Genomic DNA, 103219 nt, shown 5'->3' on the forward strand with positions numbered 1-103219 from the left:
ACCAGCAGCAGTGGCCAGAAGCTGGGGGCCAAATCCCGGGGCCAGAAGCCTGGCACCGAAAGCTCACCCTCTCGATTGCGGCGCCAGAGTTCCTGAACCCTGAGCCGGAGATCGGCGGCCATCGCCTGCAGGTTGCGGCCGAACTCCTGCCAGGGGCTGACGTAGGGAGCCGGGAGATTGCCCGATGGCTCCACCCCCTGGAGCTCGGAACGAGCCTCAGGTGGGGAGTCGGATCGGGCGGGCTCGCTCAAACTCAACTGGATCGACGACCGAAGAGGCGATTCAGGGGATTCCGGCCGGCGGAGGTCACCTCAGCAGGAACCCTGGCCTCTTCAGTCTGCCCCTCGGAACGGGAAGGATCAGCAGCCTGCCCCTGAGAGAACTGTTCCACCAGGGCAGCATCCGGGGTGGGTTCCTTGATGCCGCAGACGTCCTTGTACATGAGGTCGTAATCGACCGCGGAACGATCCCAGCTGTAGTCCTGATTCATGCCGCGTTTCTGCAGCTCGACCCAGCTGTCCCGATGGCGGAACGCCTCCCAAGCCCGCACCAGGGCTGTGTAGAAGTCGACCGGTTCAAAGCGATCGAAGCAGAAGCCTGTGCCGCTGTCGGCAGCGGGGATGTGGGGCGGAACGGTGTCAACGAGACCACCAACCTTGCGAACAACGGGCACTGAGCCGTAGCGCATGGCGTAGAGCTGGCTGATGCCACAGGGCTCAAACCGGCTGGGCATCAGGAAGGCATCGCTACCGCCGTAGATCAACCGCGACAGGTCGTCGTCGTAGGTGAGGAAGACGGCGCACTTGCCGGGGTGACGGGATGCGAGTTGCCAGAGCCCGGATTCCAGCCCCCGGTCGCCGGTTCCCAGCACAACGATCTGGGTGTCGGTGTAGGCCAGCAGACGATCAGCCACCTGCAGCAACAGATCAACTCCCTTCTGGTCGACAAGGCGGCTGACCATGCCAAGGACGAAGGCGTCCTCCCGCACCTCCAGCCCCATGCGCTCCTGGAGCACCTTCTTGCAGACCGCCTTGCCGGAGAGGTCGTCGGCGCTGAAGTTTGCCGGCAGGGAGCGATCGGTGGCTGGGTCCCAGGCATCCAGATCAATGCCGTTGAGGATGCCGCGCAGCTTGCCCGAGACAAAGTTGAGCAGACCCTCCAGCTTTTCGCCGTATTCCGCCGTGCGGATCTCCTGGGCGTAGGTGGGCGACACCGCATTGACGCGGTCGGCGTATAGCAGCGCAGCAGCCATGGTGTGATCCCCCTGCATGTACCAGGGGCACCAGGTCATTCGATCGAGCTTCCAGCGCCAGGGACCCTGGTACTTGAGGTTATGGATGGTGAACACCGTGCTGATTTCCGGGTCCTGATGCATCCACACCGGGATCATCCCGGTGTGCCAGTCGTGGCAATGCAGCACCTGGGGTTTCCAGACGTTCCAGGAGAATTCGGCAGCAGCACTGGCGAAGAAGGTGAAGCGCCAGTCCTCGTCGTCGCCGCCATAGATGCGTTCCGGGTCGAACACCGGATGACCCACCAGATAGATCGTTATCCCATTGGTGGGATGCTTCGTTTCATAGACGGCGAACTCGGTGCCCATGGTCTGGGCTCGCCAGATCGGCTCCGCCGGCACGTTGAGGCGGCTCCAGAGCTTGGCGTAGCCCGGCATGATCAGGCGCACGTCATGGCCGAGCTTGGCCAATGCCGGGGGCAGAGAGCCAACAACATCGCCCATCCCTCCAACCTTGATCATCGGGGCGCATTCCGCTGCAGCGAAGAGGATGCGCATGTCTCAGATCGGCGTTGGCGCGGCGACTTTAAGGGGAATTTAGGAATCTGTTCCGTCAGGGAAGAACCGTCACCTGAGTTCCAAGCGACACCTGGCGATACAGGGCACGCACATCCTCGTTGTAAAGCCGCACGCAGCCATGGGAAACGGCCCGTCCCACCGTCCAGCGGTGGGGGGTGCCATGGAAACCCGTGGTGGTGCATCCCTTAATCGTGATCCAGGCATCGCCGTCATGGGCATCACGGCCGCGGCAATCGCGATGGAAAGCGATCCAGTGGCTTCCCAAGGGATTGTTGGCCCCCTGTTCCTCCACCCGCTCGCCACTCACCGGATGCACCCACACCGGATTGGGGATCTTCTGAAGCACTTCAAAGCTTCCGGTGGGGGTTTCCCAGCCGGGCATGCCGATGGCCACCGGAAAGGCGTTGCGCAGCCTGCCGTTGTCGAGCAGAAACACACGGCGACGGCCGCGCAACATCACCACATGGCGAGTGCTGTTACCTCGCAGATCCTGAGCCAGTGAAGCCAGGCCTGCCGTCACGGAATCCTCAGCCGCCGCCTGCAGCAGGGCCAGCGGTTCCGGCGGAGGAAGAGGAAGCATGCCCGTCAGGGTAACCAGCCTGTCTCGGAAAAATCCGGAGACCGCTTCTCAAGGAAGGCATTGCGGCCTTCCACGGCTTCTTCGGTTCGATAGAAGAGATGGGTGGCATTGCCCGCCAATTCCTGCAACCCGGCGAGGCCATCGGTTTCGGCGTTGAATGCGGCCTTGAGGCAACGGATGGCCGTAGGGCTGTGCTGCAGCACCTCGCGGGCCCAGCGCACCCCCTCCGCCTCCAACTGCTCCAACGGCACCACTGCGTTGACGAGCCCCATGTCCAACGCCTCCTTGGCGCCATAACGGCGGCAGAGAAACCAGATTTCACGAGCCTTCCGCTGGCCAACCACCCGCGCCAGGTAGCCCGCACCAAAGCCGCCATCAAAACTACCGACCTTGGGGCCGGTCTGGCCGAACACAGCGTTCTCGGCAGCAAGGCTGAGGTCGCAGAGCAAATGCAACACCTGGCCGCCGCCCATGGCATAGCCGGCCACCAGGCCGATCACCACCTTGGGCAGGCTGCGGATGATGCGCTGCAGATCCAGCACGTTCAGGCGGGGTAAGCCGTCCTCACCGACGTAACCGCCGTCGCCACGAACACTCTGGTCACCGCCGGAACAGAAGGCATAACCACCATCGGGGGCTGGACCAACGCCGGTGAACAGCACCACACCAATGTCACGGTCATCCCGGATGCGCGTGAAGGCATCACAGAGCTCCATCACCGTCTGCGGGCGGAAGGCATTGCGCTTGGCGGGGCGGTTGATGGCCACACGCGCCAGGCCGTCAGCGCAACGGTCCACAAGGATGTCCTGGTAGCTGCCCCACGGTGTCCATTGCGCGGTTGGCGCACCGGGAAGCACCTGACGCATGTCACTCATCGGGTTCAGGGCTCGGTGCGTTCATTCTGAGCAGCGGCGCGCAGCTGCTCACGCAGGGCAGCATCACGACCGCGGTCGCTGCACAAGCGCAACAACACCGGCCGTTGCTGCGACAAGCCCCAGGCCAAGGCCTCCTGCAGATCCTCCAGACAGGCCACCTGGCTTCCAGGCACACCGTGGGCTGCCGCCAGGGCCAGGGGATCCACCTGCTGGGGCATGGCGAAGAGCGCTTCGAAGCCCGGCGTGGCAATAGGCAACTGCTGAAAAATGCCGCCGCCGCCGTTGTCGATCAACAGCACCAGCAGTGGTGGAGCTGCAACAGCAGACGATGCATGCAGCCAGCCGTTGCTGTCGTGCAGCAGGGCCAGATCACCGGTCACCAGCGCCAACGGACCGAGATTCGCCGCCAGCCCCATGGCGAGGGACAAGGTGCCGTCGATGCCCGAGGCGCCGCGGAAGCTGAAGCAACGGTGGCGGCCGCAGGCGGGCCCACCCCAGGTCAACCAATCGCGCACCGGTGAACTGGCGGCCAACATCAGCGGGAACGACTCCGGCAGGAGCTGGGGAAGCCAATAGGCCAGGGCGGGCTCATTGACGGCGCCACGCAAGGGCAGCTGGGCCTCGATCCAGGCCGAGAGGTCGTCGGTGCCAACCGATGGCTTACTCAGCGGCTCCAGACAAGGCTGTTGAGCGATCCAGGCAGCCATGCCCCCCGACCATTGGCTGGATTTCTGCAACGGATCCAGCGGCCTTGGATCCCCTTCGGTGATCAACAGTTGGGGGCCCTGATGGCGCTGAAGCCAAGCCTCCAACCGCCGGCTGGCGGGCATCGGTCCCAGCCGCAACACCTGAGCGTCGTCAGGCAGGTTCAGCCGATCCAGTTGCAACTCCCAGTGCTCGATGCGGTTGGGGCAATCGGGAGCAAGGGCAGCGAGGGGATCAGCCAGCAGAGGCCAACCGCTGAAATTCAGCCAGCGATGCAGGGCCTGTTGATAGGCCTCCGCCGCGGGCGAAAGACCGCGCCAAGGCCCCGCAATCACAACCCCCGGGCGCTCTGGATCAAGGCGAGGCGCAGGTGCGATCTCGCGTGAAGGCTCAGGGCAAGCCATGGGCGTGAGCACAGCCGAAACCAGCTGTTGCTGCTGTTCAAGGGTGGTGTGCAGCGGCTCCTCGAAGGGCAAGTTGAGGTGAACCGCTCCCGGCGGCCCAGCGCCTGAACCCTGGGCTTGCTGCCAGGCCTGCACCGCCAGGGCGTTGAGGGCGTCGTTGGCCTGGGTGTGGACGCCGTCTGCCGCTCCACTGCCGAACCAGCGACAGGCCGAGAGCAGAAAAGATTCCTGATTGACGGTCTGGTTGGCACCGCAGTTTTTGAGCCGGGCGGGGCGATCCGCCGTGAGCAGCAGCAAGGGCTGACAGGAGCGGTCCGCCTCCACCGCAGCGGGAAGCAGGTTCGCCACCGCGGTGCCGGAGGTGGTTACCACTGCCACGGCACGGCCATGGGCGGTCGCCATGCCGAGGGCCAGAAAGGCGGCCGAACGCTCGTCGATGGCCGTGACCAGCTGCAGCTTCGCCTGGGAGGCCAGCATTCCCGCGGCTGTTGCCAGGGGGCCGGAACGGCTGCCAGGGCAAAGCACCAGCTGCTTCAGCCCCTGAAGACAAAGAGCCTCCAGCAGCGTGAGGGCGGCCTGCAAATTGGCGCGAGCGATGGTCAGTGCAGCAGGCCAGGCTGGTGTGATCTTCGGTCAACGATGACCCAACCCACGACACCCGCTCCAGGAGAAGACAGCAAGGGCTTCTGGCGCAATCTGATTCTCTGGGCCCTGCTTGCGCTGCTGCTGCGCTGGTTGGTGGTGGAACCGCGCTGGATTCCCTCAGGCTCGATGCTGCCCACCCTGCAGCTGCAGGACCGCATCCTGGTGGAGAAGGTGAGACCGCGCCTGGCTCGCAGCCGCCACGGCCATCTGCACCGGGGCGATGTGGTGGTGTTCGCCCCGCCCGAGCAGCTCGTGGCCGCTGGCTACGACGCATCTGCAGCACTGATCAAACGGGTGGTGGGGCTGCCTAGCGATCAGTTGGAGGTGCATGACGGCAGGCTGTTCCGCAACGGTGAACCGGCTGCGGAACCCTGGTTGGCGGAAGCGATCAACTACGAGATGGCCCCGATCACCGTGCCGGCGGATCAGCTGTGGGTGATGGGGGACAACCGCAATGCCAGCCTCGATTCCCACCTCTGGGGATCACTGCCGGAAACCAATGTTCTGGGCACGGCGGTGTGGCGGTATTGGCCGCTGCAGAGGTTCGGTCCGTTACGGATCACCGACAGCAGCGATGGCGTTTGATGCCAATGGCTTGCGTTAAGGTCAAGTCCGTGATGTAGATCACTCACGAATGTTTAACCCCGAGTTCCTGACAACTGACAGCAGTGATGGTCACGCGGGGAACAGCCTGATCCAGTACCTGCAGGAGCAGTCTCCAGACACCTTGCAGCGGGTCGCTAAATCAGCAAGCAACGATATTCAGGACATCATTCGCCACAACGTTCAGGGCCTGCTGGGAATGCTTCCTGGCGAGCATTTTGAGGTGAAGGTGACGGCCAACCGCGACAACCTCGCCAACATGCTGGCCTCGGCAATGATGACTGGGTATTTCCTGCGCCAGATGGAACAGCGCAAGGAGCTGGAAGAGACGCTGTTCGCTGACGAACAGATGGCGATCGAGCCGGAAGACGAACTCAAGCTTTGATCACGGGCTGATCAGGCACAACGCCGAGATCGAGCAAACGCTGATCAATGGATCCGAGAAACTCCCAGCTCTCAGAACTTGGAGCCCAGTCCCGCTGTTGCAATGACGCGAGCAGGTGTTGCACGGTTTCGGGGGTGAATGTGACCGGCGCGCTGTAGTGAGCCGGCACCAGCCAGCGCAGCTCAGCCTGGCCGCTCAACCCCTGCAGCCATCGCAACAGAGCCTCTTTGGCTCTGGGCAACACCAACCGCTCAAGTACCGGGGCCACCTGCAACTTGGGCGCGTCTTCGCCGATCAAGCCATCGGCAGCCGCCTGCCAACCGGCCTTCCAGCGGAAGGGGTAGAGGCCGAAGTGGGCTTTCAGGGAACGGAGCCCTGGCTTGAACGCATCCCGCAGCAACTCCGGCAGCGCGGGCACCTCCAGCGGTTCCGGCCTCAGGTAGGAGGCAAACAGCACCAGCCGGGCCCAGCCGCGGCGGCGGGCTTGCGCTGAATCAGTGAGAGGCTCATCGCCGCGTTCGCGGGCATGGAACAACAGCGGCGTTGGATCGAGGGCAAACAACGCTGGGGGTTCAGCACTGATGCCAACCAGGGCATCGGTCACCAACAGAGCGCCTGACGGGCGATGGAAGCAGGAGACTTCCTGGAAACGGCCCACGCCAAGGTCGAGCGGTCCAAGGGAGAACCACTCACAAACATCGCCATGGGGAAGGCCATCGTCGAACAACACCTTGGTGCGACGTGCCGGCACACCCAACCAGGACAGAGGCAACTGCACCGGGAAGCTCCACTGCCCCGGACACACCCAGATGTCCGCATCCGGAAAGGCGCGGGCCAGGGGACCGAGGGGAAGCTTGTGCTCTAAGCCAGAGGCGGTGGGCAGCACGATCGTGCGCACAGGGCCGTGTTGTTGCTCCAGCCCGGCGATGGCTTGGCGCACTTCACCGGTGGGCGGCAGAGGGTTAAACAACATCAAGCCGCCGGTCACCTTGGCCACAGTGAGCCGCACCGGCACGGCCACGTAATACACCCCCTGCAGCTGCTCAAGGCTCCAGAGCTGGCCAGGGATCAGCTCACTGAACAGCGTGCGGCGGCGGCCGTAGGGGTAAAGCGGCAGCAGCGGCCAGAAACCCCAGTACTGATCAGCAGGATTCACACCAGCTCCAGCCACCACTCTCCCTATCAATGCAGTGATTCTGCAGAGGAATGGATCAGGCCAGGGTCAAACCACCCACTCCGGCGCAGAACAGCACCACTCGCCAGGCCGATTGCCGCCAACTCACCAGCAACACAAAGCCACCAAAGGGATGGGGCCACCTTCCTGATGGGAAAACGACCTCTCCAGAGAGGTCCATCAGTAGTTATGAGGAAGATTCCCTTCTTACCCACCAGAAGGGGCCGGTGATGGTCCACTGTGTAGAGGACCCTTGGTCCGAGGACCCAGCGAGAAAACTCAACAACCAAATCTCGGAACTTCAAGCCCGAGTGGCCTTCCCACAGCACTGGAGCAGCGGAGAGCATGAGCAGCACATCGAAAGGCTCCGCCAGCTCACCTACGAAAAAAGCCGTCTGATCGATCGATCAAGCTCCTCTCCTATGGAGCGAACTCATCACTGAAGAACTCTCCTACAAGTCTGTTGGCGCATGGCTTGCCAATGAGCCACAGCAGCTTTACTACCAATTCACCGCCGCCAAGGATGGCTCTCAAGGCGAGTCGATCTTCATGCGCAGCTTCCATTGGCGACCACCTGACGACCCGATTCCTCAGGGGAGTCAACTGATGACACGACAAGAGGCGCTGGAGAAATGGAATGCACTCAAGTCAATGGGCTGGAGGAGGTGCTCCGGCCCACTTCGGTAGGGCAGTAAACAGGCAAACCAAGTCCACATAAGTAGTAGGCAACTGGACACTTGGTGGCAGCAGCGGCCAGAAACCCCAGCGCTGATCCGCAGGATTCACACCAGCTCCAGCCACCACACTCCCCATCAATGCAGTGATTCTGCAGAGGAATCGATCAGGCCAGGATCAAAGCACCCACTCCGGCCCAGAACAGCACCACTCTCCCGGTTGCCGCCAACCCACCAACACCAACGGTCGATCCCTCAGATGAGGGAGTGTTCAAGGCGGCGCCCTCCCTCAAAGGGGGGAGTCAGAACGAACAACCTCACCCACGTTTCCATCAACAACCAGCCCGCCTGCAAAAAAGGGGGTCGAATTTAGCGGCGATAGGAGCGCTTGGAGTGGCTGTGTTTCGAAGACAAATGCAACAGGTGGGATGCTTTGTCTTGTTCTTCCACCTTGGTGAGCTTTCTCACCAGAGTCCAGGTGTCTTGCGCAGACATCTCCCCATCTTTCTCCCATTTGATGCTCGACAATTCAGCAGGAGACATCAAGGGAAGATGTGATTTTTCAACTTAAGGAACGTGATATCGATGTGGCCGTTTCCACCAAGTGATGTCACTTAAGACAATCGGAAGTTGGTTTGCTTTGATACAACGTCCTGCAAAGAGACAATAAAAAAGCCTCAGCCGCATGGGCTGAAGCCAGGTGATGGGGACAGATGAAACATACCGGCCCTGCACCCACAATCAAGGGCTGAGGACACCACACCTGGTGGCTGGCGCAGCCTTGCCGAGGCAATGAACACCAATGAGCTCCAGCTGCCAAACCGAAAAGGTCAGTGCGAACCGAACCAGGAGCAACAGGTGCCAAGACGGATCGTCAACAACGCCAGAACGCCGAGCGCTGCAGCCACAAACAACACTCCTATCAACTGCTGATGGCGCTTCTCACTCCTGGCCTCGACCGATTGGCTGCCGTTCAACAGAAAAATCCAAAGGCGCCAACTTAAGCGTTTTCAGTAACTTGAGCTACCAAGACAGGTGTTCTACCGGCGATGCTGCGGCGGCTGCGTGCGCTGAGTTGCGTGCGCGCCCTGAGATGACGGTGACGGCGGCAGGGCCTTTCATACAGATCGGCGCTGTTTTTCCACGAGCGCGGGTAAGGCCAGCTGCGTTTGACCGCAGGCGAATTGGTTGTTCTGCAACACCACCAAGCGTGGAGCCACAGGGCGGTCATGCCACAGATCAAACCAGTCATGGCTGCATGATGAAACCCATCGGGGCGGCGTCAAGCGCAGGCCAGCAACCTAAGCAACGCCGAGTCATTCCCCCGCAGCTCTGCGTGAATGAGTGATACGGCCTGTTGCCAAGTGGCCTAAGGCCGATGCAGAACGGGTGCATCGGATCAGCAGCCATGGCCAAGCGTCGCTTTCTCGAAAAGCAACCGCTCACCGAAGCGGAAGGACTGACCGCCCTGATCATGATGGGGGTCGGGCTCACCCTGGGTGGCATCAGCGTGACCATCCTGATGGCGCTGAATGCCTCAGCCGCAGGGTCTTGGCAGGAACTCTGGCTTTCAGGTCAACTGAATTTCTGAGCTCAGGCCAGCCAAGGCCAACGGATCCCGAACGCCTCCAGGGGATCCATCACGAGCTTGTTGAGGGCCCGGCCCAAAAGCACCTGGGGTTCTTCCGGACGGATCGGCCGCACCGGATGTTCTGGGCGGGTCGCAGCATTCGCCCCTCTCACCACCCCACTGCGCATCAAGGCGTTGGCCGCCTCAAGACCGCAGACGTAGGCCCGTTCCTGGCACAGGCCCTTGGCACCGTGCTCGCGTTCGCCCATCCGCACCCAGTCGCCAGCGCAGACCACAGAAGGAAGTGCCGTCTGCAGCGGGGGCCTCTGGCTGAAACTGCCGGGGGAGAACAACGACACCGAGCCCGGGTAACGCCGCACCTCAAACTCCAGCACCTGGGCAAGCCGGAAGGCCGGCACCACCTGGGGCAACAGCTCCTTCAGCAGGGTGTCAACGATCTCCTGATCACTCAAGGCTGCGATTGCCGTCGCGTTGTAGAAGTCGCTGGCAACCACGGATCCCTGAGGCTCGCTGCCGCCCCAGAGCGCATCAAGATCCGCGTCCTGCAGCTGGTCGAGCATGAAAAATGTGGCGCCCGCACCCTGTAAGGCGTCGAAGCGCGAGAAGACATTGGCGGGATCGGCGACCGCGATGGTGCGATCCAGCCACAACCGCACCGACACCACATCAATCGCACCCAAGCCACCAGCAGAAGCCAGCTCCGGCAGCACATCACTGCAACGCGGCGACTCCACCATCAGGGCATGCATGCCCTTGGCACCCACCGCCAGCACAACCGCATCAACGTCATCAACAACGCTGGAGCGGCCTGTTGCTTTGCAGCTGACCTCCACCGAGCGAATTGCTTCGCCTGGCTGATCAAGATTCAGGCGCGTGGCCAACGTTCCTCCCAGAACAGTGAGCAAACCGGAGTCCAGCAGGCGTTCCGCCAGGGGAGCGATCAGCTGCTCGGCGATGCTGCCAGTGCGAATCCAGCGCACATCAAAGGAATCTTGATGCGCCAGGGCGTAGTAGTAGAGCAGCTCCATGGTGACGGCTGCCGACAATTCCTCCGGTGGCTTGAACAGACCCACCAAAAGAATCGGACGCAAGAATTCATCGATCATCCGCTCCGTGATTCCCAGTTGACGGAACAGGGTCAACGCATCGATGGCGTCGTAGCGCCGGAAGGTCTCCTCGTTGCGGTTCAGATCAAGCATCGCCACCAAAAGGCCGGCAATGCTCAGGCGATCGGCAACAGGCAGGCGCTTGAAGTTCTTGATCGTTGCCATGGCCTGCCCCAGGGGGCTGGGCAACTGCAACCCGTCACCGAACACCGGGGCAGTGGCCTCAAGACCGGCGGGAGACCAGAAGGCGCTGGTGGTGAATGCAGTGAACACATCGGTGAGCCCAAGCTCATCGGTCAGCGCATTGATGTTGGGATAATCCTTCCAAAAGCCCCGGGTGCCCGCTTCGAAGGGTTTACCGCTGGCGGTGCGCATCGGCGTTCTCCCCGTGGGATCCGACATCCCGTCAACCAGGGTGACGCGAACGCCGGCTTCACAGAGAGCTTTGGCTGCACCCCAGCCGGCCCAGCCTCCACCGATCACCACCACATGGGAAGCATCAGCGTTAGCGGCCTTGGAAAGCTCAGGCATCGACCAAACAGAGATGCTGGGAGAGGTTTCACATCATGCAGCCATGGCACGAAAAAGGTCGCCATCGCCACAGAGAAGAGGGAATGAATAGCGTCGTCGGGAGATGAAACCGTTTTATGGCTTCAGATTCAGCCGTCCGCTGGCCTGTTTTTTTGCCATTGGTGCTGTTCTTCGGTGGCATCGGTGCCGCAGCAGCGATGACCCAGTTGCTGGAATCGTTCTGAGCTTCAGGGCGCGATCAGACCAGATTCAAAGCCTCAAGCACTTGAGCTCGAATCCCGCCGAGACGAAACCAAGCTTGAACGGCATCGGCCTTGCTGGTGTAGGGCCGCCAGTCGTCTTCATGCATCCGCCGTTGGATGTGGCGCAACACCCGTTCTGCGACGACACGATCGCTGGATGCCTTCAGAACAATCTGCCGGCCATTCAGCTCAAACGTGTCACTCATTTTTTGGAGGTTTGATCAGCTCACCGGTCTGCAACGACACCACAGCAAAGCTGCCCACAAAGACCACCGCCACCAGAGCGAGGAAGGCCGCTGTGAGATTGCTGATCTCAAGCTGCCCGAGCATGAAGGCAAATGAGGTGGCCATCAAAAGCAGCAACTGCTTCTGAACTTAAACGGGCTCGTCGTTGTTCAAATTGCCAAGAACCACGCCTGCCATCGACAAACCAATGGCAAGCATCACAACGGCTTCGATCATGCGGCTTTGGTGGAGATGCTCGGCGTCTTGAGCAGAACCGCCGCAGCGGATGCAGTAACCGTCGCCTGTCCAGAGGAAGCGGATTGAGCCTGGGGCTGCCAGGTGGATGCTGCTGAACAACGGGTGGGATTCTTCAACCAAGAACTGCGACCCATCAACCCTCAATCAGCTGAGGTAAGGATTGCGGCTGAAGCTCAGAAGATCTGTCTGATTGGCGACCGTCGCCAAAAGTGAGCTGTTTCTTGATCAAGCACTGATGGGGTCAGGCGTTGCTGCCGACGAGCGATCACGGATCTGAACAGCAGCCTGGCAATAGGCCGCCCATCCCCCCATGCGCCGCAGATCGGCACGGCCACGGTCATCGACGGCACTCGACACACAAACACCCTCCACTTCTGCTTTTTCAAACGCCGCCAACAAGGGGATTTCCGCCTGCATCACATCCACATCAAAACCCTCCAAAATTTGGCGTGCTTCCTGCGCAACCCGTTGTTTTCGGCTGTCCACCTTCACCAACAATGCGGAATGCATGGTGTCCATCTGCCTGAGGATTGAGGAGAGTTCAACAGTGAGCTCAACCGATCTCGCCTGCGGCGTAGTGGGCAGCAAAACAAGATCTGCTCCGGCCGAAAGATTCTTGAGTTCATCTTCGTGGCTGCTGGCCTGCCCGTCGGTGATGATCACTTGGGCATGGCGGGTGGCCTTTGCTGCAGCCTCCACAGGCACCACCTCAAATGGAAGCATCCCCCGGGCTGCGTAGGCAGTTGCCGAGCGGTTGCGATCCGCATCAACAACACACACCGACAGGCCCTGCTGGGCCCAGACACAAGCCAAGTGAATGCTGGTGCAGGTTTTTGCCACACCACCCTTCTGGCCAAAGACAGTCAAAAACATGGCTGAGGTTCAGATGCGCGGAATGATCGCGTCGTTGGGGAAGAACTCTTCAAACACACAGATGCGGTCGGCCCAACGGGCCTCCACTTCCAAACGCATCAGGCGATTGCGCACCCACATCAATGTGTCCACATCAATGGGTTTGTGGAACTTGTGCTGCTGCGCCTTCACCCAATCATCCTTGCTCTGAGAGCTGTTCATGACCGCGAAAACTGACCTGCCCACACCGTACGGATGGCGTCCTTCGGCGCCATGAGCTTCACACTGAGTAAGCATCAAGGATCACTCAATCGCAGCCGAACTGTTCAGCAGAACAACGAATTAATGGAAGCTTTGAGTCCAAGCCAGAGCGATAAGGGCCTGAACCTCTTGATCGGTAGCCGATCCATCATTCCGACCATTCAAGCGGCGACAGAATCAATTCAATTCACCCTCAGCCGTGATGACCCAGAAAGCACCTCAACTCAAGCCACGCCCGGTGCACACACCACCCAAACGCGCTTGAAGCACTTAAAGGGCCTGAATCAACCCATCGGAGCTGAACAGATCTCCTGTTCTGTAACAGCACGAACGACACGTCGATTGACACCAACCCTATAAAGGATCTGTAGCAACTGCTACGCAATCACGTTCACCTCGTCTTCGGCGAGGCGCAGTTCGACTCAGGCCATGGAACGGGGACCTGAGCTTGCTTCGAGGAACCAATCATGACCCTGACCTATCGCGGCCAGAAGTACAACCAGAACAACGCTGCTGCGTCCAACGCTCAGCGCCCAGTTCTTGTTTACCGCGGTCAGAAAGTCGCCCGCTGACAACAGCACGACGACCTCTTACAAGCCCCGCCTCGGCGGGGCTTTTTTATGGCTTATTTGCCTTCAGGATCGGGCTGTTTTGCCTTCCAACGTTCAAACCAAACGGCGACAGCGAGGGACACACCCACGGCAAAGCCAGCACCAATCAGCACCACACCAACTTCCACCGGCATCAACACCACCTATTGCTGCACTAGATCATCGGATAAGACCGATCAACACGGCAAAGTCAGCGTTATCGAACCAAGGCGTTATCGAACCAAGGCGTTATCGAACCAAGGCGTTACTGAACCAAGGACTGATAGGCCTCATTGACGCGTCGAAACGCCTCAGCAGAACCACCGAGATCGGGATGGTGCTGCTTCACCAGTTTTCGATGCGCCTGCTTGATCTCAGCGAGGGACGCGTTGGCCTCCAAGCCCAACACCCTTAAAGCGGCACGGCGTGGATCACGGGCATGGCCATCGTCCTGACGATCCGTTTGACGTTGGTCCGTTCGGGTGCGGCGACCCTGCCGCCTTGAACCTGATTGGTCCTGATGCTGACGCAACTGCTCCACCACACGCTGTGGATCCTCATCCAGCCATTCACTGGCGCGAACCCCAAACAAGGCAAACGCCGCCAGAACGGCCGTTGTTTGCTTGTTCGGCTTGGCTCCCACCGCCGCCATGAGATCTGTTCCCAGCCCCCGAACCAACCGATCCAACCGCTGTTCAAGGGTTAAGTGGGCAGGAAAACTGCTGCGGTTGAGCTGCTCGATCAATAGCTCCAATCCGCGCTGACGCAGTGCCGTCCATCCCGGCTGCTGAGCCAGGGCCTGCCCCCAGGCCCGCACCTGTTGGCTGCTGATGCGCGGTGGAGCTTGTGCCGATGGCTCAGTCCAGGGGCGATGGAATCTGGGGTCCGTACGAATGCGTTGGCGTTGCTGACGTTGCAGTCGCTCCAACTCACGGTTGAGCCGCAACACCTCGCGACGCAAAGCGTCGTTCTCCGCCAGCAACGCCTCAACATTGCTGGTGACCCGTTGTTCAGGGCGTCCGCCTGACCACTGACGCGGATCAAAGCCCAAAGCGTGTCTCCCGCCTCACCATGGCAACAACTCACCATTGGCATGCCAGAAGCTGCCGCTGGTGGCCACGGTCAAGCCATCGATCCGTGCCAACAGCCCCGTCACCGACTGCTCGGGGGGGATCCCGCTGGGATTGAAGCGAATCATGCGAGTTCGCACCAATCCGGGATGCAAGATCGCCACGGCGATGCCCCGCGGTTCCAGATCAATCGCCAACGACTTTCCGGCCATGTTGAGCGCCACCTTCGACATCCGATAGCCATAGGAGCCTCCCGACCTGTTGTCGTCGATGGAGCCCATGCGGCTGGTCATCAGCACCAACTTCGCTCCGTTGGGCATCTGATCCACCAACGCCCTGGCCAGCAGCAAAGGAGCAAGGGCGTTCACCTCAAACTGGCGGCGAATCCCGGAGGGATCCAAATCCATCAGGCCCATCGACTGCAAAATCCCGGCATTGAGGATGACGCCATCGAGGGGCAAACCATCCAGTCGCTGCACCAGGTCATCAATGGCTTGGCTGTCGCTCAACTCAAGGCCGGCTTCCACCCGCACCCCCAGGCACTCCAGTTCATCACTGGTTTGACGGCAAACCGCCACCACGTCATCGCCACGGGCTTTGAGCTGCCTGCAGTATTCCAAGCCGATCCCACGGTTTGCGCCGGTGACCAGAAACGTCGCCATCGGGAGGTTTCAGCAACTGCCATCCTGCCGGCTCTTGCGTCGATCCCCTGAAGCGATCACGCCGGAAAATCCCCCTCGACGCCGTACTGGTGCAAACACTGTTTCACCGTGAGCACGGAGACCGTGCTGCCGGTCTCTGCATCCACCAGCAGATAAGGACAGCCCCGCAGCACGCAGCGTCGCCGTGCGTCGATGTAGGCATCAAAAGCGTTGGCATGGGAACACTCGTCCACCCAACCTTCACTGCTGAGATACCGCGTGAGGATCATGCCCACAGACGCCTGGGCCACCGGTTATGGCTCAGGACATTTCACATCCAAGAAAGAGCCTTGAAGTCTTCGGGATCGCACCGGCTCGGGGAACGCCGAAGCAAGGCAGATCAATGGGGTTCAGCTGATCCCTGCACAACGGTGACCACCTGATTCCAGGTGGCATGCACCACGCGATAGGTCTTCAACGTGGCGCGCGATTTGGTGCGGGCATTCACAAAGGCTTTGAACTCCGTTTTGAAGCAGATCTCCTGGATCCACTGCCCTCCTGTATCAAGCCTCTCGATGCAATACATCAGAGATCTAGCGGTTAAAAACATCACAACCGCAAAACATTTGCGGAGCACAAAATCGAAAGGTGCTGTTCGGGATCGATCAAAAAAAAAGCCCCCGCGCTTGGCGGAGGCTCGGGTGGTGTGAGGAGTCGACGATTTTGCAACTGCCGACCCCGATTTCATAGCTCGATTTCAGATCAGCAGCGGCCCCAGCCACAAAGCTTTATCCACTACAAATAAAGAACACTGGCGCGACAACGCCGGAGCGCATCACGCACAGCCTCAAGCCTCGTTTCGTCCGGCCGATGCAGCCCGGCAGGCACCACCATCTCGTTGTCCGCATCAAGATGAACCCGTGCCGAGAACCAGGTGCCAGGTCCTGGCATAGACGCACGGCAGATCGGATCCTGGTTGGCGTCCAAACGTCGCTCGATCAACCAACCCTCCACCCGATCCAAGGGCTGAAACGACATGGAGGCAGAGGCGACAGGCGCCATCAGGCTGAGCAGCAACAAATTCAGGGCCTGCATCACAAGGCTAGGGCGAGCGAAGCGCACCCATCGTCACAGAGAACACCGGTTCAACCGCGCCGTTGCGTTAGAAGGGCTGCGTCGCGGAGCCGTCGATGCCGTTATTTCGCTGTGAGGGTTGCTCCATGCGCATCGAGCGCTCGATGGCGGCCTACTGGCGCAACAAGGGGAAATTGCTGTGCTCCTCTTGTCTCGACCGTCAGGAGATGCCTGTGAAAACGGCCGAGGGCGGCCGAAAGCAAGGTTCTTCCGAATTCCGTGCCAACAGCAACAAAAGCTGACGCCAGCTGTGGGAATGATGCTCAGGTCGTTCCCTCCCCCCGATCCATGGGTTTCCTCGCCGTCGCCGGATGCGTGCTCCTGGCCTCCGCCATGTCTGCTGCACTCACCACCAAGCCTTCCAAAGCCTGAGCGTTCAAAACGCCAGCAAAAGCTGAACAAAAACCGGGCCAGGCCCGGTTTTTTTATGGCGCTGAGCTGTTAGCCATGGATCTTTTCTCCCGCAGAAGAGATTTAGAACTGCAAATCAGATGTGCACGCCGCCCCCTCACGGCTGTAGATCCTTGATCCACTGAGCGAATCCCATGGAGAGCATCAGTCGCATCTGTGCCACCTCAAAGGGCACAACCATTGATGCCATCGGCCGAGGCCGCTACCGCGTCTGCAATCGACAGGCGGTGTGCTCTGACGTTGAAGGTCTCTGGCAGGCCTATGAAATTCTGCGGCGTCAGGAACAATCCTTAAGTTGATCGTTCCGGCCAGGAATAAGTATCAACACTTACAGCGCTTGAGTGTTCAGCACGTAACACTTGGCGCACCCCCGGTGAGGGGTAATGCGTCGACTCCAGGAGGGCCTAGGGAACCCTCCTTTTTTATGAGGGTTTTTCAGAAGCCCAGCGTTCCTGCACTGTCCTCCCCGAACTCCAGGTAAAGGCAGCGGGCATCCTCAGCCCTGCCGCAATCAATCAGGTGTTGAACCCGTTCGCGCCACCACTGCGACACACCAGAACTCAACTCTTTATTGGGCAGACCACCGAAGGATTCACTCACAGCAATCATTCGTGCTGAGCAAACGCTAAGCAGCACGATTGACAACGCGAATTGGCTTGTTACCTGCTGTTAGCAGCTGTTGTTACCCAACAGCCATCTTCTGCAAAATCAGCCACACCAATCATTTGTAGCGGTTCACACTCCGCAGAGCATCAAAGCCGCAGACAGTGAAATTGCGGATGAAACCTAGGGTTCCGATCTCTTCACGGGGATGCCTGGTCCAAGAGGTTTCCACCGGCCTTGCCGGTTGCACGGAGGGACAAAAGCCCGGGAGACCGCCTCAACGCACACTCCCTTGTTTGATGTCATCCCCATCGGACCCTTCAGGGGCCTTCCAGCGTTCGCATCCCAGCGAAGGCATGCAGGCACTCGAGAAGGAACGCAAGCTTCCACTCATTGGCTGGCAGCAAGAAGTTGACCAGGCCAAACGCTTCGGGCTTGAAGCCGCCGAAAGCATTGTTGACCGCAACATCTCAACCTTCTCTAGAGGCGAGCTGCCGCATTTCGCCGGCATCAACACCTTCATGAAGGCGCCCTACTTGGAAGATGTGAACCAGGTAGGCAACTACGACGTCGCCATCGTTGGTGTACCCCACGACTGCGGCACCACCTACCGGCCCGGAACGCGCTTCGGCCCCCAGGGGATCCGACGAATTTCAGCGCTTTACACCCCTTACAACTACGAAATGGGGGTCGACCTACGTGAACAGATCACCCTCTGCGATGTGGGTGACATCTTCACGATCCCGGCCAACAACGAAAAGAGTTTCGATCAGATCTCCAAAGGCATCGCCCACGTCTTCTCGAGCGGCGCCTTCCCGATCATCCTCAGTGGCGACCACTCGATCGGTTTCCCCACGGTGCGTGGGGTGTGTCGCCATCTCGGCGACAAAAAAGTGGGAATCATCCATTTCGATCGCCACGTCGACACCCAGGAGATCGACCTTGATGAGCGGATGCACACCTGCCCTTGGTTCCATGCCACAAACATGGCCAACGCCCCGGCAGAAAACCTGGTGCAGCTAGGCATTGGTGGATGGCAAGTGCCTCGCGAGGGCGTCAAGGTCTGCAGGGAGCGGGGCACCAATGTGCTCACGGTGACCGACATCACTGAAATGGGGCTGGAAGCCGCAGCCCAGTACGCCATTGAACGAGCCACCGATGGCACGGACTGCGTCTACATCTCCTTCGACATTGACTGCATCGATGCCGGCTTCGTGCCGGGAACTGGCTGGCCTGAGCCCGGTGGCCTAATGCCGCGAGAAGCGCTCAAGCTGCTCGAGCTGATCGTGCGCAACGTTCCCGTCTGCGGCCTGGAAATCGTTGAGGTTTCACCTCCATACGACATCAGTGACATGACCTCCCTGATGGCCACCCGGGTGATTTGCGACACCATTGCCCACCTTGTGGTGAGCGGTCAGTTGCCCCGCAAAGAGAAGCCGGAGTGGATCAGCGACACCTGCAACATGAACGTTGATCAGAAGTGGAGATAGGCCATGCATGAAGTCGACATGACCAAGTGCCTGCTGATCTCCCTGAATGAATGGCGCGACCGTCGCGAAGACACCTCTGCGATGGTCGAGACCGTTCATCTCGATGTGGGCCGATTCACCTGCGTTGAACCCGATCAACTGGTGACCACCTACAACGCTGCGGTGCAGGGCACCTGGCTGGATGGATCCCGGCTCACGATCAAGGAAATCCCCTTTGTGGGCCGCTGCTTGATCTGCAACGGCACCTACGACCCCGTACCCGAAAACGCCTACCGCTCTCCCTGCTGCGATCACCCGCTTGAGGAGATCGTCAGCGGTAGGGAATTGCGCATCCGCAGCATCGATTACCGCAGCGATGCCGCCGCTGCCCTTGAGTCCGTTCCAATCCAGCGTCAGCGCTGAAACCAATACCCCCCCTTTTGCCATGCATATGCCTCTTGAGGACACCCTCGGCCTCAATCTGCTTGCCGCCAACAACCATCAGGCCGAACACAACAACGAGCATTTCCAGAGCTGGGATCTGCTTTGCCTCAACCTGATGAGCAGCCCAGGCGCAGGAAAAACCGCCCTGCTCGAACGGTCCCTCCCAGCCTTGGCTCGCGAACTCAGCATGGCCGTGCTGGAAGGCGACATGACCACCCAGCTGGATGCCGACCGATTGGAAACCGTTGGCATCCCGGTGGTGCCCATCACCACAGGCAGAGCCTGCCACCTCGATGCGGCCATGGTGAGTGGTGGCCTGGAGTTGCTGCAACAACGGCTCGATCCTTCCGCGCTGGATTTACTGCTCGTGGAGAACGTGGGCAACCTGGTCTGCCCTGCGGAATTTGACGTTGGGGAACACCACAAAGTGGCGTTGCTCAGCGTGACCGAGGGCGATGACAAGCCGCTCAAGTACCCCCTGATGTTCCGCAACGCGGATGTGGTGCTGATCACCAAGGTGGATCTTCTGCCCCACCTGCCTGTGGATGTGGCAGCGATCCGCCGCAACATCCACAGCATCAATCCCAACGCCACGGTGATCGAGGTCTCAGCCCTGACAGGTGAAGGCCTGGATGCCTGGCACATCTGGGTGCGGCAAGCCCTCGCCAGCCGGACCACCACAACCCCTGCTCTGGCCACCGCCTGAGCAGATCAATTCAACGTCTTGTTCCTCCCGCCCATGCCATGACAAAACAACTGCGCAACCTTCTCTTCGCCGGCCTCGCCATCGTGCTGGCCGTCGCTTGCTCCAAGCCCTCCACACCGACGGTGGGTGGCACCCCGATCGTTTTGGGCTACAGCAACTGGGCCGGATGGTGGCCCTGGGCGATTGCCGTGGAGGAAAAGCTGTTCGAGAAGAACGGCGTGAATGTGGAGATGAAGTGGTTCGACGGCTACGTGCAGTCGATGGAAACCTTCGCCGCTGGCAAGATCGACGGCAACTCCCAAACCTTGAACGACACCATTTCTTTCCTGCCGGGTGAGAACGGCGGTGAAGTGGTGGTTCTGGTGAACGACAACTCTGCTGGCAATGACCAGATCATTGCCGATGCCTCCATCACATCCATCGCCGATCTCAAAGGCAAGACCGTTGCTGTTGAGGAAGGCGTTGTGGATGACTATCTGCTCAGCCTGGCCCTCAAGGATGCGGGCATGAGCCGCGACGACGTGGTGATCAAAGGCATGCCCACCGATCAGGCAGCCACTGCATTCGCGGCCGGTCAAGTTGATGCCGTTGGTGCCTTCCCTCCCTACACAGGCACCGCCATGCAGCGAGAAGGTGCCCAGGTGATCGCCAGCTCCAAGGAGTATCCCGGTGCCATTCCTGATCTGCTCACCGTCAGCGGTGATCTGATCAAGGAGCGACCCGACGATGTGCAGAAGATCGTGAAGACCTGGTGGGACGTTCGCGAGTTCATGGAAAAGAACCCCGAAAAATCCGAGGCGATCATGGCCAAGCGTGCCGGCATTCCCACTGAGGAATACGAGCAGTACAAAGACGGCACCCGCTTCTTCTCCATCGAGGAAAACCTCGAGGCCTTCAGCACTGGTGAGGGAATGAAGTTCATGCCATTCGCCGCTGAGTCGATGGCCGACTTCATGGTTTCGGTGGGCTTCATCCCTGAGAAACCAGACATGAGCAAGCTGTTTGACGGCAGCTTCATCAAGAAGGTCGCCGCCTCCTGATGACTGCCACGGCCGCCGCTGCTCGCAAGGGGAGAAGCCATGGGCTTCTTTCCCTGTTCACCCTTGGTGCCATGCCATCCAAGGCCGTGCGTGGAGGCCTGCAGGTGGCATCACTGCTGGTGCCCCTGCTGCTCTGGACCGCCATCGCTTCCCTCGGACTGGTGGATGAAAAATTCCTTCCCTCTCCGCAGGCCGTGTTCCGCTCCCTGGCCTCCATGGCCGAGAGCGGAATCCTTTTCCAAGACATTGTGGCCAGCACCGGCCGCGTGTTTGGAGGATTTCTTCTCGCCACACTTCTGGCGGTGCCGATCGGCATCTGCATGGGGGTGTACCCAGCGATCTGCGCAATCTGCGAGCCGCTGATCGCCATGCTGCGTTACATGCCTGCAGCGGCATTCATCCCTCTGCTGATCATCTACCTCGGCATCGGGGAGGAACCCAAGATCGCTCTGATTTTTCTCGGCACGATCTACTTCAACATCCTGATGGTGATGGATGCGGTGAAGTTCGTTCCCAAAGAACTCATCGAAACCACACTCACCCTGGGTGGTCGCAGCCGGCAGGTCCTGGTGCAAGTCGTCGCCCGCTACAGCCTGCCCAGCATCATCGACACGTTGCGCATCAACATCGCAACCTCCTGGAACCTTGTGGTGGTGGCTGAGCTGGTGGCCGCGGAAGTGGGCCTTGGCAAACGCATCCAGCTGGCTCAGCGCTTTTTCCGCACCGATCAGATCTTCGCCGAGTTGATCGTTCTCGGCTTGATCGGCTTCGCCATCGACATGGGATTCAGGCTGTTGCTGCGTCTCAGCTGCAAATGGGCGGTGTGAGCCTTGGAACTGATCGTTAACAACCTAAGCAAGCGTTTCGGGGAGAAATTGATCCTCGATCACCTTTCGTTTTCCATGAAATCCGGAGACTTCATGGCCCTTGTGGGCAGCTCTGGGTCCGGGAAGAGCACGATTCTGCGGCTGATTGCTGGTCTGGATCAACCGAGCAGCGGCAGCATCACTGTTGACGGCACGCCAGTCTCTGGTCCCGGGCCAGACCGGGGCATGGTGTTTCAGAAATACAGTCTTTATCCATGGCTCAACGCCGCTGAGAACGTTGCCTTCGGGATGCGACTTCAGCGGATGAAAGCAGCAGAGATCAAGGAGCGAACCGCCTATTTCCTCGAAGTGGTTGGCCTTAGTGACGCCGCCACAAAATTGCCGCGCGAACTGTCGGGCGGAATGCAGCAGAGGGTGGCCATCGCCCGGGCCCTCGCCACCAACCCCAGCATCCTGTTGCTGGATGAACCCTTCGGGGCTCTGGATCTACAGATCCGGGAATCGATGCAGGACTTCCTGCTCAAGCTCTGGCAACGAACAGGCCTGACAGTTCTACTGATTACCCACGACGTGGAAGAGGCTTTGGTGCTTGCCCAGCGCGTCCACGTGCTTGCCCCAAATCCAGGGCGAATCATTCGATCACTCGATGTCGATCTCGATAAAACCGATCTCGATCAGCTGCGCCTAAGCAGCGACTTCCTCTCCATGCGTCGTTCCCTCTCCGCCACCATGCGGGAGCTGGAGCCGGCACTGTCCTGACTGAACTGTCCGAAGTGAAGCCGTGTTGAATCAGACGTTCCTTCCTGCATCGCTGTACCTCGGCGACGCGATGCATGAATGGGACATCCACACGTATGCCAACCACTACTGGCATCCGGTTGCACCCATCAGCCATCTCCAACCGGGAGAGGTGCTGGCCATCACCATGCTGGATCAGCCACTTCTGCTCACCTGGCCCAAGGGTGAACATCCCCGTGCTTTTCGCAACCGCTGTCCCCATCGCGGTGTTGCATTTCGGCAAGGCGGAGGAATGGGGCAGTCCTGTCGACGCCTGGTCTGTCCTTATCACGGCTGGACCTACAACCTGCGCGGAGAGCTGCTGGCCGCGGCACGTGAAGCCGATTTTGTGCAGGACTTTGACCGGCAGAGATGGGGATTGCAAGAGCTTGCCTGCCGCATTGATGGCCCACTGATCTGGATCGCTTTCAGCGACCAGGCTCTAACGCTCGAGGAGCAGCTGCAGCTGGTTCATACCGAAGCCGGAGCAGCCTGGAATACTTCATCCACCCTGCTGCGCCAGAGCCGAAGCAGCCTGGCCTGCAACTGGAAGATCGCCCACGACAACACACTTGACGACTACCACGTCGCCATTGCCCATCCGACAACGCTGCACCGCGAACAAGGGCCGGTGCGGGATTACCGCCATCGCTTCAGCCAACACAACAACCTTCTGGAGACCCCCCACTTGGACGGTGGTCGATTGCTCACCTTCGGACTGCCGCCATGGAGCCATCTTCTGGTCTGGCCAGACGGGCGGTTGGCATGGCTGGAATTCATGCCCGAACGACCCGACCGCTGCACGATGCAATTGCACTTGTTCGCAGGCAGAGACGCCATCGATGCAGCCACAGCCGACGCCTGGCTGAGGGACATGCTCACCTTTCTGAACGAAGACAAGGCTTTGGTTGAATCAGTCCAACACGGATATCAAGAGGATTTCCAGCCAGGGCCTCCGCATCAGCTGGAACGAAGGATCCTGCATTGGCAGGGTCTTTATCGAGAACGGTTGCGATCAGCAGGAAACAGCATTGAGGAACTCAGCCATGAGGCCATCTCTGCATTGAGGAGCTGAACATCCGCAAGGGGTGCAGCTGTGAATGGCTGAAGCGGCATGTAGCCATCGGGGCCAAACTCAGGCGTCATCGTGATCGGCCGTTCGAGCCTCGCGCTCTGATCGAGAAACAACTGCCAACAGCGGCGATGGCTCTCGAGGGCCTCAGCCCATTCCGGTGCGAAAGGGTGGCTGACGGAGGGGCCCTGAGCATGGCCAATTCGGGCATGGATGTGATCAACCCGAGGGGCCATCGCCTGAATGGGGGGCAGTTCAGGTGTCATTAACCGTTCCGATACCGCACACCAGTGACTGAGATCAGCTGTGAGCCGTAGCCGTGGATGGCGGGCCAGCCAGGCGGGCATGCGCCATGGGTCGAAGAGAGAACGACTGCGATGCGTCTCGAGCGTCACCGGAATCGAACAGGCATCAACTTGATCCAGAAGTCTGTCGAGAAAGCGATGCTGCTCGACTTCATCCCAGCTGTCGCTGCCGGTGATCAGAGTGATTTTCAGCGGGGCCAGCTCCATGGCCCGCTCCAAGCCGCTCTGAACTTGATCAAGATGCTTCGAGGGCGAGCAATTGAGATCGGGGGTGTAATCCCCCCCGGTAACAATTTCGAGAATCAGATGCTGTTTTGCATCGGAGAGGCAGCGTCGAACCCCTTCAGGCCGAAGAGCCTTAAGACAAGGGTGATCGAGGTTCACCTCAAGGCCATCAAAGCGCTGGCCTTTAGCGGATGAGCAGGCCTGTTCAAGGGAGGCAGTCCAGCCCCACAGTGTTTTGAACAGCAGCAACTCGGGACTGCTCAATTGATTTCTGTAAACACCTGTGGCTGGATGCCGAGATAGATCGCTTCGCGGAAGAGAGCCTGCTTCGCCTTGGCATCACGGTTCTGTTCAGCCAAGAGAAACCTTTCACGCAACGATGCGATCAACATGGTCTGGCGTGGGTTGACCGGAGTGCCGGGAAGGGAGCTTGTCACCACCAGAGCGCGATCTTGGTCTCAGTATGGGAGAGCATCAGCCAAAGGTGTTGCCGTTCCAACCCCAACAGCTGGCCTGCACATCCTCAAAACCGATGTACACCCGGTTGGCAGGGATTCCCGTGCGTGCCTGGATCAGTTCACAGAATGCGGCCGTCATCGCGGGCGGACGCAGGGCACCGATCGACTTCACCTCCACGTAGGCACAGGGCTCGTGGCTCCCGGCGAAGGTCATCGGCACGCCCGTCTCCAGGAGCGTCATCACGTAGGCCTCTGGCTTGCCCGTCTGGTTGGCCAACTCAGACGAAAGCTCCTGCAACAACGCCGATCCGTCTTGCAGTGCTGGAAGCGACGTGCGCACATTGATCAGAGGCATCGGCTCAAGAATGCTGGAAGAAGCTTGGCACTCTCAAGCCATGAGTGCCAACTCCTGGGTGTTGATCTAATTGAAATATTTCCGAAAGCAAAGACCATCAACCTGAACAATTTCAACAGAGAACGGCTCATAAATTTCACGCAAAAGTGATCAGCTCAATGATCCTTCTTCACTTCTTTGGCCTTGGAGACGTTCTGCGTCGCTTTGAACTCGAGCAGATCACAGGCCTCACAATCATGGGATTCAGGCCACTGAGCCTGGATGAATTGATGCTCTGGTCGCAAAACATGGCCGACCAGCACCACTGGGACGGGGAGGCGATTCGTCACGACGTGATGAGCACCTGGATCGATCAAGCCGAAGACATCACCCGCTGGAGGAATCGGCTGGATCAAGCCCCTGCTGAGGTTGAACTGTTGGCTGGCATTGGCGATCAGCACACCTGGCGTGATCATTGGGAAGGCTTGCTGCGCCAAACACCGCGTGCCGGCTGGTCATAACAAGCGGAGTGCAATGACAAGCTGTCCCCCGATCAGCGGACGAGAAGCAGACATCGCCGCTGTGATGCTGACCCCGCGTCACGTGTGGGCCAACAGCGCGATCGATCTTGAACAACTGCGTTCCGGATTTGCCTGTGCTCTTCACATGCACCAACCAACGGTGCCGGCGGGGGCGAACAACAGCTTGATCTCCCATCTTCAATACATGCTCGATCACCCCAACGAGGGTGACAACCACAACGCAGAGCCATTCGCCCACTGCTATCGGCGTCTTGCCGACCTGCTGCCTGAACTGATCAACGAAGGCTGCAACCCAAGAATCATGCTCGACTACTCGGGCAATCTGCTCTGGGGAATCGAGCAGATGGGGCGTGGCGACATTGGCGATGCACTCCACTACCTCGCCTGTGACCCTTTGATGCAGGGACATGTGGAGTGGCTTGGAACCTTCTGGAGCCATGCCGTGGCTCCATCCACACCCATCCCAGACCTGAAACTGCAAATCAACGCCTGGCAACAGCAGTTCGCGGCCTGTTTTGGCAGCGCCGCCCTGGAGCGAGTCAAGGGGTTCTCACCGCCGGAGATGGCTTTACCCAACCATCCCGACACCCTGTTCGAATTCATCAAGGCTCTCAAAGAAGCTGGATATCAGTGGCTTCTGGTGCAGGAGCACAGCGTTGAACGCATGGACGGCAGTCCACTGCCGCGCAGCCAATGCTTCATTCCCAATCAACTTCTCGCCAGGAACAGTCGAGGCGGTGAGATCAGCATGACGGCATTGATCAAAACCCAGGGGTCTGACACCAAACTTGTGGGCCAGATGCAGCCTTATTACGAGGCATTGGGTTGCCAACGACAACGTCTTGGTGACGTTGAGCTTCCATCTCTGGTGAGCCAGATCGCCGACGGAGAAAACGGTGGGGTGATGATGAATGAATTCCCAGAAGCCTTCCGGCAGGCCAATCGCCACATCCGTGACAACTCCAACGGCACCGTGGCCATCAACGGCAGCGAATACCTTGAGGCCCTGGAGCGCAACGGAGTAGATCGCCACCACTTCCCCACCATCCAGGCCGTACAACAACACCGCCTTTGGCAAGAGTTTGACAACAACGCCTCCGCCGAAGGAATAGAGGAGACCATCAGCAGACTGCGTGCTGACGACACCAGCTTCAGCATGGAGGGTGCGTCCTGGACCAACGACCTGAGCTGGGTTGAGGGTTACGCCAATGTGCTGGGCCCGATGAATCAGCTCAGTGCTCAATTTCATGCGCTGTTCGACCCCTCAGTCGCCGCAGACCCCACCATCACAGGTAACCGGGCATATCAGGAAGCGTTACTGCATGTGCTGCTGCTGGAAACCAGTTGTTTTCGCTACTGGGGTCAAGGAACCTGGACCGACTATGCCCAGGAGATCCATCGCCGGGGAGAGGAGCTGCTGAATCAGAGAACGGCAACGGCTACAACCAGCTGAGAGATGCTTTACAGAGCGTTACATTCGTGTAACGTGATGGCAGCTGGACGCAACTGATGGGTGATTACACAACCGCAATCATCGCCATGGTGGGCATTGGCATCGTGTTGACGGCTGCTGTGGTGTTTGCCCTGATGCGTCCCAGTGACATGCCACCCATCGACGAGAATCGCAATTGAGCATGGGAATCGTTACCGAACTGCTGATCGCTGCCACGGAAATCGGAATTGCCCTGCTGGTGGCTGTTTCCCTGCCCGTCGCTGAATCACAGAACTGATTTCGAGTCAGCCGATACCTTTTAGGCGAAATTCCATATAAATCGAAGCAGCATCGCGCTCACGATCGAGCTCCTTCAGGTCGCTGCATCGCGCTTGCATCCAGTACACCGTTTCCCTCCAAACTTCCAAGTGATAACGGCGCTCGAGATTTTGTCCGGAACCGTCCAAAGCTCTACCTGCATCACCCACAAAATCTAAGCAATGCAGAACGGCATCGCCTTCGATGTCAACATTTAGCGACTAGCGCTTGCTTCACATCACGATGGCAAGAACGAGGGTCAATGTTCTTTCATCCAGACCAAGTACGGAACAGCACACAGCAGGGATAAAACGTACCCGTTGTTACGACAACGCAGGATCGAGTCAATACTTTGAGCTGATCCTGCCGACGTCACCATGGAGCCCATCGCTCTGACACTTGGCCAACAATTCGACATTGAACAGCGCAGTCGCGATATCAATTCAATGACTGATGTGAAACAGCTTCAGGAGATCAGCAAAGATCTGCTTCTGGCTTGGCAGCAGGAGATTGCCCGCTCACGGGCAGCAGCCAGCCCACACAAGAAATAACGCTTCGTTACAGTTGGTTGACATGCTTGGAAGTCATGAACCTGAGCTTGCCTCAGCAGTTCGAAGCTGAAGCGATCAAGCGGTCCATCAACGAAACCGACGATCTTGACCAGTTGAAAGCCCTGGCACGGGAACTCGCAGATCTCTATGTGCGTCAGAGAGCTGCCACGGCCTGGGTGATCGCCGAAAAATAAGCCTCACACTTTGCTGTCGCTTCGCCAGCGTCGTTCCAAACGTTGACGTGCTTCTTCAACCGTTTGCCCACGGGAAAGAGCTGTTTTATCGCGATAGGGGCGCGTGATCGACCAAAACTTGAAAGCAGACGCCAGCGCCACCACCAACCATGCGAGCACAATCCAACCCGGATTCGTCATCGTTGCCCAGCAATGCACTCCATGATGGCGAACGGGACGCGAGTGTTGCCTGCATGTCCCCTCATCAGTGCAACCGTGGATCCTGAGGTGCGCCATTTCGTGATCAGCCAGTTGGTGGTGATCGCCTTACCAGTTGGAACCCTGTTCGGCATCTGGCTTTGGATGCTGAACTGGGGCGGTCGTTCCCGCAGAGACCAGTGACCTTCCTTGCCGGCCTACTGGCCCCCGTGTTGATGATCTTCCATCTTTCTGGCCCCGTCCCTGCGGATCTCGGCGTGAGCAACGGGGCGTTGCGCGACTGCCCGACAACAGCTCACTGCTCCAGCCAAACCTGGGTGAGCTCTAACCCGATGGCGGACTTCAGCAAGCTGAGTGGGTTGGTGCAGGAGTCGCCGCGGACGGTTGTGATTGATCAAACCGAGACCTACCTGCATGCCGAGGCCAGCAGCGCTTTCTTTGGCTTTGTGGATGACCTGGAGCTGTTCGCTGATCGCGACAACAACCGGATCCAGGCAAGGTCCGAGTCGCGTCTCGGCGACTCGGACCTTGGTGTGAACGCCGCACGATTAGCGGCGCTGCGGTCGGGGCTGGAGAGCTGAAGGCCGCTTAAACCTTGGCGCGACGCAGTTTGCTCAGATCGGTGATCATTTCCTTGATGCCAACCACGAATCCGATGGCGCCCAAGGCCACGATGCTCAAGATGATCACCGTGTCGAGCAGCGAACGTGGATCGATCCAATCAGGCATGGCATGAACCGTGGGCTGATCTCGTATTAGCCAGAGCCGGATAAAATCCCAGCACGTAGCGCGAACGTTCAACACAAATCGTCAGACATGCACGACATCATTTGCCCTCACTGCAATACCGCCTTCAAGGTGGATGAGGCCGGGTATGCCGACATCCTCAAACAGGTGAGGGATCGTGAATTTGAACAGCAACTGAACAAGCGACTGGCCCTCGCCGAACAGGACAAACGCAATGCCATCGAGTTGGCCGTTGCCAAAAAAGACAGGGAAATGCAAACGCTTGAGGCCCAACTCAAGCAAAGTGCAATGCATCAGGAACTGGCGATTAAAGATGCAGTGAATAAAGCGGAGAAGCAGCGCGATCGCATTGCCGCTGAGCTCCAGCAGATTCGTGAGCAGCAGGCCACAGAACTACGCCTGGCTGAAACCAAATTCGCCAAAGAAATGCAGGCGATGACGCTGCAAAAAGACAGTGAAGTGAGGGATTTGCAGGCGAAGCTCCAGGCTGGGGCCATGCAGCGTCAGCTGGCCGTGAATGAAGCGGTCAGTTCCGTTGAAAAACAACGAGATGCACTTCAAAGCGGCTTGAAGGAAGCGGAACTGAAGCATCAACTCGAATCTCAATCACTGAAAGATCGCTACGAAGCCCAGCTCAGTGATCGGGATCAGGCCATTGAACGCTTGCGCGACATGAAGGCGCGGCTTTCCACCAAAATGGTGGGTGAAACCCTCGAGCAACACTGCGAAACCGAATTCAACAGGATTCGTGCAGCGGCTTTCCCCAAGGCCTATTTCGAAAAAGACAACGACGCGCGCAGTGGAAGCAAGGGTGACTACATCTTCCGCGACCAGGACGACCACAACAACGAAATCATCTCGATCATGTTTGAGATGAAAAATGAGGCTGATACAACGGCCACCAAAAAGAAAAACGAAGACTTTCTCAAAGAGCTAAATAAAGACAGAAACGAAAAAAACTGCGAGTATGCGGTGCTCGTCTCCCTGCTGGAGCCTGAAAATGAGCTTTACAATTCAGGCATTGTTGATGTGTCTCATCGCTTCCCGAAGACCTACATCATTCGCCCACAATTCTTTATTCCATTCATCACATTGCTCCGCAATGCAGCCATGAAGTCTCTGGAATACAAGGCTGAACTAGCTCTGGTGAAGGCGCAGAACATTGATGTCACCAATTTCGAGAATGACCTCGAAACCTTCAAAACAGCCTTCTCACGCAACTACGACCTCGCCTCCAGGCGCTTCCAAACGGCAATCGATGAAATTGATAAGTCGATCGATCACCTCCAAAAAACCAAGGATGCCCTGATGGGTGCGGATCGAAACCTGAGGCTTGCTAATGACAAGGCACAGGATGTGACCGTTAAAAAGTTGACCCGACGCAATCCAACGATGGCAGCCAAATTTGCTGACTTGAACAACGCTCCTGATCAGGAATCGGCCTGAGCCATGCCCTCCAGTCCACGTAACCGCATTGGCGAGGTTTACGGCAAGCTCATCGTGGTGCGCGCATCCGAACGGCGAACCAAAGCAGGAAACGCTTTTTGGTGGTGCCGCTGCAGCTGCGGGGCCGAGCGGGAAGTTCCCAGCGACAAGTTGTCGCTGAACACGGCTCGCCGTAAGCCCAGCGTGAATGCCTGTGAAACCTGTTCCCGCGAACTTCAAATTGAAGGGGTTTATCGCAAAAACGATCGGGAGGAAAAACAACGCCGTCAAGCAGCGCTGGAAGCCAGATCACAGCTGAAGGGTCAAGTGCCTGATCGCTGGCTTTCCCTGCCGCTCACCGATGCTCACGCACGAGAACTCGGACAAAAACTCTTCTTCCGCGGCACAACTTGCCTGCGTGGACATCTCGCGCCCTACCGCATCAACGGCGGTTGTCAGGCTTGCTTCGGTCAGACCCCATCCGCGGCAAATTCGCCATCAACCAAGCCCAAAGGGTCATAACAGCGGCACCAAAGGCCATCATCGCCAAGAGCTTGGCTTCCATTCAGAGGAAATCGAAATCGTCTTCCGAATCACCGGAAAATGCATTCATCACGAGGGCAGAAAAGGGCACAAATACGGCCGCCATCACAAGTATTTCCACGGGCTTAAGAACAGACGACTGAACCTATCGGGTTTGACTTTACAAAAAGTCATCAGCACTACCGTCCCGCTGGAGTGAGTTCAAATACTCATTTCTGATCCAGGCATAGGCATTTCACTCCGTTGTCAGCCCAGACGACCGAATCAGACTGAACTGAGTCGGACAACGACGATGCCAAAGGTGCTGAAGGCGGCCTCACAGACGATTCGCAATCTGCTCAAGCCGGCAACTCAACACAGCTTCTCCGAAGACCGGCTGCGCAACGACCGGCAGAGCTACATCGCGATGACGCGGGCACTGGTCGATGCCCAGCTCAAATGGCGTGATGCGGAGCTCAGCTCACGCCTCTGGAAAGACGTGGCCGACCGTGGCATGGATCGCGGCCGCCTGCTTCACCTCATCTACAGCGTTGACGCTCATCACGATGATGTAGCCCTGCAGAACGCCGATACAGCCTATCTGCAGCTGGTTGATCCCAGCGATCCCTGAGGCAGAACTGCTTTAGAGCTCAAACAGAGTGCCCAGCAGCATGGCGGGATGGGTTGACTCCCCTGCCGTGCTGCGTTCGAGCTGAACGGCCATCACGCAGTGGGCCATAAATCGAACGGCCGAAAGAACAGCCAGACCAATGCACAGGGGGCAGTGCGTGAGGGTCAAGACAGGGGCCTGCCGGAGTGATGGACCCATCCCAAAGCAGAAGCCGGCACGCGCCACGATCTCTTCAACAAGCGTCATGCAAGAGAGCCATCCCACCCCTCACCCATGGCAGGTGGTGGGGGATGGGGTAGAGGGCGGCTGGTAAAGTTGTTGTTTATTGCTCTCTTTCGGGGAACGGATGAGTCAGGTCACTGTCGGCGAAAACGAAGGTATTGAATCCGCGTTGCGTCGCTTCAAGCGCTCCGTCGCCAAAGCCGGCATCTTTTCTGATCTGCGTCGGATCCGTCACCACGAGACCCCCGTTGAGAAATACAAGCGCAAGCTGAAGCAGCGTTCACGCAACCGTCGTCGCTGAGCTTGCACGACACGTCAGCTGCAAACGGGCCCTCGGGCCCGTTTTTTTGTGCCCATCCGTCGCCCTCTTCACGGTGCTCTTTTCACGGTGCGCCCTGGTTTTCGCCAGACTTCATAAATGCTTAAGAAGACCAAGACCAGCCAATGGTGTTGATGAATCCTTTTTGCCCGATCAGTGCGGCAAAAATTGCTGGCTTGAAGACCACCGTGGTCTTGCTGTTGGTGTTGTTGATGAAGTCGAAATTGCTGCGAATCAAGATGTCCCTCCTGGGATCTGTTCTTGGATTCGCCATGTTGGTGAGCTTCTTACTCACCACAGGCCTACTCACTGTGATCACTGGCGGAGCCGTTGCTTATGCCGCCATGCAAAACCGGAGCAACTGAGCCATGCGCAATCGTCTTCCTTTCTTGAGCGGACTTGCATTGGCAACCCTCGGAGTTTCAGGTCTTGCCGGCGGTGGTTTGCTTTGGAATTTTCAGGGCCGCACGCTGGGGCTTGGCAGCACGGTTACGGCATTGGTTCTGCTGGGAATCAGCTTTGTTCTGCTTCGGCCTGAACCACGACTTTCACCCGTTGAAGTCCCTGAAGCCAGCCAGCCGCTCAAATTCAAGGCACCACAGGCATCCTTCCTCGGCCTGATGCTGGCAATCCTCGGCACCTTCGGCATGGCGGGTTCCGGGTTGCTGTGGAATTTTCAGGGTTTGGCCTTTGGACTCACCGGCACTCTCACGGCCACCGTTGCTCTTTTGCTGAGTCTGGTTTTTCTGTGGCCCCTCGGCACCTCCAAGGCCAAAACATCTCTCAAGACCGAGCCGGTGGAGACCACCGAAGCTGTTTCGGAGAGCGCAGCTCCCGCACAAACCACAGCAGAAGCCATTGCCGAATTGCTGGCAGCCGAACAGCAGCAGCGCCCAGAGCTGACGTTGGTGAATTTCGCTCCGTTGAACCTCTTGCCGGGACAAAGTGTGCCCACAAAACCTCGTCGCGCAGGCAGTTCTCTTGGTCGTTATCGCTTAATGGTTAACGACCTGTTCAAGAGCTGAAGTCTCTCCAGAGATTGCGAATCTGTCGGTGCCAGGGGGTGATGTTGAGATCAGGGCTCTGAACATTCGACCTGGGTTCATCAACACTGAATCCAGCTTCTTCCATCTCCCTTCTCAGCCGACGGGTGATTGGGATGAGCGCGATTGAAAGCACCAAGGCTGCGAGAAGTAGAAAGGGGAGCAACGACACCAGCCAAATGGTGGCAATCACGGTGATTGCACCTGCCATGACCGTCTTCAGCCATCGCGGCAGGGTTCTGCTCTGTTGACCTGGAAGTTGCTTCATGGCTCAGGACAGTCCGTTCGCTCTTGAGAAAATCCGCTGGAGTTCGCGTTGAAATGCTGTGGCACTGAGGGGTTCCCCCAGGTGCCTGCGTTGGTTGCGCCGAAGCACAGCTCCAATCCAACAAACCTGCAGAACAATCAACAGCGAAGCAATGATCAGAACCGAAGATTCAAGATCATTCCACTGCATCTGAGTTCAGTAACTGGATTGGGGCAGGGTGAAGCCCGACTGCATATGACCAACATCAAGCATCACGTAGGTGAGCCAAATCAGCACTGCTGCAACACCAGCCCCTGCTGCAACCTTTGCCAGAGAACGGCCAATCATCTCGAGCAGGCTGACCTCTTTCATCGCGTTGATCCAACTTCGATGATTCTGACGCGTCTTTCGCCCATACCGTCGCCAGCCATGAAAAAAGCCCCGCGATGGCGGGGCTTTTGAATCTGATAACGCTGGTGTTCAGCGGCTGGCCACGGCTTCTTCCAATACAGCGGCTTCGCCAGCGACGAAATCCGTGTCTTCCGCAGCGGAAAACTGCATGTCGGGCTCAAGGCGGCGGGCGATGAGCTCGTCAATGGAAAAGACACCTGGGCCGCAGGCGAGAACGGTCACGGCAGCCGCAAAATAAAGGCCAAGAAGCTCCAACAGATAGATGTTGAAGCCCGCTGTGACGATGGCGTGATAAATGGCGACGGAGATGGTCCCGGCGACTGCCAAGGCTCCCATCCGCGTCAGCAAGCCAGTAATCAAGAGCCAGCTGCCGATCACCTCCGAGAACGCTGCGACGTAGGAGAGAAGGATCGGGAAGGGCAGATGCAGAGGGCGAACGAATGCATCTGCAAAATTCTCAATATTGGCGAGCTTTTCGTAACCGTGGTGAATCAGCAGCGCGCCGGTGAACACCCGAAGCAGGAGCAGACCGAGATCGCCAGCGATGGGGCGGGTCAGAATGGCGCGAATCACCACAGAACACTTCAACTACAAACAACTTAAATAAGTTGCGTGTAGCAACGCGGCTTCGCGCCAGGGCGGAGCAAGGAATGGGTACTTCTACTCAGTCGTCGTAGACCAGGCACTCGGGCTCATCGGGGTTCTGCTCGCAGAACAACTCAAGGGGTGAGGGGTCATGGGGATCATCAGGAAATTCCTTCTTGTGATCCAACAGCCACTGCAGCTCCTCCGTGAGATGACGCACCTTGCCTTCGTTGTGCTCAGAAAGGGCCTTAAGGAACTCCTCCTGGTCCTTCTGGATGTGCTCGTCAATCGTTTTCATGACTGAAACTGTCATCTGGCTGACATTCGGTTGTTAGCGAAGACCACCCCGATCGATCAGTCGGTAGATCTACCTTTGTGGCCGAAACCACACAACAGATCCGCTCCGGGCCCCATCACGTCCTGTGACACCACAGTGGCCATTGGACGATGGCCGCAGGAAAGTCGGGTTGGCTGATGTTGAGTGGATGCAATTTTCCGAACGCAGCGTTCTGACGGGGCTGCTTGTCTTCGCCGTAGGCGTTGTGGTGGGAATCGGAATTGGCTCAGCCACTGCTGTTGCCGCCCTAACCCAAGGCGCACCTGACGTTCTGCAGAGTTGGTCGGGGGTGGTTGCCCTGCCGTGAAGGTTGACGGGACAGCCTTTCCCGCCTATCAGAAGCGCAGATCGGGTGAGTCGCGCGATGCTGTCAGATGAGCGGCAGATTTTTAGTCGTGACAAAAAGCCCCTGCGGCAATTCCTGAAACGGCTTCAACGCTTTTTGTTCGGATAATCAACGCGTTCCAACACTGATATTCCCTGCGCCAATCAACTGTTCAAGCCGTGCAGTGAGTTTCCGTTCGGTTCGATCAAATTGCTCCTGATGGCCGGCCACATAGGCAAGCTCTTCACTGGTGATCACCTGGTGAGTGACGGCATCAAGGTAGATCTGAACCAGGGACATCCACAGCTGCATCAACCGGCAGCCATCCTGGCAACACTGGAACGCAAACGGTGAATCGGGCCACGCGGAACTGAGCTATGGATCGAGAGACCATTCAGAGCCTGATCAAGCAATGCAGCTTGGGGCTGTTCGATCTGGCCTGTGCCGTCAGCGGACACCCAAGCTGGGATCTCAATTTGCCTGTGGGAGTGATCGATGCACGACGCTCCAAACCAAAGCTGATGGTGAGTGCCATCGGCACGATCAACTCAACCCTGAAGGCCTCATCCACCATTGCCCACCCGTTGATGGTGCGCCTGTTCGAACGGTTCGAAGACGTGGGCCTGGAACAGGCGCTGACGGAAATGAAACATGGTGAGGATGGGGAGGCGTTCTGCGAGGTCTGGCAGGCCTACAGGGATGAACGCCGTTGTGGTGATGCCCCGATGTGGAGCATCGAAGACGCCACAGCCTTTGTGGTGCAGTCCCGCGAGGCTCACACTGATCGTGAAGTGGCCTGCGTCGCCATTCTCCCGGGGGATCCCCACCGCATCGTCACCTTTTCAGTTCCCATCGCCTTCCTGACACGAGATTGAGTGTGTCCGAATGCTGATGCAAATCGCCCTGCTGGGCATCGCTATTGGCGCCAATGCCCTCTCAGCTCTAGCGGGAGGGGGAGCGGGACTGGTGCAACTTCCCGCACTCATCCTTTTGGGCCTTCCTTTCTCCATGGCATTGGCCACCCACAAGGTGGCCAGTGTTGCGCTGGGGCTGGGAGCGAGTGGGCGTCATTGGCGTGCCAGCAGCCTTGACCTGAAACGCTCGGCGCTGGTGTTGGCGGCCGGTCTTCCAGGTGTGTTTGTGGGAGCCAGCATGGTTCTTGCGCTACCCGATCAAGTGGCCACAGCGAGCCTTGGGCTGCTGACCCTGGGGCTGGGGGTTTATTCGGCTCGGAGACCGGATCTGGGGACGACAGACCAGCCCTACACGCTGACAGCCCGCACCGTTGGGCTTGGCAGTTGCGGGCTGTTCATCATTGGCGTTCTCAACGGTTCCCTCACCTCAGGCACGGGGTTGTTCGTCACCCTGTGGCTGGTGCGCTGGTTTGGGCTGAGCTACGCCAGAGCAGTTGCCCACACCCTGGTGCTGGTGGGCCTGGGGTGGAATGGCACCGGGGCACTAGTGCTGGGTTTGAGCGGTGAAATCCGGTGGGACTGGCTTCCACCGCTGGTGCTGGGTTCGCTGATCGGAGGCTTCCTGGGGGCCCACTATTCCCTGGTGAAAGGAAGCCGCTTGGTCAAACAAGCCTTCGAGATCTTGGCGCTACTGATGGGCGGATCACTCCTGATCCGCAGCCTCTGAATCGGCGTCTGTCAGGAAACGGCCCGAAAACCGCGTGGCCAACACCACTGTTGCGGCCCCGTAGGCGATGAACGTGACCGCCTGACCAGAGCTGGCCGTTTCGTAAACCTCACCCGTCAGCAGCATCCAGTCCATCAAGGACGCCACCGTTCCCCAGATCACCACCCAGACGGACACGTAGGCAACACCGCGGAAGGTCCGATTCACAAGGCCAAGGATCGAGCGAACCCGACGCTAGGGGAAGTCGCTCGAACGAGGAAGGCCTGCGGCTCCCGTAATGTCGCTGATTGAACCGGTTGAGGGGATGCCGAAGAAACGCCGCAAGCTCAACAAAGAGATGGAAGCGGAGATGGCCGCTGCTAAGCGCAAGATTGAGCTGGTGGGCGCGCTGATCAACGACATCCGCGATGAAGACATCCAGGGTGAGTACCTCGGCGCCTTCACGCAAATCCGCAGCGCCGTGGTGAATCTGATCGCGAAGTACACAACGGACGGATTCTGCGAAGAGACCGAGGGCCTTCTGGCGCTCTACAAGGGCTTGATTGAGCAGTTTGAAGAGGAGTACGAGCTCTGAACAGGCACGAACGCAGCACAGCGTTTAGGTTCACTTGCCTTCGTGCCTTGCCATGGCTCTTCGAGAGACCAAACCCCAGGTGTCACCGCTGCGCCTCAAGATCACGGTGTTGATCGCGGGCTTCGGGCCCCTTGTCGCCATTGGCCTCTGGCTTCAGTCCAAGGGGTTTTTCAACTGACGCCATGCATCGATTCCTCGCCACGGCTGGACTTCTCAGCCTCGGCCTGGTTCCCGGCGTGAGCTGTGCCGAGACCATCAGCTTGACCATGCGGAACGGCGACATCCTGCATGGGGAGTTGATTGAGCGAAATCCAGAGGACTGGACCACGGTGCTGAACCACCCCCAGCTGGGCCGGCTTGTACTCACCGCAGAGCAGCTCAAACCTTCCGCAAGCGAGCCCCTATGGACCAGCTCGGTCTCCTCTGGAGTGATCGGGAACGAGAAAGATGGCGATAGCTCCGTGTCGATCAGCTTCACCGGGAGCACCCGCTACAAGGACGACCAGCAGAAACTTTCGTTGAGTGGCAGCTTCAACGCAAGCAAGTCGAAGGATTCAGGAAAAGCACTCTCAATCGATACGGAGAAAGGGTCTGCGGAGCTCCGCTACGACCAGCCTTTCGGGAACAACCTCGATTGGTTTGCTCTGAGCAACTACCAATACAACGGCACCAATGATTCCGGAGTGAACACCGTTCTTGGCAACGTCGGCGTGGCGTACCCAATGATCAAATCAAACACGACCGATTTACGGTGTCGATCGGACCTTCAATGCAGTGGAGCGGGGGAGGCGTCACCTGTGCCAGCGACAGGTTTTGCGGCAACGCTTACGGCGGTGCAACGCTGACCGCCGACCTGGGCTGGAAACCATGGCCCACACTACGTTTCGGGCTTCAAAACCAGTTCACAGCACTGATGGCAACCAATGTTCAACCCGCCAATACCGTGACTGCAGAGGTCCGCTACTACCCAGCTATGAACAGCAAGTTGTTCACAACATTGCGGATTCAATCGATCTACCAGAGCATGAGCGTTCCGCAGGTGAACAACACCATCAGCGCTCAGGTGGGCGCCGACTTCTGATGCCAACACCCCCGATGATTCAGTCCCCGCTGGACGCAGAACAGATCCGTGCCCTGTTCACCAAGCCCTACGGCGCGCCTGGCCCCACCGCTGCGCAGTGGAAAGCCGTCTATGCCAGCGACGTGCATTTCACCGATCCAACCCAGGAACGGCAGGGCATTGACGCCTACATCCTTGCCCAGGACGATCTGATGCAGCGCTGTGATGACGTGTTCCTGGAAACGGAATCGGTGGTAGTGAACGGTGAAACAGCCTTTGTTGAATGGCGCATGGGCCTCAAGATCAAAGGGATTGAGTTCATCTACCCCGGGGCAACCCGGCTCCGCTTCAATCCAGACGGAAAGATCGGGGACCACCGCGATTATTTCGATTTCGTCGGCCCCACGTTTGGTCCAGTGCCCGTGATTGGTGGATTGGTGCGGTGGCTTTACAAACGCTTCGTTGCCTGAACAACGGGCCCAAGGCCATCTGTTGATCGGTCCCCCGGGCAGCGGCAAGTCCACCCTCGCGGCGATCCTCTCTCCGCTGCTCCCTGCACGGGTGATCGCCAATGACGCTCTGAGGGAACAGCTGTGGGGAGACGCGAATGTGCAGGGCCCTTGGTCTGAATTGGAACCCCATCTGCATGGTGCCATCGAACGCACCATCGCTGATGGCAACAACGTGCTTGTGGATGCAACCCATGCGCAACTCAACTGGCGCCAAGGGTTGATGCAGCGAAGCATGGGGGGCCAGCACTTGCAATGGACCGGCTGGTGGTTGCAGACACCGTTGGATCAGTGCCTGGTCTGGAACCGCTGCCGCCAACGGTGCGTTCCAGAGGCCGTGATTCGTGCGATGCACCTGAGCCTGAACAGCCCCCCCAACAGGCCCGACCTCAGCGAAGGATTCACAAGCTTGATCAGGCTAAATCCCGCCGGCCCCCAGCTCAACGATCAGATCAACCGGGCCCTCCAGACCATCCTTGCCCCCTTGCCATGAAGAAAGGTGAGCAGGTCATGCACCACTTTCGGAGTCCCATCAACGTGATCCCAACGGCACAAGTGTCATGACACTCGGCGAACTCTTTCTCGAAGCCATGTCCACCGGCGTGATCACCAACGGTGAAATGGCGTGGGTGACCGCCCGCCAGGATCAATTCACACGAACTGAGGAGGCTGTCGCCCAACGGCTCGGCCGGTTGATCGACGAAGGAACGATTCAACTGGGTTGTCGCATGCCCATGGCCTGATTGAAGGCCTAGTGATGGTGCTTGCGTCGCCGCGAATGACGACGCATCCGCTTCACCAAACGGCCGCTGACAGAGCGGCTTTCAGCACATTCGAGCTGATTCCAGCGCCATCCCAGCCAGGACAGCACCACGACGATGGCAAGGGCAATCAACCAACCCACGGAGACAACGGCCTAAGAGAACAACGCAGGAACAAAGCTGCTGGAGCCCAGTTCTCTTCCATCGTTAATGAAACAGGTGGCGATGCAGTCAAGCCAGGCCTGAACCGACTCAATGCGTTGTACAGCGGCCAACGCAGCGCTGTCGCCGCTTCCCTGCTCAGCAGTGAAGGGAGCAGGTTTCAGCGCTGACCGTCCTGGTCAAGGCTGAACTCAAGCAACGCTGCCGTGAGCAAGGTCTTCATCGACTGCAGGGCCTCCTGCTCTCTGGGATCTGGCCCCCCGGGCCATTTCTCAAGGTGAAAGCTCACCGAGCGGTGGAGCAGGCGAACAGCTTCAAGGTCCAGATCGAACTGGAGGGTAGGGCGAGGCTCACTCATGGCTCCATTCTCCCCAACACCACGTTGACAGCCGATAGAACAGGAAGTAGTACATAGCTACCAATAAGACGCATATGGGCATCGTCAACGCTCCGCCGCCAAGCGCCTGGCCACCGATGGGATCAGGGCAACTCCGACCGAGCCGGTCCCTCATGGTGTGCCTCACCTGCCAGCACTTTCAACACACCCTTGCTGAGGCGGGGGTCACCCAGCCAGCCTGCGCACACCACCAACAGCGCATCCCCCAAGGAGTACACCTCACACACCGCTGCCATCAATGGATGCAACGGCTGGAGAAGGAGATCGGCTGGTGCCCTGAAGGGGCCTGATGCGCCGCCCAACCTTCACAGCCAACACAGCAACAAAAAGCCCCCTCCGAAGAGGGGGCTTTCCGATTCAGTTGATCTGAATCGTTTTGGCTGCTCCAAATGGAACAGGTTGATTCCGGATCAACCGATGGCAGGAGCCTGCAGAGCCACAGGAGTGGACTCAGCAGCAGCCAGGTCGAGGGGGAAGTTGTGAGCGTTGCGCTCATGCTGCACTTCCATGCCGAGGTTGGCGCGGTTCAGCACATCAGCCCAGGTGTTCAGGACGCGGCCCTGACTATCCAGGATGGACTGGTTGAAGTTGAAGCCGTTCAGGTTGAAGGCCATGGTGCTGATGCCCATGGACGTGAACCAGATGCCGACAACAGGCCAGGCGCCCAGGAAGAAGTGAAGGCTACGGCTGTTGTTGAAGGAGGCGTATTGGAAGATCAGGCGACCGAAGTAACCGTGGGCAGCCACGATGTTGTAGGTCTCTTCCTCTTGGCCGAACTTGTAGCCGTAGTTCTGGGACTCAGCCTCGGTGGTTTCACGCACCAGGGAGGAGGTCACCAGGGAGCCGTGCATGGCGGAGAACAGGCTGCCGCCGAAAACACCTGCGACGCCCAGCATGTGGAAGGGGTGCATCAGGATGTTGTGCTCAGCCTGGAACACCAACATGAAGTTGAAGGTGCCAGAAATGCCCAGGGGCATGCCATCAGAGAAGGAACCCTGACCGAAGGGGTACACCAGGAAAACAGCCATCGCTGCAGACAGCGGAGCGCTGTAAGCGACGCAGATCCAAGGGCGCATGCCCAGGCGGTAGGAGAGTTCCCACTGACGACCCATGTAGGCGGAAATGCCGATCAGGAAGTGGAAGCAGACCAACTGATAAGGGCCGCCGTTGTACAGCCACTCATCGAGGGAAGCAGCTTCCCAGATGGGATAGAAGTGCAGGCCAATGGCGTTTGAAGACGGAATAACAGCACCGGAGATGATGTTGTTGCCGTAGATCAAGGAGCCAGCGACGGGCTCGCGGATGCCATCGATATCAACCGGGGGAGCGGCGATAAAGGCAATGGTGAAGCAGATGGTGGCCGCCAGGAGGCAGGGAATCATCAGCACGCCGAACCAACCCACATAGATGCGGTTGTTGGTGTCGGTCACCCACTGACAAAAGGCTTCCCAATTGCTCTGGCGTCCGCTGCGAATTGCGGTGGACATAGAAGAAAAGAAGACGGATGAACCTCTCCCTCAAAAAAGGGGACAGGTGGATCAAGTGTATGGACGGAACGTTCCGTTACATGACAACTCAACAATCAGAATCAGGTCTCAAAAAAACTTCATTAAGTGCTTTATCAAGCGTTCATGAAGTTGCATGAAGCAGCCACTCGCGGGATTGCTGAACGAAGCCATTCCAGTTCACCCGTTCCTCCTCTGCAGCCCGAGCCACCAACAACGGAGCCTGCTGCTTCAACGCCACAAGATCAAGCTCGTCAACGCCCGCATTGATCGCCAGCCAATCCGCCATGGAGCGTCCCACCACACGGGTGAGGTAAGCCGCACTGAGGGCCTGCATCGAACCGGCGATCAGCCAGCTCCCCCCATCCAGCTTGGCTAGCCCCAGCAAGGTCTGTCCGGTCCACTCCACCACACCCTGGGCGAGGGCCACCCGAGCCAGCTGCGCCGCAGCTTCCCTCAGCACATCCGGTTGCAGCGATGTTCCCCAGATCTCTCCCATCTCCTTGATCATCAAACCGTTCGCCACCGCCACGGCCAGAAGATCAAGGCTGGCGATGGGGGAGGCCATCACCGACCCGGCCACCACCCACTGGGTGCGCTGCTGGATCTGCAGAAAGCGTTCGCGCCGAAGCGATTCGAGGTCACGCTGCCAACGGCGATGCAAGTCCGCCAGGAGTCGCGGACGCGTCTCCACCGCAGCCTGTTTCAGCGAACGGCGCAACGGTGCCAGGGCAGTGCGCAGCTGCATCGAAGACTCCTGAACCAGGATCCGCTCACGCCAGCGCTCGGGAAGGTCGTCCCGAACAGCTGCGACGGCATCAGTCGATGCGTCCTTCGCGTCGGTCGACACAAGCAGCCAGGCCGGCTGATCGTCCGGCACCTGCTGCAGCCAGAGCAGATCTGAAGCCAGCAGAGGCGCCTGCAGGCTGAACAGGATCAGATCCTGGTCCAGCAGGCCACCGGGCCAGGAACGGCTGCCGTCGTCAGTGGTCAGGGGATGGCAGAGCGACAGCATCACCGGCGCTGGGCCAGCAAGAGAGCTGCTGAGGTCTGCCTCATTCGGTCCCTGAGAGCCCCCCAAGGCGACCATCGCCATGCGCACAGGACCGCAGCGGTCCAGCACCCGTTTCAGTTCAGCGCGACGGGCCAGATCGGCAGAGGGTTGCTGCTCGAAACGTGCGAATTGATCCAGCACCTCTTGGCACCGAGCCAGCCAGCCAGCCAGCGATACCGGTGCTGTGAAGCGCGGCTGACTTGGCTTGCGGCCAATCCAGACCACAACGCCACCGGCGGCCAGCAGACCCAGCCCCCCGCCGGGAACATGCATCACATCACTGATCAGCCACTGTCCAGCAAGCAGACCAGCTCCAGCCAGAGCCAACGGCCGCAGCAGCGACGACGGTGGCACCACCAGTTCTGGCCATGAAGCCGGGAGTTTCAACAGATCGGCTGCTGTAGCAGTGGCCCTTCTTAGCTCAACCCACCACCTGACACCAGAACTTCAGGCCAGAAACACGAGTTCTCCATAAGTTGGGAACAGGCCGGAGTCAGCCGTGACACACAGTCATCCCAATGCGATGGTCGACAACCGCCGGGGGGTGCGCAGGGTTCTGATGGTGGCCCTGGGCCTGAACATCAGCATGTCGCTGCTGAAGCTTCTGGTGGGGGCCATGAGTGGTTCCCTGGCGGTGATCGCCGATGGCATGCACAGCGCCACCGATGCGTTGTCCAGCCTCACGGGACTGGTCACCAACAAACTGTCCGATCCGCGCCCCGACAGGGATCACCCCTACGGCCACCGCAAATACGAGGCGGTGGGAGCCCTGGGCATCGCTGGTTTCATCCTGTTCACAGCCCTTGAGATCCTGCTGCGTTCGGGGGAAAGGCTGCTCGAGGGCCTGCCACCGATCCGGGTGACCAGCCAGGAGCTGGTGCTGCTAACGCTGGTGCTGGGGTTCAACCTCCTGCTGGCGGGATATGAGCTGCGGGAAGGTCGGCGACTGAACAGCAACCTGCTCAAAGCGGATGCTCAACATGCGGCGAGCGACGTTTGGACCACCGTGGTGGTGCTGGTGGGCATGGCCGGGGCGGTGTGGCTGCAGGTGAGCTGGCTCGATGTTGCACTGTCCATCCCCATGGCACTCCTGCTGATCCGTGTGTGCTGGCAGGTGCTGCGCGGAACCTTGCCCTGGCTGGTGGACCACATGGCGGTTGCACCTGAAGCCATCTATGCCGAAGCGATGGCCACCGCCGGCGTCTTGAACTGCCACGACATCGCCAGCCGGGGCGTTCTGGGCCAGCAGGTGTTCATCGAAATGCATATGGTTGTCGACGCAGACGACCTCACCAAGGCGCACCGGATCACCGAACAGGTGGAAGAGCGCTTGGACGAAAGTTTCGGGCCGGTGCGGTGCACCATCCATCTGGAACCCAAGGACTACGTGGAGGACGGGATCACCTACACCGGCGCCCATGGCTGAGGTCGACACCACAACCCATGCGCTCGCTGGACTGACCGAGCGTCAGCAGCGGGGGCTGATTGAGGTGCTCGATGAAGTCCGTCGTGCCGAGGGCTGGTCGTGGCAACTGCCGGTGTTGCTGCGGGAGCGCTGCTGGCTGCGGCTGTCTCGAACTCCCCTGACCGAGCTGCATCGTTGGCTCCCTCCGGATGGGCGCGATGAAGCTCCCGAATTGATGCATTACCGGCGGTTGCTGCAGCAGGGGATGGATCCACTGTTGGCCCAACAGAGCTGCTGGCGGGAGTTCGGCATCGAGGACTGCCAAAGGGCGCTGCAGGACTACTGGAACAGTCGTGACACAGCCATCCACGGCTGGACAGCGGAGCGGTACCGACAACTGGTGAGCAGCTATCGCGAACGGATTGAACGGGGGATCACGGTGGTTCCGATGCTGGTGCTGGCTCGGAAGAACAGCGTTGAATGCCACCAGCTGCTCTGGATCACCGAAAACACCCCGGTGATGCGTCACACTTGCGCCTGATTCCAGGCCATTGGCCATGAGTGATTCCTACAGCGATCCCCAACAACAGGCGGGACAGGGAGACGGCGGCCGAGATGGTCAGCGCAGTCGTGGCAACCGTGGTGGCGGCCGTGAGGGCGGAGGCTTCCGGATTCGTCTGAGTGACAACGAAATGCGCTCAGCCCGGGCCCTGCAGGAGGCCTTCAATCTCCGCTCGACCGTGGCTGTGCTGGGTTTCGCGGTCCGCAGCCTTGGCCAAATGCTGGAGGACGGCCAACTCGACGCTCTGATCGAACAGCAGAAAAATCAGCCTGCCCGAGGTGGCCGGCGTGATGGTGGTGGTCGTGATGGTGGTGGTCGTGGCCGCCGCTTTGACGATGAGCGTGGTGGCCGTGGGTCCCGTCCGAATCCCTTTGCCCGACCAGCCAAACCCCAGCCGGAGGCTGCAGCTGAACCGGTTGCCGAGCCGGAGGCCGAACCGGTGGTGGAGTCAGAAGCAGCCGCCAGCGACGACACCAATACCGCAGCAACCGAGGCCTGATTGATGAGCCTGCCAAGGGTTCTTTCCGGGGTGCAACCGACCGGAGCACTGCACCTCGGCAATTGGCTGGGTGCCATCCGCAATTGGGTTGATCTGCAGGAGACCCACGACACCTTTGTATGTGTTGTGGATCTCCATGCCATCACCGTTCCCCATGACCCCAGCCGCCTGGCTGAGGACACACGTTCCACAGCAGCGCTCTACCTGGCCTGTGGCATGGACCCCAAACGCTGTTCGGTGTTTGTGCAGAGCCAGGTGGCAGCCCACAGCGAACTTTGCTGGTTGCTGAATTGCGTCACGCCGCTCAACTGGCTGGAGCGGATGATTCAGTTCAAGGAGAAAGCGGTGAAGCAGGGGGACAACGTCTCTGTGGGCCTGCTGGACTATCCGGTGTTGATGGCCGCCGACATCCTTCTTTATGACGCTGACCTGGTGCCCGTCGGTGAGGACCAGAAGCAGCACCTGGAGCTGGCGCGCGACATCGCCCAGCAGCGCATCAATGCCCGTTTCGGCGGCAAGGACACGCCGGTGCTCAAAGTGCCCAAACCGCTGATCCTCAAGGAGGGGGCACGTGTGATGAGCCTGACGGATGGTCGCAGCAAGATGAGCAAGAGCGATCCCAACGAGGGGAGTCGCATCACGCTTCTGGACCCTCCGGAGCTGATCACCAAAAAGATCAAACGCGCCAAGACCGATCCAGAGCGTGGCCTCGAATTCGGCAACCCCGATCGACCGGAAACCGACAACCTGCTTGGGCTCTACGCAATCCTGAGCGGCAAGGGGCGGGAGCAGGCCGCCACTGAATGCGCCGAGATGGGTTGGGGACAGTTCAAGCCGCTGCTGGCCGAAGCCACCGTGAGCGCGCTGGAACCCATCCAGGCCCGCTACCGGGAGCTGATGCAGGACCCCACAGAGCTCGATCAGGTGCTGAGAACAGGCCGTGAGAAGGCCGAAACCGTGGCCAACGCCACGCTTGAACGGGTTCGGGATGCCTTGGGTTTCGCCCGGCCAGCCTGATCAGCAACAAAGAGAAGCATTAGCTGCTCTGATCAATGCGACGGCCATGGGCTCAAGCCATGGCTCCTGAGACTTGAGCGAGACAACGTCAGCCGCAGACGCGAGTCTCGCAAGACTCTCAGCCTTTTCCCATCTGCTTATACACAGCACAGACAACGCGTCAACCCCTCAAGCACCGATCTCGCGTCCAGACCTCGTGGGCCAGCACTGTGATCGTCCACCTGATTGTCCTGCGTGCTTCGCCTTTTTTCTGCGTTCAGCCCAGCCACACGTTGGAGCCGGCCTGTCGTCGGTGCAGCCCTGACCGCAGGATTGGTGCTGTCCGCAGGAGCCAAACAGCCGCTCCAGAACGCAGAGGCGCCCGCAGAACAGGTTGAGCAAAGCGCCACCAGCAGCCGCAACACCAGCAGCCGCGCCACCCTGTCCTCCGGCAAAGAGGGTGGTCGTTACGAGCTGACACCTGAGCGACGCGCCCTGCTCAACACCATTCGCTACGCCGAGGGGACCTGGAAAGACGGCGAAGACAAGGGCTACCGGATCATGTACGGCGGCGGACAGTTTCAGGACCTCTCACGTCATCCCGAGCGGGTGATCGTGAAGCGCTACACCAGCGCCGCAGCTGGGGCCTATCAATTCCTGCCCAAGACCTGGAAAGGCGTGGCGAAGGAGCTCAAGCTTTCCAGCTTCGAGCCCAGGCATCAGGACCAAGCCGCTCTGCACCTTGTTGAGCGTCGCGGTGCTCTCAAGGAAATTGACCGGAAAGGGCTGACCAGGAACGCCATGGCGAAGCTGGCTCCCGAATGGGCATCCTTCCCCACCTGGACCGGCCGCTCCGCCTACGGTCAACCGGTGAAGAGCCCTCAGGACCTGGCGAGCTTCTACAGCAGCAACCTGCGCCAGCTGCGCAATCAGCTCGGGGCCTGAGGCGAACGGCTCGAGCCCAACCTTGCGGCTAGGGCCCACACCTCCGTGACCAAGCCATGCCACGGGTTCATCACCTCCATCGAAACGGCCATGGGCTGCGTTGATGCAGCCACAAGGGAGCGCGTTGCAGCAATGGCCTTCTTGCCGTCCTGCAGCCGCTCCTCCATAAGTAGACGCTCCTGCAACGGCATCACCTCCTCCGGACAGGCCTCCAGAAGCTCCTCACCGCGCTGAAACCAATGCTCGAAGTCATCGAGCAGAGATGCCAGCAACTCATCCAACAGTGCACCAGCGTCCTGGTTGGTTGACTCACCCACCTGTAGCCCTCGGGTCTCGCCCATAGGATGGCGGGCCCTGAACCTGAACCGGTGAGCAGCGCTGCAGCAACCACCCCAGCCCCTTCAGCACCGGTGGTTCTGCCCAAGACCAGCGAAAGCGATCAACTGCTGAAGATTCGGCACTCCATGAGCCATGTGATGGCCATGGCTGTGCAGCAGTTGTTTCCCAAGGCACGCGTCACCATCGGCCCCTGGACCGAAACAGGTTTCTATTACGACTTCGACAATCCCGATCCCTTCACCGAGGCCGACCTGAAGGCCATCAAGAAGGGGATGATCAAGATCATCAACAAAAAGCTGCCTCTCGAACGGGTCGAGGTGAGCCGGAACGAAGCCGAGGACAAAATCAAAGCCCAAAACGAGCCCTACAAGCTCGAGATTCTTGAAGGCCTGCAGGAGCCGATCACCCTCTACACCCTTGGTGAGGACTGGTGGGACCTCTGTGCTGGCCCCCACGTGGATCACACCGGCCAACTCAATGCCAAGGCCTTCGAGCTGGAAAGCGTGGCAGGCGCTTACTGGCGAGGCGATGAAACCAAAGCGCAGCTGCAACGCATCTACGGCACGGCCTGGGAAACCCCGGAACAGCTGGCGGAACACAAACGTCGCAAGGAAGAAGCGCTTCGCCGCGACCATCGCCGCATCGGCAAAGACCTCGACCTCTTCTCCATCGAGGATGAGGCCGGGGCTGGTCTGGTGTTCTGGCACCCCCGCGGTGCCCGCATGCGCCTGTTGATCGAGGAGTTCTGGCGCCAGGCCCACTTCGAGGGCGGATACGAGCTCCTTTACACCCCCCACGTGGCGGACATCAGCCTCTGGAAGACCTCAGGCCACCTCGACTTCTACGCCGAGAGCATGTTCGGCCCGATGGAGGTGGACGAACGGGAGTACCAGCTCAAGCCGATGAACTGCCCGTTCCACGTGCTCACCTACGCCAGCAAACTGCGCAGCTACCGGGAACTGCCGATCCGCTGGGCGGAGCTTGGAACGGTGTATCGCTACGAGCGGCCCGGCGTGATGCACGGTCTGATGCGGGTGCGGGGCTTCACCCAGGACGATGCCCACGTGTTCTGCCTGCCGGAGCAGATCAGCGACGAGATCCTGAAGATCCTCGATCTCACCGAACGGATCCTCTCCGCCTTCGATTTCAGCAATTACGAGATCAACCTCTCCACCCGCCCCGAGAAGTCCATCGGCGATGACGCCGTCTGGGACCTGGCCACCAAGGGACTGATTGAAGCCCTGGAGCGCAAGGGTTGGGCCTACAAAATCGATGAAGGCGGCGGTGCCTTCTACGGACCGAAAATCGACCTCAAGATCGAAGACGCCATCGGCCGGATGTGGCAGTGCTCCACGATCCAACTGGATTTCAACTTGCCGGAACGGTTCGAGCTCGACTACATCGCTGCCGACGGCAGCAAGCAGCGGCCGATCATGATCCACCGCGCCATCTTCGGTTCGCTGGAGCGGTTTTTCGGGATCATGACCGAGAACTACGCCGGCGATTACCCCTTCTGGCTAGCCCCCGAGCAGGTGCGTCTGCTGCCGGTCACCGACGAGGTGCAGCCCTACGCCGAGCAAGTGTTGGAAAAACTCACCAAAGCTGGCGTTCGCGCCACCATTGACCGCAGCGGTGACCGGCTCGGCAAGTTGATCCGCACCGGCGAACAGATGAAGATCCCCGTGCTGGCGGTCATCGGTGCCAAGGAAGCAGAACAGAACGCCGTGAGCCTTCGCAGCCGACGGGACGGTGACCTCGGGGTCACAGCGGTGGCCGACCTTCTCAGTGCTGCCCAGATGGCCAACAGCGAGCGCGCCGCGGGCCTGGAGCTGAACCGATGACGGATACCCATGTGCAGCACCTGGCCGATCTCGCGCGTCTGCGGGGAGCGCCGGAGTTGGCTCCCCAGATCAGAAACGAGCTGAGAGGAGAACTCGATCAGGCGATGGCCCAGGCCAGCTGGTTCACCATCGGCGTCATGGCCCCGTCCAGGGAGCAGGCCCTCACAGCGATGCGCAGCCTCGAGCAAAGCAAACAGTGGGAGCCGCTGGAGCTCGTCGACAGCCCCGAGGAGCAGGGCCCTGTTTTCTTGAAAGCCAATCAGAAGGGGGGCACGATCCGCATTCGGATCGAGCACGGCCTTGGCGAAGGAATTCTGATCAGTGGCCACGGTGACGACGACACCACGCCAAGCCCCACCTGGGGACCGCTCCCACTGGACTTCTTTTCCTGAGCCAACCACGCTGGTAGGAGTTGCCGCAGCCCTGGATGGCCACCAGCACACTCCTGGCGGGGGACATGGGAGGCACCAAGACTCTGCTTGCTCTCTACGGGAGTGAGGCGGGCCAGCTGCGCCTGCTGCATCAGGAACGCTTCCACTCGGGAGAATGGCCAACCCTTGAGCCGATGCTCGAGGCCTTCCTCAACAATCGCCCCGCCGATCTCCCAGCTCCAGCGCATGCCTGCATCGCTGTTGCCGGTCCGGTGCGACACAGGGAGGCCAGGATCACCAACCTGCCCTGGAGGTTGCGGGAGGCCGACCTGGCGCGGGCTGCGGGCATGGAACAGCTCGAGCTGGTGAATGATTTCGGCGTGCTGATTTACGGGCTGCCCCATTTCGACAGCCATCAGCAGGTGATCCTTCAGAAGGGCCACCAAGACGAGGGCCCTCTGGCCATTCTTGGGGCCGGCACCGGTCTCGGCATGGCGCGAGGCCTCCAGAGCGAACAGGGACTGTTGGCCTTGGCGAGCGAAGGAGGGCACCGCGAATTTGCTCCGCGCAACGAAGCGGAATGGGAGCTGGCCTGCTGGCTCAAACAAGACCTCGGCGTCAGCCGCCTGTCGATCGAACGCATCGTGAGTGGCACCGGCTTGGGGCATGTGGCCCACTGGCTGCTTCAGAAACCCGATGCCGCCATGCACCCCCTGCGCAGCGTGGCTGAGGCTTGGCGGCGCAACAGCTCCAACGATCTTCCCGCTCAGGTGAGCGTTGCCGCTGAAGGGGGTGATCCCTTGATGCAACGCGCCCTACAGCTTTGGCTGGAGGCCTATGGCTCAGCGGCAGGCGATCTTGCCCTTCAGGAACTCTGCACAGGAGGCCTCTGGGTTGGCGGGGGCACCGCATCAAAACAATTGAAGGGACTGCAATCCGCCAGCTTTCTCAATGCGATGCGCGACAAGGGACGCTTCCGCGAACTGATCGAAGGGATGCAGGTCACAGCGGTGATCGATCCCGATGCCGGACTGTTCAGTGCAGCCTGTCGCGCCCGGATGCTGGCGGAGTCAGGTGGGACACTGGCCTGAGCAGAGGATCAGCGATGGCGCAGCCGCGCATCGGTCAGAAAGTGGTCGTGGACGTCCCGGCAACCACCGCCAATCTGGGCCCCGGATTTGACTGCCTCGGTGCAGCCCTTGATCTGAACAACCGCTTCGCGATGCGGCGAATCGAAGGGGGCGGTGAACGATTTGAGCTGATTATTGAGGGAACGGAAGGCAGTCACCTCCGGGGTGGGCCGGAGAACCTCGTTTACCGAGCGGCCCAACGGGTGTGGAAAGCGGCTGGGCTGGAACCCGTCGCCCTTGAGGCACGGGTGCGTCTTGCCGTGCCGCCGGCACGGGGGCTGGGCAGCAGTGCCACGGCGATCGTGGCGGGATTGATGGGAGCCAATGCCCTCGTCGGTGAGCCCCTCTCCAAGGAGAAGCTGCTGGAGCTGGCCATCGATATCGAAGGTCACCCGGACAACGTTGTGCCCTCGCTTCTAGGGGGCCTCTGCATGACCGCCAAGGCCGCATCGAAGCGCTGGCGCGTGGTGCGTTGCGAATGGACGCCGAGCGTGAAGGCGGTCGTGGCGATTCCATCGATTCGCCTGAGCACAAGTGAAGCCCGCCGGGCCATGCCAAAGGCCATCCCGGTTGGCGACGCTGTGGTCAACCTGGGTGCCCTGACGCTGCTGCTGCAAGGGCTGCGCACCGGCAATGGTGATCTGATCTCCGACGGCATGCACGATCGGTTGCACGAGCCTTACCGCTGGCGCCTGATCAAAGGCGGCGACCAGGTCAAACAGGCCGCCATGGACGCGGGAGCCTGGGGCTGCGCCATCAGCGGAGCCGGACCAAGCATCCTGGCTCTGTGCGAGGAAGACAAAGGCCCAGCCGTCAGCCGAGCCATGGTCAAAGCCTGGGAGGCTGCCGGGGTCGCCAGCCGCGCGCCGGTGCTGAATTTGCAGACCTCAGGCAGCCACTGGCAACCGGCCGACGATGAGTAGATCCACCTAAACAGGGCATTCAGCCCTGTTAGCTTTGTTAAAGATTGCGGACACGGAATGGACGCTGGGTTAGCAGAGCTTGCTGTCTCGGGCAGTCCCTTCCCTTGTTTATCGCTGATTGTGCTGTTGCCAGCGGCAGCAGCTCTGGTGCTGCCGCTGGTTCCGAGCAGCGAAGAGAAACCATCCCCCGCGCCCAAAATCATCACCCTGGGCGTCCTGCTGGTCGATCTTCTTTTGATGATGGGGGTGTTTGCCACCCGCTTCGACCCCAGCACTGAAGGGCTGCAGCTGGTGGAGCGGGTGAGCTGGCTCCCTGCACTCGGACTGGAATGGTCCCTTGGTGTGGATGGTCTTTCAGCACCTCTTGTGGTGCTGAGCGGCCTGGTCACGTTCCTTTCTGTGGCGGCCAGCTGGTCGGTTCAGCGCAAATCCCGGCTCTACTTCGCCCTGATGCTTGTGCAGGCCTCGGCCCAGGGCCTGGTCTTTCTGTCGCAAGACTTTCTGCTCTTCTTCCTGGCCTGGGAGCTGGAACTGGTTCCCGTCTACCTGCTGATTGCCATCTGGGGCGGACAAAACCGCCAGTACGCCGCGACCAAATTCATCCTCTACACAGCCCTGGCCTCTCTGCTGATCTTGATCAGCGGTCTGGCACTGGCCCTCTCCGGTGACACGTTCACCTTCAACATCACGGAACTGGCGGCTCGTTCTCCGGGCGGCAGCTTCGGCCTGTTGTGTTACGTGGGTTTCTTGATTGGTTTCGGCGTGAAACTGCCGATGTTCCCGCTCCACACCTGGCTGCCCGATGCCCACGGTGAGGCCAACGCTCCGGTGTCGATGCTTCTGGCCGGCGTGCTCCTGAAGATGGGCGGCTACGCCCTGCTGCGCTTCAACGTGCAGATGCTTCCAGAAGCTCACGCCACCTTGGCGCCAGCCCTGGTGATCCTTGGGATCGTCAACATCGTTTACGGCGCTCTCAACGCCTTCGCCCAGGACAACGTGAAACGCAGGATTGCCTGCAGTTCCGTGAGTCATATGGGCTTTGTGCTGGTGGGGATCGGTGCCGTTGATGCCCTGGGAATCAGCGGAGCCATGCTCCAGATGGTGAGCCATGGCCTGATCGCAGCCGCGATGTTCTTCGTGACGGGCGTCTTCTACGAGCGAACCAAGACCCTCTCGATCCCCAACATGGGCGGATTGGCCAAGGCGCTGCCCATCACGTTTGCCTTCTTCCTGGCCAGCTCCCTGGCTTCGCTGGCGCTGCCGGGCATGAGTGGCTTCATCAGTGAAATCACCGTGTTCCTTGGCATCACCAGCCAGGAAGCCTTCACGTCAGTGTTCCGATCGATCACCGTTCTGCTGGCCGCCATCGGACTGGTGCTCACACCGATTTATCTGCTCTCCATGTGCCGACGGGTGTTCTTTGGCCCCAGGATTCCGGCCCTGGCCAGCGTCGCTGACATGCGCCCCAGGGAGCTGGTGATTGGCCTGAGCCTGCTGGTGCCAACCCTGGTGATCGGCATCTGGCCCCGCATTGCCATGGACCTCTACGAAGCTTCCACCAACGCTCTGGCCCTGCAGTTCATTGCCAGCTGAGATGTCGACTGTTTCCCCCCTCCTGCGCGGCCAAGGGCTTCCCGAGTTCCGGGCCATTTCCCCTGAGCTCGTCAGCACAGACATCCCGGTTTTGCTCGCACAGCTGGATCGGGACTTCACTGCGCTCGAGCAGGCTCTTGAGACAGCCCTCGCCGGCCCCTCGAAGCTGTCCTGGGATCGGGTGATGCAACCGCTGCAGGCCATCGGCGAACGGCTGCGTTGGAGCTGGGGTGTGGTGTCACACCTCAATGGCGTCTGCAATTCCCCTGAGCTGCGCGATGCCCATGCCGCCCAGCAACCGGATGTTGTGCGTCTCAGCAACCGGCTTGGCCAAAGCCAGATTCTTCATCGGGCCTTGATGGCCCTCCAAAGCGATCCCTCCGAACCGCTCAACCCAACCCAGGAGCGGATCCTGAAATCCGAGCTGCTCTCGATGCAGCAGCGCGGTGTTGGCCTCAGTGGCGATGAGAAGGCAGCCTTCAACAGCACCAGTGAACGCCTGGCTGCTCTCTCCACCCAGTTCGGCAACCACGTGCTCGATGCAACGCAGCAGTGGACCCTGAAACTCAGCCAGCCCCATGAGGTGGAAGGCCTGCCGCAACGGGCCTTGGAGGCACTGGCTGCCGCAGCGCGTGAAGCAGGGGATGCTGATGCGTCTGCGGGGTCCGGCCCGTGGCTGCTGGGACTGGACATGCCTCGCTATCTGCCCTTCCTCACGCACGCCAACAACCGATCCCTGCGGGAGAAGGCCTATCGCGCCCATGTGGGGCGGGCCAGTGAAGGCGAACTCGACAACCGTGCACTGATCGAGGAGATCCTGACCCTGAGGCGCGAGCAAGCGTCCCGCCTGGGCTATGCCCATTGGGCTGACCTCAGCCTCAGCGCCAAGATGGCTGACGATGTTCTGGCGGTGGAAGCACTGCTGGAAGAACTGCGCGCTGCGGCATACCCAGCAGCTGAGCAAGAACTGCAGGATCTCCAAGCCATCGCCAGGGAGCACAAGGCCCCCGAAGCCGATGAGCTGGCCCCTTGGGACATCGCCTACTGGTCGGAGAAGTTGCGCAAATCCCGGTTCGATCTGGACCAAGAGGCGCTGCGTCCCTGGTTCCCGCTGCCGCAGGTGCTCGAAGGCCTATTCAGCCTTTGTACGCGTCTGTTCGACGTCGAGATCGTTGCCGCCGACGGCGAAGCACCGACCTGGAACGACGATGTGCGCTTCTTCCGGGTGAAGCGCTCCGATGGCACACCCATTGCCGGCTTCTACCTCGACCCCTACAGCAGGCCCGCCAGCAAACGCGGCGGAGCCTGGATGGATGAATGCCTGGGCCTGAGCAAGAAACCCGATGGCTCTGTGGTGCTGCCGGTGGCCTATCTGGTCTGCAACCAGACCCCACCTGTGGGCGACACGCCCAGCCTGATGAGCTTTGAGGAAGTGGAGACCCTCTTCCATGAATTCGGTCATGGGCTCCAGCACATGCTCACCACCGTTGAGGAACCGGAAGCCGCCGGCATCAGCAACGTGGAATGGGATGCCGTGGAACTCCCCAGCCAGTTCATGGAGAACTGGTGCCTTGATCACGCCACCTTGATGGGCATGGCGCGCCACTGGCAAACCGGTGAACCCCTGCCTGAATCGGAATTCAACAAACTGCGCAGCAGCCGCACCTTCAATGCAGGCCTCGCCACCCTGCGGCAGGTTCACTTTGCCTTGAGTGACCTTCGTCTCCACAGCCAGTGGACCCCGGAACTTGGCGTCAGCCCTGACGGACTGCGCCGTGAGATCGCCGCCACCACCACGGTGATGGATCCCATCCCGGAGGATCAGTTCCTCTGCGCCTTCGGCCACATCTTCGCGGGGGGCTACTCCGCCGGGTACTACTCCTACAAGTGGGCTGAGGTGCTCAGCGCAGATGCCTTCTCCGCTTTTGAGGAGGTGGGTCTGGATCAGGAGGATCAGGTGCGTGCAACGGGAGCCCGCTTCCGCGACACCGTGCTCAGCCTCGGTGGCAGCCGATCTCCAGCAGAGGTGTTTGAAGCCTTCCGAGGCCGTCCTGCCAGCACCGAAGCCCTGATTCGCCATTCCGGCCTGGTGGCCACGGCCTGAGCTCAGGCGCGCAAGCTGCTGCAGAGCCGTCGAATCGCAGCGGGGCGGCTGATCAGTTGCTGATGGGTCCAGACCGGTATTTCCTCACACCGGCCCAAGGGCAGAACGGCCCTCCAGCCGGGGCAGACCATCAGATCCCAGCGGCAAAAGAAACTGGAGCAGTCGACCCCAGCCAGGGCATCGGGTTGGCGATTCAGCTCGCGCATCAGGCGACTGCCCACTTTCATGTCTGCCGCACCGGCGAGGAGCGGGCGGGGAATCATCTGAGCAGCCAGGGTGCCCTGCTGCGGGCTGCCCACACTGAGGAAGCGCCGGGTGCGCTGCACCCCACCCAGTTCCTGCAGCCAGATCCTGCCGATCACGCCCCCCATCGAAAACCCCAGAAGATCGACCCTGGTGTCAGCACCAAAGCGCTGCTGGATGTGCTGATCCAGGCGAGAGGCCAGCTGCCGCAGGGGAATCCAACCCAGACCATGGGGCAGATGCGGCGCCAGCAGCGGGCGATCGGGCTGGTCCAACCCCTGAATCAATCGATGAAACAGGCGGGGCGTGTCCCAGAGACCATGGACCAGCACCAACGGGATGCTCACAGGGCTGATCTGCCGCCATGGCGGGAGCGTTCCACGAACACGCGGCCGTTAAACCCTGGAACCGGTGCAGCACATTTGGTCAATCGCAGCCAGACCGGGATGGGCCCGTACAACGTTTCCAGCCGATCCAGCATCTGCTCGCTGAAGTGCTCGATCGTGAGGCAACGAACCTGCCGGGACAAGCCTTGCAGGGCCTGAATGGCCACGCCGTAGTCCAGGCTCCGGCTCAGGTCGTCGGCCACGGCAGCAGCCTTCAGATCGAGTTGAACACTGAAATCAAGGCTGAACCATTGGCCATCCCGACGTTCGTGTTCCAACACCCCGACGTGGGCCCACAACCGCAGGTCCCTCACACCAATGCAATCCATCACAGCGGCCGATCGATGTGGGTGAAGACGCGGCTGCCGTTGGCGTAGTCGGCAGCGATGTGGCCCTCGCCGCGCAACCGATAGCGGTAGGTCACCAACCCTTCCAGACCAACGGGTCCGCGGGGCGGCAGGGTCTGGGTGCTGATGCCCACCTCAGCGCCGAATCCGTAACGGAACCCATCGGCGAAGCGGCTGGAGCAGTTGTGATAGACGCCTGCGCTATCCACCGCCGCAAGGAAACGATCAGCCGCCTGGGCATCCTCCGTCAGGATCACTTCGGTGTGACGCGATCCATAGGAGCGGATGTGATCGGTGGCTGCCTCGAGATCGTCCACCAGCTTCACCGCCAGGATCAGATCCAGGTACTCCGTGCTCCAGTCCTCCTCCGTGACCGCTTCCGCCACACCAAGGGCCACGCTCTCGGCATCGCCCCGCAGCTGCACCCCGGCAGCAGCGAAGGCCGGCAGCGCAGCGGCGAGAAAAGGCTGCGCAATCGAGCGGTGCACCAGCAAGGTCTCAATGGCGTTGCAGGCGGCGGGGTACTGGCTCTTGCTGTCCACCGCCACCCGAACAGCTTTGTCGACGTCGGCCGCCGCATCCACGTAGAGGTGGCAAACCCCATCGGCATGGCCCAGCACCGGAATGCGGGTGTTGTCCTGGATGAAGCGCACCAGTTCGTTGCTTCCCCTGGGAATGATCAGGTCCACGAGGCCATCGAGACGCAACAAGGCCAGGCTTTCTTGACGGGTGGTGAGCAGAGCCAGGGCATCGGCAGACACCGGACTGGCCGCCAGGCCTGCCTGCAGGGCCTCCATCACAGCCTCATTGGTGCAGCGAGCCTCACTGCCCCCTTTCAACAGAGCACCGTTGCCCGAACGGATAGCCAGCGAGGCGATCTGCATCACCGCATCCGGCCTGGCTTCAAAGATCACACCCACCACCCCGAGCGGAACGGAGACCCGTTCCAGCACCAGGCCCTGATCCAGCTCCCGATGCAACTGACGACAACCCAGCGGGTCACTGAGGCTGGCCACTTTGCGGACGCCATCAATGGCCGCCGCCAACTTGCTGTCATCCAGCTTCAGCCGCGCCATCAAAGCCGGCGCCAACCCCTCGGCTGCAGAGCGTTGGAGGTCTTCACGGTTGGCCGCGAGGATGCTTTCCGCGCGGTCGGTCAGCGCGTCCGCCATCGCCTGAAGCGCCTGAGCTCTCTGGCCGTCATCGGTCTGCCCCAGATCAACAGCAGCACGGCGGACAGCCGCGGCACGCTGCAACAACGCAGCAGAAGGCTCTGGAACGCTGGACATCAAGGCAATCAATCTGGAGCCATCATCCCGTTCAGCCGCCGCAGAGCGAGTCGCGCAGCCCCCAGGCGTCCAGCGCCGTTCCCCAGACAGGCGCCTTCGATCCGCAACCCCTCCCTTGAGACGACCTGAACCCGCGACTCCACCTCGCGGCGCACCGCCGGCAGAAAGTGGCGGGCAGCACCGGCCAGGCCGCCACCCAGCAACACCAACTGCGGCGTGAACACGTACACCAGCGAAGCAACGCCACAGCCCAGGCGCTCGCCGTAACGGCTCCAAACCTCCAGGGCCTCCGGATCACCAGCATCGGCCTCTGCACTGAGCTCGCGGGGATCGCGATCACACAAGCGCCGCAGGCCGGTGATGCTGGCGAACTGCTCCAGAGAGCCACGGTTACCGCTGTTGCAGGCCGGACCATCGGGCTGAACCCCGATCAGACCGGGTTCCGCTGCAGCGCCGTTGTGGCCCGTGAACAGCTCACCCCTTAGAAGCACCCCTCCTCCCACACCGGTTCCGAGGGTCAACAGCACCACATCATCAACACCACGGGCGGCGCCCAGCCAGGCCTCACCGACCACCGCACAGTTGCCATCGTTGGCAAGGGTGACCCGGCGGTTGAGCCTGGACTCCAGCCAATCCGCCAGCGGCACGTCCTCCCAGCCGGGCAGGTTGATGCAAACCCGGGCCACCCGAGCCGCCGCATCCATGGGACCGGGGAGGCCAATGCCGACCGCCTCAGCCGCATGCTCAGGATCAATCTGTTCAATGGCTTCACACAGGGCCATCGTCACGGCGCCAGGTACGGCGGGCTGCGGTGTGGAGCATTGCGCCTCCGCCAGCACCGTTCCATCAGCACGAATCCGGGCCAGCTTGATCGCCGTGCCCCCGAGATCCACTCCAATCACCTGCGCGGTAGGCATGGTTCAGAACCGGAAGAACACCTGCAACTGGCTCTGCCAGGTGCCATCGGCATCCATCGACGCAGACATGGTCGTGTTCGGCGTCAACCGATAAGAGACAGTCCCTTGGGGAGGAACATCAACATCGGTTGTGTTCGGTGCCATCAGAACGGAAAGGTTGAACCGGTTGGTCAATGCCACACCGAACTCAGTAACCCATGTGAGTGTTGGCGATACACGGCCCGAGGTGCGCTCCTCCTCTGATTTCAACTCAGGATTGACGTAGGTCGGGAAAATCGCAATCTGGAGCCGTTGACCCATGGCATCGGTCAACGTGCCCAGTACCGGTGAGAGCAGCGATTGGCTCAGCATTGTGGCCAAAGCGGCACCACCAGTACTGCCTAAAGAAGCCAAGGAGTTACCACCGATCAAACCCAACAGCTGCTGCTCGCTCATCGGTGGGGAGCTACGCAAAACAAGATTTTTGCTGTCACCAAGACGGTTTGCCGGGCCTGTGGCCTGGACCATGACCTTTACCAGCCGGAGCTGAGCAACCCCGGCGGGAGAACTACCCGTGCCATTCAATGCGAATAGATTTGCAGTGGTGATTTGATCGCTGGTGCCCGCGCTGACGGTGTCGGAAACCCTGGCTTGCAAAGCGATATCCACGTAGGGGACTAGCCCCAAAGAGGGGGTAAATACTGCAACGTTCTCCTCCTGAGGATCCAAACGGAGTGGAGCGAGAGGTGGAATCCAAATCCTGCCGGAATTGAGCCGAATCAAGCCCCTTGCCTGCAGAGAGGGATCCAAGGGGCCGTTCAACGTCACCACACCACCCCCTTTGAAACTGATCGAGGGCATTAGCACCCGGCTATCAGGGCCGAGGGCCAGCCGAAGATTTTCAAATCGGATAGCCGGCAGCGTCGGCATGAACCGTTGGGGCTGACCTGGGCCCTGGATGGTTGTTTTGGATCCCATCAGGACCAGAGGTTTCTTGAAATCCCAGTCCTCCTCCAGAAGTGTTTTGAACGATTGGGGACCGGGCTGCTCCGCAGTAGTGGCACCCTCCTCACTGTTGGGGACCAATCGCTTAAGTCCACCCCGCTGTACAAGTCCGAAGGAACCGGACTGGGGCCGAAGCGTGCCCCGCGAGAGTTCCAGATTTCCGGAGAGGACGGGTTGCAGCAAAGCTCCAGACACCTGCAGTTCGCCATCGGCCTGGAACTGCACGATCGGCTGACGAATCTGAGCTTGGCTGAGTTGCAGGGTGAGCGGTGAAGCTCCGCTCTGGGGGGTGAACAAGCCAAGGCTTCCTGAACCGCGCAGCGAGCCGCCGCGGCCCACTTCAGCCTCCAGGCGTTGCACCAAGACGCGATCGAAATCGAACAGGATCGAGGCGTTGATCCGACTCAGCTCCTGTTCACCGATGCTGAGATCTCCATTGCTGACCACCACAAAGCCATTGGCTTGCAGTTGGTTCAACGGCCCGCGCAGCAACAGCCGCAGATTGGTGATCCCCCGCTTCACGGCCAAGGAATTTCCGGCGAGAAGCGTCAAAACGCCAAGAGCATCCCCATGGCTTTCCAGCCTCAGGTTCAAATCCGAATCAGGATTAAAGGGCAGCGTGCCGGCCACGGTGACGGCTTCCTTGCTCTCGCCTCCCTTCAGGGCCAGGTTCAGGCGGATCAACTCACGCTCAACGACAACCGATCGCTGCTCCAACTGCAGGGGCTGGCCCGCCAGGCTGGCGGAGTCGAGCACCAGATCGGAAACCAGCAGTGGAGCCGTTCCGCTGAGGTCATAGCGGCCGCGGATGCCAACACTGCCTCGGAGCTGCGGCGGCACAGGAGCCAACAACGCCAGCAGAGAGATCGGAACCTGCAGCAGGGAGAGATCACCGGATCCACCGAGCAGCGGGCCACGAAGCGTGGCGACCATCGGTTGTAGCTGGAGTGCCTTGGCCTGGTCCTCCCCCTCAATCCAAAGATGGGCCTTGGCGATCAGATCGGCCTTCAGGCGCTTTGGATCAGGACCGTCGATCGTTCCCGACAGATTGACCCGCCCTTCCAGGCGCTCCAGCTCAGGGCCCTTGCGGGGGTGGGCCAGGGCATAGGCCTCAAGCGCCCGGCGCGATTCCGCAAGAGCTCGCAACTGACCATCAAGCGATCCACCAAAGGTGTTGATGAACAGGGTTCCGAGATCCTCGGCACGGCCGGGGGCCAAGCCCGGTTCGGGATCGCTCCCTCTCAACTGACGGGCCAGAAGTGTCAGCCAGGTGACATCCAGGCCTTCGGCATCGATGCCGCTGTGCATCCAGCCACCCAGGTCGCCACGGGCCTTCAGCCGAATGCTGCCCTGCAATGGCGTCAGTGCTGCATTGGCCTGAAAACGCCCATCCCCGAGGGAACCCTCCAGCTCGAGGCTCTGGACGGCAACCCCCGCCATCGAGCCGTCCGCAATGACGGCAGACCCACGGATCGCGAGGGGGCCCATGGCAAGGCTCCCTGCACCCGAGAGCTGACCTGCCACCGCTTTGGGCTGGTTGACCGGAGGCACGATGAAACGAAGTCCATCGATGTTGAGGTCCGCTGCACGCCAGCGGTAGCGGCGTTGCTCTCCAGCCGGATCCAGCCCGTGCAAGCGCAACTGCCCCTCACCCCGGCGCAAGAGCACGGTCTTGGGCCAAGCATCGGCATCGAGTTCAGCCACGAGCGAGCCGGGCACGACAGGATGCTGGGCCGCCATCGCCAGACGAGCACCACGGCCCAGTTCACCGTTGAGGCTGCCTTGCCAGCGTTCGGGAACCTGCAAGGCACCAACGCGGGGTTGATTCAGCGTCAGGCTGATGTCGGGCTGAAGCCCCGACAGAGGACCCATCACGCGACCCCGCGCCGCCACCTGCCCGCCCAGCGGCGTACCGATCAAGGGGGTGAAACGGCTCAGGCTGAAAGGTTGGAGTTCAAAGCCGCTCTGAAGCTCACCGGTTTGCAACCGCCCCTGCGCCAGTTGCACAGGAAGGCGCGCTTCCGCCCGCAACAACGGACTGGTGAAGTGATCCAGCACCAGGGCGGAGTCCTGCGAGGACCATCGGGTCTGAAACGACCACTCATCAAGCAACGGGTTGGACGCCTGGCCAAGCTTCAGGCTCAGCTCCGGTGAGGCCAACCCACCACTGACGTCGACGCTTCCAAGGAGCGGAGCGGTGTGGCCCAGTCCGGCCTGCAGGGTCGGCAGCGCAGACCAGAAGCGGGGATCGATCTGCAGCTCCGTGCTGCCCAGATCCAATCGGGATCCAATCGTCCCGGCCAGCCCAAAGCGCAGTCCCGGGGCACTGAGGCGGAGCCTGTCCACGGCAACAGACGGTTGCTGGTCTTGCAACCAGGGGGTGCGCCACTGAGCGTCCAGCATCAGGGCTGTGTTGAGCCCTGTGGCCTCAGGCAGCTGGATCTCACCATCTGCACTCCACCGGGGCTCCCCCCAGGGGCCCTGGATCCTGAGCTTCAACCGGTCCTGGCTTGCAGAGCTGAGGTCTGTACGGAGAACGTCAGCCTGGAGATCAAAGCTCTTGTTCAAGGCAACGGACCCTGAGACCCGAGCCTCAAAGGCTCCAAAACGCAGTGTTGCGGGCTGCAAGGTGAGTTGATCGCCCTTGCAAGCGACCCTGAGGCGATTGCTGTTCAGCGCAGCAAGTTCGAGACGCTTGAGGCTGAGCCCACCTCGACAGTTCAACGACCCATCGGCCCAGCCGATCTGAACATCTCCCTCCAAGGTTCCAGAGGCATCCAGATCCTGAGCGGGGGCGATGACGGCCCCCAACGGTTTCAGGTTGAGCCGATCCAGCCGCGTTCGAAGCCTGAAGCGAGGGCGATCCCAATGCCCTTGTGCATCGAGCCGCAGCACCCCTTCTGCGTCGAGCCAGCGAAGTTCCGATGCGGTACTGAAAAAAGCCTCCCCGAGCCGCACTGCGCCCCGACTGCGGAGTTCAAGGGTCTGCTGCTGAGGACCGAAACGAAGCAATGCAGGATCGGCCAACCGGTACTGCACGCCAAGTCGCGGCAGGGTGCCGTCGCCGCTCAGGGGCCCAAAGGTCCAGTACCGACCAGCCTCATTGGCCTGCAACTGACCACGCAGCCTGTGCACCGTGATCTGCAGAACCGGTTGCAGACGCCGAAGACTCGCCAAGGGAGCAAGGCCCACCTCAAGCCCCGCCAGGCTCAGCTCAGAACGATCCGCCGCCGACGGCAAGATTCGACTCGGCCCGATGGCGATCCCCAGGCCCAAGGGGCGAAGTCCCTCGTAAGGGCCAAGATCCACGTCGTGGCCCAGAGGACCCGACAACGTGCGCTCCAAGCTGGGGCGCGCCCGGCTCAGGATGCCTTCGGCAGCGCGGTCAAGGGCGATCAAGCCTGCTGCTCCAGCCCCGACCAGAACAAAACTTCCCGCAACCAACCAGGTCCTGCGCCGCGTTTTCCCCATCAGACGCGGCGGTCTCCCCGGAATCTCGCGCAATATAAGGAGACTGTTTTCAGTCCACCAGACCCCATGGCCTTCGATCAGCTGCTGCTTACTGCCGCTCCCTGGCTGGGTTGGTCTGGGCTTGGGCTTGGAGCGCTAACGGCAGTTGCCTTTCTCGCCAAGTGGGGCATTCGGTTTCGACTGGTCGGCGTGAGCAGCTTCACCCTGCTGCTGGCCGTGAGTTGCTGGGCATTCGGCGTGAGCTACACACCGCCAGTGGTGGTGGAGGGTGCAGTGCGGGCACCGATCGTGTTCGATAACGGCAACGACCTGGTGGTCGCCCAGGTTCCTGCCGACCTGGCCCCAACCACAGTTCAAGCCACCCTGGAGCAATTGGAGGGCAACCTGCGCGGCTCAGGTCGCTCCAGCAGCAGCGTGCTGGTGCGGTTGCGGGGCATCCAGGCGGAGGGCGATGGGCTGGGACGCCCCGTCATCCTTGGCGAGGTGAGCAAGAGCTTGCGTTGATGACGAACTTCAACGACGCGATCGAGGAGCTCCCCCAGTCGTTTCGCAAGGAACAACAGGAACTGGATCGGGCCGGTATCAAGCGCTGGTCCAGCATTCGTGATCTAACGGATCTGCAACTGAGCCAACTCGCCCGCAGTGGCCAGGCTTCGGCCCGAAACCTCAAGCGGCTGCGGGGCATGGCCGATTTGGTCTGCCGCTTGGATTTGCCTCCCCAGGACGCCGCGCTGCTGATGCATGCGGGCATCGCCACGCCCGCCGCACTGGCGGCATGCACCCCCGAACGTCTCGTGCGCCAGACCGGAAGGCTGGAGCGCAGCCTTGGAACCAAACGGCCTGCCGTGGTGGATCTGCGGGTGGCCGGCGATTGGATCCGCCGAGCCAGGCAACTGGCGAACTGACCCCAGCCACGCTGCCTTGGCATCCAAACCTGCGTATGAACCTGTTATGGGCTTGAAACTCCTACGCACAGCTTTGATCGCTCTGGCGCTCCTGGGCTCACCATTGCTCGTGGTTGCCGCTGACTCGGACTTGCTCAACAGCGTCAAACGCAATCCTGAACAAGCAAAGGCCATGTGCCGTTCGTTCCGGCAAATGAACGCCAACGGCCGATCGCCATTCTCCAAGCCCTACATCAACCAGGTCGCCGCCAGCGAGAAGCTGAGTTTTCAGGATGCGGAAATCCTCATGACCTACATCGTGGGGATGCATTGCGCCGATGTCCGCTGAGACCAGCGGAATTGTCTGCCGGTCTGCAGCGCTGAGGACGGCCGATGGCGTGGAGCTGCGTTCACGGTTGTGGCATCCCAGCGGCGAAGGCCCCTGGCCAGCCCTGCTGATGCGGCAGCCCTACGGGAGCCGCATCGCCTCAACCGTGACCTACGCCCACCCCAGTTGGTGGGCGTCCCATGGTTTCCTGGTAGTCGTTCAGGACGTCCGAGGACAAGGCGAGTCGGAGGGACGTTTCCGGGGTTTTGGTCAGGAAGCAGCCGACACCCCCGCCACCCATGCCTGGGTGCGGCAGCTGCCGGAATGCAATGGACGCCTGGGGGTCTACGGGTTTTCGTATCAGGGCCTGACCCAGCTCACCGCAGCTGAATCGGCCCCACCGCCGGAGTGCACCGCTCCGGCGATGACCGGCCTGGACGAACGACGCCATTGGAGTTGTGAAGGCGGTGCCCACTGGTGGCACCTCGGCCTGGGATGGGGGCTGCAGCTGGCGGCCCTCCAGGCCCAGCGACGCGGAGATGCAACGGCCTGGCTGGAGATCCGCCAAAGCCTTGAAGACAACCGCTATCTGCGGGACGGACCAACCCTGCTGGAGCGCCATGACCCCGAAGGCATGGCCTGGAGCTGGTTGAACAACGACCCCAGCAACGATCAGCAGTGGACGGTTCATCACGCCCCGGAGAGCTGGCTCCAGCGGCCGATGCTGTTGATCGGTGGATGGTGGGATCCGCATCTGGTGGGTCTGCTCGACCTCTGGCATCGCAGCCAAGCGGCCGGCGGGCAGCCATCCCTGCACATCGGGCCTGCCTCCCATCTGCAGTGGTGGCCGGAAACCCAGCAGCTGATGCTTCAGTTCTTCCAACAACATCTGCAGGATCGCCCCCCACAGGAACCGCAGCCCAGTCACCAGCTCTGGAACATCACCCAGCATCAGTGGAACGCGATCCCCGCTCCGGCCTCGGGCAGGTCAGCGTCATGGGGACTGCGCAGCCATGGACTGGCCTGCATCGACCCAAGTGAAGGCTCCCTTGTGGCGGATGGAGAAGGAGAAGGAAGCGTGGTCATCGTTCATGACCCCTGGCGACCGGTTCCGGCCATCGGGGGACACCTCGGAACAAACCCTGGCCCCGCTGAGCGCACGGCCGTGGATCAACGCAGCGACGTCGCGACATTCACTACCGCACCCCTGGTCGATGAGCTGCTGCTGTCAGGTCAACCGCACCTCCTGTTGGACGCCGAAGCGGACCAGCCCGGGTTTGATCTCTGCATCAGCCTCTCGCGCCTGCCCGCTGAAACCAACAGCGTTGATCAACTGAGCACGGGAGTCGTCCGGATTCGCGGAGAGGAGGCGTTGCAGCCAGCCAGGCGCAGCGTGATCCTCCAGCCGCTGCACGCGAGCCTGGCTTGTGGCGATCGACTGAGGATCTCCGTTGCCGCAGCAGCGTGGCCGGCCATTGGCGTCAATCCTGGCCACGATGCCGTTGCCTGCGGAGCACCAAGCCCAGAGCATCGTGTGGTGACGCTGACACTGAAACTTGCTGGCTCCACCCTGCAGCTGAACCCCTTTAGTTCCGGCAAACTGAAGCTCGACTGACGTTTGTGCTTTGAAGCTCTCCGCTGCCCTGCTGGCCATCGCTCTGTCGGCTCCCATGGGGTTGATCAGTCCCGCAGCAGCGAAGCAACTCACCAGAACCGAACTCACCCCAGCCCAGGCAACGGCGGCGGCTGAACTGCTGCTGGAGGCGCTCAAAAATCGCCAGGGAGACGTCATGCATGACGCTCTCGCCGCCCCGGTTCAGACCAGCGTTGATATGAACACCGTCCAGGCACGCCTGAACCAACGCGCGGCCATTGATGCAACCCGCGTTGTCAGCGTGACCCCTGGTTACAACACAACAACCATCGATGCGGTGGTGACCACTGCATCCGGTGACGAAGGGGTGCTGATGGTGCTGGATGAGGACGGCAAACTGCTCGCCTGGAAGTGGAGCGACCGGATCCAGCCGATCGAGACAACGGCCCTCGACTTCACCCGCGACCTGGCAGCAGGACGCTGGATTGCCGCGCGATCCAAGATGTCCCTCCAACTCCAGGAGGAGCTGGCCCCGGGAGATCTGAAACGCAAATGGACCAAGCTCAGCCAGGTGTCAGGTGGGTTCCGCAAGGTCAAGGACGCTGTGATCGCCCATCAAGGCGGCGATCAGCAGCTCGTGCTGGTGGCTGTCGCCTTCGGCCAGGCCACCACCAACCTGTTCGTGATCTTTGACGCAAGCGGTCGGATCATCAACGTCGACATTTCCCGAGACTTCGTCTGATCAACAGCGGATCTGTTTCGTAAATCGGGCTTAACATCTCGCCCAATTCACAGATCTCCCATGGGTGTCGCCGCAGTCCTCGACTGGATGGTGCAGGACGGCGAACGGTTGGCGAAGTGTCGCCATGACCACCCGTTTGCGGTGCTTGGTCCTCAACCCTCGGATCAGGGTTGGACCGTGCGGATCTGGATGCCGGAAGCCCAAACAGTCACCCTGTTGCAGGCTGGCGACGAGATCGCCATGACAACGCCAAACCACCCCTGGGTGTTCGAGGCACAGCTCAACAGAGACCCCGGCTGCACGTACCGGGTCAGGGTTGAGCGGGGCGGGATCGTTCACGAACAACACGACCCCTGGGCCTTCCGCGACGAATGGATGGGCGAAATGGATCGCCACCTGTTTGCTGAAGGCAACCATCACCACATCTGGCAAAAGATGGGTGCCCACCTCACCGAGCGTGACGGGGTCAGGGGTGTGATGTTCTGCCTGTGGGCGCCCAGCGCTCTCACGGTCTCCGTGATAGGAGATCTGAATTCGTGGGATGGACGTCACCACCCCATGCAGCAGCGCGTCGGGGGCATCTGGGAACTGTTCATCCCCGGCCTCGAGGAGGGACATCTCTACAAGTACGAAATCCGTACCCAAGAAGGCCACTGCTACCAAAAGGCTGATCCTTACGGCTTCCAGCACGAGGTTCGCCCAGACAACAGCTCCGTTGTGGCTCGCCTGGGCGGATACCAATGGTCCGATCAGGGCTGGATGCAGAAGCGCGACAGCAGCAACGCGCTCGATCAACCGATCTCGGTGTATGAAATGCACCTGGGCAGCTGGATCCACGCCTCAGCAGATGAGCCCTGGATTCAACCCGACGGCACCCCTCGGACGCCCGTTCCTGCCGCGGAGATGAAACCCGGCGCTCGCCTGCTCACCTACGCCGAACTCTCCGATCGCCTGATTCCCTACGTCAAGGAGAGGGGCTTCACCCACATCGAGGTGATGCCAATCACCGAGCATCCCTTCGACGGCTCCTGGGGCTATCAGGTGACGGGTTGGTATGCCCCCACCAGCCGTTACGGAACGCCCGATGAATTCCGGGCCTTCGTGGATCGCTGTCACGCCGAAGGCATCGGCGTGATCATCGACTGGGTTCCGGGCCACTTCCCGAAGGATGCCCACGGCCTGGCCTTCTTTGATGGCACCCATCTCTATGAACACAGTGATCCCCGGATCGGGGAACACAAGGAATGGGGAACGCTGATCTTCAACTACAGCCGCAACGAGGTTCGTAATTTCCTCGTCGCCAACCTGGTGTTCTGGTTCGAGCAGTTCCACATCGATGGCATTCGCGTGGATGCCGTGGCCTCGATGCTCTATCGCGACTACCTGCGTCCCGACGGGGAATGGCTACCCAATGAGAACGGTGGTCGGGAGAACACCGAAGCCGTTCGCTTCCTGCAGCAGGCCAACCACGTGCTGTTCCAGCACTTCCCAGGGGCCCTCTCGATCGCGGAGGAATCAACCACCTGGCCGATGGTGACGCAGCCCACGGACAGCGGCGGCCTCGGATTCAACCTCAAATGGAACATGGGTTGGATGCACGACATGCTCGATTACTTCGAGCTGGACCCGTGGTTCCGCCAGTTCCACCAGAACAACATCACGTTCTCGATCTGGTACACGTACACCGAGAACTTCATGCTGGCCCTGAGCCACGATGAAGTGGTGCACGGGAAGAGCCATCTCCTGCACAAGATGCCGGGAGATGACTGGCAGAAGTACGCCAACACCCGGGCGTTGCTCTCCTACATGTGGACGCACCCCGGCAAGAAGACGATCTTCATGGGGATGGAATTCGGCCAGCGGGCTGAATGGAATGTGTGGGGCGATCTCCAGTGGGATCTGCTCAACTACGAACCCCACAAGGGCATCCAGCGTTTGGTGGATGACCTCAACGTTCTCTACAAGGCAGAACCGGCCCTCTGGCGGGACGACTTCGACCAGTTCGGCTTCCAGTGGATCGATTGCAACGACAACCGGCACTCCGTGATCAGCTTCATGCGTCGGGAGAGTGCAAGCGGCACCTGGCTGGTGGTGGTGGCGAACTTCACGCCCCAAAGTCACTCCCACTACCGCGTGGGCGTTCCTCTCTCAGGGTTCTACGAGGAGATCTTCAACTCCGATGCAGCCAAGTACGGCGGCAGCAACCTCGGCAACATGGGCGGCAAACCAACAGACGAATGGGGCATCCACGGCTACGAGAACTCCTTGGATCTCTGCCTGCCGCCGCTGAGCCTGATGGTGTTCAAGCACGACCCGAAACGCAGCCTGAGCAGCAGCGAGCCGGACAACATCGTGTGACGAACGTGATGACAAAGAGGGGGTAAAGCTCTAGCCAAGGCCTCGATTCGGGTAGGTTTCCGGCTGATCTGACCGGGCTTGATGAGCGACTCTTTACCCCTGCTCCTGCGTGCTGCGCGCGGTGAATCGGTGGAGCGTCCTCCGGTGTGGATGATGCGCCAGGCCGGTCGCTACATGAAGATCTACCGGGACCTGCGGGACAAGTACCCCAGCTTTCGTGAGCGTTCCGAAAACCCTGATCTCTCCTATGAGATCTCGATGCAGCCGTTTCACGCCTTCACGCCCGATGGCGTGATCCTGTTCTCCGACATCCTCACGCCCCTGCCGGGGATGGGAATCGATTTCGACATCATCGAGAGCAAAGGCCCCCAGATCGGCGATCCAATCCGGAGCATGGCCCAGGTGGATGCCCTGCGCCCCCTCAACCCCGCCGAGTCGATGCCCTTTGTGGGTGAAGTGCTGGGTCGTCTGCGCCAGAGCGTCGGCAACGAAGCAGCTGTCCTCGGCTTCGTTGGTGCCCCCTGGACCCTGGCCGCCTACGTGGTGGAGGGCAAGAGCAGCAAGAACTACGCGGTGATCAAGGCCATGGCCTTCCGCGAGCCCGAGATCCTGCACAAGCTGCTCGACCACTTCGCTGAGTCGATCGCCAATTACCTGCGCTATCAGATTGATTCCGGCGCCCAGGTGGTGCAGATGTTTGATTCCTGGGCGGGCCAGTTGAGCCCAGCGGACTACGACACCTTCGCTGCGCCTTATCAGAAGAAGGTGGTGGATCTGGTCAAGCAGACACACCCCGACACCCCCTTCATCCTCTACATCTCCGGCAGCGCCGGCGTGATCGAGCGGATGGCCAACACCGGTGTTGACATCGTTTCGCTCGACTGGACCGTGGACATGGCCGAAGCCCTGGCACGTCTGCCGGAGCACGTTGGTGTTCAGGGCAACGTGGATCCCGGCCTGCTGTTCGGCACCCCGGAGGCGATTGAAGCCCGCATCGATGACTGCGTGCGCAAGGCCCGCGGCCGCAAGCACATCCTCAACCTCGGCCATGGAATCCTGCCGGGTACACCGGAAGAAAACGGTGAAGCCTTCTTCCGGGCAGGCAAGAGCGTGATGGACCGTCTCGGGGCTGTCGTTTGACCCGCATCCTGGTGACCGGCGCCAGCGGATGCGTCGGTCAGTACATCTCCCGCTGGCTTCTGGACCACTCGGATGCCGAGCTGCTGCTCTGGCTGAGGGACCCCGCCAAACTCACCGCTGTTCCGGCAGACCATCCCCGCATCCGCCTCTTGGTCGGGGACCTGCGGGACACCGACCGTTTTGCCCAAGAGCTGGCCTCGGTGAACCGGGTGATTCACACCGCCACAGCCTGGGGTGACCCCGAGCGGGCCGAACAGGTGAATGTGGTGGCGGTGAAACGGATGCTGGCGCTTCTGGATCCCAGCGAACTGGAGCAGGTCATTTATTTCTCCACGGCCAGCGTGCTCGATCGGCACCTGCGCCCCCTGCCGGAGGCTCTGGCCTACGGCACGGAATACATCCAAACCAAGGCTCGCTGCCTCAGGGATTTGGAGCAGCACCCCCTGGCCAGCAAAATGGTGGCGGTGTTTCCTACCTTGGTGTTCGGTGGACGGGTCGACGGCACTAGCCCCTTCCCCACCAGCTACCTCACCGAAGGTTTGGCTGAAGTCAGCCGTTGGCTCTGGCTGGCCCGCTGGCTTCGGGTAGATGCGAGCTTCCACTTCATCCATGCGGAAGACATCGCCCGCATCTGCGGCCTCCTGGCCACACGCCCCCATGAACCGAACCGAGAACCCGGGCAAGGCGCCCTGCGTCGGGTGGTGATGGGACAAGCGGCCATCTCGGTGAACGACACCGTGAAAACCCTCTGCCGCTGGCGCGGTGTGGCCCGAACACCCGGCATTCCGCTCTGGCCATGGCTGATTGAGACCCTGATCCGCGTGCTGCCCATCGAAGTGAATGCATGGGACCGGTTCAGCATTCGCCAGCGCCACTTCATCCATGACCCGGTAACGCAACCGGAACGTTTCGGCGGCAGCAGCCATGCTCCTGACTTGGCAACAGTTCTTAGCGATTCCGGCCTACCCAACCGCGGAACCCCCAGACCCGCGCGTAAGGTCAATACATCGACCTAGCACTTTCATGCGCTCCGTCATCCGCACCATTGCAGCTGCCTGCTGCGCCTTCCTGATGCTGATCGGCCTCAACGTCGGCAGCGCTCAAGCCGCCACTGTTGAAGTGAAGCTCGGCACCGACGGCGGCATGCTCGCCTTCGAGCCCGCCACGGTGAACATCAAGGCCGGCGACACCGTCAAGTTCGTCAACAACAAACTGGCTCCTCACAACGCTGTTTTCGAAGGCCACGACGAGTACAGCCACTCTGACCTCGCCTTCAACCCTGGCGAATCCTGGGAGGAAACCTTCGCCACCGCTGGCACCTACGACTTCTACTGCGAGCCCCACCGCGGTGCTGGCATGGTTGGCAAGGTGATCGTTGAGTGATCTCTGGATTTCTGAGGAAATCTCTGAACATCTCAAACTGAATTGAAATTCCCGGGCTGTGTATCAACCACAGTCCGGGGTTCTTTTTTTTGCCGGCAACGATGGATAGCTTGGGGCATTGAGGGGGGTTGCGATGGCACGCCTATCAGGCCTGATCCTGACGTTGCTGTTGATCGTTGGCGCAACAGGCCTGCTGTCTGCTCCGGCGATGGCGATGGACACGATGGAAAGCTCCGCCCTGGAGCGAGGTGAGCAGATTTTCAACAGCAACTGTGCGGCTTGTCACATGGGGGGCGGCAATGTGATCCGCGCCAACAGAACACTGAAGATCAGCGACTTGAACGACCATGTGGAGGCCTACTCCAGCTCCCCGCTGGAGGCTCTGGAGCATGAGATCGAGGATGGGCTGAATGCCATGCCCAGCTATGCCGACAAACTGAGTGAAGAGGAGATCATGGCGGTGGCCACCTACGTGGAACAACGGGCCGAATTGGGCTGGTCCAGGCGATGAGTCGTGAAGCTCTTCGGGATTTTCTGCGGGCTGTGGAGCACCACCAGGGCTTGCGGCGTGATGCGGCCCAATGCCGTGATGACGATCAACTGTTGGCCCTGGCACGCCGCCACGGCTTCAATGTGATCCAGCGGGATCTCTGCGACGACGCCCGCGAATCAGCCATCACCAGTTGGTTCGAAACCAGCCGGATCCAGCGCTCGTTTCAATCCAATTCCTCCCAATCACCAAAGACCTGATGTCCGTTGTCACCCTGCTCAGTGATTTCATCGACGGCACCAGCATGGCCCTGGCGGAAGACACCGACGCCGCGGATCTGAACGCCTTCATGACCGCCAATCAAGGCCGGCTCTGGGCGAGCGTGCAGCAGCGCCGCCGGCAGCGGCAGCAAACCATCGAGCGGCGAGGTCCAGGAACGGTGTACTTCGCTGCGGACGCCCCAGGAGCTGCGGCCGTGGAGCGCTACCTCGGCAGTGACACGGGCTCAGCTGAGGAAGCAGCAGCGCTGCAGGCCATGCGGAGCGCTGGGGTGGAGATCGCACCCCATGTGGGAGCAGACCGTGAACGCGATGTTCTGCTCAACGGCCGGTTGAAGGACCTAACGGCCCAGGCCAAGGCCAAAGCCAAGGGGTTTGGTTGAAACCATTGGCGATGCAGCGATGACGCTTCCTGAGAACCCGCTTGGCCTGCAGAGTTTTGACGAGCTGGTGGAGTGGACCGTGTCCTACCTCCACTTCAAACACGCCCTGGAGGTGATTGCCTTCACCCCAGAGGTCGCAAGGTCGTATCTCGATCGCTTCAGCGCGTTCAGCAGCCGCTATGCCACGGAGATGAAAAAACAGGACATCCTTGAAGCCCGCCTCCCCAAAGAGATGCGGGAGAGCATCGAAGCCGAAAACGCTCACCGCGCGCTTCTACGGGAGCTGCTCAACGGCTGATCAAACGGTGGACTGAGCCTGCTTGGCCGTCTGCAACACAGCCAGGTAGAGATCCTCGTCAATTTCTCGGATGTCGTACTCCGTGGGTTTCACACCGTGGTGGTGCTCATGCACCACCATCCAACAGCTTCGTTCCAGCTCACCGCCAGCCGTTGCTGCGAGCGCCAGACCCTGCTGCACGAGGGAGTCCACCAGCGGCTGATCAGGCATTGGCATCCAAGGGTTCGGCAAACTCTAAAAAGACACCCCGGTTTGCCGCTCCCTGGCGTGGGGACCGATCCAAAGGCTTCGGTTTGCCCCCACTGAAAACGGAACAAGCCCCATACGGTGAACCCAGTTGAAACGCATCCGAGATGCAACCCACGGCGGAACAGTTCACCGAACAAGCCTGGGCCGCCATCATCGCCGCCCAGCAACTGGCGCAGAGCGCCAGGCATCAGCAACTTGAAACGGAGCATCTGCTGCTTGCGCTGTTGCAGCAGAACGGTCTGGCTGGACGCATTCTCAGCAAAGCAGGGGTCGACGTCGGCAATTTCCAGGCGGCCGTCGACAGCCATCTCAGGCAGCAGCCCAGTCTTGGCTCTCCACCGGAATCGGTGTTTCTGGGACGCTCCCTCAACAGCTGCCTGGATCGCGCCGAAACAGCCCGCGATGGTTTCAGTGACAGCTACATCGCCATCGAACATCTGTTGCTGGCCCTGGCCGACGATGAACGCTGCGGCAGGCAACTGCTCAGCCAAGCGGGCATTGACACCAGCAAACTCAAAGAAGCCATTACAGCCGTGCGAGGCAACCAGACGGTGACCGATCAAAACCCGGAAGGGACCTATGAATCGCTTGAGAAGTACGGACGGGACCTGACGGCCGCCGCCCGTGACGGAAAGCTGGACCCGGTGATCGGTCGCGACGAGGAGATCCGGCGCACCATCCAGATCCTCAGCCGGCGCACCAAAAACAACCCCGTGCTGATCGGCGAACCCGGGGTTGGCAAGACCGCCATAGTTGAAGGATTGGCGCAGCGCATCGTGAATGGCGATGTGCCCCAGGCCTTGCAGAACCGTCAGCTCATCGCCCTCGACATGGGAGCCCTGATCGCCGGTGCGAAATACCGCGGTGAGTTCGAGGAACGGCTCAAAGCTGTGCTCAAGGAGGTCACCGCTTCGGAAGGCCAGATCGTGCTGTTCATCGATGAAATCCACACGGTGGTGGGCGCTGGAGCCACCGGTGGAGCCATGGATGCCAGCAATCTGCTCAAGCCGATGCTGGCCCGGGGGGAACTGCGCTGCATTGGCGCCACCACCCTCGACGAGCACCGCCAGCACATCGAAAAGGATCCCGCCTTGGAGCGACGCTTCCAGCAGGTGCTGGTGGATCAACCCACGGTGGAAGACACCATCTCCATCCTGCGTGGTCTGAAGGAGCGCTATGAGGTGCACCATGGCGTCCGCATCGCCGACAGTGCCCTGGTGGCAGCGGCTGTGTTGAGCAGCCGCTACATCGCCGACCGCTTCCTGCCGGACAAGGCGATCGATCTGGTGGATGAATCAGCCGCTCGCCTGAAGATGGAGATCACCTCCAAACCGGAGGAGATCGATGAAATCGATCGCAAGATCCTGCAGCTGGAGATGGAGAAGCTCTCCCTCGGCCGTGAATCCGACAGTGCCAGCCAGGAGCGGCTGCAGAGGATCGAGCGGGAACTGGCGGAGCTGGGCGAACAGCAAAGCTGCCTGAATGCCCAGTGGCAGCAGGAGAAAGGCGCGATCGATGAGCTGTCGTCGCTCAAGGAAGAGATCGAACGGGTGCAGCTGCAGGTGGAACAGGCCAAACGCAGCTACGACCTCAACAAAGCAGCGGAACTGGAATACGGCACCCTGGCCTCGCTGCAGAAGCAGTTGCTCGAACAGGAAGCCCAGATCGCCTCAGAGGAACCTGGCGAGAAAGGCTTGCTGCGGGAGGAGGTGAGTGAAGACGACATCGCCGAGGTGATCGCCAAGTGGACCGGAATCCCTGTGGCGCGGCTGGTGCAGAGCGAAATGGAGAAGCTGCTGCAACTCGAAGATGATCTGCATCAGCGGGTGATCGGCCAGCACCAGGCCGTCACCGCCGTCGCCGATGCGATTCAACGGTCCAGGGCGGGGCTGAGCGATCCGAACCGTCCCATCGCCAGCTTCCTGTTCCTCGGCCCCACGGGTGTGGGCAAGACGGAACTCTCCAAAGCCCTCGCCAACCGGCTGTTCGACAGCGATGACGCCATGGTTCGCATCGACATGTCTGAGTACATGGAGAAGCACACCGTGAGCCGTTTGATCGGGGCACCTCCCGGCTACGTGGGCTATGAGGCCGGTGGCCAGCTCACCGAAGCGGTGCGTCGTCGGCCCTACGCCGTGATCCTGTTCGACGAGGTGGAGAAAGCCCACCCGGATGTGTTCAACGTGATGCTGCAGATCCTCGATGACGGCCGTGTCACCGATGGGCAGGGCCGCACCGTGGACTTCACCAACACTGTGCTGATTCTCACCAGCAACATCGGCAGCCAGTCGATCCTGGAGCTGGCCGGCGATCCCGAGCAGCATGGAGCGATGGAAAGCCGGGTGAATGACGCTCTCCAGGCCCATTTCCGGCCGGAATTCCTCAATCGCCTCGACGATCAGATCATCTTCCACAGCCTCAGGCGAGAGGAACTGCGCGAGATCGTCACCCTTCAGGTGGAACGTCTGCGCCAGCGGCTGGCTGAGCGCAAGCTGGAGCTCAGCCTGAGCGATGGGGCCGCCGACTGGCTCGCCAATGCCGGATATGACCCCGTCTACGGGGCACGACCGCTGAAACGCGCTGTGCAGCGGGAACTGGAGACACCCATTGCCAAAGCGATCCTGGCGGGTCGTTACAGCGAGGGGCAGGCGATCAGCGTGGAGCTGGAAGCGGACGCGTTAGCCCTGCGCTGAAAACCAGGCGGGAACAGCGCTGTAGGTGGCGGCATTGCGGCTGTTCTCCCGCGCCTCCACGCCAAAGCAACAGGTGCGACCGCCGTCCCGCTCCCGCAGCAGCTCATTGGCCCAGGTCCAGATCAAGGCCGCCGTTGCCTCCATGCCCACGTTCTCCATCACGCGGAGATCAATGGCCTGGAGGTCATGCAACCGCTGCCATTCCGCCATCAGTGGATCGTCTGCATTGACCAGAAAGGTGTGGTCGAACTGCTGCCTCAGGCGTTCTTCGAAGGGGCGAAGGCTGGAGAAATCAACAACAAACCCGCAGGCATCCAGCTCCGTTGCAGCGAACCAGAGGTTGAAACTGCGGCTGTAGCCATGCACGAATCGGCAATGGCCCTGGTGGCGCCACTGCCGATGACAGCAGGGATAGCCGCTAAAGGCTTTGCTGCAGCTGTAGGGGGTCGGAGAAACGAGCAAGGGGTGTATACGCGGAATGGAGCACGCTGCGGGAAGATTCAGGCGTTGCCCGAATGTCCGAGGCCTGATGCAGCCCCTCAGCCCCGCCTTCATTGACCAACTCCGTTTTAACGAAGCGGGGCTGATTCCAGCTGTGGCCCAGGACTGGCTGGACGGGGCGGTGCTGATGGTGGCCTGGATGAACCGGGAGGCCATCGAAGCCACCCTGCGCAGCGGTGAAGTGCATTACTGGAGCCGCTCACGCCAGGAGCTTTGGCACAAGGGGGCCACCAGCGGTCACATCCAGACCATGCGGGAGATCCGCTACGACTGCGATGCCGACGTGCTGCTGGTAACCGTGGAGCAGGCTGGGGATGTGGCCTGCCACACGGGCTCCCGCAGCTGTTTCTACGAAAACAGCGATGCACGAACCACAGGTGGAGCCGAGGCTTTAGCGCCACCAACGGATGCCTGCACCGAACTGTTCCGGGTGATCGAAGGGCGACGCGAGAAACCGGAGGAAGGCAGCTACACCAACAAGCTGCTGGCGGGGGGAGACAACAGCATCCTCAAGAAAATCGGCGAGGAGAGTGCTGAATTCGTGATGGCATGCAAAGACGACAACGCCGCCGAGATCGCCGGCGAAGCGGCGGACATCGTCTTCCACATGCAGGTGGCTCTGGCCCATCACGGTGTGAGCTGGCGGCAGGTGCAGGAAGTGCTGGCCGCACGTCGTGGTGCACCGCGCCGGCACTAAGGCAGACAGGGGCTGTCGCTACTGATCACAACTTCATCGCCAAGCTCCACGGTTGCCAACAACACCCCCATGGTGAGCTTTCCGGCGTTGATGCAACCGCCAGTCACCGCCTTGCCGATCCGGGACTCGTCATTGGTGCCGTGAATGGCGAAGCTGTACCAGCGGAAGACGCCTTCGTAGGTGTTGAAACGGAAGGGCTGCTCGGTTGCGGGCACAGGAGCCAGGCTGATGTAGCCGACGCCGTATTCCCCGGTTTCCCCATCACCTTTGAAGTCAATGGAGTTCATGTTGGTGAAGAGGCTCTCGCGCAGCTCCTCTTCTGATTTGCCGGATTGCTCCACCAGTGTGGGATCCATCTCGAAGCGGTCGTTGCTGAGGATGGCGTTGACCTGAAAGGTTCCAAGCGGAGTGATGCCCTCTTCAAAGGTGGTGCCTTCACAGGCAATGCCATGGCGACCATGGCCAACGGTGAAACGCAACGGCCCCTCAGCACGATCCAACACACCTTCACTGGCTGCTGGATTGCTGCCGTCCAGCTGAATCCGAATCGGTGCTCGAACCTGTGGGTTCTGCTGGGGCAGGCTGTTGTTGGAACGACAACCCACCAGACTCAGCAGCAGACCAGCCAGCGCCAGAGAACGGACCAGGTGCATCGATCAACCACGACTGCCGGCAGCATGCCGCGCCCGCATGGTGACGTCACTCAAGTGATTCAGATTCGGCCGGTTCGATGGGCTTCCGAAGCGTTGAACCGAAACGGGTGGTCTGCTGCATGACCCACGCCAGCGTAAGGCGATCCCGCTGCGATGGCACCAACACCGGACGCTCGCCCTGGCTAATCGCCAGAACATCAGTGGGAACCGAACTGTGGCCCCAGAGGCCAAAAGCGTGACCCAGTTCATGCAGAGCGGTGGCCTGCAGTGCTTCCGCTCGCAGCCCTGGTGACACCATCACCTTCACCAGGGGTTCAAGCCTTCGGCGGCCCTGGCGCTGCACGTCCAAAACCTGAAGTTGTGTGCGTCCGTTGCTGGCGCGCCACACCCCAGCCACCTGCCGGCGGGCCGGACGCTGCCGATGAATCAACACGTTCGCCTGGTCCGGATTGTCCACCAGCGTGAGCGGAACCAGTGCACGCCAGGTGGTCAGCGCCGATGACACTTGATCAAGCCAGCGTTGGTCCCAGCGGTTGGCCGGCGTGGCGGCGGCGGGCTGAACCCACACGCACCAGTGCTTCAACACCGGAGGGCCCAGGGAGGTGGTGGCGATGGAGGAGGCATAGCCCGGCCTTTGGCCTGGAGGCTGGCGTTCCAAAGCCACCTGCAGGGTTCGAACCTGCTGTTGTGGAGGACAGAGCTCGAGCTGCATCAGGCGGCGGGAAGACCCACACCGCGGGCCATCAGGGTCGCCATCAACGGAATGCTGGCGAAGCCGACCAGTTCAATGTTGATGATCCAGGACAGACGCTTGGCCAGGGCTTCGCTCACCTTCGGCAGCTCACCCTTGCGCAGGGGAATCGCCCAGAGGATGTAGGTGATCGTGGGATACAGCGACAGGCCTCCCACGGAGAGGTACAGACCAACCTTCCACCAGAACAGCGGATTCTGGGTGTAGAACTCAGCCCCTTGGCCGAAGTGGATCACCCGCAGGATTCCACTGACCAGAAGAGCCAGGGCAGCGATGCCATAAACGATGTCGGTGATCACCATCGCCGTGGCTTCCTGGCGATTCGGATCCGCTTTGATCAGCTTCCGCTCCAGCACCAGAGCGCCAAAGCAGAGCATGAAGCTGAGGTAGTGAACGTAGGCAACGCCGGCGTTTTTGGCGATGTCGGACGTGAGAGCGACGGCCAGGGGCATGGGCGTGGCGGCGGAAGGTGCGGCGACCTTAGCCACCCAATTGAATTAACAATGAAAGATTCACTTCAGTAACAGGAAGAAAGAGTGAAATAGCGCACAAAGCATTAATTCGGGAGTCTTTATTATGACCGCCAGAAAAAAACACTTTGGTTCTAGGTTCAATTCAGCCGTATCGTCATGATGACGAGTTCTCTGAGTGCTTTTCTCGGCGAAATTGGTCGCCATCAACTGCTCACTCCAGAGCAGGAACTCATGATGGGGAGGAAGGTTCAGGCGATGGTCACCATCACAGAACGCTGTCATCTGGCTGGCGGGAGTGGCCCAGCCTGTGAGTACAGCGATGAAGAAAAAGGCGTGATTCGCCGTGGCGAACGGGCCAAGAATCAGATAATTACCTCCAACCTTCGTCTTGTCGTCAATCTGGCCAAGCGTTATCAGGGCAAGGGTCTGGATCTTCTCGATCTGATTCAAGAGGGCACCCTTGGCCTCACCCGAGCCGTCGAGAAATACGACCCCACCCGCGGCCATCGTTTCTCCACCTATGCCTACTGGTGGATTCGGCAGGGGCTGAATCGAGCGCTCTCCACCCAAAGCCGCACGATTCGCATTCCTGTGAATGTGAACGAAAAGCTCACCAAATTGCGGGCCGCCAAGGCACGCTTGATGCAGCGCAATGGCCTCAGCCCCAGCGGAGAGCAACTCGCGGAGTTCATGGAGATCCCCATCGCTGAGGTGGAAGATCTGCTGGCCTGTGAACTGCGCAGCGTCACCGTGAGCCTGCAGGGGGTTGTGAAGTCGAAATCGGATCCCTCCGAGCTGGTGGATGTGCTGCCAAGCGAGGAGCTCCCGCCGCTGGAAAGGGCCGAGATCGCTGAACGCACCGCGTCCGTGTGGTCTTTGCTGGCCAAAGCCAATCTCACCCCAAAAGAACACACCGTTGTGACCCTGCGCTTTGGGCTGGATGGCACCAACGAATGGCGCACCCTTGCCGAGGTGGCACGCCACATGAACTGTTCACGGGAGTATTGCCGTCAGGTGGTGCAGCGGGCCCTGCGCAAACTGCGCAAGACGGGCATTCAAAGCGGACTCGTGGAATCCACACCCTGAAGATCGGCACGCCCCGCTGGCGTCTTGCGGAGGAACTGGGGAGAGTGGATCCAACCGGTTCCCTCCGCATGACTGACCAGGCTGCGCGAACCACCGTTGAAGCCGACGTACTTGAACGGGAGGTGATCGACGAAAACCTGCTGCGGCGCCTGTTGCAGCGGGCCGGCAGAGGTCTTGCCGCCCCAGCCCTGGAAGCCCTGGAGTTGATGCTTGACCCCAAAACCCCCTCAGCCGCGCGGCTGACGATGCTCGCTGCCCTGAGTTATCTGCTGATGCCGGCCGACCTGATTCCAGACCTGCTGCCGCTGGCCGGTTTCAGTGATGATCTGGTGGCGCTTACGGCCATGGTGGGTCTGTGGAGCAATCACGTCACTCCCGCCATCCGGATGCGAGCTCGCCGCAAACTGGATCGCTGGTTTCCCCTGGCGCACTGAATCGCTGAACTGAAACCGTTGAACTAAATCGCTGATCAATGTCTGGCTGGACCCCTGAATTTGAAGCGGACCTCACTCTGCTGCTGAAGGACTGGTTGAAGCAGCAAGGGCGCACCCAGGCCGACCTGCGTCGAAACCTGCGCGCTTTGTCGACCCGAATGCCTGCCCTGCTTGAGGTGCTGGAGCGCGAACACAACATGCGTGGCCTGGCTGGACTGGCTGATCGGCTCTGCAGCGTTGAAGCCGAATGGCATGGCCAGCCTTCCAGCGAACCTGCCGGTGTGGCAACGGCCGACGACGATCCGTTCGGGCAACTGGATCTGCTTTTGCAGGAAATTCGAGACGACTGCACCGATTAACGGCCGACACGGGCAGAGTGGTGGCTCAGAGATCGCCCCGATGACGCGAAATCACCTCCTCAGCGCCTCCGTTCTGTTGATGATGTCGGTGTTGGGCGCCGCCTCGGCCCAGGCGCAAACCGAGGGGTGGCTGCGGGGACCTGGCAGCGCCACAGGCAAAGACAGCATGATTGAAGCCGATTGCATCAAGGCAGAGGACAGCTCCGTCACCTGCGACACCAAGGTGGTCAACCCCGCCAGCGACACCAAGGCTCGCCCTTATTACAACCCCTTCAACGACTGAAGCCCGTGAGTGAACCCACGCGTTCCAAGAGAAGTTTTCTCGGTTTCGTTGATGCAGGTGAGCGCGAGGTCGCCCGACTGCTCACCCTGATCACGGCCGTGGTGATCAGCGCCGCCATCATCCAGCTGATTGTTTCCTTGGGCTTCAAATTGCTGACTGGGTCAGCGGCGACGTGGTTGGGCGATGACCTGATCAAGATCCTTGGCGATCTGCTCACCGTGTTGATCGCGCTGGAGGTGCTGCAGAACATCACCAGTTACCTGAGGCGCCACGTGGTGCAGATCGAACTGGTTCTGGTCACCGCGCTGACGGCTGTGGCTCGAAAGGTGATCGTGCTGCCCTCCGGTGCTGAAAACAAACCCCAGCTGCTGGTGGGCCTCGGGATCGCAGTCGTCTCACTTTCAGCGGCTTACTGGTTGGTGAAGCGTGCGAACGCCACTCCCTCCCGCAAACGACTGGGCCGCGGAGGATCAGCCAACAAGCTTGATTTCCAGGACTGAGCTTTAACGAACAAAATGAAGGCCGCCCTTCCCGATGGAAAGACGGCCTAACTCGCTCGTTTGCGCACGGCAATCGACCTCAACTTCAGTGTCTGATGCCTTGGAAAAACTCCTCCAGCAATGGAACTGAGACAGGAAGGTCGAAGCGTCTGGCTCAAGGCACCCTGGGGCCATCGGGTCCAGGTGTGAAGCGGCTCTCCTGCGGGGCACCTACGAACGATGCAGAGGGGAGTCGACTGGCTTGACGCTCTTCGTTGTCGCGCCAGACGAATCGCTTACGAATGGGTGGAAACTGTTGGAGCAGGGGCCAGAAAGTCAGTCTGCTTCTGGGGCTTGCTCAGGTGGAGTGTCGGCCGTCATGGGCTCCTCCGATCTCGATGCACTCACTCTCGTCAGCGATGCCACCGACGGCAATCAGCTGTCGTGCTCATTGCCTTTTGGGGCTGCACGACCCATCGTGGAGGTGGCATGCCTCGCCGGACTTAAGCAGCATCCCAGTGCAAGGCGAGCCACAGGGTTCCTGGATCGGGATCAGTGCGCTCCACCCTGTGGCGTTGATGGGGCGAAAGCAGTAAATGATCCCCTGGACTGAGATCCACAATCCGATCGGGGTTCTGCAGCACAACACAGGCACTCCCGCGCAACACAAGCACCCACTCGTGATCGGACTGATCCATCCATTCGTCACGGGGGGAGCTGAAGCCGTTGGAGGCGATCAACAGCAGTCTCCATGTTTCGGCAGACGCCACCACCTGGGTTGATTCCTCACCCGGTGGAGGGCACGGGGTCGCCAACAGGTTGGCCTCTCCCCCCGGCCGATGGTCATGCTCACCCCAGCGCCGACCGATGTCGAACCCCCAGGATCGGGCCAACTGAACAACCTGGTTGTGGTCCGCACAAGCCGCCAGCTGTTCGCGGCTGCTGGAGTCGTTCCGCACACGCTCCGCAAGGGCCTGAAGTTGGGAGATCTTGTTGAGGAAACGGATCAGATCCTGTTCCGCCACGGAGACCACCGCACAGCTTCAACAGTGATCCTGACAACAGACCAATCAGGGGATCGACGCAAAAGTCAGAAGATCCTGACCTTCTGTTTCATGCCGTCCTCAACCAAGGCACTCACCATCGGAGATCTTGAGGCTGGATTCTCGACCTACTGCCAGGCCCTGCGTCGCCTTGTGGCCGATGGACGCGACCTCAACGCCATTCGCCGGACGGTCTGCTGGGACTACCTCAACCGATTGCACACCTCGCTTCCGAAGGATTACCGCTCTCCCGATGAACTGATCCAGCGGTTCCAGAAGGAGGCATCGCCTGCTCAAGCAGACTGATCCAAGCCACATCATCCCTGTGCTGAGCCACCTCCTGCGCTGCTGCATTGGTGCGTTTCTTGTTCTGCTGCTGAGCCTTGGTTCAGCCGGCGCTTCGCTGGCCGCCGGGGCTGACGCCAGCCCCGGCGGCCTGTTGTTCGAACAGCACTGCGCGGGATGCCACATCAACGGCGGCAACATCATTCGCCGGGGGAAAAACCTGAAGCTGAAGACCCTCGAGCGTGAACAGATCGCAACTGTGGACGCCATCGCAGCCATCGCCCGGGAAGGGCGAGGCCAGATGAGTGGTTACGCTGATGTTCTCGGGAGCGATGGAGATCAGCTCGTGGCTGAATGGGTGCTCATGCAGGCTCAGAACGCCTGGACCCAGGGATAAACCTCGAGCTCTGTCCAGACCCCCTGCTTCCAATAGATGTCGTCCTCAACCAGCCTGCGGACGACGTCGATGCTGTCGGCCTCGAAGATCCCGAAAACACGGGTGCTTCCCTCGGTGGGTCCGAGCGTGACCAGCGTTCCCTGCTCTTTCAGACTTTGGAGACGAGCAAGGTGCTCATCCCGATAGGGAGCACGCTTCTCAAGAGCATCCGCGCAGTAAGTGCCCCACAAAACGAAACGTGCCATAGCGAAGGATGAAATAACAGCGAACTTTTCAGTAGAAAATGATGGCATAGCCGCTTGAACCATGGCTATGTTGTGAAGGTAGATATCTCTCGAAAGCGATGCTCACTGGGAGCGACCTTCTCAATAAAGTCAAAGACCTGGGTGACATCAGCAAGTCTGACCTTGTTCGTGCCTGTGGCTATTTCTCCACCAAAAAAGATGGTGGTGAACGTCTGAATTTCACCGCTTTTTATGAAGCACTGCTGGAGGCCAAAGGCGTCAGTCTTGGCGTGGGTGGAGTTGGCGGCGTGGGCAAAGGCGGCCGCAAACTCAGCTATGTGGCCACTGTGCAAGGCAACGGCAATCTTCTCATCGGCAAGGCCTATACAGCGCTGCTCGACCTGAAACCTGGAGATGAATTTGAAATCAAACTGGGTCGCAAACAGATTCGTCTGACACCGGTGGGTACCACCGACGAAGACGACGAGTGATTCAACATTAAAAAGCAGTGCAACCCCGGCCAACGCCGGGGTTTTTCATGGCTTGAGCGGGATGGCAGCCCCTAGGGCTGATCGGCAGCGGTACGCAACTCAGCGCAAAAACGACCAGCTTCCTGAGCTATGTCCCCGGGCGACGCTGCTGCCATCCGTTTCACAAGTGCACTGCCCACAATCGCTCCATCGGCACCCCAACCCCGAACCTGACGCACCTGCTCGGCACCGGAGATCCCAAAACCAACCGCAACAGGAACCGGTGAGGTTTGTTTGAGTTGCTGCACCAAACCTTCAACCCTGCTTTCCATCTGAGCTCGCTCACCGGTGACACCGGTGACACTCACCAGGTAGGTGAAACCTCGGCTGCATGTAGCAATCCGACCCATCCGATCTTGGGGAGTGGTGGGTGCAACCAAGAGCACCAAATCCAAGCCATGACGCTCTGCGATTGTCGACAGCCGCTCCGCTTCCTCAAGGGGTAGATCAGGGACCACCAAACCCGCCGCACCAGCCTCCGCTGCGGACTGGCAAAACGCCTCCATCCCCACATTGAGCAGTGGATTGGAATACGTGAACAGGATCACGGGAATCTGCAGCTGGCCTTTCAACGAGCGCAACATGTCCAGAACACCCTTTGGCGTGGTTCCGGCGGCAAGGGCCCGGGATGCAGCAGCCTGAATGACCGGCCCATCAGCGAGGGGGTCGCTGTAGGGCATTCCCAGTTCGACCATGTCAGCCCCTGCACGTTGCAGGCTGAGCAGCACATCAGCGGTGACAGAGAGATCCGGATCGCCGGCCATCAGGAATGGCATCAAGGCGAGGCGACCGTCCTGCTTCAGCTGCTCAAAACGCTGGGCGATGGAAGAGGACTGCTGATTGGGCATCTCGGTCAACCGACCAGGAACAAACTTCGGAAGCCTATGAGTCGACGGGGGCATCGCCGTCCGCGGGAACCGAGGCATCCGCTCCAATCTTGCGCAACAGCGCCTGTTGCTCCTCCTCGGGAAGAGCATCAAAACGGGCTTGAAGCGCTTCAGCTTCCTGTTTGTCGTACACCTCGCGGTAGCGACGCCGCTGATCCATGTAGGTCATCTGGCCGGTGACCACACGGAACAGGTAAGAGCTTGTCCACACCACCACAATCACAACCAGCAGGGCCTCCGCAGCAATCCCTGCCGAAAACCCCTCAAAGCCTGCAGCCTGAAAGCCGACTTGCCCAAGCCCGCCCAGCAGGAGGACTGCAAGTCCGATCAGAAGAACCTTGCCACGCGTCAATTCAGACGTCTCCTTGCCCGCTCAGCCGGAAATTGAGGAAGGGGGCAAACAGAATCATCCCCGGGAAAAAGAGGAAGACCAGGCCATAGATCCCCAGACGCTCCCGCTTGCCCATGCGATGCCAACGCTGGTTCATCCACGCGTACAGGGCGAGGGGAACCACAACGAGATACAGGCCGCCCAGAACGGTGTAGGCCAACAGAACCAACAACGTGTCCTGTGGGACTTGAGAAAGCAGGGACGAAAGGTCCAAGGCCTGAGGACATCTGGGGGAAATCTAAGATGTCCGGGCGGGGGCATGGCGGAATCGGTAGACGCACGCGACTTAAAATCGCTTGGGCTGAAAGGCCTGTGGGGGTTCAAGTCCCCCTGCCCCCACCACCTGAGCTCAAGACGGCAGCAACTCAGCCAGCTTGGTGCGGAAATCTCCCTTGGGCATGCCGCCCTTCAGTTCTCCCTCGATCGAAAAATCTCCATCGGGATCGTTTACTAGGAGGTAGGTGGGCCAGCCCATCCCCTCCTTGTTGGGGTACTGCTTGAGCAGGATCTTCCGGTATTTCCGATACATCTCCGTGTCCTGCAGCATCACGGAGATGAAGCTGCAGCCGAGTTCCTCGGCCACCTTGCCGTCGTAGTGACTCATGCGGTGACAGGTGCCGCAGTCTTCAGAGCTGAACTTGATCAGGTGCATCGGCAACGGCCCAGGACAGGATCTCTCCAGCATGGAAAGGAACCAGTCCATTCACAAGTTCCGGCACGAGATGGTCACGGCGTTGCAACGTGATGCGACGCGTGTTAGCTGGACGGTTGTAGAAGGCCGGCCCATTCAGGCTGGTGAAGGCTTCGAGATGCTCCAAAGCATCCTCCTCATCAAAAACCTGGGCATAGCTCTCCAGGGCGAAGGGCGCATTGAAGATGCCGGCGCATCCGCAGGCACTTTCCTTGGATGCCCGTTCGTGCGGTGCCGTGTCGGTGCCAAGAAAGAAGCGTGGGTCACCGCTGGTGGCAGCCCGGCGCAGGGCCTGACGGTGACATTCCCGCTTGGCCACGGGGAGGCAATAAAAATCACTGCGCAACCCGCCGGCAAACATCGCGTTGCGGTTGATGTGCAAATGGTGGGGGGTGATGGTGGCGGCGAGATGACGATCCGCTGAGCTGACGTATTGCACCGCTTGTTCGGTGGTGATGTGCTCGAACACAACCTTCAGCTCGGGATGGCGGTCCCGCAGTGGTGCCAGATGGCGTTCGATGAACACCGCCTCTCGGTCGAAGATATCGATCTCGCTGTCCGTGACTTCACCATGGATCAGCAAGGGCATGCCGATCCGGGCCATCGTTTCCAGCACGGGATCGATCTGCAGCAGATCCGTCACCCCTGCGGCGGAATTGGTGGTGGCGTTGGCGGGATAAAGCTTGGCTGCAGCAAAAACGCCCTCTCGAAATCCTGTCTCCAACTCGGCAGGAGCGATCGAATCCGTGAGGTACGCCGTCATCAGGGGCGTGAACTCCAGATCAGCGGGGCACGCCGCCTGAATCCGGTCCCGGTATGCCCGTGCAGCAGCCACCGTGGTCACCGGGGGACGCAGGTTGGGCATCACGATGGCCCGCTGAAAACGGCGGGCGGTATGGGCCACAACCTGGTTGAGGATCTCCCCGTCGCGGAGATGCACGTGCCAATCGTCTGGGGCGATGATCGAGATCTGATCAGACATTCAGCGGCAAACCGTTCACGGCAAGGCGCAAGGCATCGAGGCGATCACCAGTGATGTGGCTTTGGGGGAGCCGATCCAACAGCTTCAGCTTCTGCAGGCGCTTCTCCGTGCTGCCCGTTGCACCGACCAGGAACACCTGACGACTCTCTTCAATCGCTTCCTTAACGGCATTCTCGAGGGCGATTGCAGCGGTGACCCCCAGGTGGGACACCTCGGAGAGGTCGAAGACCACCGCCTGACAATTGCCGATGGCGTTGTGCTCACGCGAGATGGCCTTGGCCACGCCGAAGATCATCGGCCCGGCGAGCTGGAACAACAGAACCTTGCCGGAGGCCTGATCCAGCAACACCTGCTCTTCATCAGTCAGCTCCACATCGTCATCGGCGGTGCTGATTGTTTTCACTTTTCTGGACTGCAACGCGCTCATCCGATCAATGGTGAGCACGTTGGCCACGAAAACTCCGATGCCCACTGCAGTGATGAGATCCACCAGCACCGTGAGCGCAATCACGCCGTAGGTGATCACCGCAGCTTTCACCGAGAGGTGGTGGGCCCGTTGGAGGAAATCCCAATCAATGATGTCGATGCCCACCTTCAGGGCGATGCCCGCCAGCACAGCGAGGGGAATCGTGGACGCAAGGGGTGCGGCAGCCAGAACGACCACCATCAGAATCAGCGCACGGACAATGCTCGACAGGGCTGAGCGTCCGCCGGCCTGAATGTTCACCACGGTGCCCATCGTGGCTCCCGCCCCAGGCAGTCCGCCAAAGACGCCCGACGCGATGTTGGCCAGTCCCTGACCCACCAATTCCTTGTTGGAATTGTGCTCCGTGCGGGTGAGGCTGTCAGCCACAACTGAGGTGAGCAGCGCATCGATGCAGCCGAGCATGCCCAGCACTGCAGCATCCACGAACATCAAACGCAGCTGTCCGCCCGAAAAGGTGGGCACATGCAGGCTGGGGAGCTCAGCATTGAACGGCGGAATGGTCTTGAGACCGGCGTCGTGGAACAGGGTCATCGACAGCACCGTTCCCAGCACCAGAGCGAGCAGCTGCGGCGGGCAGAAACGCTTCACGCTGGCTGGGGTGAACCAGAGGATCGCAACGGTGATCAACGCCAGCGCCAGCTCCATCGGCTGAATTCCGGCAATCAAACCCGGCAGGTTGGACAGGGTTCCCATCACCCCGCCCGATGCGGTCTGCCCCAGGAAAGCGGGCAGCTGGAGAATCACCAGGATGGCTCCAATCCCCGACATGAAGCCAGAGATCACGGTGTAAGGCATCTGGGTGACGTATCGACCCAGACGGAACACACCAAAAAGGATCTGAAACAGACCCGCCAGGATGACCACGGTGAAGGCCATGGCCATGGCCGTTTCCTTGTCCGGAGCCGTGGCGGTGAAGCTCAGGATCACCGACGTGAACACCACGGTCATGGGTCCGGTGGGTTCAGAGATCAAGGTGGGCGTTCCGCCGAAGAGAGACGCCACCAAGCCGATGATCACGGCGCCCCAAAGCCCAGGGGCAGGGTCACCCGTTGCGGCGACCCCGAAGGCCAGGGCCATCGGCAGAGCAATCACCGCGGCGGTCACGCCACCAAAGGCGTCACCCCGAAGGTTGCTGGTGCTGATCCGGTTCAACAAGGTTTCTTATCTATTACCCAGGTGAGTGACCTTAGCTTGATTCGCTTCAAAGCAGAATCCCCGTACAGCTGAGCTCACCCCATGCCTGAATTTCTGCAGGCCTCGATCCAAGTGCTCCTGGGCATCGGACTGCTGTTCGGTGGCGGGGAACTGTTCGTTCAGGGGTCCGTCGCCATGGCGGTGATCTTTGGGATTCCCCAGCTCGTGATCGGCCTGACGGTGGTGTCGCTGGGCACCAGCGCCCCTGAACTGTTCGTGAGCCTGAGTTCGGTGCTGCAGGGAGCTGACGCCCTCGCCGTGAGCAATGTGGTGGGCAGCAACATCTTCAACGTGATGGTGGTGCTGGGCAGCAGTGCCCTTGTGCTGCCCTTGCGGGTTGAAAGCCGCCTGGTGAGGCGAGATGTGCCTCTGATGATTACCATCTCGGCGGCGGTCTGGGGCATGGCCTCCGCAGGACGGGTGACCTGGCAAGCGGGCCTGGCCTTGCTCTTGGGGCTTGTGATCAACACCGTCTGGGAGATCCGCACCGCCCGTGAACAACCGGACGACAGCGGCAGCGCTGAACCCGAAATCAGTGACGAAGCAAACAAAGGTGGATTGATCCCAGCTTCAGTGCGATTGATTGCCGGCATCAGCGTTCTCTCGATCGGATCCAGGGTTCTGGTGAATGGCGCGGTCAGCGCCGCAACCCTTCTGGGGGTCAGTGAGGCAGTGATCGGTCTGACAATCGTTTCCGCTGGAACGTCGATGCCGGAATTGATCACCTCCCTGGTGGCCGCCCTGCGCGGGCGCACCGATCTGGCGATCGGCAACGTGGTGGGCAGCTGCCTGTTGAACCTGATGCTGGTGCTGGGCGGCGGAGCCATAGCGGCAGCTGGCAACGGACTTGAAGTCAGCCCGGAACTGATTCAGGACGACTTGCCGGTAATGCTGCTCACCAGCCTGGCCTGTATGCCAATTTTTTGGACGAAAGGTCGAATATCCCGCTTGGAAGGAGGGCTACTTCTCGGCCTGTATGTTCTGTATCTGGTCGACAATGTTTTGCCCCGAACGGCCATGGCCACCTGGGCCGATGAATTTCGCCTTGTGATGCTCTGCGCTGTAATTCCAATCGTGATGATTGTGATTTTCACTCAGGCAGTTTTTTATTGGCGGGACAACCAGAACAGTCCAACCACTTCAATCATTGACTAAAAAGCGATTGCCTTTTGGCTATTAGCCGCCACATGTTCCAACTCATCTCTGGCAATCAATTCGATTACATCTCGAAGAGTTTTTGGCTCACATTCATCACGGGCAGCCCACATATTTCCCTCTTTTCTCCAATAGGCTGTTGCAATGGGAGTTACGGGCTGCTGCAACCATTCTTCTGGCTGCTCCAGAAGCATGCGCCGGTACGTTTTGACAGCTTCGGCCTCAACAGCTTCTCCAAGCAAAGAGGCCAACTCGTGATCCAACAAGGTAGTAAAAGCAAATACCCAATAAACAAGGACAGCTACATGCCTTGCCACAAAGCGATCTACCCATAAAGACAATCCACCAAGATCACGAGAAAAAATGTCTTCATGCGTCTGCTCATTACTATCCTGCCGACGTGCCAGCTCCAGAGTTTTACGAATAGCACCACTCTGATCGAGGCCAATCGTCTCAAGGTAATGACAAGCACTTTCCTCAGCTGTATAGGCCGTGCGAGCAATAATCTCTAAAGATGCTGCCCGGCGAGCATCAGCTGCAGGCCAAAAAAGGCTGAGCAACTGCTCCCCTGATTCAATCAAAAAATGAGCAAAATCAGCCTTATGACCTCGAGTCTGCATGAATGATTCCACGTCATATATATCGATCTAATCGTTGTCTAGTTCGCCATATATGGATTGTCTTGCACCTTTCATACTGTCGAAAGGATTGCCGGATTACTACATCGTCACAAACTCCTCTGAAACAGAGGGGTGCAGTGCCATGGTGCGATCGAAATCGGCCTTGGTGGCGCCCATCCCCACAGCAATCGCCGCCATCTGAATGATCTCCGCGGCATCCTCGCCCACCATGTGGCAGCCCAGCACCCGATCGGTGGCCTTCTCCACCACCAGCTTGAGCAGACAACGGGGGCCGGAAGCGGGCAGGGCCCGCGCCATGGACCGGAAGCGGGCGCGATGCACAACAACACCATCCATGCCATGGCGTTCGATGGCCTGTTCTTCCGAGAGGCCGACGGTCGCCAGCTCTGGATCGCTGAACACGGCACTGGCCACCAGGTCGTGGTTCACCTGCCGCTGACGCGACCCGAAGACGCTGTCGGCGAAGGCACGACCTTCATCAATGGCCACAGGCGTGAGGTTGACCCGATCGGTGACATCGCCGACGGCATGGATGTGGGGAACCGAGGTGCAGGAGTTGGCATCGACCGTGATGCGGCCGTGCTCGATCGCTACGCCGGCAGCATCCAGCCCAAGATCCGCAAGCCAGGGGCGACGCCCGGTGGCCATCAACACACCGCCGCAAGCCAAAGACTCACCATTGCCCAGCCGTGCCGTCAGCGCCCCGGGCTCTCCCTCAACGGCCACCACCGTTTGCTCCAACAGCACCTCGATGCCCTGCTCACGCATGCCAACCAGCACGGCATCGGCCAGTTCGGCATCAAAACCGCGCAGCAAGCGCGGACCACGCACCACCTGGGTGACCGCAACACCAAGGCCGCGCAGGATGCAGGCGAACTCGCAGGCAATGAAGCCTGCGCCCACCACCACCACGGCTGAGGGGACATCCTCCAGCAGGAACATGTCGTCGCTGACCCAGGTGTGTTCAACCCCAGGTATCTCCGGCCGGGCCGGCCGGCCACCAACCGCCACCAGAAAGCGCGGGGCCGAGAGTTCCTCTCGCACGGGCCCACCGCGTTGATCGGAGATGCCGATTCGATCTGCTGCCGTGAAGCGTCCCCAACCGGAGATCAACTGAACACCGGCCTTCTCCAGAAATCCGAGATGGAGGGCATTGAGCCGATCCACCTCGGCACGCACCCGACGCAGGAGATCAGGCACATCCGAACGCACCGAACCGATCTCAAGGCCGTAGGCCGAGGCATCCGCCAGTTGATGGCGGGCCTGGGCGCCGTACACCAAAAGCTTTTTGGGAACACAGCCGCGGATCACGCAGGTACCGCCAACGCGATCGCCCTCCACGATGGCGACGCGGGCTCCATGACGGGCCGCGCGTTTCGCAGCAGCCAGACCACCGGAGCCTGCGCCGAGCACAACCAGATCTAGATCAGCGCCCATAACAGAAGGGTGCTCGAGACGACGTGCGTCATCGTAAAGATGGCGTTATGGTCCGGGGAAGGGGGCCATAAAGGCCCAAGACGAGTCGGTCGTATTTCAACCGCGTTCTTAAACCATGAACCGTTCTTCCAAGCGCCGCAGGCAGCCGCCTGAACCTGAGCTGCGCCTCAAACGATCGCAACGCCGCGAGATCGTGATGATGATCACCAGCGACGACATGAAACTGCGGCTGAAGCAGTTGGCTGATCAGGGCCGCCAGCAGGACTGTCTGGCGCTGATGCACGAACTGGGCGACTGGCAGTCCTATGGACGGGCAACGCTTGCGCCGATCCTGCATGCCCCTTTCATCGGAATCAGCTGAACCCCTGAGCTGGTCGGACCTGGCCAGCCTGGCGATGCCGGAACCGAATCGGATTGAAGGGCCGACCAGTGCCCAGGCCACGTTGCGCCTGTTCGGACAGCCTGAATCCAACGTGATGGTCACGCTGTACCGCGACCACCACGCCTGGTGCCCCTACTGCCAAAAAATCTGGCTCTGGCTGGAGTTCAAGTGCATCCCCTACCGGATCCGCAAAGTCACCATGCGTTGCTACGGCCCGAAGGAGCCGTGGTTCCTGGAGAAAGTGCCCTCAGGGATGTTGCCGGCCCTGGAGCTCAACGGGCGGCTGATCACCGAAAGCGACGACATCCTGCTGGCCCTCGAACAGCAGTTCGGCCCCCTGGGCATGGCGATGACAGAGCCGGAAGCTCTGGAGCTGCGCCGTCTTGAACGGCTGCTGTTTCAGGCCTGGTGCATCTGGCTGTGTTCACCACGGCTGAGTCCGAGGCAACAGGTTCTGGCCCGAGAGCAGTTTCAAGACATCGCCCGGCGCTTCGAACGGGAGCTGAACCGGGAGGAAGGACCGTGGCTGCGGGGCCCGGAGCCGCAGACCGTGGATCTGATCTTCGTTCCCTACGTGGAACGGATGAATGCCTCGCTGGCTTACTACAAGGGATACCGGCTGAGGGCTGAGCATCCAGCCATTGACCGCTGGTTCCGTGCCCTAGAGCAACTGGAGACCTACCGCGGCACCCAAAGCGACTTCCACACCCATGCCCATGACCTGCCGCCCCAGATGGGCGGCTGCTGGCCCGACGATGGAGCGGAAGCGAAGCGCCTGGCCGAACGGATCGACCGAGGTGATGGCCTCGGCGAGGACGAAGCCTGCTGGGATGTGGACCATCAAGCCGATCAGGCCGTCATCGCCCTGAGCCGGGTGCTGCGTCACCAGCAACGGCTGCGCGAGGTGAACCCCATGGGTGCTGCAGCCTTTGACCAGCCCCTGCGCTGTGCCCTCACCCGGTTGGTTCGCAACACCCCCTGCCCGCCTCCAGCGGGGAGTGCCGCCGGGCTGCGCTATCTGCGCGATCGCATTTCGGTGCCAAGGGATATGCCGCTCCCGGCCGCTCGACTGCTGCGTCAGGCCCTTGAAGCCACCGCCCAGCTGGATGGCCCTGAGCAGGCCAAGCCCTTGCCGGTGAGGGATCGCTTTGATCAGGATCCCCGACCCTTCCTAATTGGGTCATAGTGCGGGGGCGCCAACGCTGAGTCGTGCCCCTGCGGCTGCCCGCTTATCAACCGATCCCAGCCCCCAATCGGGGGACCGATCTGATTGAAGTATCAGCGGCGCAGCTGCAGCCGACCCAGTGGTGTGTGGGACTGGCGGAGATCTGGTCGCGCGAGAAGGATTTCGCCCAGGACACCCGTCAGCAGCGTCTTGACTACCTGCGCGGCAAACCGGTCCCTTTGATCCGATCTGCCGATGGCGCCATGTGGATGCTGGACCGGCACCACCGCCTGCGGGGCCTGATCGGCATTGATCCAGGGGCCACCACCTGGGGTTACGTGGTGGAGGAGCTGCCAACCGCCGACCGAAGCGCTGTGCTGGCCCATCTGCACAACCAGGGCTGGCTCTACCTCTACGACGGACGAGGCAACGGCCCGCGACCGGCCGAGCAGCTGCCCACGAGCCTGCTGGGACTGGACGACGATCCCTACCGGAGCCTCGTGTGGAAGCTGAAGCAGGAGGGGTGGATCAAGCCTCAACCCCTGATCCCGTATCACGAGTTTCGTTGGGGTGCCTGGCTGCGCAGCCGGCCCTTGCCCCCCTTCAGCTCCAGGCGCCTGGAGCCGGCACTCGCAGCTGCCCGCCAGCTGGTTTGCTCAGCCACTGCTCAAGACATGCCGGGCTGGAAAGGTGACAAGAAAGCCTGCCGCTGATCAGCGCTTCTTGCGGGAATCGATCTGCAGCAGATCCTTCACCTTCTGCACCTGACCGGCGAGCTGGGGGTCGGAGGCCAGTTTTTTCTCCACCTGCTCGATCGCGTACATCACCGTGGTGTGGTCTTTTCCGCCGAAGTTGTCGCCGATCCTCGGCAGGCTGAGGTCGGTGCCCTGGCGCATGAGGTACATCCCCACTTGACGGGCCTGGCTCACGGCGCGGCGACGGGTGCTGCTGCACATCTCCTCGGCCGTGACATCAAACACTTCAGACACCTTGTCGATCACCTGTTGCGGCGTGACCTCCACCCCCTGCCCCGTGGGGTCGAGCATCGGTGCCACGGATTCCACGGTCATCGGCAGCCCCGTGATGGAGGCGAAGGCCACAGCCCGGGTCAGGGCCCCTTCCAACTCGCGGATGTTCGAGGTGAAGCGACCGGCGATGTACTGGATCAGATCACGGGGCAGCGACATGCGCTCCTGCTCCGCTTTCTTCTGAAGAATCGCCATGCGTGTTTCCAGGTCAGGCGACTGAATGTCTGCGATCAGGCCCATCTGGAACCGGGAGATCAGGCGCTGCTGCAACCGTGGAATCTGGCTGGGGGGACGATCACTGGCGATCACCACCTGACGGCCTGCCTCGTGCAGGGCATTGAAGGTGTGGAAGAACTCCTCCTGGGTGTACTCCTTGCCCTCGATGAATTGAATGTCGTCCACCAGGATCAGATCCGCAGCGCGGTAGCGATCGCGGAAGGCCTGCATGCCGTCCTTGCGGATGGCCTGGATCAGGTCATTGGTGAAGGTTTCGGTGGAGACATAGGCCACCCGAGCCCCGGGGTCGATTTCCAGCCGGTAATGGCCAATGGCTTGCATCAGGTGGGTTTTGCCCAAGCCCACACCGCCGCAGATGAACAGGGGGTTGAACTCCCGGCCCGGTGCTTCGGCCACAGCCAAAGCTGCCGCATGGGCCATCCGGCTGTTGGGGCCGACCACAAAACGGCCGAACACGTAGCGGGGATTGAGCCCGGGCAGGTAGCGGCGTGGGGAGCCGTTCCGCGCTGGAGCCGATGCCGACTCCTGGGCCGCTGGAGGCGGCGCCGCATCTGCAGCGGCTGAGGCCTCATCGGTGGCATCCGGCAGCGGCAAGGCGGTTTCCGCCAGCACCGTCACCTGGACGGGCTGACCGCTGATGCTGCTGGCCATCTCGGCGATCGTGGGGAGCAGCTGCTCCCGCAGACGAACGCTGGCAAAGGGATTCGGGGCCAGAAGCTTCAGCTCTCCATTGGCAAAGCCGCTGCAACCCGTGGGGCGAATGAAGGTCTCGAAGGTGGGTTTGCTCAGCTTCGCCTGCAACCCATCCCGAACCTTGATCCAGAGCTCTTCGCCCGTCTGCGCCAAAACCGCCCATCGCCCGAGCGCTGAATCTACGCATGCCGATTCGCTCAGGCCGTCTTAAATGCATCAGCACACATCTCGTCGTGATGCCCAACGCCCAGCATTGGCTCGCCATCGCCCTGGCCGGGAGCGCACTCTCCGGTTGCAGCCTGGTGAGAGACCAGCTGGGTCTGACCCCCAAGCCAGCGATGACGGCGCCACCGGTGGTGCACGATCAGCCCCGCAGCGCGCCTCTGCAACCGGGGGACAACGTGATCGTGAAGGCGGTGGATCGCGTCGGTCCGGCGGTGGTACGCATCGATGTGGTGAAGGAGATCTCCAACCCCTTCGGAGGGATTTTTGGGATGGGTCCCTCCAGCCAGCGGCAGCAGGGCCAGGGCTCCGGCTTCATCACCCGGGCCAGCGGCCTGATCTTCACCAATGAGCACGTGGTGCGTGGTGCCGATCAGGTGGCGGTAACCCTGCCGGACGGACGCAATTTCAAGGGCAAGGTTCTCGGCACCGACCCCCTCACCGACGTGGCGGTGGTGAAAGTGGTGGCCGACAACCTGCCGGTCGCGGCCCTGGGCAACTCCGACCAGCTCAAGCCGGGGGAATGGGCCATTGCCATCGGCAATCCCTTCGGCCTGAACAACACCGTGACGGCCGGCATCATCAGCGCCGTCGGCCGCCTCAATGCGATCGGTGACGGCCAGCGGGTTCCCTACATCCAGACCGATGCAGCGGTGAACCCCGGCAACAGCGGCGGCCCGTTGATCAATGCCGCCGGTCAGGTGATCGGCATCAACACAGCGATCCGCACGGCCCCAGGTGGCGGCTTGAGTTTTGCGGTACCGATCAACCTGGCCAAGCGGATCGCGCAACAGATTGTCAGCACCGGCCAGGCATCCCATCCCTTCATCGGCGTGCAGCTGATGAACCTCACGCCGCAGCTGGCGCGGGAAATCAACGCCACCAACAGCGCCTGCACGGTGCCCGAGCTGAATGGCGTGTTGGTGAAGGAGGTGGTGAAAGGCACCCCGGCCGCTGCGGCCGGCATCCGCCAGTGCGATCTGATCCTCAAGGTGGAAGACAACCCCGTTCAAACCCCCACCGAAGTGCAACTCGCCGTGGACCGCGGCCAGGTGGGGGAACCGATGCAGCTCACCCTTCAACGCAATGGGAAAGAGCTGATCGTGCAGGTGCGCCCGCGGGAACTGCCCCGCAACAACTGAGATGGTGCAGATCGTTGTGATGGCCCGCTGGCCATCACCGGGCCGATGCAAACGCCGCTTGAGCCGCGATCTCAACCATGAGCTGGGCCTGGCCAACAGCAGCGAACGCGCCACAAGGATCCAACGGCGGCTCACGCAGCACACCGCTGCGGTGGTGCGGGGCCTCGCCGGCGCCATGGAGATCGAGCCGGGGCTGGCGGTGAGCGGACTCGGCCCCCGTGCGGCCACTCGCTGGGGGCAACAGCTGGGGCTGGGGCAGGTGCGGCTGCAGGGGAGGGGGCAACTCGGCACCCGATTGCGACGGCAATTGATGCACGGCCATCGCCACAACAAGCCCTGCCTCGTGATCGGCACGGATCTGCCCGAACTCAATCCCGATGATTTGAGGCAGGCCGTTGAGCGGTTGAAGCAGCATGACCTGGTGCTGGGGCCAGCCTCCGATGGGGGCTACTGGCTGCTGGGGATCGGCGCATCCCTAATCCGCAGCCCGCAGCTCTGGCCGCTGATCGGCATTCCCTGGGGCGGCCCCAGGGTGCTGGAGGCAACGCTGGAGGCGGCGCGGAGGCGGCAGCTCTCATCGGCCCTCGTGGCCCAACGAAATGATCTCGATCACTGGAGCGATCTGATGCCATGGCAGGGCTGAGCGTTGTGATTCCAACCCTGGATGAAGCCAGCAGGCTGCCGCTGCTGCTGGCGGATCTGCAGCGATGGCCGGGGGAGTTGGAGGTGATCGTCTCGGATGGCGGCAGCAGGGATCACACCCGGGCGGTGGCTCAGCTGGCCGGCGCAACCGTGCTCGACAGCCCCACCGCCGGGCGGGGTCCACAGCTGCGCTGGGGCGTTGGCCACAGCTCCCATGCCTGGGTGCTGGTGCTGCACGCCGACAGCCGCCTGCCGGACACCTGGCACCACAAGGTGGAGCAGATTCTGAGCAGCCCGGAGGGCCAACTCAGCGCCTGGTGCTTCGACTTCAAGGTGGAGGCGCATGGGCGGCCGATGCTGTGGCTGCTGGAGCGGATGGTGAACCTGCGCAGCCGTTGGCTGCAACGCCCTTACGGCGATCAGGGCCTGTTGATTCAGCGCCAGCTGTATGAGCGCGTGGGCGGCTACCGGCCTCTGGCGCTGATGGAAGACCTGGACCTGGTGGAACGCCTGAGCCAGGTCGCTCCCCTCCGTTCACTGAACTGTGCCCTGCTCACCAGCGCAGAGCGCTGGCAGAAGCGAAGCGTGCTGGTGCAGGCCTGGCGCAATGCCCGACTGCGCTGGCTGTGGCGGCAGGGGCGATCAACAGAGCAGCTGTTGCGGCTCTACCGACGCTGAAGGATCCGATCAGTTGGCGTACCAGAAGGCACAGCGATGGCCCTGGGGCTCGAGATCCCAGCCCTGGCCCTGATAGAAGCTGACGACGCCCGGATCGGCGAACAGGCTGACCCGCTCGGTTCCCATCTGATCAAGGGCCTCGAGGATGTAGGCCATCATCTGCTTGCCCAGACCATTGCCCTGGTACAGGGGATGCACGGCCACGTCCCAGACGGTGGCTTCGAAAACACCATCCCCGGTGCAGCGCGCAAATCCCACCAGACGGGGCACCCGTGGGTCGTGCCGCCAGAGGCCAACTTTGAGCAGGCTGTGGCTGAGGGCTTTGCGCACCCGGCGAATCGGCCGGCGGCTCCAGCCCACCGCTTCCAGCAACTGCTCGAGTTCCACCAGATCGAAGGGGTAATCCTGGCTGAACACCAAGGTGATCTGGTCATTGGCGCAGGGGCAGAGACGCGCCCCCTGGCCGTACTGCTCCAACAGAGGATCAGCAGGCATAGGAAGAGGAGCGATCACAGACGCGCCAACCCCCGCTCCTGCAGATCAGCCAGCTGGGCGTAGAGCCCACCGCGGGCCCTGAGCTCGCGATGGGTTCCCTGCTCAATCAGTTCACCGCGGCGCAGCACAAGAATGCGATCCGAGGCTTCCACCGTGGCCAGGCGATGGGCAATAACGATGGCGGTGCGCTTTTGAAGAAGACGATCGAGATCAGCTTGCAGCGTCGCCTCCGTTGAAGGGTCCATGAAGGCGGTGGCTTCATCCATCACCAACACCGTTGGCTTGCGGATCGCCACCCGGGCCACCGCCAGCAGCTGGCGCTCTCCTGAGGAGAGGTTGCCGCCCCGCTCGCGCAGCTCCGTCTCCAGCCCGTTGGGAAGCTTTGCCAGCAGCTCGTTGAGACCAAGCTCAGCACAGACCTGAGCCAGCTCTCGATCGCTCACCGACGCATTGAGCCGAAGGTTGTCGGCCACATTGCCGCTGAAAAGGAACGTGTCTTGAAGCACGACGCCCAACTCACGCCGGAGATCCGCCATCGGGATCGTGCGGATGTCCCGTCCATCCAGAAGGATGCGTCCTTGCTGGGGTTCATAGAGGCGGCAGAGCAGGCGGATGATCGTGCTTTTGCCCGACCCCGTGGGGCCCACCAGGGCGACATGTTCTCCGGGAGCGATGCGGAAGGAGAGGTTGCGGAGGATCGGATCGTCCGGCCGATAGGCAAAGCTCACGTTCTCGAAGATCACCTCGCCGCCACCGCCACTCACGTGGGGGAGAAACCCTTTGGCCTCAGCGATCTCGAGGGGCTCCTCCATCAACTCGCCGATGCGTTCGACCGCCGTGAGCCCACCCTGGATCTGGGTGAAACGCTCCGCCAGCTGACGCAGCGGATCAAACAGGCGTTGGGAGGCCAGGATGAAGGTGGTGAGGGTGCCAAGACCCATGGCGCCATTGGTCACCATCAAGCCGCCAAGGGCCAGAACCAGGGCAATGGCAGCCAGAGCCACCCATTCCAGGAAGGCTGAAATGCTGCTGTCGAAAAAGATCGTTCCGTTCACAGCGCTGCGGTAGTGCATGCCGGTGCGCAGGAAGCGGGCGCTGTTGACCGTTTCACGGCCATACATCTGAACCACCTCGAGGCCCTGGAGGTTCTCCTGGAAATCGGCATTGAGCTGGGAAAGCTCCTCACGCACGCGGTAGTTGGCCTTGCGGTAACGGCGCTGCAGCCAAAGCACGGCCAGGGTGACGGGCACCTGCGTGAACAACAGCAGCAGCCCCAGCCTCCACTCGATGAACAACATCGTTGAGGCCAGCACCAGCAGGCTCACCAGATCATTGAGCACACCCACGGCACCACTGCCGAACACCTCAGCCAGGGCATCCACATCGCTGGTGAGCCGTGTGAGCAACTTACCCACCGGCATGCGGTCGTGAAACCGCAGGGACAGCGACAACGCATGCTCAAACAGGTCGTCGCGGATGCGCGCGGTGAGCCGTTGTCCGACGGCCAGGATGCTGAATTGCTGCACCCCCTGCAAGCCGAGCCGCAGCAGCACCGAGACGAAGTAGAGCCCGATGATCACGCGGATCGAAGCCGAGAGGCTCATCCCCGAAAGAAAGGGAAGACTGGGCTCTCCGCGCAGGACGCTGACGGCCTGCCCGAGCAGAACGGGCTGCAATGCTCCGGCAAAGGCCAAGGGCAGCAGCAACAGCAGGGACACCAGCAGGCGCCGGCGATCCCGCACGAGATAACGGCCCAGACGACGGACCCGGCGCCAGTCGGCGACGGCCCCCATCAGCTGGAGCTCCCGACGGGTGTTGCTGCGCGGATCGCATCAACGATGGAGGCCAAAGGGCCGTGATCGAGGCGAACCGACAGGGGGTGCCCCACCAGTCGAGCTGTGGAGTGGAACAGGTCTTCGATGGCGATCAGGCCGTTCTCCCGCAGGGTGCGGCCTGTGGCCACCAGGTCGACAATCGCTTCCGACATTCCGGTGATTGGCCCCAGCTCCACCGAGCCATTGAGGTGAACCAACTCAACGGGAAGGTCGAGGGCATCGAAATATTCCCGGGCGCAGTGGGTGAATTTGCTGGCGACGCGGCAGTGGGCGGGCAGATCAGCGGCCCGGGTGTAACCACTGCTCTCCTGCACCGCCACAGCCATGCGGCAGCCGCCAAAGCCCAGGTCCACCAGTTGAGCAACGGGGAGTTGATGCTCCTTGAGCACGTCGTAACCCACCACCCCCAGCTGAGCCTGGCCGTAGGCCACATAGGTGGGCACATCGCCATTGCGAACAAGCAGGGCCCGGGCGCGCCCGCAGGGGGTGGGCACCATCAACTGGCGGTTGTTCTTGTCCAGAACAGCGGAGAAATCAAGGCCAGCCGCCGCAAAGCGAGCCACCGAGTCTTTGAGCAGCGCTCCTTTGGCCAACGCGACGGTGATCATGGGTCCAGCGCTGACCGGTTAACCAGGCAGGACTTTAACGATGCATTCCTCACTTCATGCCCTGCCGGTGCTCCAGGACAACGTGATCTGGATCTGGGTGAGGGGCGCGGAGGCCGTGGTGATCGACCCCGCCGTGGCGCCGCCGGTGCGGGAGTGGCTGGACGAACGGCAGTTGAGCCTGGCCGCCGTGCTGCAGACCCATCACCACGCCGACCACATCGGCGGCACACCGGAGTTGCTGAAACGCTGGCCCCAGGCTGCGGTGATTGCCTCCGCTGAGGACAGGGAGCGGATTCCGTTTCAGACGATGCCGGTGCGGGATGGGGACCAGATCACTGTTCTTGGTCATGAGGTGGAGGTGCTGGATGTGGCAGCCCACACCCGGGCCCACATCGCCTTTTTCATCCCGAACCCACATGGCGGCGAGATCGGGCCCCTGTTGTTCTGCGGAGACACCCTGTTCAGCGGGGGCTGTGGCCGACTGTTTGAAGGCAGCGCTGAACAGATGCATCTGGCCCTGCAGAAGCTGGCGGAACTGCCCGAGGCCACAAGGGTTTGTTGCGCCCACGAGTACACCGAGGCCAACCTGCAATGGGCCATGGAGCAACGCCCCAGCGACGCAGTTCTGGCTGAGCGCTACCGAGAGGTGCGGAGGCTCCGTGCCCAAGGAGAGCTCAGCCTGCCCAGCAGCATTGGCATGGAACGCCGCACCAACCTGTTCATGCAGGCCCATACGGCCGCGGAGTTGGCCGTGCTGCGCCAGCACAAGGACCAGTGGCGGCCGGCATGAGCGATGGCGAAGCAGGGGATCACCAACGGCGATGATCGTGATGACTGCTGTTGAGAACCAGCCCATGAGCACCAAGGCCATCACCACTCAAGACGCACCTGCACCGGTTGGGCCTTACAACCAGGCAGTACTGGCTGGCGAGTGGCTCTATTGCTCCGGGCAGATTCCATTGGATCCAGCCACCGGCGAGATGGTGGGGAACGGTGATGTGGCGGCGGAAACACATCAGGTGCTGAAAAACCTCTGTGCTGTGCTGAAAGAAGCTGGCGCCACCCCGGCTCAGGTAGTGCGCACCACGGTGTTCCTGGCAGACCTGGGCGATTTCGCAACCGTGAATGGCATCTACGCCGAGGTGTTCGGGGAGGGGGTCAGCCCAGCCCGAGCCTGCGTTCAGGTGGCAGCCCTCCCAAAGGGAGCACGGGTGGAAATCGACTGCGTCGCCTGGCTCGGGAGCTGAGCCTGGCCCGCGGGGGCATAGGTTGGAACTGGCTTCAGTGGTCCTATGCCTCAGGCGAAACTCACCATCGGTGAATTAGAGGCGGGCTATCCGATGTATTGCAAGGCGCTGCGGCGTCTCCTCCAGCAGGGAAAAACCGTTCAAGACATTGAACGAACCGTCTGCTGGGGGCATCTCGAAACGCTGAACCGCTGCCTTCCCACCCGCTACAAATCTCCCTCCTACCTGCTGGCCCTGATCCGACGCGACCTGGAGAACCCAAAAGAGGATTGAGAGGGGTTGTCTCAGCGTTTTCCCAGCATTCTCGTGGCCAACGCTTCAATTTGAACTGAAAACAGGCGTTAAACCAGGCTGAGAAGCAAGGGCCCGGCATGACCCGCTGTATTTTCCGCAAGCCCAAAAGGCGACTCAAGTTGAGTGAGGGGCTTGGGGTGATCACGGTGATGCTGGGAGCTGCCCTTTGCCTTGAACTGCAGAGCGAGCTGAATCCCAAGCCTTCGACGACGCAGGGGACACCCTTGTTGGGAGAACGCGGGACAATGCAGGGATGGAGATCGAACAGCTCGAACAGATTGCCGCAGTGATCGTGACGGCAGGGCTGGTGGCCGGGAACTTCCTGATGTTCACCCCCTGGCGCAATGGGGAGGATCCAAGACAGCGGCAACCGGAGAGCCTGATGCCCCAGAGCGAGTTTGTTGTTTCAGATCGCGTGAAGGCCTAGGCCATGCACGCATCCCAGCACTTGGATTCGTGATCTCCTTAGGGTGAATTTATGCACCCACTCGAGCTGTTCGATCGTTGTCGTCGCTGGTTTGGCTGGGTCGCACCAGGACGACAACTCTGGAAACGCAACCCTGAGCAAGTGGCTCCGGATCGCTCTG

146 protein-coding genes, 1 tRNA gene and 1 riboswitch (2 of these 148 only partly in view) are annotated in these 103219 nt (G+C 60.7%); of the genes, 85 read left to right on the plus strand and 62 right to left on the minus strand.

Annotated features, from left to right (window positions below; translation table 11 throughout):
- The 5 genes in view from SynTAK9802_RS07125 to menD are tightly spaced (at most 55 nt apart) and all read right to left on the minus strand, a layout consistent with a single transcriptional unit that may run on beyond the window.
- Positions 1-257 carry the 5' portion of a hypothetical protein gene (locus SynTAK9802_RS07125; RefSeq protein ID WP_186495566.1) on the minus strand. Its footprint begins 526 nt before the window's first position, so only the first 257 of its 783 coding nucleotides appear in the window; its start codon is at positions 255-257; the stop codon falls past the left edge of the window.
- Complete coding sequence (gene glgA / locus SynTAK9802_RS07130) at positions 254-1789, minus strand: glycogen synthase GlgA (RefSeq protein ID WP_186495567.1); 1536 nt, start codon at positions 1787-1789, stop codon at positions 254-256. Before glgA ends, SynTAK9802_RS07125 begins: the two co-directional genes overlap by 4 nt.
- A 55-nt stretch (positions 1790-1844) precedes the next feature.
- A complete protein-coding gene (locus SynTAK9802_RS07135; RefSeq protein ID WP_186495568.1) occupies positions 1845-2390 on the minus strand; it encodes a L,D-transpeptidase in 546 nt (181 codons plus the stop codon).
- Between the two features lie 5 nt (positions 2391-2395).
- Positions 2396-3265 (minus strand): 1,4-dihydroxy-2-naphthoyl-CoA synthase, encoded by an 870-nt coding sequence (menB, locus tag SynTAK9802_RS07140; RefSeq protein ID WP_186495569.1) that lies wholly within the window; start codon positions 3263-3265, stop codon positions 2396-2398.
- A gap of 5 nt (positions 3266-3270) precedes the next feature.
- Complete coding sequence (menD, locus tag SynTAK9802_RS07145) at positions 3271-4956, minus strand: 2-succinyl-5-enolpyruvyl-6-hydroxy-3-cyclohexene-1-carboxylic-acid synthase (protein ID WP_186495570.1); 1686 nt, start codon at positions 4954-4956, stop codon at positions 3271-3273.
- Positions 4957-5013: 57 nt separating this feature from the next.
- Between menD and lepB the strand changes: the two genes are divergently transcribed.
- Positions 5014-5604 (plus strand): signal peptidase I, encoded by a 591-nt coding sequence (lepB, locus tag SynTAK9802_RS07150; RefSeq protein ID WP_186495571.1) that lies wholly within the window; start codon positions 5014-5016, stop codon positions 5602-5604.
- A 49-nt stretch (positions 5605-5653) separates the two neighbouring features.
- Positions 5654-6007 (plus strand): DUF760 domain-containing protein, encoded by a 354-nt coding sequence (locus SynTAK9802_RS07155; protein ID WP_006849758.1) that lies wholly within the window; start codon positions 5654-5656, stop codon positions 6005-6007.
- Here SynTAK9802_RS07155 and SynTAK9802_RS07160 read toward each other — a convergent pair.
- Positions 5997-7181, minus strand: a complete 1185-nt coding sequence (locus SynTAK9802_RS07160) for a DUF4336 domain-containing protein (RefSeq protein WP_255487708.1) — start codon at positions 7179-7181, stop codon at positions 5997-5999. The two genes, SynTAK9802_RS07155 and SynTAK9802_RS07160, sit on opposite strands and share 11 nt — an antisense overlap.
- A gap of 37 nt (positions 7182-7218) precedes the next feature.
- The gene (locus SynTAK9802_RS07165) at positions 7219-7362 is read right to left on the minus strand and encodes a hypothetical protein (protein WP_186495572.1); all 144 of its coding nucleotides are present in this window, start codon (positions 7360-7362) and stop codon (positions 7219-7221) included.
- Between the two features lie 254 nt (positions 7363-7616).
- Between SynTAK9802_RS07165 and SynTAK9802_RS07170 the strand changes: the two genes are divergently transcribed.
- Both SynTAK9802_RS07170 and SynTAK9802_RS07175 read left to right on the plus strand, forming a co-directional pair.
- Positions 7617-7868 carry a DUF1651 domain-containing protein gene (locus SynTAK9802_RS07170; RefSeq protein WP_255487903.1) on the plus strand — a complete coding sequence of 84 codons (252 nt, stop codon included), beginning with the start codon at positions 7617-7619 and terminating at the stop codon, positions 7866-7868.
- Positions 7869-9263: 1395 nt separating this feature from the next.
- Entirely contained in the window at positions 9264-9446 is a 183-nt protein-coding gene (locus SynTAK9802_RS07175) for a hypothetical protein (RefSeq protein WP_170950632.1), read from the plus strand.
- Positions 9447-9448: 2 nt separating this feature from the next.
- Here SynTAK9802_RS07175 and SynTAK9802_RS07180 read toward each other — a convergent pair whose 3' ends face one another.
- The 6 genes from SynTAK9802_RS07180 to SynTAK9802_RS07205 form a co-directional block, all read right to left on the minus strand.
- A complete protein-coding gene (locus SynTAK9802_RS07180; protein ID WP_186495573.1) occupies positions 9449-11083 on the minus strand; it encodes an FAD-dependent oxidoreductase in 1635 nt (544 codons plus the stop codon).
- 238 nt (positions 11084-11321) lie between these two features.
- Positions 11322-11531, minus strand: a complete 210-nt coding sequence (locus SynTAK9802_RS07185; protein WP_186495574.1) for a hypothetical protein — start codon at positions 11529-11531, stop codon at positions 11322-11324.
- Positions 11524-11676, minus strand: a complete 153-nt coding sequence (locus tag SynTAK9802_RS07190; RefSeq protein WP_186495575.1) for a hypothetical protein — start codon at positions 11674-11676, stop codon at positions 11524-11526. Before SynTAK9802_RS07190 ends, SynTAK9802_RS07185 begins: the two co-directional genes overlap by 8 nt.
- A 24-nt stretch (positions 11677-11700) precedes the next feature.
- A complete protein-coding gene (locus SynTAK9802_RS07195) occupies positions 11701-11928 on the minus strand; it encodes a hypothetical protein (RefSeq protein ID WP_186495576.1) in 228 nt (75 codons plus the stop codon).
- 105 nt (positions 11929-12033) lie between these two features.
- Complete coding sequence (locus SynTAK9802_RS07200; RefSeq protein WP_186495577.1) at positions 12034-12681, minus strand: ParA family protein; 648 nt, start codon at positions 12679-12681, stop codon at positions 12034-12036.
- Between the two features lie 9 nt (positions 12682-12690).
- Positions 12691-12882: a hypothetical protein gene (locus SynTAK9802_RS07205; RefSeq protein WP_244272209.1), complete on the minus strand. Its 192-nt coding sequence runs from the start codon at positions 12880-12882 to the stop codon at positions 12691-12693.
- 33 nt (positions 12883-12915) lie between these two features.
- Here SynTAK9802_RS07205 and SynTAK9802_RS07210 point away from each other — a divergent pair, with 33 nt between their 5' ends.
- Positions 12916-13281, plus strand: coding sequence for a hypothetical protein (locus tag SynTAK9802_RS07210; RefSeq protein ID WP_186498246.1), 366 nt, complete (start codon positions 12916-12918; stop codon positions 13279-13281).
- A gap of 107 nt (positions 13282-13388) precedes the next feature.
- On the plus strand, positions 13389-13493 hold the full coding sequence (locus SynTAK9802_RS07215; RefSeq protein WP_115160639.1) for a DUF4278 domain-containing protein: 105 nt from the start codon (positions 13389-13391) through the stop codon (positions 13491-13493).
- 53 nt (positions 13494-13546) lie between these two features.
- Here SynTAK9802_RS07215 and SynTAK9802_RS12595 read toward each other — a convergent pair whose 3' ends face one another.
- From SynTAK9802_RS12595 to SynTAK9802_RS07240, 6 genes are all read right to left on the minus strand, one after another.
- Entirely contained in the window at positions 13547-13675 is a 129-nt protein-coding gene (locus SynTAK9802_RS12595; RefSeq protein ID WP_255487709.1) for a hypothetical protein, read from the minus strand.
- A gap of 101 nt (positions 13676-13776) precedes the next feature.
- Positions 13777-14562, minus strand: a complete 786-nt coding sequence (locus SynTAK9802_RS07220) for a J domain-containing protein (protein ID WP_186495578.1) — start codon at positions 14560-14562, stop codon at positions 13777-13779.
- A gap of 15 nt (positions 14563-14577) precedes the next feature.
- Positions 14578-15243 carry an SDR family oxidoreductase gene (locus tag SynTAK9802_RS07225; RefSeq protein ID WP_186495579.1) on the minus strand — a complete coding sequence of 222 codons (666 nt, stop codon included), beginning with the start codon at positions 15241-15243 and terminating at the stop codon, positions 14578-14580.
- 56 nt (positions 15244-15299) lie between these two features.
- Entirely contained in the window at positions 15300-15533 is a 234-nt protein-coding gene (locus SynTAK9802_RS07230; protein WP_255487711.1) for a hypothetical protein, read from the minus strand.
- Between the two features lie 89 nt (positions 15534-15622).
- The gene (locus SynTAK9802_RS07235) at positions 15623-15808 is read right to left on the minus strand and encodes a hypothetical protein (protein WP_114988977.1); all 186 of its coding nucleotides are present in this window, start codon (positions 15806-15808) and stop codon (positions 15623-15625) included.
- 209 nt (positions 15809-16017) lie between these two features.
- Positions 16018-16317: a hypothetical protein gene (locus SynTAK9802_RS07240; RefSeq protein ID WP_186495580.1), complete on the minus strand. Its 300-nt coding sequence runs from the start codon at positions 16315-16317 to the stop codon at positions 16018-16020.
- Between the two features lie 125 nt (positions 16318-16442).
- Here SynTAK9802_RS07240 and SynTAK9802_RS07245 point away from each other — a divergent pair, with 125 nt between their 5' ends.
- Entirely contained in the window at positions 16443-16598 is a 156-nt protein-coding gene (locus tag SynTAK9802_RS07245) for a hypothetical protein (RefSeq protein WP_244275955.1), read from the plus strand.
- Positions 16599-16901: 303 nt separating this feature from the next.
- Positions 16902-17066, plus strand: a complete 165-nt coding sequence (locus tag SynTAK9802_RS07250) for a hypothetical protein (RefSeq protein ID WP_186495581.1) — start codon at positions 16902-16904, stop codon at positions 17064-17066.
- 136 nt (positions 17067-17202) lie between these two features.
- Here SynTAK9802_RS07250 and SynTAK9802_RS07255 read toward each other — a convergent pair whose 3' ends face one another.
- Entirely contained in the window at positions 17203-17367 is a 165-nt protein-coding gene (locus tag SynTAK9802_RS07255; RefSeq protein ID WP_170950588.1) for a hypothetical protein, read from the minus strand.
- 175 nt (positions 17368-17542) lie between these two features.
- Positions 17543-17643: riboswitch (guanidine-I (ykkC/yxkD leader) on the plus strand.
- Between the two features lie 26 nt (positions 17644-17669).
- Between SynTAK9802_RS07255 and SynTAK9802_RS07260 the strand changes: the two genes are divergently transcribed.
- From SynTAK9802_RS07260 to SynTAK9802_RS07290, 7 genes are read left to right on the plus strand one after another with little or no spacing between them, the layout of a single operon-like run.
- Positions 17670-18860 (plus strand): agmatinase family protein, encoded by a 1191-nt coding sequence (locus SynTAK9802_RS07260; RefSeq protein ID WP_186495582.1) that lies wholly within the window; start codon positions 17670-17672, stop codon positions 18858-18860.
- Between the two features lie 3 nt (positions 18861-18863).
- Complete coding sequence (locus SynTAK9802_RS07265) at positions 18864-19262, plus strand: hydrogenase maturation nickel metallochaperone HypA (protein WP_186495583.1); 399 nt, start codon at positions 18864-18866, stop codon at positions 19260-19262.
- Positions 19263-19284: 22 nt separating this feature from the next.
- Complete coding sequence (gene hypB, locus SynTAK9802_RS07270; protein ID WP_186498088.1) at positions 19285-19989, plus strand: hydrogenase nickel incorporation protein HypB; 705 nt, start codon at positions 19285-19287, stop codon at positions 19987-19989.
- Positions 19990-20027: 38 nt separating this feature from the next.
- Complete coding sequence (locus tag SynTAK9802_RS07275) at positions 20028-21029, plus strand: ABC transporter substrate-binding protein (RefSeq protein ID WP_186495584.1); 1002 nt, start codon at positions 20028-20030, stop codon at positions 21027-21029.
- A complete protein-coding gene (locus SynTAK9802_RS07280; RefSeq protein WP_186495585.1) occupies positions 21029-21856 on the plus strand; it encodes an ABC transporter permease in 828 nt (275 codons plus the stop codon). The genes SynTAK9802_RS07275 and SynTAK9802_RS07280 overlap by 1 nt, the downstream gene beginning before the upstream one ends.
- A gap of 3 nt (positions 21857-21859) precedes the next feature.
- A complete protein-coding gene (locus SynTAK9802_RS07285) occupies positions 21860-22615 on the plus strand; it encodes an ABC transporter ATP-binding protein (RefSeq protein ID WP_186495586.1) in 756 nt (251 codons plus the stop codon).
- 22 nt (positions 22616-22637) lie between these two features.
- Positions 22638-23708 carry an aromatic ring-hydroxylating dioxygenase subunit alpha gene (locus SynTAK9802_RS07290; RefSeq protein ID WP_186495587.1) on the plus strand — a complete coding sequence of 357 codons (1071 nt, stop codon included), beginning with the start codon at positions 22638-22640 and terminating at the stop codon, positions 23706-23708.
- On the opposite strand, the gene SynTAK9802_RS07295 is transcribed toward SynTAK9802_RS07290, so the two are convergent.
- Genes SynTAK9802_RS07295 through SynTAK9802_RS07305 form a run of 3 tightly spaced genes read right to left on the minus strand, consistent with a single transcriptional unit; the run spans position 23630 to position 25048 of the window.
- A complete protein-coding gene (locus SynTAK9802_RS07295) occupies positions 23630-24499 on the minus strand; it encodes a sugar phosphate isomerase/epimerase (protein WP_186495588.1) in 870 nt (289 codons plus the stop codon). The genes SynTAK9802_RS07290 and SynTAK9802_RS07295 overlap by 79 nt on opposite strands.
- Entirely contained in the window at positions 24496-24672 is a 177-nt protein-coding gene (locus SynTAK9802_RS07300) for a hypothetical protein (protein WP_255487712.1), read from the minus strand. The genes SynTAK9802_RS07295 and SynTAK9802_RS07300 overlap by 4 nt, the downstream gene beginning before the upstream one ends.
- A 37-nt stretch (positions 24673-24709) precedes the next feature.
- Complete coding sequence (locus tag SynTAK9802_RS07305; protein ID WP_186495589.1) at positions 24710-25048, minus strand: phenylpyruvate tautomerase MIF-related protein; 339 nt, start codon at positions 25046-25048, stop codon at positions 24710-24712.
- 158 nt (positions 25049-25206) lie between these two features.
- Between SynTAK9802_RS07305 and SynTAK9802_RS07310 the strand changes: the two genes are divergently transcribed.
- The 3 genes from SynTAK9802_RS07310 to SynTAK9802_RS12600 are packed head-to-tail and all read left to right on the plus strand — an operon-like array spanning position 25207 to position 27201.
- On the plus strand, positions 25207-25548 hold the full coding sequence (locus SynTAK9802_RS07310; protein ID WP_186495590.1) for a hypothetical protein: 342 nt from the start codon (positions 25207-25209) through the stop codon (positions 25546-25548).
- Between the two features lie 13 nt (positions 25549-25561).
- A complete protein-coding gene (locus tag SynTAK9802_RS07315) occupies positions 25562-27022 on the plus strand; it encodes a glycosyl hydrolase family 57 (RefSeq protein ID WP_186495591.1) in 1461 nt (486 codons plus the stop codon).
- A 56-nt stretch (positions 27023-27078) separates the two neighbouring features.
- Positions 27079-27201: a hypothetical protein gene (locus SynTAK9802_RS12600; RefSeq protein ID WP_255441949.1), complete on the plus strand. Its 123-nt coding sequence runs from the start codon at positions 27079-27081 to the stop codon at positions 27199-27201.
- A gap of 105 nt (positions 27202-27306) precedes the next feature.
- Here the strand turns inward: SynTAK9802_RS12600 and SynTAK9802_RS07320 are convergent, their stop codons facing one another.
- Positions 27307-27468 (minus strand): hypothetical protein, encoded by a 162-nt coding sequence (locus SynTAK9802_RS07320; RefSeq protein WP_186495592.1) that lies wholly within the window; start codon positions 27466-27468, stop codon positions 27307-27309.
- 228 nt (positions 27469-27696) lie between these two features.
- Between SynTAK9802_RS07320 and SynTAK9802_RS07325 the strand changes: the two genes are divergently transcribed.
- Together SynTAK9802_RS07325 and SynTAK9802_RS07330 are read left to right on the plus strand one after the other, a co-directional pair.
- Positions 27697-27870, plus strand: a complete 174-nt coding sequence (locus SynTAK9802_RS07325) for a hypothetical protein (protein WP_006851491.1) — start codon at positions 27697-27699, stop codon at positions 27868-27870.
- Positions 27871-27905: 35 nt separating this feature from the next.
- Entirely contained in the window at positions 27906-28064 is a 159-nt protein-coding gene (locus tag SynTAK9802_RS07330; RefSeq protein ID WP_170950585.1) for a hypothetical protein, read from the plus strand.
- A 3-nt stretch (positions 28065-28067) separates the two neighbouring features.
- On the opposite strand, the gene SynTAK9802_RS07335 is transcribed toward SynTAK9802_RS07330, so the two are convergent.
- Entirely contained in the window at positions 28068-28244 is a 177-nt protein-coding gene (locus SynTAK9802_RS07335; RefSeq protein WP_186495593.1) for a hypothetical protein, read from the minus strand.
- 45 nt (positions 28245-28289) lie between these two features.
- On the opposite strand from SynTAK9802_RS07335, the gene SynTAK9802_RS07340 reads away from it, so the two are divergent.
- Together SynTAK9802_RS07340 and SynTAK9802_RS07345 are read left to right on the plus strand one after the other, a co-directional pair.
- The gene (locus SynTAK9802_RS07340; RefSeq protein ID WP_186498247.1) at positions 28290-28445 is read left to right on the plus strand and encodes a hypothetical protein; all 156 of its coding nucleotides are present in this window, start codon (positions 28290-28292) and stop codon (positions 28443-28445) included.
- Complete coding sequence (locus tag SynTAK9802_RS07345) at positions 28442-28843, plus strand: DUF1499 domain-containing protein (protein WP_186495594.1); 402 nt, start codon at positions 28442-28444, stop codon at positions 28841-28843. Before SynTAK9802_RS07340 ends, SynTAK9802_RS07345 begins: the two co-directional genes overlap by 4 nt.
- Before the next feature lie 7 nt (positions 28844-28850).
- Here the strand turns inward: SynTAK9802_RS07345 and SynTAK9802_RS07350 are convergent, their stop codons facing one another.
- A complete protein-coding gene (locus tag SynTAK9802_RS07350; RefSeq protein WP_186495595.1) occupies positions 28851-28991 on the minus strand; it encodes a hypothetical protein in 141 nt (46 codons plus the stop codon).
- A gap of 87 nt (positions 28992-29078) precedes the next feature.
- On the opposite strand from SynTAK9802_RS07350, the gene SynTAK9802_RS07355 reads away from it, so the two are divergent.
- From SynTAK9802_RS07355 to SynTAK9802_RS07365, 3 genes are all read left to right on the plus strand, one after another.
- Complete coding sequence (locus SynTAK9802_RS07355) at positions 29079-30455, plus strand: DUF2130 domain-containing protein (RefSeq protein ID WP_186495596.1); 1377 nt, start codon at positions 29079-29081, stop codon at positions 30453-30455.
- Positions 30456-30458: 3 nt separating this feature from the next.
- Positions 30459-30956: an early protein (E6) gene (locus tag SynTAK9802_RS07360; RefSeq protein ID WP_186495597.1), complete on the plus strand. Its 498-nt coding sequence runs from the start codon at positions 30459-30461 to the stop codon at positions 30954-30956.
- 313 nt (positions 30957-31269) lie between these two features.
- Complete coding sequence (locus SynTAK9802_RS07365) at positions 31270-31587, plus strand: hypothetical protein (RefSeq protein ID WP_115160648.1); 318 nt, start codon at positions 31270-31272, stop codon at positions 31585-31587.
- 12 nt (positions 31588-31599) lie between these two features.
- On the opposite strand, the gene SynTAK9802_RS07370 is transcribed toward SynTAK9802_RS07365, so the two are convergent.
- Entirely contained in the window at positions 31600-31755 is a 156-nt protein-coding gene (locus SynTAK9802_RS07370) for a hypothetical protein (protein WP_173402224.1), read from the minus strand.
- A gap of 178 nt (positions 31756-31933) precedes the next feature.
- Here SynTAK9802_RS07370 and rpsU point away from each other — a divergent pair, with 178 nt between their 5' ends.
- From rpsU to SynTAK9802_RS07385, 3 genes are all read left to right on the plus strand, one after another.
- The gene (gene rpsU, locus SynTAK9802_RS07375) at positions 31934-32110 is read left to right on the plus strand and encodes a 30S ribosomal protein S21 (protein WP_009790002.1); all 177 of its coding nucleotides are present in this window, start codon (positions 31934-31936) and stop codon (positions 32108-32110) included.
- Positions 32111-32253: 143 nt separating this feature from the next.
- Positions 32254-32493 (plus strand): hypothetical protein, encoded by a 240-nt coding sequence (locus SynTAK9802_RS07380; protein WP_186495598.1) that lies wholly within the window; start codon positions 32254-32256, stop codon positions 32491-32493.
- A 24-nt stretch (positions 32494-32517) separates the two neighbouring features.
- Positions 32518-33153 carry a hypothetical protein gene (locus SynTAK9802_RS07385; RefSeq protein WP_255487713.1) on the plus strand — a complete coding sequence of 212 codons (636 nt, stop codon included), beginning with the start codon at positions 32518-32520 and terminating at the stop codon, positions 33151-33153.
- Between the two features lie 481 nt (positions 33154-33634).
- Here the strand turns inward: SynTAK9802_RS07385 and SynTAK9802_RS07390 are convergent, their stop codons facing one another.
- The 3 genes from SynTAK9802_RS07390 to SynTAK9802_RS07400 form a co-directional block, all read right to left on the minus strand.
- Positions 33635-33790, minus strand: a complete 156-nt coding sequence (locus tag SynTAK9802_RS07390) for a hypothetical protein (RefSeq protein WP_006850963.1) — start codon at positions 33788-33790, stop codon at positions 33635-33637.
- Positions 33791-33898: 108 nt separating this feature from the next.
- Positions 33899-34402 carry a DoxX family protein gene (locus SynTAK9802_RS07395; protein ID WP_186498092.1) on the minus strand — a complete coding sequence of 168 codons (504 nt, stop codon included), beginning with the start codon at positions 34400-34402 and terminating at the stop codon, positions 33899-33901.
- Between the two features lie 91 nt (positions 34403-34493).
- Entirely contained in the window at positions 34494-34712 is a 219-nt protein-coding gene (locus SynTAK9802_RS07400; protein ID WP_006852050.1) for a CP12 domain-containing protein, read from the minus strand.
- A 187-nt stretch (positions 34713-34899) separates the two neighbouring features.
- Here SynTAK9802_RS07400 and SynTAK9802_RS07405 point away from each other — a divergent pair, with 187 nt between their 5' ends.
- Positions 34900-35058, plus strand: a complete 159-nt coding sequence (locus SynTAK9802_RS07405) for a hypothetical protein (RefSeq protein WP_170951537.1) — start codon at positions 34900-34902, stop codon at positions 35056-35058.
- 147 nt (positions 35059-35205) lie between these two features.
- On the opposite strand, the gene SynTAK9802_RS07410 is transcribed toward SynTAK9802_RS07405, so the two are convergent.
- Positions 35206-35376, minus strand: coding sequence for a hypothetical protein (locus SynTAK9802_RS07410; RefSeq protein ID WP_244272198.1), 171 nt, complete (start codon positions 35374-35376; stop codon positions 35206-35208).
- 77 nt (positions 35377-35453) lie between these two features.
- Between SynTAK9802_RS07410 and SynTAK9802_RS07415 the strand changes: the two genes are divergently transcribed.
- Both SynTAK9802_RS07415 and SynTAK9802_RS07420 read left to right on the plus strand, forming a co-directional pair.
- Positions 35454-35951, plus strand: coding sequence for a hypothetical protein (locus SynTAK9802_RS07415; protein ID WP_186495601.1), 498 nt, complete (start codon positions 35454-35456; stop codon positions 35949-35951).
- 16 nt (positions 35952-35967) lie between these two features.
- The gene (locus SynTAK9802_RS07420) at positions 35968-36717 is read left to right on the plus strand and encodes a sulfite exporter TauE/SafE family protein (protein ID WP_186498093.1); all 750 of its coding nucleotides are present in this window, start codon (positions 35968-35970) and stop codon (positions 36715-36717) included.
- Here the strand turns inward: SynTAK9802_RS07420 and SynTAK9802_RS07425 are convergent.
- A complete protein-coding gene (locus SynTAK9802_RS07425; protein WP_186495602.1) occupies positions 36694-36924 on the minus strand; it encodes a hypothetical protein in 231 nt (76 codons plus the stop codon). The two genes, SynTAK9802_RS07420 and SynTAK9802_RS07425, sit on opposite strands and share 24 nt — an antisense overlap.
- Before the next feature lie 97 nt (positions 36925-37021).
- Here SynTAK9802_RS07425 and SynTAK9802_RS07430 point away from each other — a divergent pair, with 97 nt between their 5' ends.
- The 7 genes from SynTAK9802_RS07430 to SynTAK9802_RS07455 all read left to right on the plus strand — a co-directional run bounded on the left by SynTAK9802_RS07430 (position 37022) and on the right by SynTAK9802_RS07455 (position 39603).
- Entirely contained in the window at positions 37022-37291 is a 270-nt protein-coding gene (locus SynTAK9802_RS07430) for a hypothetical protein (RefSeq protein WP_006850218.1), read from the plus strand.
- Positions 37292-37343: 52 nt separating this feature from the next.
- Entirely contained in the window at positions 37344-37469 is a 126-nt protein-coding gene (locus SynTAK9802_RS12605; protein WP_006850359.1) for a hypothetical protein, read from the plus strand.
- A 4-nt stretch (positions 37470-37473) separates the two neighbouring features.
- Positions 37474-38136, plus strand: coding sequence for a DUF481 domain-containing protein (locus SynTAK9802_RS07435; protein WP_186495603.1), 663 nt, complete (start codon positions 37474-37476; stop codon positions 38134-38136).
- Positions 38137-38204: 68 nt separating this feature from the next.
- Positions 38205-38372, plus strand: coding sequence for a hypothetical protein (locus SynTAK9802_RS07440; RefSeq protein ID WP_186495604.1), 168 nt, complete (start codon positions 38205-38207; stop codon positions 38370-38372).
- Between the two features lie 14 nt (positions 38373-38386).
- Positions 38387-38821 (plus strand): nuclear transport factor 2 family protein, encoded by a 435-nt coding sequence (locus SynTAK9802_RS07445; protein ID WP_186495605.1) that lies wholly within the window; start codon positions 38387-38389, stop codon positions 38819-38821.
- Complete coding sequence (locus SynTAK9802_RS07450; protein ID WP_186495606.1) at positions 38814-39353, plus strand: ATP-binding protein; 540 nt, start codon at positions 38814-38816, stop codon at positions 39351-39353. Before SynTAK9802_RS07445 ends, SynTAK9802_RS07450 begins: the two co-directional genes overlap by 8 nt.
- 67 nt (positions 39354-39420) lie before the next feature.
- Positions 39421-39603 carry a hypothetical protein gene (locus SynTAK9802_RS07455; RefSeq protein WP_041434599.1) on the plus strand — a complete coding sequence of 61 codons (183 nt, stop codon included), beginning with the start codon at positions 39421-39423 and terminating at the stop codon, positions 39601-39603.
- A gap of 8 nt (positions 39604-39611) precedes the next feature.
- Here the strand turns inward: SynTAK9802_RS07455 and SynTAK9802_RS07460 are convergent, their stop codons facing one another.
- The 5 genes from SynTAK9802_RS07460 to SynTAK9802_RS07480 form a co-directional block, all read right to left on the minus strand.
- Positions 39612-39764: a hypothetical protein gene (locus tag SynTAK9802_RS07460; protein WP_170950581.1), complete on the minus strand. Its 153-nt coding sequence runs from the start codon at positions 39762-39764 to the stop codon at positions 39612-39614.
- Positions 39765-39943: 179 nt separating this feature from the next.
- Positions 39944-40141, minus strand: coding sequence for a hypothetical protein (locus SynTAK9802_RS07465; RefSeq protein ID WP_006851951.1), 198 nt, complete (start codon positions 40139-40141; stop codon positions 39944-39946).
- A 122-nt stretch (positions 40142-40263) separates the two neighbouring features.
- The gene (locus tag SynTAK9802_RS07470) at positions 40264-40482 is read right to left on the minus strand and encodes a hypothetical protein (RefSeq protein WP_186495607.1); all 219 of its coding nucleotides are present in this window, start codon (positions 40480-40482) and stop codon (positions 40264-40266) included.
- 108 nt (positions 40483-40590) lie between these two features.
- A complete protein-coding gene (psbA, locus tag SynTAK9802_RS07475) occupies positions 40591-41667 on the minus strand; it encodes a photosystem II q(b) protein (RefSeq protein WP_006850794.1) in 1077 nt (358 codons plus the stop codon).
- A gap of 142 nt (positions 41668-41809) precedes the next feature.
- Positions 41810-43126: a YcjF family protein gene (locus SynTAK9802_RS07480; RefSeq protein ID WP_186495608.1), complete on the minus strand. Its 1317-nt coding sequence runs from the start codon at positions 43124-43126 to the stop codon at positions 41810-41812.
- 136 nt (positions 43127-43262) lie between these two features.
- Here SynTAK9802_RS07480 and SynTAK9802_RS07485 point away from each other — a divergent pair, with 136 nt between their 5' ends.
- The 5 genes from SynTAK9802_RS07485 (at position 43263) to SynTAK9802_RS07505 (ending at position 47146) form a co-directional block, all read left to right on the plus strand.
- Positions 43263-44165: a cation diffusion facilitator family transporter gene (locus SynTAK9802_RS07485; RefSeq protein ID WP_186498095.1), complete on the plus strand. Its 903-nt coding sequence runs from the start codon at positions 43263-43265 to the stop codon at positions 44163-44165.
- Entirely contained in the window at positions 44158-44685 is a 528-nt protein-coding gene (locus SynTAK9802_RS07490; protein WP_115082093.1) for a hypothetical protein, read from the plus strand. Before SynTAK9802_RS07485 ends, SynTAK9802_RS07490 begins: the two co-directional genes overlap by 8 nt.
- Before the next feature lie 16 nt (positions 44686-44701).
- The gene (locus tag SynTAK9802_RS07495) at positions 44702-45205 is read left to right on the plus strand and encodes a hypothetical protein (protein WP_186495609.1); all 504 of its coding nucleotides are present in this window, start codon (positions 44702-44704) and stop codon (positions 45203-45205) included.
- 3 nt (positions 45206-45208) lie between these two features.
- Positions 45209-46222: a tryptophan--tRNA ligase gene (gene trpS / locus SynTAK9802_RS07500; RefSeq protein ID WP_186495610.1), complete on the plus strand. Its 1014-nt coding sequence runs from the start codon at positions 45209-45211 to the stop codon at positions 46220-46222.
- A gap of 234 nt (positions 46223-46456) precedes the next feature.
- Positions 46457-47146 carry a glycoside hydrolase family 104 protein gene (locus SynTAK9802_RS07505; protein WP_186495611.1) on the plus strand — a complete coding sequence of 230 codons (690 nt, stop codon included), beginning with the start codon at positions 46457-46459 and terminating at the stop codon, positions 47144-47146.
- Here the strand turns inward: SynTAK9802_RS07505 and SynTAK9802_RS07510 are convergent.
- Positions 47131-47487 (minus strand): DUF2605 family protein, encoded by a 357-nt coding sequence (locus SynTAK9802_RS07510; RefSeq protein WP_186495612.1) that lies wholly within the window; start codon positions 47485-47487, stop codon positions 47131-47133. The two genes, SynTAK9802_RS07505 and SynTAK9802_RS07510, sit on opposite strands and share 16 nt — an antisense overlap.
- Positions 47488-47490: 3 nt before the next feature.
- Between SynTAK9802_RS07510 and thrS the strand changes: the two genes are divergently transcribed.
- Genes thrS through SynTAK9802_RS07540 form a run of 6 tightly spaced genes read left to right on the plus strand, consistent with a single transcriptional unit; the run spans position 47491 to position 55447 of the window.
- On the plus strand, positions 47491-49326 hold the full coding sequence (thrS, locus tag SynTAK9802_RS07515; RefSeq protein WP_186495613.1) for a threonine--tRNA ligase: 1836 nt from the start codon (positions 47491-47493) through the stop codon (positions 49324-49326).
- On the plus strand, positions 49323-49718 hold the full coding sequence (locus tag SynTAK9802_RS07520; protein ID WP_186495614.1) for a DUF1824 family protein: 396 nt from the start codon (positions 49323-49325) through the stop codon (positions 49716-49718). Before thrS ends, SynTAK9802_RS07520 begins: the two co-directional genes overlap by 4 nt.
- A gap of 35 nt (positions 49719-49753) precedes the next feature.
- Entirely contained in the window at positions 49754-50788 is a 1035-nt protein-coding gene (locus SynTAK9802_RS07525) for a glucokinase (RefSeq protein WP_186495615.1), read from the plus strand.
- Between the two features lie 14 nt (positions 50789-50802).
- On the plus strand, positions 50803-51750 hold the full coding sequence (gene thrB, locus SynTAK9802_RS07530) for a homoserine kinase (RefSeq protein ID WP_186495616.1): 948 nt from the start codon (positions 50803-50805) through the stop codon (positions 51748-51750).
- Positions 51751-51807: 57 nt separating this feature from the next.
- Positions 51808-53343, plus strand: a complete 1536-nt coding sequence (locus SynTAK9802_RS07535) for an NAD(P)H-quinone oxidoreductase subunit 4 (RefSeq protein ID WP_186495617.1) — start codon at positions 51808-51810, stop codon at positions 53341-53343.
- Position 53344: 1 nt separating this feature from the next.
- Positions 53345-55447 carry a M3 family metallopeptidase gene (locus SynTAK9802_RS07540; RefSeq protein ID WP_186495618.1) on the plus strand — a complete coding sequence of 701 codons (2103 nt, stop codon included), beginning with the start codon at positions 53345-53347 and terminating at the stop codon, positions 55445-55447.
- Positions 55448-55449: 2 nt separating this feature from the next.
- Here the strand turns inward: SynTAK9802_RS07540 and SynTAK9802_RS07545 are convergent, their stop codons facing one another.
- The 5 genes from SynTAK9802_RS07545 to SynTAK9802_RS07565 are packed head-to-tail and all read right to left on the minus strand — an operon-like array spanning position 55450 to position 63084.
- A complete protein-coding gene (locus tag SynTAK9802_RS07545) occupies positions 55450-56037 on the minus strand; it encodes a triacylglycerol lipase (RefSeq protein WP_186495619.1) in 588 nt (195 codons plus the stop codon).
- Positions 56034-56405 carry a dihydroneopterin aldolase gene (locus SynTAK9802_RS07550; RefSeq protein ID WP_114988319.1) on the minus strand — a complete coding sequence of 124 codons (372 nt, stop codon included), beginning with the start codon at positions 56403-56405 and terminating at the stop codon, positions 56034-56036. Before SynTAK9802_RS07550 ends, SynTAK9802_RS07545 begins: the two co-directional genes overlap by 4 nt.
- Positions 56405-57712 (minus strand): glutamate-5-semialdehyde dehydrogenase, encoded by a 1308-nt coding sequence (locus SynTAK9802_RS07555; RefSeq protein ID WP_186495620.1) that lies wholly within the window; start codon positions 57710-57712, stop codon positions 56405-56407. The genes SynTAK9802_RS07550 and SynTAK9802_RS07555 overlap by 1 nt, the downstream gene beginning before the upstream one ends.
- A gap of 8 nt (positions 57713-57720) precedes the next feature.
- Positions 57721-58629 carry an ROK family protein gene (locus SynTAK9802_RS07560; RefSeq protein WP_186495621.1) on the minus strand — a complete coding sequence of 303 codons (909 nt, stop codon included), beginning with the start codon at positions 58627-58629 and terminating at the stop codon, positions 57721-57723.
- A 3-nt stretch (positions 58630-58632) separates the two neighbouring features.
- A complete protein-coding gene (locus SynTAK9802_RS07565; RefSeq protein ID WP_255487716.1) occupies positions 58633-63084 on the minus strand; it encodes a translocation/assembly module TamB domain-containing protein in 4452 nt (1483 codons plus the stop codon).
- A 66-nt stretch (positions 63085-63150) separates the two neighbouring features.
- Here SynTAK9802_RS07565 and SynTAK9802_RS07570 point away from each other — a divergent pair, with 66 nt between their 5' ends.
- From SynTAK9802_RS07570 to SynTAK9802_RS07630, 13 genes are all read left to right on the plus strand, one after another.
- Complete coding sequence (locus SynTAK9802_RS07570) at positions 63151-63588, plus strand: DUF2518 family protein (RefSeq protein WP_186495622.1); 438 nt, start codon at positions 63151-63153, stop codon at positions 63586-63588.
- Positions 63588-63989 (plus strand): DUF4332 domain-containing protein, encoded by a 402-nt coding sequence (locus SynTAK9802_RS07575; protein WP_186495623.1) that lies wholly within the window; start codon positions 63588-63590, stop codon positions 63987-63989. Before SynTAK9802_RS07570 ends, SynTAK9802_RS07575 begins: the two co-directional genes overlap by 1 nt.
- Before the next feature lie 16 nt (positions 63990-64005).
- Complete coding sequence (locus SynTAK9802_RS12610) at positions 64006-64317, plus strand: hypothetical protein (RefSeq protein ID WP_255487717.1); 312 nt, start codon at positions 64006-64008, stop codon at positions 64315-64317.
- Positions 64307-65911, plus strand: a complete 1605-nt coding sequence (locus tag SynTAK9802_RS07585) for a CocE/NonD family hydrolase (RefSeq protein ID WP_186495624.1) — start codon at positions 64307-64309, stop codon at positions 65909-65911. The genes SynTAK9802_RS12610 and SynTAK9802_RS07585 overlap by 11 nt, the downstream gene beginning before the upstream one ends.
- Before the next feature lie 10 nt (positions 65912-65921).
- Complete coding sequence (locus tag SynTAK9802_RS07590; RefSeq protein ID WP_186495625.1) at positions 65922-66632, plus strand: DUF3887 domain-containing protein; 711 nt, start codon at positions 65922-65924, stop codon at positions 66630-66632.
- Between the two features lie 60 nt (positions 66633-66692).
- Positions 66693-68990, plus strand: a complete 2298-nt coding sequence (glgB, locus tag SynTAK9802_RS07595) for a 1,4-alpha-glucan branching protein GlgB (protein ID WP_186495626.1) — start codon at positions 66693-66695, stop codon at positions 68988-68990.
- Positions 68991-69071: 81 nt separating this feature from the next.
- Positions 69072-70130, plus strand: a complete 1059-nt coding sequence (gene hemE / locus SynTAK9802_RS07600; protein ID WP_186495627.1) for a uroporphyrinogen decarboxylase — start codon at positions 69072-69074, stop codon at positions 70128-70130.
- Positions 70127-71146 (plus strand): NAD(P)-dependent oxidoreductase, encoded by a 1020-nt coding sequence (locus SynTAK9802_RS07605; protein ID WP_186495628.1) that lies wholly within the window; start codon positions 70127-70129, stop codon positions 71144-71146. The genes hemE and SynTAK9802_RS07605 overlap by 4 nt, the downstream gene beginning before the upstream one ends.
- 7 nt (positions 71147-71153) lie before the next feature.
- Positions 71154-71513: a plastocyanin gene (gene petE, locus SynTAK9802_RS07610; RefSeq protein ID WP_038555756.1), complete on the plus strand. Its 360-nt coding sequence runs from the start codon at positions 71154-71156 to the stop codon at positions 71511-71513.
- Positions 71514-71646: 133 nt separating this feature from the next.
- Positions 71647-72024, plus strand: coding sequence for a c-type cytochrome (locus SynTAK9802_RS07615; protein ID WP_186495629.1), 378 nt, complete (start codon positions 71647-71649; stop codon positions 72022-72024).
- Positions 72021-72263: a Nif11-like leader peptide family natural product precursor gene (locus tag SynTAK9802_RS07620; protein ID WP_186495630.1), complete on the plus strand. Its 243-nt coding sequence runs from the start codon at positions 72021-72023 to the stop codon at positions 72261-72263. The genes SynTAK9802_RS07615 and SynTAK9802_RS07620 overlap by 4 nt, the downstream gene beginning before the upstream one ends.
- On the plus strand, positions 72263-72664 hold the full coding sequence (locus SynTAK9802_RS07625) for a hypothetical protein (RefSeq protein ID WP_186495631.1): 402 nt from the start codon (positions 72263-72265) through the stop codon (positions 72662-72664). Before SynTAK9802_RS07620 ends, SynTAK9802_RS07625 begins: the two co-directional genes overlap by 1 nt.
- A gap of 19 nt (positions 72665-72683) precedes the next feature.
- Entirely contained in the window at positions 72684-72962 is a 279-nt protein-coding gene (locus SynTAK9802_RS07630) for a hypothetical protein (RefSeq protein ID WP_186495632.1), read from the plus strand.
- On the opposite strand, the gene SynTAK9802_RS07635 is transcribed toward SynTAK9802_RS07630, so the two are convergent.
- Entirely contained in the window at positions 72963-73172 is a 210-nt protein-coding gene (locus tag SynTAK9802_RS07635; protein WP_186495633.1) for a hypothetical protein, read from the minus strand.
- A gap of 143 nt (positions 73173-73315) precedes the next feature.
- Between SynTAK9802_RS07635 and clpB the strand changes: the two genes are divergently transcribed.
- Positions 73316-75904, plus strand: coding sequence for an ATP-dependent chaperone ClpB (gene clpB / locus SynTAK9802_RS07640; RefSeq protein WP_186495634.1), 2589 nt, complete (start codon positions 73316-73318; stop codon positions 75902-75904).
- Here clpB and SynTAK9802_RS07645 read toward each other — a convergent pair.
- A complete protein-coding gene (locus SynTAK9802_RS07645) occupies positions 75890-76366 on the minus strand; it encodes a 6-carboxytetrahydropterin synthase (RefSeq protein ID WP_186495635.1) in 477 nt (158 codons plus the stop codon). The genes clpB and SynTAK9802_RS07645 overlap by 15 nt on opposite strands.
- A 67-nt stretch (positions 76367-76433) precedes the next feature.
- Between SynTAK9802_RS07645 and hisIE the strand changes: the two genes are divergently transcribed.
- Positions 76434-77102, plus strand: coding sequence for a bifunctional phosphoribosyl-AMP cyclohydrolase/phosphoribosyl-ATP diphosphatase HisIE (gene hisIE, locus SynTAK9802_RS07650; RefSeq protein ID WP_186495636.1), 669 nt, complete (start codon positions 76434-76436; stop codon positions 77100-77102).
- Here the strand turns inward: hisIE and SynTAK9802_RS07655 are convergent.
- The 3 genes from SynTAK9802_RS07655 to SynTAK9802_RS07665 are packed head-to-tail and all read right to left on the minus strand — an operon-like array spanning position 77099 to position 78958.
- Positions 77099-77755 (minus strand): L,D-transpeptidase family protein, encoded by a 657-nt coding sequence (locus SynTAK9802_RS07655; RefSeq protein ID WP_186495637.1) that lies wholly within the window; start codon positions 77753-77755, stop codon positions 77099-77101. The genes hisIE and SynTAK9802_RS07655 overlap by 4 nt on opposite strands.
- A gap of 46 nt (positions 77756-77801) precedes the next feature.
- Complete coding sequence (locus SynTAK9802_RS07660; protein ID WP_186495638.1) at positions 77802-78467, minus strand: peptidase; 666 nt, start codon at positions 78465-78467, stop codon at positions 77802-77804.
- Positions 78467-78958 carry a DUF2214 family protein gene (locus SynTAK9802_RS07665; protein WP_186498101.1) on the minus strand — a complete coding sequence of 164 codons (492 nt, stop codon included), beginning with the start codon at positions 78956-78958 and terminating at the stop codon, positions 78467-78469. Before SynTAK9802_RS07665 ends, SynTAK9802_RS07660 begins: the two co-directional genes overlap by 1 nt.
- A 180-nt stretch (positions 78959-79138) precedes the next feature.
- Here SynTAK9802_RS07665 and SynTAK9802_RS07670 point away from each other — a divergent pair, with 180 nt between their 5' ends.
- The 5 genes from SynTAK9802_RS07670 to SynTAK9802_RS07690 all read left to right on the plus strand — a co-directional run bounded on the left by SynTAK9802_RS07670 (position 79139) and on the right by SynTAK9802_RS07690 (position 81641).
- Positions 79139-80065: a sigma-70 family RNA polymerase sigma factor gene (locus SynTAK9802_RS07670; RefSeq protein ID WP_186498103.1), complete on the plus strand. Its 927-nt coding sequence runs from the start codon at positions 79139-79141 to the stop codon at positions 80063-80065.
- A gap of 68 nt (positions 80066-80133) precedes the next feature.
- Positions 80134-80499: a YkvA family protein gene (locus SynTAK9802_RS07675; RefSeq protein WP_186495639.1), complete on the plus strand. Its 366-nt coding sequence runs from the start codon at positions 80134-80136 to the stop codon at positions 80497-80499.
- 38 nt (positions 80500-80537) lie between these two features.
- Complete coding sequence (locus SynTAK9802_RS07680; RefSeq protein ID WP_186495640.1) at positions 80538-80858, plus strand: hypothetical protein; 321 nt, start codon at positions 80538-80540, stop codon at positions 80856-80858.
- 40 nt (positions 80859-80898) lie between these two features.
- Positions 80899-81141, plus strand: coding sequence for a hypothetical protein (locus SynTAK9802_RS07685; protein WP_255487718.1), 243 nt, complete (start codon positions 80899-80901; stop codon positions 81139-81141).
- 5 nt (positions 81142-81146) lie between these two features.
- On the plus strand, positions 81147-81641 hold the full coding sequence (locus tag SynTAK9802_RS07690; RefSeq protein WP_186495641.1) for a phosphate-starvation-inducible PsiE family protein: 495 nt from the start codon (positions 81147-81149) through the stop codon (positions 81639-81641).
- A gap of 482 nt (positions 81642-82123) precedes the next feature.
- On the opposite strand, the gene SynTAK9802_RS07695 is transcribed toward SynTAK9802_RS07690, so the two are convergent.
- A complete protein-coding gene (locus SynTAK9802_RS07695) occupies positions 82124-82645 on the minus strand; it encodes a Nif11 domain/cupin domain-containing protein (protein ID WP_186495642.1) in 522 nt (173 codons plus the stop codon).
- Positions 82646-82735: 90 nt separating this feature from the next.
- On the opposite strand from SynTAK9802_RS07695, the gene SynTAK9802_RS07700 reads away from it, so the two are divergent.
- Together SynTAK9802_RS07700 and SynTAK9802_RS07705 are read left to right on the plus strand one after the other, a co-directional pair.
- A complete protein-coding gene (locus tag SynTAK9802_RS07700; protein WP_186495643.1) occupies positions 82736-82969 on the plus strand; it encodes a DUF3136 domain-containing protein in 234 nt (77 codons plus the stop codon).
- Between the two features lie 19 nt (positions 82970-82988).
- The gene (locus SynTAK9802_RS07705; protein ID WP_186495644.1) at positions 82989-83345 is read left to right on the plus strand and encodes a c-type cytochrome; all 357 of its coding nucleotides are present in this window, start codon (positions 82989-82991) and stop codon (positions 83343-83345) included.
- On the opposite strand, the gene SynTAK9802_RS07710 is transcribed toward SynTAK9802_RS07705, so the two are convergent.
- Positions 83321-83590 carry a YciI family protein gene (locus tag SynTAK9802_RS07710; RefSeq protein ID WP_186495645.1) on the minus strand — a complete coding sequence of 90 codons (270 nt, stop codon included), beginning with the start codon at positions 83588-83590 and terminating at the stop codon, positions 83321-83323. The genes SynTAK9802_RS07705 and SynTAK9802_RS07710 overlap by 25 nt on opposite strands.
- Positions 83591-83688: 98 nt before the next feature.
- Between SynTAK9802_RS07710 and SynTAK9802_RS07715 the strand changes: the two genes are divergently transcribed.
- Positions 83689-84060, plus strand: coding sequence for an AbrB family transcriptional regulator (locus SynTAK9802_RS07715; RefSeq protein WP_186495646.1), 372 nt, complete (start codon positions 83689-83691; stop codon positions 84058-84060).
- 71 nt (positions 84061-84131) lie between these two features.
- Here the strand turns inward: SynTAK9802_RS07715 and trpA are convergent, their stop codons facing one another.
- From trpA to SynTAK9802_RS07730, 3 genes are read right to left on the minus strand one after another with little or no spacing between them, the layout of a single operon-like run.
- Positions 84132-84947 (minus strand): tryptophan synthase subunit alpha, encoded by an 816-nt coding sequence (trpA, locus tag SynTAK9802_RS07720; RefSeq protein ID WP_186495647.1) that lies wholly within the window; start codon positions 84945-84947, stop codon positions 84132-84134.
- 34 nt (positions 84948-84981) lie between these two features.
- Positions 84982-85338: a DUF3007 family protein gene (locus SynTAK9802_RS07725; RefSeq protein ID WP_115008825.1), complete on the minus strand. Its 357-nt coding sequence runs from the start codon at positions 85336-85338 to the stop codon at positions 84982-84984.
- A 1-nt stretch (position 85339) separates the two neighbouring features.
- Entirely contained in the window at positions 85340-85591 is a 252-nt protein-coding gene (locus SynTAK9802_RS07730; RefSeq protein WP_186495648.1) for an NAD(P)H-quinone oxidoreductase subunit L, read from the minus strand.
- A gap of 39 nt (positions 85592-85630) precedes the next feature.
- Here SynTAK9802_RS07730 and SynTAK9802_RS07735 point away from each other — a divergent pair.
- A tRNA-Leu gene (locus tag SynTAK9802_RS07735) sits at positions 85631-85719 on the plus strand.
- Positions 85720-85726: 7 nt separating this feature from the next.
- Here SynTAK9802_RS07735 and SynTAK9802_RS07740 read toward each other — a convergent pair.
- Genes SynTAK9802_RS07740 through SynTAK9802_RS07750 form a run of 3 tightly spaced genes read right to left on the minus strand, consistent with a single transcriptional unit; the run spans position 85727 to position 88692 of the window.
- Complete coding sequence (locus SynTAK9802_RS07740; protein ID WP_025362365.1) at positions 85727-86029, minus strand: thioredoxin family protein; 303 nt, start codon at positions 86027-86029, stop codon at positions 85727-85729.
- Positions 86004-87050: a dihydroorotase gene (pyrC, locus tag SynTAK9802_RS07745; protein WP_186495649.1), complete on the minus strand. Its 1047-nt coding sequence runs from the start codon at positions 87048-87050 to the stop codon at positions 86004-86006. The genes SynTAK9802_RS07740 and pyrC overlap by 26 nt, the downstream gene beginning before the upstream one ends.
- Positions 87043-88692 (minus strand): SulP family inorganic anion transporter, encoded by a 1650-nt coding sequence (locus SynTAK9802_RS07750; protein ID WP_186495650.1) that lies wholly within the window; start codon positions 88690-88692, stop codon positions 87043-87045. The genes pyrC and SynTAK9802_RS07750 overlap by 8 nt, the downstream gene beginning before the upstream one ends.
- A gap of 81 nt (positions 88693-88773) precedes the next feature.
- Between SynTAK9802_RS07750 and SynTAK9802_RS07755 the strand changes: the two genes are divergently transcribed.
- Positions 88774-89886, plus strand: a complete 1113-nt coding sequence (locus tag SynTAK9802_RS07755) for a calcium/sodium antiporter (RefSeq protein ID WP_186495651.1) — start codon at positions 88774-88776, stop codon at positions 89884-89886.
- On the opposite strand, the gene SynTAK9802_RS07760 is transcribed toward SynTAK9802_RS07755, so the two are convergent.
- Together SynTAK9802_RS07760 and gorA are read right to left on the minus strand one after the other, a co-directional pair.
- The gene (locus SynTAK9802_RS07760) at positions 89883-90518 is read right to left on the minus strand and encodes an alternative oxidase (protein WP_255487720.1); all 636 of its coding nucleotides are present in this window, start codon (positions 90516-90518) and stop codon (positions 89883-89885) included. The two genes, SynTAK9802_RS07755 and SynTAK9802_RS07760, sit on opposite strands and share 4 nt — an antisense overlap.
- 87 nt (positions 90519-90605) lie before the next feature.
- Positions 90606-91964 (minus strand): glutathione-disulfide reductase, encoded by a 1359-nt coding sequence (gorA, locus tag SynTAK9802_RS07765; protein WP_186495652.1) that lies wholly within the window; start codon positions 91962-91964, stop codon positions 90606-90608.
- 115 nt (positions 91965-92079) lie between these two features.
- On the opposite strand from gorA, the gene SynTAK9802_RS07770 reads away from it, so the two are divergent.
- The 3 genes from SynTAK9802_RS07770 to SynTAK9802_RS07780 are packed head-to-tail and all read left to right on the plus strand — an operon-like array spanning position 92080 to position 94224.
- Positions 92080-92325 carry a hypothetical protein gene (locus tag SynTAK9802_RS07770; protein WP_041434546.1) on the plus strand — a complete coding sequence of 82 codons (246 nt, stop codon included), beginning with the start codon at positions 92080-92082 and terminating at the stop codon, positions 92323-92325.
- On the plus strand, positions 92300-93532 hold the full coding sequence (locus SynTAK9802_RS07775) for a glutathione S-transferase family protein (protein WP_186495653.1): 1233 nt from the start codon (positions 92300-92302) through the stop codon (positions 93530-93532). The genes SynTAK9802_RS07770 and SynTAK9802_RS07775 overlap by 26 nt, the downstream gene beginning before the upstream one ends.
- Positions 93533-93555: 23 nt before the next feature.
- On the plus strand, positions 93556-94224 hold the full coding sequence (locus SynTAK9802_RS07780; RefSeq protein ID WP_186495654.1) for a ParB-like protein: 669 nt from the start codon (positions 93556-93558) through the stop codon (positions 94222-94224).
- Here the strand turns inward: SynTAK9802_RS07780 and dnaA are convergent, their stop codons facing one another.
- The gene (gene dnaA, locus SynTAK9802_RS07785) at positions 94225-95622 is read right to left on the minus strand and encodes a chromosomal replication initiator protein DnaA (protein ID WP_115160728.1); all 1398 of its coding nucleotides are present in this window, start codon (positions 95620-95622) and stop codon (positions 94225-94227) included. It lies immediately after the preceding gene.
- An 83-nt stretch (positions 95623-95705) separates the two neighbouring features.
- Here dnaA and SynTAK9802_RS07790 point away from each other — a divergent pair, with 83 nt between their 5' ends.
- From SynTAK9802_RS07790 to SynTAK9802_RS07800, 3 genes are read left to right on the plus strand one after another with little or no spacing between them, the layout of a single operon-like run.
- Positions 95706-96833 (plus strand): trypsin-like peptidase domain-containing protein, encoded by a 1128-nt coding sequence (locus SynTAK9802_RS07790; protein WP_255487721.1) that lies wholly within the window; start codon positions 95706-95708, stop codon positions 96831-96833.
- 1 nt (position 96834) lies between these two features.
- Entirely contained in the window at positions 96835-97476 is a 642-nt protein-coding gene (locus tag SynTAK9802_RS07795; RefSeq protein ID WP_255487722.1) for a TIGR04282 family arsenosugar biosynthesis glycosyltransferase, read from the plus strand.
- Positions 97464-98153 (plus strand): TIGR04283 family arsenosugar biosynthesis glycosyltransferase, encoded by a 690-nt coding sequence (locus SynTAK9802_RS07800; protein ID WP_186495656.1) that lies wholly within the window; start codon positions 97464-97466, stop codon positions 98151-98153. The genes SynTAK9802_RS07795 and SynTAK9802_RS07800 overlap by 13 nt, the downstream gene beginning before the upstream one ends.
- Before the next feature lie 9 nt (positions 98154-98162).
- Here SynTAK9802_RS07800 and SynTAK9802_RS07805 read toward each other — a convergent pair whose 3' ends face one another.
- Genes SynTAK9802_RS07805 through hisG form a run of 3 tightly spaced genes read right to left on the minus strand, consistent with a single transcriptional unit; the run spans position 98163 to position 101091 of the window.
- Entirely contained in the window at positions 98163-98648 is a 486-nt protein-coding gene (locus SynTAK9802_RS07805; RefSeq protein ID WP_186495657.1) for a GNAT family N-acetyltransferase, read from the minus strand.
- Between the two features lie 14 nt (positions 98649-98662).
- Entirely contained in the window at positions 98663-100441 is a 1779-nt protein-coding gene (locus SynTAK9802_RS07810) for an ABC transporter ATP-binding protein (RefSeq protein ID WP_186495658.1), read from the minus strand.
- Positions 100441-101091: an ATP phosphoribosyltransferase gene (hisG, locus tag SynTAK9802_RS07815; protein WP_186495659.1), complete on the minus strand. Its 651-nt coding sequence runs from the start codon at positions 101089-101091 to the stop codon at positions 100441-100443. Before hisG ends, SynTAK9802_RS07810 begins: the two co-directional genes overlap by 1 nt.
- 40 nt (positions 101092-101131) lie before the next feature.
- On the opposite strand from hisG, the gene gloB reads away from it, so the two are divergent.
- The 5 genes from gloB to SynTAK9802_RS07840 form a co-directional block, all read left to right on the plus strand.
- Complete coding sequence (gene gloB, locus SynTAK9802_RS07820; protein WP_186495660.1) at positions 101132-101881, plus strand: hydroxyacylglutathione hydrolase; 750 nt, start codon at positions 101132-101134, stop codon at positions 101879-101881.
- A gap of 64 nt (positions 101882-101945) precedes the next feature.
- A complete protein-coding gene (locus tag SynTAK9802_RS07825; protein WP_186498111.1) occupies positions 101946-102338 on the plus strand; it encodes a RidA family protein in 393 nt (130 codons plus the stop codon).
- 45 nt (positions 102339-102383) lie between these two features.
- Positions 102384-102611, plus strand: coding sequence for a DUF3136 domain-containing protein (locus SynTAK9802_RS07830; protein WP_006850228.1), 228 nt, complete (start codon positions 102384-102386; stop codon positions 102609-102611).
- Positions 102612-102885: 274 nt separating this feature from the next.
- On the plus strand, positions 102886-103059 hold the full coding sequence (locus tag SynTAK9802_RS07835; protein WP_186495661.1) for a hypothetical protein: 174 nt from the start codon (positions 102886-102888) through the stop codon (positions 103057-103059).
- Positions 103060-103110: 51 nt separating this feature from the next.
- Positions 103111-103219, plus strand: the start of a protein-coding gene (locus SynTAK9802_RS07840; protein WP_186495662.1) for a hypothetical protein. It continues 134 nt past the right edge of the window; 109 of the gene's 243 nt are visible here — the first part of the coding sequence; the start codon lies at positions 103111-103113; its stop codon lies off the right edge, out of view.

The sequence above is a fragment of the Synechococcus sp. TAK9802 genome (assembly GCF_014279535.1).
Classification (GTDB): Bacteria; Cyanobacteriota; Cyanobacteriia; order PCC-6307; family Cyanobiaceae; genus Parasynechococcus.

What these genes read in the sequence shown, in the direction of transcription:
- glgA (WP_186495567.1), bottom strand. Translation starts at nt 1,789, where the DNA reads ATGCGCATCCTCTTCGCTGCAGCGGAATGCGCCCCGATGATCAAGGTT.
- SynTAK9802_RS07135 (WP_186495568.1), bottom strand. Translation starts at nt 2,390, where the DNA reads ATGCTTCCTCTTCCTCCGCCGGAACCGCTGGCCCTGCTGCAGGCGGCG.
- menB (WP_186495569.1), bottom strand. Translation starts at nt 3,265, where the DNA reads ATGAGTGACATGCGTCAGGTGCTTCCCGGTGCGCCAACCGCGCAATGG.
- lepB (WP_186495571.1), top strand. Translation starts at nt 5,014, where the DNA reads ATGACCCAACCCACGACACCCGCTCCAGGAGAAGACAGCAAGGGCTTC.
- SynTAK9802_RS07155 (WP_006849758.1), top strand. Translation starts at nt 5,654, where the DNA reads ATGTTTAACCCCGAGTTCCTGACAACTGACAGCAGTGATGGTCACGCG.
- SynTAK9802_RS07165 (WP_186495572.1), bottom strand. Translation starts at nt 7,362, where the DNA reads ATGGACCTCTCTGGAGAGGTCGTTTTCCCATCAGGAAGGTGGCCCCAT.
- SynTAK9802_RS07175 (WP_170950632.1), top strand. Translation starts at nt 9,264, where the DNA reads ATGGCCAAGCGTCGCTTTCTCGAAAAGCAACCGCTCACCGAAGCGGAA.
- SynTAK9802_RS07180 (WP_186495573.1), bottom strand. Translation starts at nt 11,083, where the DNA reads ATGCCTGAGCTTTCCAAGGCCGCTAACGCTGATGCTTCCCATGTGGTG.
- SynTAK9802_RS07185 (WP_186495574.1), bottom strand. Translation starts at nt 11,531, where the DNA reads ATGAGTGACACGTTTGAGCTGAATGGCCGGCAGATTGTTCTGAAGGCA.
- SynTAK9802_RS07190 (WP_186495575.1), bottom strand. Translation starts at nt 11,676, where the DNA reads ATGGCCACCTCATTTGCCTTCATGCTCGGGCAGCTTGAGATCAGCAAT.
- SynTAK9802_RS07200 (WP_186495577.1), bottom strand. Translation starts at nt 12,681, where the DNA reads ATGTTTTTGACTGTCTTTGGCCAGAAGGGTGGTGTGGCAAAAACCTGC.
- SynTAK9802_RS07205 (WP_244272209.1), bottom strand. Translation starts at nt 12,882, where the DNA reads ATGAACAGCTCTCAGAGCAAGGATGATTGGGTGAAGGCGCAGCAGCAC.
- SynTAK9802_RS07210 (WP_186498246.1), top strand. Translation starts at nt 12,916, where the DNA reads ATGGCGTCCTTCGGCGCCATGAGCTTCACACTGAGTAAGCATCAAGGA.
- SynTAK9802_RS07215 (WP_115160639.1), top strand. Translation starts at nt 13,389, where the DNA reads ATGACCCTGACCTATCGCGGCCAGAAGTACAACCAGAACAACGCTGCT.
- SynTAK9802_RS07225 (WP_186495579.1), bottom strand. Translation starts at nt 15,243, where the DNA reads ATGGCGACGTTTCTGGTCACCGGCGCAAACCGTGGGATCGGCTTGGAA.
- SynTAK9802_RS07235 (WP_114988977.1), bottom strand. Translation starts at nt 15,808, where the DNA reads ATGTATTGCATCGAGAGGCTTGATACAGGAGGGCAGTGGATCCAGGAG.
- SynTAK9802_RS07240 (WP_186495580.1), bottom strand. Translation starts at nt 16,317, where the DNA reads ATGCAGGCCCTGAATTTGTTGCTGCTCAGCCTGATGGCGCCTGTCGCC.
- SynTAK9802_RS07245 (WP_244275955.1), top strand. Translation starts at nt 16,443, where the DNA reads ATGCGCATCGAGCGCTCGATGGCGGCCTACTGGCGCAACAAGGGGAAA.
- SynTAK9802_RS07250 (WP_186495581.1), top strand. Translation starts at nt 16,902, where the DNA reads ATGGAGAGCATCAGTCGCATCTGTGCCACCTCAAAGGGCACAACCATT.
- SynTAK9802_RS07260 (WP_186495582.1), top strand. Translation starts at nt 17,670, where the DNA reads ATGTCATCCCCATCGGACCCTTCAGGGGCCTTCCAGCGTTCGCATCCC.
- SynTAK9802_RS07265 (WP_186495583.1), top strand. Translation starts at nt 18,864, where the DNA reads ATGCATGAAGTCGACATGACCAAGTGCCTGCTGATCTCCCTGAATGAA.
- hypB (WP_186498088.1), top strand. Translation starts at nt 19,285, where the DNA reads ATGCATATGCCTCTTGAGGACACCCTCGGCCTCAATCTGCTTGCCGCC.
- SynTAK9802_RS07275 (WP_186495584.1), top strand. Translation starts at nt 20,028, where the DNA reads ATGACAAAACAACTGCGCAACCTTCTCTTCGCCGGCCTCGCCATCGTG.
- SynTAK9802_RS07280 (WP_186495585.1), top strand. Translation starts at nt 21,029, where the DNA reads ATGACTGCCACGGCCGCCGCTGCTCGCAAGGGGAGAAGCCATGGGCTT.
- SynTAK9802_RS07305 (WP_186495589.1), bottom strand. Translation starts at nt 25,048, where the DNA reads ATGCCTCTGATCAATGTGCGCACGTCGCTTCCAGCACTGCAAGACGGA.
- SynTAK9802_RS07310 (WP_186495590.1), top strand. Translation starts at nt 25,207, where the DNA reads ATGATCCTTCTTCACTTCTTTGGCCTTGGAGACGTTCTGCGTCGCTTT.
- SynTAK9802_RS07315 (WP_186495591.1), top strand. Translation starts at nt 25,562, where the DNA reads ATGACAAGCTGTCCCCCGATCAGCGGACGAGAAGCAGACATCGCCGCT.
- SynTAK9802_RS12600 (WP_255441949.1), top strand. Translation starts at nt 27,079, where the DNA reads ATGGGTGATTACACAACCGCAATCATCGCCATGGTGGGCATTGGCATC.
- SynTAK9802_RS07325 (WP_006851491.1), top strand. Translation starts at nt 27,697, where the DNA reads ATGGAGCCCATCGCTCTGACACTTGGCCAACAATTCGACATTGAACAG.
- SynTAK9802_RS07330 (WP_170950585.1), top strand. Translation starts at nt 27,906, where the DNA reads ATGAACCTGAGCTTGCCTCAGCAGTTCGAAGCTGAAGCGATCAAGCGG.
- SynTAK9802_RS07335 (WP_186495593.1), bottom strand. Translation starts at nt 28,244, where the DNA reads ATGACGAATCCGGGTTGGATTGTGCTCGCATGGTTGGTGGTGGCGCTG.
- SynTAK9802_RS07350 (WP_186495595.1), bottom strand. Translation starts at nt 28,991, where the DNA reads ATGCCTGATTGGATCGATCCACGTTCGCTGCTCGACACGGTGATCATC.
- SynTAK9802_RS07355 (WP_186495596.1), top strand. Translation starts at nt 29,079, where the DNA reads ATGCACGACATCATTTGCCCTCACTGCAATACCGCCTTCAAGGTGGAT.
- SynTAK9802_RS07360 (WP_186495597.1), top strand. Translation starts at nt 30,459, where the DNA reads ATGCCCTCCAGTCCACGTAACCGCATTGGCGAGGTTTACGGCAAGCTC.
- SynTAK9802_RS07365 (WP_115160648.1), top strand. Translation starts at nt 31,270, where the DNA reads ATGCCAAAGGTGCTGAAGGCGGCCTCACAGACGATTCGCAATCTGCTC.
- rpsU (WP_009790002.1), top strand. Translation starts at nt 31,934, where the DNA reads ATGAGTCAGGTCACTGTCGGCGAAAACGAAGGTATTGAATCCGCGTTG.
- SynTAK9802_RS07380 (WP_186495598.1), top strand. Translation starts at nt 32,254, where the DNA reads ATGGTGTTGATGAATCCTTTTTGCCCGATCAGTGCGGCAAAAATTGCT.
- SynTAK9802_RS07390 (WP_006850963.1), bottom strand. Translation starts at nt 33,790, where the DNA reads ATGAAAGAGGTCAGCCTGCTCGAGATGATTGGCCGTTCTCTGGCAAAG.
- SynTAK9802_RS07400 (WP_006852050.1), bottom strand. Translation starts at nt 34,712, where the DNA reads ATGAAAACGATTGACGAGCACATCCAGAAGGACCAGGAGGAGTTCCTT.
- SynTAK9802_RS07405 (WP_170951537.1), top strand. Translation starts at nt 34,900, where the DNA reads ATGCAATTTTCCGAACGCAGCGTTCTGACGGGGCTGCTTGTCTTCGCC.
- SynTAK9802_RS07410 (WP_244272198.1), bottom strand. Translation starts at nt 35,376, where the DNA reads ATGTCCCTGGTTCAGATCTACCTTGATGCCGTCACTCACCAGGTGATC.
- SynTAK9802_RS07415 (WP_186495601.1), top strand. Translation starts at nt 35,454, where the DNA reads ATGGATCGAGAGACCATTCAGAGCCTGATCAAGCAATGCAGCTTGGGG.
- SynTAK9802_RS07420 (WP_186498093.1), top strand. Translation starts at nt 35,968, where the DNA reads ATGCAAATCGCCCTGCTGGGCATCGCTATTGGCGCCAATGCCCTCTCA.
- SynTAK9802_RS07430 (WP_006850218.1), top strand. Translation starts at nt 37,022, where the DNA reads ATGCCGAAGAAACGCCGCAAGCTCAACAAAGAGATGGAAGCGGAGATG.
- SynTAK9802_RS12605 (WP_006850359.1), top strand. Translation starts at nt 37,344, where the DNA reads ATGGCTCTTCGAGAGACCAAACCCCAGGTGTCACCGCTGCGCCTCAAG.
- SynTAK9802_RS07435 (WP_186495603.1), top strand. Translation starts at nt 37,474, where the DNA reads ATGCATCGATTCCTCGCCACGGCTGGACTTCTCAGCCTCGGCCTGGTT.
- SynTAK9802_RS07440 (WP_186495604.1), top strand. Translation starts at nt 38,205, where the DNA reads ATGGCAACCAATGTTCAACCCGCCAATACCGTGACTGCAGAGGTCCGC.
- SynTAK9802_RS07445 (WP_186495605.1), top strand. Translation starts at nt 38,387, where the DNA reads ATGATTCAGTCCCCGCTGGACGCAGAACAGATCCGTGCCCTGTTCACC.
- SynTAK9802_RS07455 (WP_041434599.1), top strand. Translation starts at nt 39,421, where the DNA reads ATGACACTCGGCGAACTCTTTCTCGAAGCCATGTCCACCGGCGTGATC.
- SynTAK9802_RS07465 (WP_006851951.1), bottom strand. Translation starts at nt 40,141, where the DNA reads ATGAGTGAGCCTCGCCCTACCCTCCAGTTCGATCTGGACCTTGAAGCT.
- psbA (WP_006850794.1), bottom strand. Translation starts at nt 41,667, where the DNA reads ATGTCCACCGCAATTCGCAGCGGACGCCAGAGCAATTGGGAAGCCTTT.
- SynTAK9802_RS07485 (WP_186498095.1), top strand. Translation starts at nt 43,263, where the DNA reads ATGGTCGACAACCGCCGGGGGGTGCGCAGGGTTCTGATGGTGGCCCTG.
- SynTAK9802_RS07490 (WP_115082093.1), top strand. Translation starts at nt 44,158, where the DNA reads ATGGCTGAGGTCGACACCACAACCCATGCGCTCGCTGGACTGACCGAG.
- SynTAK9802_RS07495 (WP_186495609.1), top strand. Translation starts at nt 44,702, where the DNA reads ATGAGTGATTCCTACAGCGATCCCCAACAACAGGCGGGACAGGGAGAC.
- trpS (WP_186495610.1), top strand. Translation starts at nt 45,209, where the DNA reads ATGAGCCTGCCAAGGGTTCTTTCCGGGGTGCAACCGACCGGAGCACTG.
- SynTAK9802_RS07510 (WP_186495612.1), bottom strand. Translation starts at nt 47,487, where the DNA reads ATGGGCGAGACCCGAGGGCTACAGGTGGGTGAGTCAACCAACCAGGAC.
- thrS (WP_186495613.1), top strand. Translation starts at nt 47,491, where the DNA reads ATGGCGGGCCCTGAACCTGAACCGGTGAGCAGCGCTGCAGCAACCACC.
- SynTAK9802_RS07520 (WP_186495614.1), top strand. Translation starts at nt 49,323, where the DNA reads ATGACGGATACCCATGTGCAGCACCTGGCCGATCTCGCGCGTCTGCGG.
- SynTAK9802_RS07525 (WP_186495615.1), top strand. Translation starts at nt 49,754, where the DNA reads ATGGCCACCAGCACACTCCTGGCGGGGGACATGGGAGGCACCAAGACT.
- thrB (WP_186495616.1), top strand. Translation starts at nt 50,803, where the DNA reads ATGGCGCAGCCGCGCATCGGTCAGAAAGTGGTCGTGGACGTCCCGGCA.
- SynTAK9802_RS07535 (WP_186495617.1), top strand. Translation starts at nt 51,808, where the DNA reads ATGGACGCTGGGTTAGCAGAGCTTGCTGTCTCGGGCAGTCCCTTCCCT.
- SynTAK9802_RS07540 (WP_186495618.1), top strand. Translation starts at nt 53,345, where the DNA reads ATGTCGACTGTTTCCCCCCTCCTGCGCGGCCAAGGGCTTCCCGAGTTC.
- SynTAK9802_RS07550 (WP_114988319.1), bottom strand. Translation starts at nt 56,405, where the DNA reads ATGGATTGCATTGGTGTGAGGGACCTGCGGTTGTGGGCCCACGTCGGG.
- SynTAK9802_RS07555 (WP_186495620.1), bottom strand. Translation starts at nt 57,712, where the DNA reads ATGTCCAGCGTTCCAGAGCCTTCTGCTGCGTTGTTGCAGCGTGCCGCG.
- SynTAK9802_RS07560 (WP_186495621.1), bottom strand. Translation starts at nt 58,629, where the DNA reads ATGCCTACCGCGCAGGTGATTGGAGTGGATCTCGGGGGCACGGCGATC.
- SynTAK9802_RS07565 (WP_255487716.1), bottom strand. Translation starts at nt 63,084, where the DNA reads ATGGGGAAAACGCGGCGCAGGACCTGGTTGGTTGCGGGAAGTTTTGTT.
- SynTAK9802_RS07570 (WP_186495622.1), top strand. Translation starts at nt 63,151, where the DNA reads ATGGCCTTCGATCAGCTGCTGCTTACTGCCGCTCCCTGGCTGGGTTGG.
- SynTAK9802_RS07575 (WP_186495623.1), top strand. Translation starts at nt 63,588, where the DNA reads ATGACGAACTTCAACGACGCGATCGAGGAGCTCCCCCAGTCGTTTCGC.
- SynTAK9802_RS07585 (WP_186495624.1), top strand. Translation starts at nt 64,307, where the DNA reads ATGTCCGCTGAGACCAGCGGAATTGTCTGCCGGTCTGCAGCGCTGAGG.
- glgB (WP_186495626.1), top strand. Translation starts at nt 66,693, where the DNA reads ATGGGTGTCGCCGCAGTCCTCGACTGGATGGTGCAGGACGGCGAACGG.
- hemE (WP_186495627.1), top strand. Translation starts at nt 69,072, where the DNA reads ATGAGCGACTCTTTACCCCTGCTCCTGCGTGCTGCGCGCGGTGAATCG.
- petE (WP_038555756.1), top strand. Translation starts at nt 71,154, where the DNA reads ATGCGCTCCGTCATCCGCACCATTGCAGCTGCCTGCTGCGCCTTCCTG.
- SynTAK9802_RS07615 (WP_186495629.1), top strand. Translation starts at nt 71,647, where the DNA reads ATGGCACGCCTATCAGGCCTGATCCTGACGTTGCTGTTGATCGTTGGC.
- SynTAK9802_RS07620 (WP_186495630.1), top strand. Translation starts at nt 72,021, where the DNA reads ATGAGTCGTGAAGCTCTTCGGGATTTTCTGCGGGCTGTGGAGCACCAC.
- SynTAK9802_RS07625 (WP_186495631.1), top strand. Translation starts at nt 72,263, where the DNA reads ATGTCCGTTGTCACCCTGCTCAGTGATTTCATCGACGGCACCAGCATG.
- SynTAK9802_RS07630 (WP_186495632.1), top strand. Translation starts at nt 72,684, where the DNA reads ATGACGCTTCCTGAGAACCCGCTTGGCCTGCAGAGTTTTGACGAGCTG.
- SynTAK9802_RS07635 (WP_186495633.1), bottom strand. Translation starts at nt 73,172, where the DNA reads ATGCCTGATCAGCCGCTGGTGGACTCCCTCGTGCAGCAGGGTCTGGCG.
- clpB (WP_186495634.1), top strand. Translation starts at nt 73,316, where the DNA reads ATGCAACCCACGGCGGAACAGTTCACCGAACAAGCCTGGGCCGCCATC.
- hisIE (WP_186495636.1), top strand. Translation starts at nt 76,434, where the DNA reads ATGCAGCCCCTCAGCCCCGCCTTCATTGACCAACTCCGTTTTAACGAA.
- SynTAK9802_RS07655 (WP_186495637.1), bottom strand. Translation starts at nt 77,755, where the DNA reads ATGCACCTGGTCCGTTCTCTGGCGCTGGCTGGTCTGCTGCTGAGTCTG.
- SynTAK9802_RS07660 (WP_186495638.1), bottom strand. Translation starts at nt 78,467, where the DNA reads ATGCAGCTCGAGCTCTGTCCTCCACAACAGCAGGTTCGAACCCTGCAG.
- SynTAK9802_RS07665 (WP_186498101.1), bottom strand. Translation starts at nt 78,958, where the DNA reads ATGCCCCTGGCCGTCGCTCTCACGTCCGACATCGCCAAAAACGCCGGC.
- SynTAK9802_RS07670 (WP_186498103.1), top strand. Translation starts at nt 79,139, where the DNA reads ATGACGAGTTCTCTGAGTGCTTTTCTCGGCGAAATTGGTCGCCATCAA.
- SynTAK9802_RS07675 (WP_186495639.1), top strand. Translation starts at nt 80,134, where the DNA reads ATGACTGACCAGGCTGCGCGAACCACCGTTGAAGCCGACGTACTTGAA.
- SynTAK9802_RS07680 (WP_186495640.1), top strand. Translation starts at nt 80,538, where the DNA reads ATGTCTGGCTGGACCCCTGAATTTGAAGCGGACCTCACTCTGCTGCTG.
- SynTAK9802_RS07685 (WP_255487718.1), top strand. Translation starts at nt 80,899, where the DNA reads ATGACGCGAAATCACCTCCTCAGCGCCTCCGTTCTGTTGATGATGTCG.
- SynTAK9802_RS07700 (WP_186495643.1), top strand. Translation starts at nt 82,736, where the DNA reads ATGCCGTCCTCAACCAAGGCACTCACCATCGGAGATCTTGAGGCTGGA.
- SynTAK9802_RS07710 (WP_186495645.1), bottom strand. Translation starts at nt 83,590, where the DNA reads ATGGCACGTTTCGTTTTGTGGGGCACTTACTGCGCGGATGCTCTTGAG.
- SynTAK9802_RS07715 (WP_186495646.1), top strand. Translation starts at nt 83,689, where the DNA reads ATGCTCACTGGGAGCGACCTTCTCAATAAAGTCAAAGACCTGGGTGAC.
- trpA (WP_186495647.1), bottom strand. Translation starts at nt 84,947, where the DNA reads ATGCCCAATCAGCAGTCCTCTTCCATCGCCCAGCGTTTTGAGCAGCTG.
- SynTAK9802_RS07740 (WP_025362365.1), bottom strand. Translation starts at nt 86,029, where the DNA reads ATGCACCTGATCAAGTTCAGCTCTGAAGACTGCGGCACCTGTCACCGC.
- pyrC (WP_186495649.1), bottom strand. Translation starts at nt 87,050, where the DNA reads ATGTCTGATCAGATCTCGATCATCGCCCCAGACGATTGGCACGTGCAT.
- SynTAK9802_RS07755 (WP_186495651.1), top strand. Translation starts at nt 88,774, where the DNA reads ATGCCTGAATTTCTGCAGGCCTCGATCCAAGTGCTCCTGGGCATCGGA.
- gorA (WP_186495652.1), bottom strand. Translation starts at nt 91,964, where the DNA reads ATGGGCGCTGATCTAGATCTGGTTGTGCTCGGCGCAGGCTCCGGTGGT.
- SynTAK9802_RS07770 (WP_041434546.1), top strand. Translation starts at nt 92,080, where the DNA reads ATGAACCGTTCTTCCAAGCGCCGCAGGCAGCCGCCTGAACCTGAGCTG.
- SynTAK9802_RS07775 (WP_186495653.1), top strand. Translation starts at nt 92,300, where the DNA reads ATGCCCCTTTCATCGGAATCAGCTGAACCCCTGAGCTGGTCGGACCTG.
- SynTAK9802_RS07790 (WP_255487721.1), top strand. Translation starts at nt 95,706, where the DNA reads ATGCCCAACGCCCAGCATTGGCTCGCCATCGCCCTGGCCGGGAGCGCA.
- SynTAK9802_RS07795 (WP_255487722.1), top strand. Translation starts at nt 96,835, where the DNA reads ATGGTGCAGATCGTTGTGATGGCCCGCTGGCCATCACCGGGCCGATGC.
- SynTAK9802_RS07800 (WP_186495656.1), top strand. Translation starts at nt 97,464, where the DNA reads ATGGCAGGGCTGAGCGTTGTGATTCCAACCCTGGATGAAGCCAGCAGG.
- SynTAK9802_RS07805 (WP_186495657.1), bottom strand. Translation starts at nt 98,648, where the DNA reads ATGCCTGCTGATCCTCTGTTGGAGCAGTACGGCCAGGGGGCGCGTCTC.
- SynTAK9802_RS07810 (WP_186495658.1), bottom strand. Translation starts at nt 100,441, where the DNA reads ATGGGGGCCGTCGCCGACTGGCGCCGGGTCCGTCGTCTGGGCCGTTAT.
- hisG (WP_186495659.1), bottom strand. Translation starts at nt 101,091, where the DNA reads ATGATCACCGTCGCGTTGGCCAAAGGAGCGCTGCTCAAAGACTCGGTG.
- gloB (WP_186495660.1), top strand. Translation starts at nt 101,132, where the DNA reads ATGCATTCCTCACTTCATGCCCTGCCGGTGCTCCAGGACAACGTGATC.
- SynTAK9802_RS07825 (WP_186498111.1), top strand. Translation starts at nt 101,946, where the DNA reads ATGAGCACCAAGGCCATCACCACTCAAGACGCACCTGCACCGGTTGGG.
- SynTAK9802_RS07830 (WP_006850228.1), top strand. Translation starts at nt 102,384, where the DNA reads ATGCCTCAGGCGAAACTCACCATCGGTGAATTAGAGGCGGGCTATCCG.
- SynTAK9802_RS07835 (WP_186495661.1), top strand. Translation starts at nt 102,886, where the DNA reads ATGGAGATCGAACAGCTCGAACAGATTGCCGCAGTGATCGTGACGGCA.